Genomic DNA, 101,347 nt, shown 5'->3' on the forward strand with positions numbered 1-101,347 from the left:
CGGTTGACGACGAGCAGCACGCAGGCCCCGGTCATGGCCGCGAAGCCGAGCACCGGGGCGACGAACGTCGACCACCAGCGGAACTCCGTACGGGCCGTGGTGAGGAAGTACCGGATGATCGCGACGGAGACGAGCGCCTGCACCGCGAGGATCCCGAGCACCCCGAGAAGCGGTGACCACGTGCCCAGCTTGAGCAGCGCGCCCTCGTTGCTGGGGTCGTAGATCACGAAGGCGAGGCAGTAGAGCGCGACGAGGGCGGTCACCGTCATCGAGGCGGTCACCGGGCTGCGCCGGGAGGACGTGCGGGCGAGCGCACTGGGCAGCACGCCCTCGCGGCCGAGGGCGAACAGGTACCGGGCACTGGTGTTGTAGAAGGCCATCGCGCAGGCGAACGAGCCCGTGACGATGAGGACCTCCATCGAGGCGGTGGCCCACGACCCGACGTAGCGGTCGGTGAGCGGGTAGAAGGCCGACGCGGTCTCGCCCGCGTACTGCGCCTTGACCGCCTCCGCCGAGCCGTTCAGGCCCCAGCCGGTGACGAAGACGTAGGAGATCAGGACGTAGAACAGGCCGAGCCCGATCACGGACCCGTAGGTGGCGGCCTTCGCGATCCGGTGTGGGTCGCGGGTCTCCTCGGCGTAGTTCGGCGCCATCTCGAAGCCGACCCACGACCAGAACGCCGCGAACAGGGCGACCCCGGCGGCACCGGCGCCGAAGACCTGGATGGCCGCGGAGTTGCCGAAGATGTTCACGGGGTTCAGGGGGGCAAGCGAGAAGCCCTCGGCGCCGCCTGCGGCGAACACGCCGACGGCCAGCACCACGAGCACCAGCAGTTCGGCGATGAGCGCCACGCCGAGCACCTTCGCCGTCAGCTCGATGTGGAACACGGCGAAGACGCTCATCAGCCCGAGGCCGATGATCATGTAGACCCAGGCCGGTAGCGCCAGCCCGGTGAAGCTCGCCACGGTGGTGGACGCGAAGTACCCCATCGTCCCGGTCACGGCGGCCGTGAAGACCATGTAGCAGAGCACGATGAGCAGCCCCGATCCCAGGCCGAGCACTCGGCCGAGACCACGGGTGACGAACGTGTAGAAGCCACCGGCCGAGGTGACGCGGCGGCACATCGCGATGTAGCCGACCGAGAAGATCGTGAGTGCGACGGTGGCCACGGCGAACGCGGCGGGTGAGGCGTACCCGCCGCCCAGCGTGGCCACGGGAATGTTGAACAGCATCGCGGCCAGCGGGGCGGCTCCCGTGACGATGCAGAAGAGCACGGACGGCAGGCCGAGCGCGCCGTCGGCGAGGCGGCCCGGCTCGGCGGGTGGATGGCCGGTGGCGGGGTCTGTGGTGGGTGCGGCGGTCATGGCGGCTCCCGGGGATCGAGGGGGCGGCGGACGCGGTACGCGTGAGCCCGGGATGAGCCTGCGCAGCGCTCGTGTCATCTGTGTCACAGCGGAGTGACATGACGTCCGCCGGCGCCCGGGATGGCGTGGTCCGGCGTGGATCTCCGGAATCGCTGTCCGCCGGGCGGCTCGGACATTCCGCGCTCGCGGTGCGGCGGGAACCGGATGCGGCGGATCGGGCAAGGACAGGTGTGACCGCACCACGGCTCGTAGGAAACGATCCGCCGGGGCCGCTCCCGCTCCGGCTCGTCCCGCCAGAGGAGGACGTCTCGCCCGACCAGAAACAGGCCGTCGTCGACGACAGAGCGGTGCTCGCCGCGTCGTTGGCCCGGCCCGAGCAGTTCGCACTCATCTTCGACCGGCACGCCGCCGCGATCCGGGCCTACTGCGCCCGCCGGGCCGGAGGGAGTGCAGCCGAGGACCTGGTGGCCGAGGTCTTCCTGACCGCGTTCGAGCAGCGCGCCCGGTTCGATCCGGCCCGGGCCGTCGCTCCGTGGCTGTTCGGGATCGCCACCAACCTGCTGCACCGCCTCCACCGCCAGGAGCAGCGCGGCCTTCGCGCGCTCGCCAGGACCGGCCGCGACCCCGTCGTGGAGGGGGTGGCCGAGCGGGCCGCCGAACGGGTGGACGCCGGCCGGTTCTCCCGGGAGCTGGCCGCGGCCCTGGGCGCCATGCCCGCCCCGGAGCGCGACGTCCTGCTGCTGTTCGCCTGGGCGAACCTCGGCTACGCCGAGATCGCCGACGCGCTGAGCATCCCGGTCGGCACCGTCCGGTCCCGCCTGAGCAGGGGCCGGACCCGACTGCGTGCCGCACTCCCGTCGAACTCCGGGCCGAACCCGCTGACCGAGAAGGACACACCGTGAACGAGATGGATCTCCTCGCCCGCATGCGGGCGGATCTGCCGGAGGACCCGGACGCGCTGGCCCGGGCCCGGGCCCTGCTGATGCAGTCCGCGACGGACGGCGGGCGCCCCTCGCGGACACCGGGACGGGCGGTGCCGCGGTGGACGTGGCCCCTGGCGGGAGTGGGTGGCCTCGCCGCCGCCGGGCTCGTGGTCGCCGTGGTCCTCGGGGGCACCACGCCGGCTGTGCCCGCGCTGCCCGCCGGGGGGCCGGCCGGTGCCGTCCAGCAGGCCGGGCAGAACATCCTGCTGGTCGCCGCGGAGCGGGCGGAGGATGCTCCGGCCGGCACCGGCCGGTACTGGGTCAGCCGCACCGAGTCGGGCGTGATCAGTGAGGTCGGACCGGCCGGCAACCGGTACCGGGTGGTCAACCGCGGCCGGGCCGAGACCTGGATCGCGCAGGCACCCGACGGGACGAGCTGGTGGATCAGCGAGTCCCTCGGGGCGAAGCCCCTCACCCCGGAGGACACCGCGGCCTGGAAGCGCGACGGCGAACCGGGCCGCTGGGAGGTTCCCGCCGGAGCACACGGCAAGGGCTCCCTGGAGATCACGGCGTCCCCGCGTCCGCCCATCGGCAACCCGATCGGCACGGGCGCGCAGTCGTTCGCGCTCGGGGACCGCAACGTCACCCAGGAGGAGATCGACGCTCTCCCCACCGAGCCCGCTGCGCTGCGCTCCACCCTGCTGGAGCGCTTCCACACCGGAGGTGGGGGCGACCTGCCCGTCGGCCAGGACCAGTGGCTGTTCGCGGTGGGCAGCAACATCGTCACCGACATGCCGGTCAGCCCCGGTGTGCGGGCGGCGGCGTTCCGGATGCTCGCCGACCTGTCGGGCGTGCGTGACCTCGGCACCGTGCAGGACGCCGACGGCCGCACCGGGCAGGCCGTGGCGATCACCGAGAAGAGCCCCAACGGCACGTTCGAGACCCGGCTGATCATCGACCCGGCATCCGGTGACCCGCTCTCCCGGGAGACGCGGGCCGTGCAGCCGGCCGGCACCACCGTGCTGACCAGCTACGGGCTCGTGGTCGACACCGGGTACACCGACGACTCACCGCCGCCGGTGCCCGGCGACCGCTGATGCCGCAGGGCGACCCCCGCGCGCCTGGGCGCGGGGGCCGCCCGCGACCATGTTCCGGTGACAGGTACGCAGGCTCCGTCGACAACCCCGGTCCACTCGATCCAGCAGCGCATCGCCGACGAGCTCGGCGTGCGGCCCCACCAGGTCACCGCGGCCGTCGACCTGCTCGACGGCGGCGCGACCGTCCCGTTCGTCGCCCGGTACCGCAAGGAGGCCACCGGAGCCCTCGACGACACCCAGCTGCGCACGCTCGAGGAGCGCCTGCGCTACCTGCGTGAGCTGGAGGAACGCCGCACGGTCGTCCTCGACGAGATCCGCAGGCAGGGCAAGCTGGACGAGGCGCTCGAGGCGCGGATCATGGCGGCCGAGTCGAAGGCCCGCCTCGAGGACATCTACCTGCCCTACAAGCCCAAGCGCCGCACCAAGGCGATGATCGCGCGCGAGGCCGGACTGGAGCCACTGGCCGACACGTTGCTCGCCGACCCGACGCAGGACCCCGCCACGGTGGCCGCCGGTTTCGTCAACGAGCAGGTCGCCGACGTGGCCGCCGCCCTGGAGGGCGCCCGGTCGATCCTCGTCGAGCGGTTCGCCGAGGACGCCGACCTGATCGGCGGCCTGCGCGAGCGGATGTGGTCACGCGGGCGGCTCGTCACGAAGGTCCGTGAGGGCAAGGAGACCGAGGGCGCGAAGTTCGCCGACTACTTCGACTTCTCCGAGCCCTTCACCAAGCTCCCCTCCCACCGCATCCTCGCCGCGTTCCGCGGGGAGAAGGAGGAGGTGCTCGACGTCGCGCTGGAGCCGGAAGACGGGTCCGAGGAGCCGGTGCCGGGCGCCGTCACCGACTACGAGCGCACGATCGCCGCCGCCTTCGGCGTCTCCGACCAGGGCAGGCCGGCCGACAAGTGGCTCGGCGACGCCGTGCGCTGGGCCTGGCGCACCCGGATCCTGCTGCACCTGGGCATCGACATCCGGGTGCGGCTGCGCACCGTGGCGGAGGAGGGCGCGATCGGCGTCTTCGCCACCAACCTGCGCGACATCCTGCTCGCCGCCCCGGCAGGCAGCCGGGCCACGATGGGGCTCGACCCCGGCGTGCGCACCGGGGTGAAGGTCGCCGTCGTCGACGCCACGGGCAAGGTCGTGGCCACCGACGTGATCTACCCCCACGAGCCGCGCCGCGACTGGAACGGCGCGCTCGCCACCCTCACGAAGCTCGCCGCCGCGCACGACGTCGAGCTCATCGCGATCGGCAACGGCACCGCCTCCCGGGAGACCGAACAGCTCGCCCGCGAGCTCGCGGCGAAGAACCCGGCGCTCAAGCTGACCCCCGTCGTGGTCAGCGAGGCGGGCGCCTCGGTGTACTCGGCGTCGGCGTTCGCCTCGGCGGAGCTCCCGGGGATGGACGTGTCCCTGCGCGGGGCGGTGTCCATCGCGCGGCGGCTGCAGGACCCGCTCGCCGAGCTGGTGAAGATCGACCCGAAGTCGATCGGCGTCGGCCAGTACCAGCACGACCTGCCCGAGTCGTCGCTCTCCCGCTCGCTCGACGCCGTGGTCGAGGACTGTGTGAACGCCGTCGGCGTCGACGTCAACACCGCGTCGGCGCCGCTGCTGCGCCGCGTCTCCGGCATCACGGAGGGCCTCGCGGCCCAGATCGTGGCGCACCGTGACACGAACGGCCCGTTCCGGACGCGGCGGGCACTCGCCGACGTGCCCCGGCTGGGCCCGAAGGCGTTCGAGCAGTGCGCGGGCTTCCTGCGGATCCGCGGCGGCGACGACCCGCTCGACGTCTCCGGCGTGCACCCGGAGTCCTACCCCGTCGTGCACCGGATCCTGCAGCGGGCGAAGACCGACATCGCCTCGCTGATCGGCAACGCGCCGAAGATCAAGTCGCTGCGGCCGCACGACTTCGTGGACGCCACGTTCGGGCTGCCCACTGTCACCGACATCCTCGCCGAGCTCGAGAAGCCGGGCCGGGACCCGCGCCCGGAGTTCCGCACCGCCACGTTCGCGGAGGGCATCCACAAGATCTCCGACCTGCGGCCGGGGATGCTGCTCGAGGGCCAGGTCACCAACGTCGCCGCGTTCGGGGCGTTCGTCGACGTGGGCGTCCACCAGGACGGCCTCGTGCACGTCTCGGCGATGTCCAAGCAGTTCGTGAGCGACCCGCGTGACGTCGTCAAGTCCGGTGACGTCGTGCGCGTCAAGGTGCTGGAGGTGGACGAGGCGCGCAAGCGCATCTCCCTGACGCTGCGGCTCGACGACGAGGTGGGCGCGAAGCCGCCGCGAGCGGCCGACCAGCGGGGCGGGGACCAGCGGGGAGGGGACCGCGGGCCGCGTGACCAGAAGGGTCCCCGCGACCAGAAGGGCGGCCCGCGGGACCAGAAGGGCGGTCCGCGCGGGGACCAGCGCGGCGGTGGCGGCGACCGGCGTGGCGGCGACCGGCGTGGCGGGAGCGGCGGCCGGCCGGGCGGCTCGAGCGGCTCCGGTGGGGGTCTCGGCAACAGCGCGATGGCCGACGCCCTGCGTCGCGCCGGCCTGACGGGGGACGGGAAGAACTGAGCGCACCGCCCCGGACGCGGCACTCGCGTCCGGGGCGACCTGCCCGCCGGTCGTCCCGAGGAGCGGGTCCGTCCCGGTCTCGCGGGCAGCCGTGGTGCGGAGCAGTTCGGGCGCCGCCTCGATCGCCCGCCACGTTCCCCGCCGCGCTCTCGGTTGCTATACGGAGCCGGGTCCGCTTATGGTGGAGAAGAAGCGGATCCGGCTCCATTTATGCGTCCTGGGAGTCGTCCCTCCGGCATGGGACACGTGGAGCCGACAACACCTTGGAGGACGACATGTCCGGACGGCTGCACGGCACGGTGGCTCTCGTGACGGGTGCCAGCAGTGGGATCGGCGAGGCGACCGCGCGCGGCCTCGCCGAGGAGGGGGCGGCGGTCGCGGTGCTGGCCCGGCGCCGCGACCGGCTCGAGGAACTGGCGGGGACGATCCGGGCCGGCGGCGGAACGGCCCTCGTGGTGGAGGCCGACATCACCGACCAGCAGCAGGCCGCTGCGGCCGTGGAGCGCGTGGTGACCGGGCTCGGCCGGCTCGACACCGTCGTCAACAACGCCGGTGTCATGCTCGTCGGGCCGGTCTCCGACGCACCCACCGAGGAGTGGGAGCGCATGCTCGCGATCAACGTGCAGGCCGTGCTGTACGTCACGAAGGCTGCGCTGCCGCATCTGCGCAGCGCCGCCGAGGACTCTCCCCGCCGGGTGGCCGACCTGGTCACGATCAGCTCGACCGCGGGCCGGGTCGCCCGGGGCGGGAACGCCGTCTACAGCCTGACGAAGTTCGGGGTCGGCGCGTTCTCCGAGGCCCTGCGCCAGGAGGTGATGCAGCAGCATGTGCGGGTGAGCGTGGTCGAGCCCGGAACCGTCGACACGGAGTTGAGCACGCACGTGCGGGACGGTCTGCGGGAATCCATCGCCCGTCAGGTGGGGTCGATCGAGCGGCTGCGACCTGAGGACATCGCCGACGCCGTCACCTACATCGTCACCCGGGACCGCCGCGTGGCCGTCAACGAGATCCTCGTGCGGGCGAGCGAGCAGACCTGGTAGCGCGGGTGTCAGCCGGCGAGGAGGGCCACCGCCTGCTCGACGTCCCCCAGGTCGTCGAGCACGTGATGGGCGCCGGCCGCGGCGAGCTCTGAGGCCGGGGTGGCGCCGGTGGCCACCCCCACCGCCACGACCCCCGCGGCGAGCGCGCCCGCCACGTCGTGCACGGTGTCGCCGATCACCAGCACGTCCTCGTCGGCGAACGGCCCGTGCGCGGCCTCGGCCCGTTGCCGGCAGCGCAGTACGAGCTCCGAACGGACGGCGTGGTCGTCGCCGTAGCCGCCGATCGCGGTGTCGAAGTAGCGCTCCAGCCCGAACGCCGTCACCTTCGCGATGCCGATGGCGGTGATGTTGCCGGTGACGAGCGTCTGCACGACACCGGGACGGGAGTGCAGGGCGGCGAGGACCTCGGAGACACCGGGCAGCAGCCGCCCCTGCCCGCGCATGAGGTGGCTGCGTGCGCCGAACTCCACCGCGTAGCGCGTGAAGAACTCCGCCATGTGCGGGGCCGCGTCGGCGATGCCGTGCTGCGCGAACAGCTCCGGGGTGATCGAGAGGTCGGTGCGTCCCGCGGCCATCAGCGAGCCTGCCCAGGCCTGGCCGGTGACGGCGGTGAACGCGGCCGCATACGCCTCGACACCCACCCCGCCCCCGACGAGCAGGGTGCGGTCGACGTCCCACATCAACAGCCGCCGGTTCACCTGCCGATCCTCGCACCCCCGGCCGGGCGCCGTCGCGGACCCGTGGGACGGGGTCAGGGGGCGGTGCAGTTCGAGCCGTTGGCGATGTCCAGACCCCACGAGTTGACGTACGCGGAGCGGGCGTCGCCGCCCAGCAGCAGGGTCCACGTGCCGTCGGCCTGGAACCCGTCGAAGCGGGAGAGCGGCAGACCGCTCGGACGGTGCGGGCCCCGGTAGGGCGCAGCCCCGGTCTCCAGATCCGCCGCGGCCTCGTCGTCGAACACCGTGCCGGAGAGGAGCTCGGTGTCCCCGCCGTCGTCGACCGCGAGGTTCGTGCGGAGACCCTGCGGGGACCGCAGACTCAGCTCGAGGTCATCGAGCACGATCCCCCCGCCGCCCCGCATGGACAGGTCCACGAACACGTTCACGTCCCGCACCTGGCCGAGCCCGCTGAACGTCACGGAGCTGGAGCTCGTCCACCCCGGGCTCGATCGCAGCGACGCCACCGCGCACGTCGCGGCGGGTGCCGCCGCCGCCGGGATCGTGCTCACGAGCAGGGCGGACACCGCGACGCCCGCCACCGCCCCGACCCGTCCGCCACGCCACATACGCCGGATCGTTGCAGTACGCCGCCGGTCCGGCCAGGTTCAGCGGCCCCGGATCCACCGGACGGGCGCCTCACCCGCCCCGCCCTCCCACCCGCGAGTCGCCCGTTCCGCGTGCGCGAGTCGCCCGTTTTCCGGGTGCGAGCTCCGTACGAGTCACTCCGCGAGTCGCCGATTCCGGGCCTGTGAGTCGCCCGGAATGCGATGCCTCGGCTGACCATCCCGATTCGCACGACGGCGCCCTCGGCCGGGCGGTGCTGTGGGGTTCGCGGTGATCAGCGCCGGGAGGGCCCTCGCACCGGGTAGTAATCGGGCGACTCGCGGACGGGAAACGGGCGACTCGCGGAGAGATCGTTCTCGAACGGTTCACGTGTGATCGCGAATCAGGTGGGGTGGTCCGGGGTACGCGCCAGACATGGCGAGCATCGGCTACTTCCTGTCCTGCGAGCAGTTCGGCCCCAAGGAGCTCATCGACCAGGCCCGCCGCGCCGAGGACGCGGGCTTCCAGCGGTTGTGGATCTCCGACCACTTCCATCCCTGGAACGACGAGCAGGGGCAGAGCCCCTTCGTCTGGGGGGTGATCGGAGCGCTGTCGGAGGCCACCTCACTGCCCGTCACGACGGCGGTGACGTGCCCCACCTTCCGGATCCACCCGGCGATCATCGCTCAGGCCGCAGCGACCGCGGCCGTCCAGCTCGACGGCCGGTTCGTGCTCGGCGTGGGCAGTGGTGAGGCTCTCAACGAGCACGTGCTGGCCGACCACTGGCCCTCGATCGGGGTCCGGCTGGAGATGCTGGAGGAGGCGATCGAGATCATCCGGCTGCTCCACGAGGGCGAGGAGATCAGCCACCACGGCACGTACTACGAGGTGCAGGAGGCGAAGATCTACACGCGCCCGGAGCAGCCGGTGCCGATCTACGTGTCGGGCTTCGGGGCGCAGGCCGTGGAGCTGGCCGGCCGGATCGGGGACGGGCTGTGCACCACGATGCCCGACAGCGACCTGCTGCGGGTGTTCCGGGAGGCGGGCGGCGAGGGCAAGCCGACCCAGGCGGGCACGAAGGTCTGCTGGGACCGGGACGAGGAGAGGGCGCTGGAGACGGCGCACCGGATCTGGGGGAACGAGGCGCTGCCCGGGCAGCTCGCCCAGACCCTGCCGCGGCCCCGTGACTTCATGGACGCCCATTCGCTCGTCCCGCGCGAGGCGATCCGCGAGTCCATGACCTGCGGCGACGATCCCGAGAAGCACGTGGCGCAGATCCAGGAGTACGTCGACGCGGGCCTCGACGAGGTCTACGTGCAGCAGATCGGCCCCGACCTCGACGGCTTCTTCGACGCCTGGAGCAAGGAGGTGCTGCCGACGTTCCACTAGGGGTCGGTGGGGCGGTCGGCGGGGCCGGTGCGGCACGGGCTTCGACCACCTGGGACTATGTGTGGCCGGTGGTGTGTTGACATCATCAGAGACCGCATCGGCCAGGTAGTTCACGTGCCGCAGGCCCCGCGGGCTCGCCCGCGGGAGTGCCGTTCGCGCTCCCGTTTCACTGCGACGGAAGACGATCTGTGACGCTGCCCCTCAACGGGACCCTGAACGACCACCAGTCCGACCTCCCCCGGTTCTCCGACCTCCCACTCCGCCCCGAGCTGCTGGCCGTGGTCGAGGAGCTGGGTTACACGCACCCCAGCCCCATCCAGGCCGAGTCGATCGCGCCCCTCGTCGAGGGACGTGACCTGCTCGGTCAGGCAGCGACGGGCACCGGCAAGACGGCGGCGTTCGCGCTGCCGATGCTGGAGCGCCTCGCCGAGCAGCGCCCCGAGCGCAGCCGCGGCGACGCGCCCTTCGGCCTGATCCTCGCCCCCACCCGTGAGCTGGCGCTGCAGGTGTCCGAGGCCGTCACCCGGTACGGGTCACGGCTGGGCGCGCGCGTCCTCACGGTGTACGGCGGCGCGCCCGCCGGCCCTCAGTGGAAGGCGCTGCAGGCAGGCGTCGACATCGTGGTGGCCACCCCCGGCCGCGCGATCGACCTGATGAACCGCGGTGCGCTGCACCTGCACGACCTCGAGATCGTCGTGCTCGACGAGGCCGACGAGATGCTCGACATGGGCTTCGTCGAGGACATCGAGACCCTGCTCGACGCCACCCCCGACACCCGGCAGGCCGTGCTGTTCTCGGCCACGATGCCGCGTCGCATCGAGACCCTCGCGCAGAAGTACCTGCGCGAGCCCGTCACGGTGCGGATCCGGCGCGAGTCGGTGCCGGACGGCGAGGCACCGAAGGTTCGGCAGACCGCGTACCTCGTTCAGCGCACCCACACCACTGCCGCGCTGGGCCGCGTGCTCGAGGCCGAGCGGCCGACGGCGGCGATCGTGTTCTGCCGTACCCGGCTCGACGTCGACGCCGTCACCGAGACCCTCACCGCTCGCGGCCTGCGGGCCGAGGCCCTGCACGGTGGGATGGACCAGGAGCACCGCACCCGGGTCGTCGAGCGCCTGCGCAGCGGGCGTACCGAGCTGCTGGTCGCCACCGACGTGGCCGCCCGCGGTCTCGACATCGACCTGCTGACGCACGTGGTCAACCACGACGTGCCGCAGTCGCCCGAGGCCTACGTCCACCGCATCGGGCGCGTCGGCCGCGCCGGGCGCGAGGGCGTGGCGATCACGCTGGTGCCGCCGTCGAAGGTGCACGCGCTGCGTGCCGTCGAGCGCCTCACCGGGCAGCCGATCGCGTTCGCCCCGGTGCCCACGGCCGCCGACCTGCGGGCCGCCCGGCTGGAGCGCACCTCCGCCGCGCTGCGCGAGCGGCTGGTGGCCGACCTCGGCCTCACCTCCGGGCCGGCCCCGGTCGACCCCGGCACGGTCGAGCCCGACGCGGACGCGGTGGACACGGCTGCCGTCGACGCCGGTGCCGCCGTTGCCGCGGCCGTCCCGGCCGACCATGACGGTGTCCGCGCGATGCTCGTCGGCCTCGCCGCCGAGTTCGACGCGGTCGACGTCGCCGCCGCGGCGGTGCGCCTGATGCAGGAGGCCGCCGGCTCGCCCGACGACGGCGAGGACATCCCGGTCGTCACCGCACCGCGCTCCGGCGGATCCCGCGACCCGCGCGAGAGCCGTGGCCGGGGAGGCGCGGCGGGCATCCGGCCGCCGAAGGCGGGCACCACCCGGCTGTTCGTCAACGCAGGGCGCGCCAGTGGCGTCCGGCCGCAGGACATCGTGGGCGCGCTCGCCAACGAGTCGAACCTCTCGGGCCGCGACATCGGCGCGATCCAGATCCACGAGCGGCACGCGCTGGTGGAGATCCCCGAGCACGCCGCCGACGACGTGCTGCGCAGTCTGCGGGGCAGCACCACGCTGAAGGGTCGCCGGGCCAACGTCCGTCGCGACCGCGGGTTCGCCTCGGCCGGCGCCGGCCGTCCGCGCCGCGACTGAGCGCTCAGTACGTCACGGAGAGCCGTACCGCTGTTCGCAGCGGTGCGGCTCTCCGTGTGTCAGCGGCGCCGGCTCACGAAGGCCAGGGCCTCCCGGGCCACTGCAGGCCAGTCGTGGTCCGCGCCCACCGTGAGCCACTCCCGCATCGGGCGTCCCCGGCCCGCCTCGAAGGGCTCGCCCGCACCGACGTCGATCAGCTGGGCCACCCGGGCGGCGGGCAGCTTCACCACCAGCCGTTCGCGGGTGAGCATCGCGAAGATCGAGCCGTGGACCTTCAACGCCGCGGAGCCGAACCCACGGCCGCGCTCCGCGCCGGGCGGGGTGACGCCGGGCTCGGCGGCGAGCTCGGCCACGAGCGCGGCGAACCGGTCCGCGGGCTGCACGCCTCTGATCCAAGCGCACCCCGGCGCGGCGGCACCAGAGCCGACACCGGCTCGCGCCACCACATCACCCGGCTGAGCCCCCGGTTGTCGTTTCCCGGACGCACCGGTAGGAGTTGACCCCCACGAGCTCGAGGGGGAGCCATGGCCGAGGCGGTCGCCACCACGGACCCGGTGGTCGAGTCAGCGGTGCGCAAGGCCATGTGGCGGCTGCTGCCGTTCCTGGGCCTGTGCTATCTGCTCAACTACGTCGACCGCGTCAACGTCGGGTTCGCCGCCCTGACCATGAACCGCGACCTCGGACTCTCCGCAGCGGCGTACGGCCTCGGCGCCGGGCTGTTCTTCGTCGGCTACTTCTTCTTCGAGGTGCCGAGCAACGTGATCCTGCACCGCGTCGGTGCCCGCCTGTGGATCGCCCGCATCATGATCACCTGGGGCGTGGTGGCGTCCGCCACGGCGTTCGTGCAGGGCGAGATCAGCTTCTACGTCGTGCGGTTCCTGCTCGGCATCGCCGAGGCCGGCTTCTTTCCCGGCATCATCCTCTACCTGACGTACTGGTTCCCGCGGGCGCGGCGGGCGAAGGTCGTGGCGCTGTTCTTCCTGGCCGTCCCCCTGTCGTCGGTGCTCGGGGCGCCGCTGTCCACCCTCCTCATCCAGAACGGCGGCGGCCTGCTCGGCTTCGACGCGGGGTGGCGCTTCATGTTCTTCGTCGAGGGCATCCCGGCGGTGCTCGTGGGCGTGCTGGTGCTGGTGCTGCTGCCGGACCGCCCGACCCGGGCCCGCTGGCTCTCCGCCCCGGAGCAGCAGGCCCTGGAGCGCCGGATCGCGGACGAGGACGCCGCCCAGGTGCCGCAGGAGACGGGTATCCGGGCCGGCCTGCGCGACCGGCGCGTCGTGGCGCTGTCGACGGTGTACTTCGGGGTCGTGTTCGGGCTCTACGTGCTCGCGTTCTTCCTCCCGCAGGTGGTGTCGGACCTGCAGGAACAGTTCGACATCACGTTCTCGCTCGTCGAGATCGGGCTCATCACCGCCGTGCCGTACGCCGTCGCGTCCGTCGCGATGGTGCTGAACGCGCGGCACTCCGACCGCACCGGGGAACGGCGCCTGCACATCGCGGTGCCCGCGTTCCTCGGCGCCGCGGGCGTGGCGGTCGCGCTGTACCTGGACTCGCCCTACCTCGTGATGGCCGCGATGACGGTGTGCGCGGTGGGCGTCTACTCCGCGATCCCCGTGATCTGGCAGCTGCCGAGCGCGTTCCTCACCGGCGTCGGGGCGGCGGCGGGCATCGCACTGATCAACTCGTTCGGCAACCTCAGCGGCTTCGCCGGCCCGTACCTCACCGGCTGGCTGCAGGACCTCACCGGCAGCTTCCGCACGGGCATGTTCGTCGTGGCCGCGTTCATGGTGCTGGCCGGGGTGATCGTCCTGCGGCTCGAACGGGCTCCCGCCCCGGCCGGGCACGGCCCGGCGGAGCGTCCCGCCCCGGCGCGACGAGGATGATCCGACGAGAGCCGTCACCACCACAGCAGTACGGGAGGACCACCCGATGACCCAGACGTCCGACCTCCAGCCGCGCAGCCGGGACGTCACGCAGGGGCTCGAACGTGCGGCCGCCCGCGGGATGCTGCGGGCCGTCGGCATGCGCGACGAGGACTTCAGCAAGCCGCAGATCGGCATCGCGTCGAGCTGGAACGAGATCACGCCCTGCAACCTCTCGTTGCAGCGCCTCGGCGTCGCCGCCAAGGAGGGGGTGCACCGCGGCGGCGGTTTCCCGATGGAGTTCGGGACGATCTCGGTGTCCGACGGCATCTCGATGGGCCACATCGGCATGCACTGGTCACTCGTCAGCCGCGAGATCATCGCCGACTCCGTGGAGACCGTCGTGCAGGCCGAGCGGCTCGACGGCACGGTGCTGCTCGCCGGATGCGACAAGAGCCTGCCCGGGATGCTGATGGCGGCCGCGCGCCTCGACCTCGCCGCGGTGTTCGTCTACGCCGGATCGATCCTGCCCGGGTACGTGAACGGCCGGGAGGTCAACATCGCCGACGCGTTCGAGGCGGTCGGGGCGTGCGCCCGCGGCCTGATCTCCCGCGAGGAGGTCGACGCGATCGAGCGGGCGATCTGCCCCGGTGAGGGCGCCTGCGGCGGCATGTACACGGCCAACACCATGGCCTCGGCCGCTGAGGCGCTCGGGATGGCGCTGCCCGGCTCGGCGAGCCCGCCCGCCGTCGACCGCCGTCGTGACGGGATCGCCCGCGCGTCCGGCGAGGCCGTCGTCGGGATGATCGAGAAGGGGATCACGGCCCGCCAGATCCTCACCAGGGAGGCGTTCGAGAACGCGATCGCCGTCGTGATGGCGTTCGGCGGCTCCACGAACGCGGTGCTGCACCTGCTGGCCATCGCGTGGGAGGCCGGCGTCCCACTGGAGCTCGACGACTTCAACCGCATCGGCGACCGCGTGCCGCACCTGGCCGACGTCAAGCCGTTCGGGGCGCACGTGATGTCCACGGTCGACCAGGTCGGCGGCGTGCCGGTGGTGATGAAGGCGCTGCTGGAGGCGGGCCTCCTGCACGGCGACGTCCTCACCGTGACGGGTAGCACCGTCGCGGAGAACCTCGCCGTGATCGACCCCCCGGACCTCGACGGCAGCATCCTGCGGGCACTCGACAACCCCATCCACCCCACCGGCGGCATCACGATCCTGCGCGGCTCGCTCGCCCCGGAGGGGGCCGTGGTGAAGAGCGCGGGCTTCGACTCGTCGCGGTTCGAGGGCACGGCCCGGGTGTTCGACGGCGAGCAGGGCGCGATGACGGCCGTCGAGGACGGCACGCTGCAGCCCGGCGACGTCGTCGTGATCCGCTACGAGGGCCCGCGCGGCGGGCCGGGGATGCGGGAGATGCTCGCCGTCACCGGTGCGATCAAGGGTGCCGGTCTGGGCAAGGACGTCCTGCTGCTCACCGACGGGCGGTTCTCCGGGGCCACCACCGGCCTGTGCGTGGGACACGTGGCGCCCGAGGCCACCGACGGCGGCCCGATCGCGTTCGTGAAGGACGGCGACACGGTCGTGCTCGACATGCAGCGCCGCACCCTCGACCTGCTCGTGGACGACGCCGAGCTGGCCCGCCGCCGGGAGGCATGGTCACCCCCCGAGCCCACCCTGCGCACCGGGGTGCTGGGCAAGTACGCGAAACTCGTCGGCTCGGCGGCGCAGGGAGCCGTCTGCAGCTGACCTCGCCGGGGAAGAAACGGGCGACTCGCGCGCAGAAAAGGGGCGACTCGCGCGCACGAAACGGGCGACTCGCGGGGCCCCCGCGAGTCGCCCGTTTCCGTCCCGCGAGTCGCCCGGTTCCGGGGGTCAGCCGGCCGTTCTCAGACGGCGCAGGAGCCGTCGGTGCAGGCTTCGCCCGTCGCGCCGCCTGCCGGCGTGAGCACCTGCAGGGGGTGGGTCTCCGCCCAGGCGGTGTCGAGCACCCCGAGCAGCGCGTCGGCCGGTTGGGCGCCGGACACGCCGTACGTCCGGTCGATCACGAAGAACGGCACCCCGTTGATGCCGAACGCCTGGGCCTGCCGCTCGTCGGCGCGCACCTCGTCGGCGAAGCGGTCGGACGCGAGCACCTCGCGGGCCTCGTCGGCGTCCAGACCGGCCTCGGCGCCGAGCCGCACGAGCGTCTCGGGGTCACCGATGCGCTCGCCCTCGGTGAGATAGGCGGTGAACAGCCGTTCCTTCACCGCGTCCTGGATGCCACGCGCGGCGCCGAGGTGGATCAGCCGGTGCGCGTCGAAGGTGTTGCCGCCGCGGGCGCGCTCGAAGTGGAACTCCAGGCCGTCCGCAGCGGCGGTGTCGGTCATCTGGCGGTGCATGCCGTCGGCCTGCTCCCGGGAGACGCCGTACTTCTCGGCGAGGTGCTCGCCCAGGTCACCCTCGCGCTCCCGGGGAGCGCTCGGGTCGAGCTCGAAGCTCCGCCAGGTCACCTCGACCTCATCCCGGTGTGCGAACTGCGCGAGCGCCTTCTCGAACCGGCGCTTGCCGATCGCGCACCACGGGCACACCACGTCCGACCAGATCTCCACCTTCATGCCGGGATCAACCTCCTGCCGCGAGGCCTTGTTCCAGGGCGCTGCGCGGGACGAGGGTGACCGCCCGACCGTCGACGAGCACCAGCACCGGTCCCTCGTCGGCGAGCCGGCCACAGGCCTCCGCGAGGTTCTCCCCGGCCCCCACCGCGGCCGGGGCGGGCCCGGCGTGGACGGCCACGTCGTCGTCGGCGCGGCCGGGATCGGCGGCCACCAGCGCACGCAGCGCCGCGGCATCGACCACCCCGAGCACCTCGGGCGCCGACCGGGTCGGGTCGTCGGACTTCCGCGGCGTGACCACGGCGACCAGCCCCTCGGGACGGGTGTCGAGCACCGCCGCGACCGTGTGCCCGGAGTGCGCCACGGCGAGGCCGCGCTCCGGCACGACGTCGCGCACGTACGGGCCGTCGGCGGCGTCGAGGAAGCCGAGCCGGGTCATCCAGTCGTCGTCGAAGTACTTGGACAGGTAGCTGCGTCCGGAGTCGGGCAGGATCGCGACGACGAGGTGCTCGGGGCCGAGTTCGGCCGCCACCCGCAGGGCCGCGGCCACCGCGGTGCCGGCCGAGCCGCCGACGAGCAGGCCCTCCTCGCGCGCGAGCCGGCGCGTCGTCAGCAGGGACTCGCGGTCGGGGATGCGCTCGAACCGGTCGATCACGCCCTGGTCGTACGACAGGGGCCAGGTGTCGGTGACGGTGGCGGGGTGCACGAAGTGCCCGATGCTCTCGACGAAGTACGGGCTGCCGTCGCCGCCGGAATACACGGAGGTGGCCGGGTCGGCGCCGACGACGGAGACGCCGTGCTGCTTGAGGTAGCGCCCCGTGCCGCTGATGGTGCCGCCGGTACCGACGCCCGCCACCAGGTGCGTGATCCGGCCGCCGGTCTGCTCCCAGATCTCCGGCCCGGTGGTCAGCTCGTGGATGCGCGGGTTGGCCGGGTTGTCGTACTGGTTGGCGTGCCAGCCGCCGGGCGTCTCGGCGGCGATGCGCCGGGCCATGTTGTTGACGTGGGCGGGATGGTCCCGAGGCAGCTTTCCCGAGGTCGGGACGACCTGCGCCCCGTAGGCCCGCAGCAGCGCGATCTTCTCCCGTGCGATCGTGTCGGGCACCACCACGATGGTCCGGTACCCGTGCAGGGCCCCCACCATGGCGAGACCGATACCGGTGTTCCCGGACGTCCCCTCGACGATCACGCCTCCGGGCTGTAGGTCGCCGAGCCGCTCGGCCTCGCGGACCATCGCGAGCGCCGCGCGGTCCTTGACGCTGCCACCCGGGTTGGCGAACTCGACCTTGACGTACACGGCGGCGGTGAGGCCCGCGGTGATCCGGTTGAGCCGGAAGAGCGGGGTGCCACCGACGGCGTCGAGCACGGATTCGTGAACAGTCACGGTGCCCCATTGTCGTCCATCCAGCGGCGGGATCCGCAGTTTCCGTGATCCGGAGATGTCGGCGGCCTCGTAGCCTGGAGCCATGACCGACCTCCCCGGTGACTGGAACCAGTGGCGTGAGCAGGTCGACCTCGACCAGTACGACGAGCGGTGGCGGCGGATGGCCGAGGCGGGGGAGAACCCGCATGGTGAGGCGGATCTCATCGCGTCCTACCGGCCCGCTTCCGTGCTCGACGGCGGCTGCGGCACGGGGCGCGTCGGGATCGAGCTCGTCCGCCGGGGGATCGCGGTACTGGGGGTGGACGTCGACCAGGACATGATCGCCGCGGCACGGGCGAAGGCTCCCGACGTCGAGTGGGTGGCGGCCGACCTGGCGGAGCTGGCCCGCCCTGAGCGGTTCGACGTGGTGGCGCTCGCCGGCAACGTCATCCCGTACGTGCCGGACGGCAGCCGCCCCGCCGCGGTGGCGGCGTGTGCGCGGCACCTGAGGCCCGGCGGGCGGCTCGTCGCGGGCTTCCAGCTGCAGGAGGGATGGCCGACGCTCGCCGACTACGACGGCTGGTGCGAGGCCGCGGGGCTGGAGCCGGAGGACCGGTTCGGGACGTGGGACCGCGCCCCGTACGAGGGTGGGAACTACGCGGTGTCGGTGCACCGGCGCCCCTGAGGCGAGTTCGACACGCCGTCCCCCGGGGCTGGGGTCGGGCCGGTTCGGGCGACTCGCGCGCGGAAAAGGGGCGACTCGTGCGCAGGAATCGGGTGACTCGCGGGCGGTAAAGGGGCGACTCGCGCGACGGGATCGGGCGACTTGCGCGCAGGAATCGGGCGACTCGCGGGCGTGGGGGCGGGTCAGGCGCGCGCGGCCACTGCTTCGTCGAGCGCGCTGCGCATCTCCGCCACCGGGCCGGGGCGCCCGGTCATCAGCTCCACCTGCGCGACGGCCTGGTGCAGCAGCATCTCCAGCCCGCTCACCACCTGCGCTCCGGCGGCCGCCGCGGTGGCGGCGAACCGGGTGGGCCACGGGGCGTAGACAACGTCCAGCACCACCGTGCCCGGGCCGGCACCGGCGAGGGCGTCGGCGGCTCCGGCCGGCAGTGTGGAGATCACGATGTCGGCCCCGGTGATCGCGGCGCTCGCCGATGACGGGTCGGTCAGGGCGGCGCTGACGGTGGGGGACACCCCGAGCCGGTCGGCCGCCGCCCGCAGCTCACCCGCCCGTTCGACGGACCGCACGAGCACGTCCACCTCGGGCACCCCCAGCTCGCGCAGTGCGGCCAGCGAGGCCTGGGCCGTGCCGCCGGCGCCGAGCACGACGGCCCGCCCGGTCGCCCCCGTCACCCCGACGCCCGCCCCCCGCAGCGCGGCGACAAGACCGGCGACGTCGGTGTTGTGGGCGGACCAGCGCCCGTCGCGCAGGACGAGCGTGTTGGCGGCGCCGGTGGCCGTGGCCAGCGGCGAGACCTCGTCGGCGACCTCGAGCGCCACCCGCTTGAGCGGCATCGTCAGCGAGAGCCCGGCCCACTCGCGATCCAGCCCGGCGACGAAGCGGGGCAGGCCGGCCTCGTCGCACTCGCAGCGCTCGTAGCTCCAGTCGTGCAGCCCGAGCGCGGCGTAGGCGGCGGTGTGCAGGGCAGGCGAGAGCGAGTGGGCGACCGGAGAGCCGAGGACGGCGGCGTGCATCGGGCCAGTATGTGCCAGGTGCCGGCCTCGACCTCAGCGGGCCGTGGACGCAGCGCCCGCGGAGATCGGGCGACTCGCGCACGATTTCCGGGCGACTCGCGCACGGTTTTGGGGCGACTCGCGCACGGTTTTCGTGCGACTCGCGGGTGGTGTCAGCGGGTCAGGCGCTCCACGCGCACCGAACCGTCGGCGAAGCCGGCCGCCGTCTGCTCGATCGCCGCCAGCGAGGCCGCCGCCCGCGAGCAGGGGAAGCCGTACTTCGCGCGTACCCGCTCGCCGGCGATCCCGAGCGCCTCCCGGCTGCGCCGCACGAACTCCTCGACGGGGTAGGACTCCCCGGCGGTCAGGTACTCCTCCACGACGAGCGACGGCGAGTAGTAGGGCCGCGCCGAGCCGTCGGGCCAGCGGATCTCGAAAGTCATCTCGGGCACGCCGCCACGCTAGATCTCACGTGTTGCGGCGATATGTCAGGCTGCGCCGATGGGGGAGACGGTTCTTGTCCTTGGTGGACGGAGCGAGATAGGACTGGAAGTGGCGCGCAGGCTCGCGCCGGGCTCGACGGTGGTGCTGGCGGCGCGCCGCAGCGCTGACCTCGACGCCGAGGAGAAGACGCTGCGTGAGGCCGGGGCGGCCGAGGTGGACCGGGTCGAGTTCGACGCCGACGACCTCGGGTCGCACCGCGCGGTGCTGCTCGACGTCGTACGCCGCCATCGCAGGCTCGACGTCGTGGTGGTCGCGTTCGGCGTGCTGGGGGACCAGGTGCGGGCGGAGCGCGACCCGGACCACGCCGTCCAGATCGTGCACACCGACTACGTCGCGCACGTCGCGGTGCTCACGCAGCTCGCGGCCGTGATGCGCACCCAGGGCTGCGGGACGATCGTGGTGTTCTCGTCGGTCGCCGGGGTGCGGGTGCGCCGCGCGAACTACGTCTACGGATCGGCGAAGGCCGGTCTCGACGGCTTCACCAGCGGCCTCGCGGACGCGATGCACGGCAGCGGAGCCCGGGTGCTGCTGGTGCGTCCGGGCTTCGTCATCGGCCGGATGACCGACGGCATGACGCCTGCGCCCTTCTCGTCCACTCCGGACCAGGTGGCGGACGCCACCGTGCGGGCGCTGCGCAGCGGCCGGGGCGAGGTCTGGGTGCCGGCGGTGCTGCGTCCGGTGTTCGCCGTGCTCCGCCATGCGCCCCGCGCGCTGTGGCGGCGGATGCCGCGCTGAGCGGACATACCGCTGAACGGACATACGGAGCAGCAGGCACTACTGGGAACGCTCCGGTAACGCTACGGTCATCCGCGCCTCGCAGTATCGCCTTCCACCACCCGGGAACCCGCGGGGTGTGGCCGAGCGTCAGGAGCCTGCGGATGGGAAGTCGGTCGCGCACGGTTGTCACAACTGTCGCGGCGTTCGTGCTGCTCATCGTGCTGTGGGAGCTCGCGAAGCTCGTGCTGCCCCCGGGCGGGGTCACGGTCGGCGGCACGCGCGTGCTGCCCCGCACCGACAACGCGGCGATGCCGCACGTCTGGACCGTGCTCGGCCGGCTGACCGAGCCCGAGGTCGCGGGGGCCGCCACCACGCGCACCGTCGGTGCGGCCGTGGCTTCCGGTGCGCTGTTCACCCTCGGGCTCGCCATGGGCGGGCTGCTGCTCGGCGGGGTGCTCGGGGTCCTGCTGGCGCTGGTCATGCAGCGCTTCCGGCTGGTGGAGCGGGCCGCCCTGCCCTACGTCGTGGCGTCGCAGACGGTGCCGCTCATCGCGATCGCCCCGCTGGTGGCCGGGTGGGGTGGCAACATCGCGATCCTGGGCTGGTCGTGGCAGCCGTGGGCGAGCGTCATGGTCATCGCGTCCTACCTGGCGTTCTTCCCGATCGCGGTGGGGATGCTGCGCGGGCTCACCTCACCGGTGAGCGCCGACGTCGAGCTGTTCCGCGCCATGGCCTCGGGCTGGTGGACCACGCTGGTACGCCTGCGGCTGCCCGCCTCCGTCCCGCACGTCGTGCCGGCGGTGCGGCTCGCCGCCGCGGCCGCGGTGGTGGGCGCGATCGTCGCGGAGATCTCCACCGGCACGCGCGGGGGGATCGGCCGGCTGATCATCGAGTACGCGCAGTCCGCCACCGGTGATCCCTCGCGGATGTACACCGCGATCCTCGGCGCCGCGGTGCTGGGGCTCGTCGCGGCGGGCGCCGTCGGGCTCCTGGACGTCGGGCTGCGCCGCTACCGCGGGAGCGTCCGATGACCGCCGCGGTGGCCCTCACCGGCGTCGACAAGCGGTTCGGCGACGTCCACGCCCTCGACGTCCACGCCCTCGACGGCATCGACCTCGAGGTGGGCCCGGGTGAGTTCGTGTCGCTGATCGGGCCCTCGGGCTGCGGGAAGTCGACGCTGCTGCGCGTCGTCGCCGACCTGGAGCAGCCGACCGGTGGTGCGGCGCTCGTCGGCGGGAAGTCGCCGCAGCAGGCGCGGCTGGACCAGGACTACGGCATCGCCTTCCAGCAGGCCGGGCTGCTCGAATGGCGCACGGTCGCCGAGAACGTCGAGCTGCCGCTGCACGTCCACGGTGTCGGGAAGGGGGAACGCCGGGCGCGCGCGGCGGAGCTGCTGACGCTCGTCGGGCTGCACGAGTTCGCCGGGTCGCGCCCGAGCGAGCTGTCGGGCGGCATGCAGCAGCGGGTCGCGATCGCCAGGGCGCTGGCGCCCAGCCCGCGGCTGCTGCTGATGGACGAGCCGTTCGGGGCGCTGGACGAGATGACCCGCGAGCGGATGCAGGCCGAGCTGCTGCGGATCATCGGGGAGACCGGGGCCGCCGTGCTGTTCGTGACGCACTCGATCCCGGAGGCGGTCGTGCTCTCGGACCGGGTGGTGGTCATGTCACCGCGGCCGGGCCGGATCACCGAGATCGTGCCGGGCTGCCGGCCGGCCGACGGGGCGGCCACCGACCTCGCACCCGCCGACGTCGAGGACGTCCGCGAGTCCGGCGCCTTCTTCTCCGCGATCACCGCGGTGCGCGAGGCGCTGCGCAAGGGGCACGAGTGACCAGGTCGGACGCGGTGCCCGGCGCGGCGGGTGTGAGCTCGGGCAGGCGCGTACGGCCCGGGACGGGACGCGGCGCGGGGCGGCTGCTCGGGGTCTGGCCCGCCGTCGCGTTCGGGATCGCCGGGCTCGTGGTGTGGGAGCTGGTGGTGGTGCTGGGCCGGGTGCCCTCCTTCCTGCTGCCGCCGCCGAGCGCGATCGTCACGCAGATCGGGGCCCAGGCCCCCGTCATCCTCGCCACCACCGCGGTCACCGGCGGCAACGCGCTGGTCGGGCTGGTGGCCGGGTTCGTCATCGGGGTGGCGCTGGCGCTGCTCGCGGCGGCGTCCCGGCTGGTGCAGGAGCTCGCCACGCCGGTGGTGCTGGCCGCGAGCGCCGTGCCGATCGTGGCGCTCGCCCCGGTGTTCACCACGATGTTCGGCTCCACCACGGAGGTCGCGCGCCGCCTCGTGGTCACGGTGGTGGTGATCGTGCCCGTGTTCGTGTCCACGATGCGCGGGCTGCGCCAGGTGCAGCCGGTGCACGCCGAGCTGATGACGTCGCTCGCCGCCACCCCGTGGCAACACGCGCGGTTCGTCCGGCTGCCGGGTGCGGTGCCGTACATCATGACGGGGCTGCGGCTGGCCGCGCCCGCCGCGGTGATCGCGGCGATCGTCGCGGAGTACTTCGGCGGCCTGCAGAACGGCCTGGGCAGCAGGATCTCCTCGGCCGCCGCCAACACCGCCTACGCCCGCGCGTGGGCCTTCGTCGCCGCCTCCATCGCACTGGGGCTGCTGTTCCACCTCGCCGGGTTGCTCGTCGAGCGCCTGGTGACCCGCGGTCGCACCTGATCGACGAACTCCGGAGGTCCCCATGCACCGACGCTCAGCGGCCGGTCGCCCGCCGTCCCGACGACTCCTGCGCCCGCTCGCCGTGGCGGCCGCGCTCGTGGTCTCCGTGGCCGCGTGCACGACGACGGGGCCGGGCACGGACAGCTCCGCGCCGGGCGACGGCCCGCAGCGGGTGACGCTGCAGCTGCAGTGGTCCACCCAGGGCCAGTTCGCCGGGTACCTCGCCGCCGTCGACCAGGGCTTCTACGCCAAGCGCGGGCTCGACGTGCAGATCAAGGAGGGCGGGGTCGACATCGTCCCGCAGACGGTGCTGGCCCAGGGTCAGGCCGACTACGCGATCGCCTGGGTGCCGAAGGCGCTGGCCTCGCGGGAGCAGGGCGCGGCGATCACCGACGTCGCCCAGATCTTCCAGCGTTCGGGCACCTACCAGGTGGCGTTCGCGGACAAGGGCATCACGTCCGCGGCCGACCTGCGGGGCAAGCGGGTGGGCAACTGGGGCTTCGGCAACGAGTTCGAGCTCTTCGCGGGCATGACCGCGGCCGGGCTCACGCCGGCCCGTGACGTCACGCTGGTGCAGCAGCAGTTCGACATGGAGGCGCTGCTGTCCGGCGAGATCGACGCCGCGCAGGCCATGTCCTACAACGAGTACGCGCAGGTGCTCGAGGCGCGGAACCCGGCGACGGGGCAGCTCTACACACCGGCCGACTTCTCGGTGATCAACTGGAACGACACCGGCACCGCGATGCTGCAGGACGCGATCTGGGCCAGCACCGAGCGGCTGTCGGACCCCGGTTACGAGGACACCACCACCCGGTTCATCGCGGCCTCGATCGAGGGCTGGGCGTACTGCCGCGACAACGTCGAGTCCTGCCGCGACATCGTCGTCAAGGCGGGGTCGACGCTCGGTGCCAGCCACCAGCTGTGGCAGGTCAACGAGGTCAACAAGCTGATCTGGCCCTCGCCTGCCGCGGGCGCGGGCACGATCGTCCCCGCGGCGTGGGAGCAGACGGTACGGGTGGCGCGCACGGCCGTGAACGCCGACGGGCAGACGGTGCTCACGCGTGACCCCGACCCGGAGGCGTTCACCAACACCTACGTCGAGCGCGCGATCGGGCTGTTGAAGGCCGACGGTGTCGACGTGGTGGGGGCCGGCTACGCGCCCACGACCGTCACCCTCAACCCCGGCGGGTCGTGACCGCGGCCGGGTCGTCGACGAGCCGCTCGTACCACGCGCCGTCGTCGAGCCTGCGGCTCTCGCCGTGGCCGATCACGCCGTCCAGGCGGTAGCGGGCGGCGAGGGTGAATCCGGCCCGCTCGGCCACGTGCCGGCTCGCGGTGTTCGACCACGCGGCGCCGATCTGCAGCCGGTGGCGCCCGAGCCCACCGTCGGGCACCGGGGTGAACGCGTGCGCCACCACCAGGTCCACGGCCTCGCTCACGAGCCCGCGGCCGCGCGCGTCAGGGTGGGCCCAGTAGCCGATCTCCCCGCCGGTGGGGTTGAGGGCGTCGGCGAGCCCGAAGACGGCCAGGTTGGCGAGCAGCCGGTCGTCGTCCCGGTCGGCCACCGCCCACGTGACCGACTGCCCGAGCGACTCGCCGAGCCGCCGGCTCAGCACGAACTCGCGCGCGGTCTGCACCGTGTAGGGGTGGGGGAGCCCGGCCAGCCAGTGCCGGGACCGCTCGTCGGAGCAGGCCTCGGCGATGCGCGGCAGGTCGGCCTCGGTGTGCGCCCGCAGCCGGACGCGCTCCCCCTCCAGGACGGGCACCGGCCACCAGGTCGTGCGCGGCGACTGCTCGTCGCCGGGCCGCAGCGACGCGTACCAGCCGTCGTGCAGCGCGCCGCGGTGCGCCACGGAGAGCGGCCGCTCCCCGTGGAAGGTGAAGCCGCAGGCGTGGGCCACCCGCCAGGACGCGAGGTGCCCCGCGATCGACGACCAGTGCACGATCGGCAGCCCGCAGGTGTCGAACGCCCACCGGGTGGCCAGCCGGGCGGCCCGCGTCACCAGCCCCCGGCCCCTGGCCCACGGCGCCGCGGCGAACCCGAGGTCCGGCGGTGGGCCGGTGCGGATGTCGAGGTTGCCGGCGAACCGGGGCCTACCCGCCTCGACCGCCTCGATCGCCCAGCGGAAGGCCGTGCCGTCACGCCACCCGGCCGGCACGTCCTCGTGCACCCAGTGCTCGGCGTGGTGGCGGCCGTAGGGCACGGGCACGGTCGTCCAGCGGGCCGACTCCGCATCGGACCCCATCAGGAGAAGGTCGTCGACGTCGGCGTCGACGTGCGCGCGGAGGGTGACGACGCCGTCGGTCAGCACCGGTGTGATGGCCACGAGGCATGATCTCGGGACCGGCACGTTCCTGGCGAACGGGTTACGCCACGCCGGCCCGCAGGCGCGGGCTCAGATCGTCCGTGGTGAGGCCGTCCGCGCCGTCGCGCTCGATCCGGCGGGCCAGTGCCTCGGCGTGGGCCAGCAGACCCGGGATGTCGAGCCCGGCGGGCACCGGGCCGACCCAGCGGGCGAGGTGCCCCGCCCCGCGGTCGAGCAGCGCGATCGCGCCGCGGGCGTTGCCGCGCTGGGCGTGCGTCAGCCCGACGGCGAGCTGGGCCAGCGCGCGCCACAGCTCCCGGTCCGGCTCCGCTGCCGCCTTCCACGCCCCCTCCAGCACCTCGTGCGCGGAGAACGGGCGGCCGGCGTCGAGCAGCCGCTGGGCCTCCGTCACGGACTCGTCGGGGGTGAGCACGAGGTCCTCGGGCACCCGGTCGACGCCCTCGCTGCCGCGGGGGAGCGGACGTCCGTACGCGTCGCGGGGGCGGGCGTTGCGGGCCCGCCCCGCGGCGTCACGGTCGCGGGGGGTGGTCATGACATGCACCGTGCCACGATCGGTGCGGAGACGGGCCCTGGGGGGTGATACTCGGGCAGTGGATCACCGGGCGCTCGACCTGCTCTCCCGCACCCCGCTCGTCGACGGGCACAACGACCTGCCGTGGGCGTTGCGCCGCCTCGCCGGGCCCGACCCCGCCGCCGCCGTGGCGGGCACGGACCTCGCCGCGGGGCTGCCCGCGCTGCAGACCGACCTGCCGCGGCTGCGGGCCGGCCGGGTCGGCGTCCAGTTCTGGTCGGTGTACGTGCCGTGCTCGTTCGCGGGAGCCGACGCCGTGACCGCGGTGCTGGAGCAGGTGGAGCTGGTGCACCGGCTCACCGAGCGGTACCCGGATGACCTCGGGCTCGCGACCACCGCCGACGAGGCCGCCGCGGCCTTCGCGGGTGGCCGGGTGGGCTCGCTGCTCGGCGCGGAGGGCGGCCACTGCATCGGGGGGTCGCTCGGGGTGCTGAGTGCACTGCGCCGCCTCGGCGTCCGGTACCTGACCCTCACCCACAACCTCAACACCGACTGGGCCGACTCGGCCACCGACGAGCCCGTGCACGGGGGTCTCAGCGACTTCGGCCGCGAGGTGGTGCGCGAGATGAACCGGATCGGCATGGTCGTCGACCTCTCCCACGTGGCCGCCACCACCATGCGCGACGCGCTGGCCACCACCACCGCGCCGGTGCTGTTCACCCACTCGTCCTGCCGCACGGTCACCGACCATCCCCGCAACGTGCCGGACGACGTACTGGGCGCGCTCGCCCCGAACGGCGGCGTCTGCATGGTGACCTTCGTCCCACGGTTCGTCTCGGCTGCCGTCGCCGAGTGGGACGTGGCGCTGCAGGCCGCCATGACCGACGCCGGGATCGACCACCGCGACCTGCGGGCGCGCGACGCCTTCGCCGCGTCGTGGGCCGGGCCGCCCTGCCCGGAGGCGACCCTGGCCGACGTCGTGGCGCACGTGGAGCACGCCCGCGAGGTGGCGGGTGTCGACCACATCGGCATCGGTGGGGACTTCGACGGCACCAGGGAGCTCCCCGTCGGGCTCGAGGACGTGTCGCGGTACCCGGCGCTGTTCGCTGCCCTGCTGGAGCGCGGCTGGAGCGAGGACGACTGCGCGAAGCTCGCCGGGCGCAACGCCCTGCGGGTGCTGCGCGCCGCCGAGGAGGCGGCGGCCTGACCGCCGCGGTGGCGGGATCCGCCGGGCCACCCGCACAATCGGACTGGCCCTATCGCATTGGGAGGATCTGGTGCCGTTGCCGTCGGAACCGTTGCGGAAGTTGGGCTTCCTGACCATCGGGCTGTTCGACGAGGCCGACCCCCGCCGCGGCCACGAGTCCACACTCGAGATCATCGAGCTGGGGGAGCGCTTGGGGTTCGACAGTGCCTGGGTGCGTCACCGGCACCTGCAGTACGGCATCTCCTCACCGGTCGCCGTACTGGCCGCTGCCACGCAACGCACCCGCCGGATCGAGCTCGGCACCGCGGTCATCCCGCTGGGTTGGGAGAACCCGCTGCGGCTGGCCGAGGACCTCGCCACGGTCGACATCCTCTCCGGTGGCCGCCTCAACCCCGGCGTCAGTGTCGGCCCCCCGATGCACTACGACCGCGTCAAGAACGCGCTGTACCCCGACACCGCCGACAGCGAGGACTTCAGCTACGAGCGGGTGCGGCGGCTGCTGGACCTCGTGCGCGGCAAGCCCGCCACCGACTTCAGCGGGGTCGAGGGCTTCGAGGTGTTCTCCGACCGTGTGCAGCCGCATTCCGAGGGCCTGGCCGCCCGCATGTGGTACGGCGGCGCCAGCCTGCGGTCGGCCCGATGGGCCGGCGAGAACGGGATGGCCTTCCTGATGAGCAGTGTGGTCAAGGCCGAGGAGTCCGAGGACTTCGCCGAGATCCAGCTCTCGCACATCCGCACGTTCCGCGCCCACCACCCCGACGGCGACCGCGCGCGCATCTCCCAGGGGCTCGTCGTGATCCCCACCGACTCGGCCTCGCCCGAGCAGCGCGCGAAGTACCTGGCGTTCGCGGAGAAGCGCACCCCCCGGACCGCCACCCCCCAGGGTCCGGCACGCATGATGTTCGCGCCCGACCTCGTCGGCACGTCGGCGGAGATCGCCGAGCGGCTCCATGCCGACGTCGCATTCCGGGAGATCGACGAGGTGGCCTTCGCGCTGCCGTTCACCTTCGAGCACGAGGACTACGTCCAGATCCTCACCGACATCGCCACCCACCTCGGACCTGCGCTCGGCTGGACCGGCGGCAGCGGCGAATAGTGCCGGCCGAACCGGGAGGGAAAGCTGTCTGTGCCCCCGGTGCGACTCGAACGCACACTGAACGGGACTTGAATCCGTCGCCTCTGCCAATTGGGCTACGGGGGCAAGTTGCAGGTGGTGATCCTAGCGGGGACCTGTCGTGCGACCGCCTCGACCCCCACTTCGGGTCCGGCGAGATCACAGCCGGTTCCCCGGCGTCGCCCGGTACCCTGAAGGCTTCCGGTACGACCCTCCGGCGAAGGAGAGAAGCCTCGTGACGCAGCAGGTTTCGGAGCAGGACACGACTGCAGGCGAGGCCGGACAGGGCCTTGGTCTGCGGGTGCTCGTGGTGGAGGACGAGGCGCTGATCCGTCTCGACCTCGCCGAGATGCTCACCGAGGAGGGCTATGTCGTTGCGGGCGAGGCCGGCGACGGCGAGCAGGCCGTTGCGCTGGCCCGTGAGCTGAACCCCGATCTCGTGATCATGGACGTGAAGATGCCGAAGGTCGACGGCATCACCGCTGCTGCGTCGATCGTCGAGGAGCGCATCGCGCCCGTCGTCATGCTCACGGCGTTCAGCCAGCGCGACCTCATCGAGCAGGCGCGAGACGCCGGCGCGATGGCCTACCTGGTGAAGCCGTTCGCGCGCCACGAGCTGGTGCCCGCCATCGAGCTGGCCGTGTCCCGCTTCGCGGAGAAGCGCGCGCTCGAGGACGAGGTCGCCACGCTCACCGAGCGGCTGGAGACCCGCAAGGTCGTCGACCGCGCGAAGGGGCTGCTGATGACGAGGCAGAGCATGTCGGAGCCGGAGGCGTTCCGCTGGATCCAGCGCACGGCGATGGACCGCCGCACCACCATGAAGGCCGTCGCCGAGGCTGTGGTCGACGGGCTCGCCGCTCCGAAGGCCTGATTCACCCTCCGCTGAGCGATCGTCACAATCCGCGTTGGCAGATTGCGGTCCGGTAAAGGACCCGCCCCGGATGGTGACTCGGTCGAGTGCTTTCCTTTACCGTCCGCGAGTCTCCCCGGCAACCGGGGGCAACGGACGTCGGGGCCTCGCCCGGAGCAGATCGCGCAGTACGGAAGGAAAAACAGGATGATTCGGAGGCGGACGGTCGTCACCGCCGCGATCCTTGCCGGAGCTCTCGGGCTCACGGCATGCGGAACCAACCGTGAGGAGGCCACCGGCACGGGGGGCGGCGCTGCCTGCGACACCAGCAAGGGCACGCTGATCATCGGCATGATCGCGCCCCTGTCGGGTGGGCTCTCCGCTCTCGGTCTCGGTATGCGCAACTCGGCCGACCTCGCGGTGGACCAGGCCAACCAGAAGTGCGCGGTACCCGGCTACCAGCTGGCGTTCCAGCCGGAGGACGACCAGGCCACGCCGCAGGTCGCGAACCAGGCTGCCACCAAGCTGGCCTCCGACCCCAACGTCGTCGGGGTCGTCGGCACGCTGAACTCGTCCACCGCCCAGGTGGTGCAGCCGATCCTCCAGGAACGCGACATCGTGCAGGTCTCTCCGGCCAACACCGGGCCTGCGCTGACCCTCGGTGCGAACACCTCCGCGCCGGCACGGCCGTTCGACAACTACTTCCGGGTGGCCACCACCGACCTCGTGCAGGGTCCGTTCGCGGCGAACTACCTGGTTCAGACCGCGGGCAAGAAGAACATCGCCGTGATCGACGACGGCAAGACATACGGCTCAGGGCTCGCGGAGCAGTTCTCGGACCAGGCCACCAAGCTCGGGGCCAAGATCGTCGCCCGCGAGAAGGTCGGCGAGCGCGACACCGACTTCTCGGGTGTGATCACGCAGATCCGGGCGCTCAACCCGGACGCCGTCTACTACGGCGGTGAGTACCCGGTGGCGGGCCCGCTGTCGGCCCAGCTCGCGGCCGCCGGTCTCAACGTGCCGCTGATGGGCGGCGACGGCATCGTCGACCCGCAGTTCGTCGCGCTCGGCGGACGCCCGGGTGACCTCGCCACCAACGTCGGTGCGCCGGCCGCCTCCCTGCCCAGCGCGCAGCAGTTCATCGCCGACTACAAGGCGGCGAACTACGCCGAGGACTTCGGTGCCTACGGCGCGTTCACCTACGACTCGGCCAACGTGATCATCGCCGGGGTGGCCAAGGCCCTGGCCGGCGGTGACTACAGCGAGGCCAAGCGGGCCGACATCGTGAAGGCCGTGCAGGAGACCAAGCTGGACGGTGCGGGCGGTCCGATCGCGTTCGACCAGTACGGCGACACCACCAACAAGGTGCTCACCGTCTACACGGTCGAGGGCGACAACTTCTCGCCGGTCGAGGGGTCCACGGGCAGCTTCCAGGGCTGATCTGTAGACCACAAAACGGCATCACAGGCCGGGGGCGGGGCAACACTCCGCCCCCGGCGCTCGTGGAGGGACCACCCGCTTGCTGTCCACGCTGCTGTCCCAGATCGTCAACGGACTGGTGCTCGGTTCCCTGATCGGACTGATCGCACTCGGCTACACGATGGTCTACGGCATCATCCAACTGATCAACTTTGCCCACGGCGAGATCTTCATGGTCGGTGCCTACGGCGGGTTGGCGATGTTCACCTACCTGCTCCCCACGTTCATCCAGCAGCAGTGGTACCTCGCACTGCCGCTGTTGCTGATCGCCGGTGCCGCCGTCGCGGTGACTGTTGCGGTCCTGATGGAACGATTCGCCTACCGGCCGCTGCGCAACGCGCCGCGGCTGGCCCCGCTCATCACCGCACTGGGCGTGTCGGTAGCGCTGCAGGAGGCGGTCCGCGTCTTCTACCCGGGCGCCACCGCGGCCATCCCGTTCCCCAACATCTTCGTGCCGGGCACGTTGATCATCCCGATCGGTGACGGTGTCCCGATCAAGTACTCCGGGATGCTGCTGATCGTCGTGTCGCTGGCGCTGGCCGTCGGGTTGCAACTGTTCATCGAACGGTCGCGGATGGGGCGCGCGATGCGTGCCACCGCGCAGGATCGGGACGTGGCCCGGCTCATGGGTATCGACCCCGACCGCGTCATCGTGCTCACGTTCGTCCTCGGTGGTGCGCTGGCCGGTATCGGCGGCGTGCTCTACGGCGGGTACCTCAACAACATCAACATCGACATGGGGTTCCAGAACGGCATCTTCGCGTTCACCGCGGCGGTGCTGGGCGGGATCGGGAGCATCCGCGGAGCGGTCGTCGGCGGTCTCGCGATCGGATTGATCAAGTCGCTGGGTGGGCAGTACCTGCCGGGCGGTTCGGCGTACGACTACGTGTGGATCTTCGTGGTGCTCATCGCGGTGCTGGTGTTCCGGCCGCAGGGCTTCTTCGGTGAGACGGAGAGGGTGCGGGCATGACCACTCTCGAGAGGCCGCCTGCTCCGGCGGCGCCTCCCCCGCCCAGCGCGCGGCTCGCTCCGCTGGCGCGTTACGCCACCGTGCTGACCGTCGCCGGCGGGGTCCTCACCCTGGTCGGCGCGCTGTTGCCGTGGGCGACGTTCGTGCTCAACGAGGGTCCGTACCCCGAGAAGTCCACGCTCGAGTTCTTCAGTGCGCCCTTCGCCGTCACCGGTTTCCGGTTGCACCTGGTGCTGTTCGGGATCGCCGCGATCGTCATCTCGCTGGTCTCGGTCCCCGGCCGGGGGCGCATCCTGCGGGCCCTGGGCTGGGGCGCGGTCGCGGTCAGCGTCGTCAACGGGCTCTACATCGCCGCCGAGGGCGGTGGCCTGGGCGCGATCACCGCAGCGGACGGCGCCATCGCGTTCGGCGCGATCGTGGCGCTCATCGGCGGCGCGCTGCTGGTCGTCGGCGCGAGCGCAGGCGGTCTTGCGCACGTGCCCGCCTGGCAGTGGCGGTTCAACCGCTACGTCGAGTGGCTGCTGCTGGTGGTCACCTACGGGCTGTTGCTGTTGCTGGTGTCGGCGGTGCTGACCAGTGGTGGGCAGGGCAGCGCCGCGAACGCCTACTCGGGTGCGGTGTTCCTGTCGTTCCTCGGTGCGGTCGGCGGTCTACTCGGGGCGTTGCACGCCTCGGGCCTGCTGACCTGGGTGGGTGCGGTGTCGGAGCGCCACCGGGTGTTCAGCGTGGCGGTGTTGCTGATCGCGGCGTTGCTGTTGCCGTTGACCGGGGCGGGTAGTGAGTACTGGTTGACGGTGTCGGCGAACATCGGGGTGTATGCGGCCACGGCGATCGGGCTGAACATCGTGGTGGGTCTGGCGGGGTTGTTGGACCTGGGGTATGTCGCGTTCTTGGGTATCGGGGCGTTCGTGGCGGCGAACCTGTCGGGTGCGGCGGCGTCGCAGGTGGGGATCGAGTTGCCGTTCCCGTTGGTGATGGTGATCTCGGCGGTGGTGGCGGGGATCTTCGGGGCGATCGTGGGGTCGCCGACGCTGCGGGTGCGTGGGGATTATCTGGCGATCGTGACGTTGGCGTTCGGTGAGATTTTTGTGCGGAGTGCGCAGAACAACATCGGTGGGTTGACGGGTGGGTCGAACGCGATCCCGGGGATTCCGCCGGTGTCGTTGTTCGGCACCGACTTCAACGATGCGTTGGTCATCGGTGGGCTGCGGTTGGCGCCGGGTGTCTTGTATTACGTGTTGATCGTGTTGATCGTGGCTGTGGTCATGTTGGTGTTTGCGAACTTGAAGAGTTCGCGGTTGGGTCGGGCGTGGATCGCGATCCGGGAGGATGAGGACGCGGCGCGGGCGATGGGGATCCGGACGGGTCCGATCAAGATCTTGGCGTTCTTGATCGGGGCGACGTTGGCGGGGTTCGCGGGGGCGTTCTTCGCGCACAAGACCGCGACGGTGTCGTATGAGAGTTTCCGGTTCCTGGAGTCGGTGACGTTGTTGGCTGCGGTGATTCTGGGTGGGATGGGGACGATCCCGGGTGCGGTGTTGGGGGCGTCGATCCTGTTCGTGTTGCCGGAGAAGCTGCGGGAGTTCTCCGATTACCGGTTGTTGTTGTTCGGTATCGCCTTGATTCTGATCATGCGGTTCCGGCCGCAGGGGTTGGTGCCCGACCGGCACCGGCGCGCTGAGCTGGCACCGGATGCCGAGCCGGTGACGGCCCCGATACCCGGCGCGGACGGCGGGGGCACTGTGAAAGCGAGCGCGTCATGACCCGGCCGACCGCCAACATGGCGCCCCGGCACGCGAAGGCCCAGCCGGCCATGCTGCAGGCGTCCGGCGTCACGATGCAGTTCGGCGGGCTGCGGGCCCTCAACGATGTGTCGTTCGGTCTGGCCGAGGGCGAGATCATCGGGTTGATCGGGCCGAACGGGGCGGGTAAGACCACGCTGTTCAACTGTCTGACGGGGTTGTATGCGCCGACGTCGGGGTCGGTGACGTTGCGGGGGACGGTGTTGCCGCAGGACCCGGCGCGGGTGACCGAGCAGGGGGTGGCGCGGACGTTCCAGAACATCCGGTTGTTCCCGAGTATGACCGCGCAGGAGAACGTGCTGGTCGGCCGGCATGTGCGGATGCGGCAGAGCCCGTTGTCGTCGCTGTTGCACGGTCCGGGTTTCCGTCGTAGTGAGGCGGAGGCGCAGGCGCGGACGGAGGAGTTGCTGGGGTTCGTGGGGTTGACGCAGTTCTCCGACGAGTTGGCGCGCAACCTGCCGTATGGGGATCAGCGCCGCTTGGAGATCGCGCGGGCGTTGGCGACGGATCCGGCGGTGTTGTTGCTGGATGAGCCGACCGCGGGGATGAACGCGCAGGAGACCGAGGCGACCCGGCAGTTGATCTTCGCGATCCGGGAGTTGGGGATCTCGGTGGTGGTGATCGAGCACGACACCAAGTTCATCTTCACGCTGTGTGACCGGGTGTTGGTGCTGGTGCAGGGTGAGGTGTTGGTGGAGGGCAGCCCGGATGAGGTGCGGGGTGACCCGCGGGTCGTGGAGGCGTATCTGGGGGCGCCGCCGGATGAGGTCGATGCGCAGATCCACGGTGGGGGGCAGCAGTGAGTTTTCTCGAGGTCCGTGACCTCACGGTCGCCTACGGTGCGATCCAGGCGGTGCGCGGGGTGTCGTTCTCGATGGAGCAGGGTCAGATCGTCAGCCTGATCGGGAGCAACGGGGCGGGGAAGACCACCACGTTGCGGACGATCTCGGGTCTGCTGCGGCCGGAGTCGGGTGAGGTGCTGCTGGATGGTGAGCCGATCCACCGGTTGCCGGCGCACGAGATCCTCTCCCGCGGGGTGGCGCACAGTCCGGAGGGGCGGCGGTTGTTCGCGCGGATGACGGTGGAGGAGAACCTGCTGCTGGGTGCCTACACCCGCCGGGATGAGGCGGGGATCGCGCAGGATCTGGATCGGATCTTCACGTTGTTCCCGGTGTTGGGGGAGCGGCGGGCGAACAAGGCGGGGTTGTTCTCCGGCGGGGAGCAGCAGATGCTGGCGATCGGGCGGGCGCTCATGTCCCGGCCGAAGCTGTTGATGCTGGATGAGCCGTCGATGGGGCTGTCGCCGATCATGACGCAGAAGATCTTCGCCACCGTCCGTGAGCTGCAGGCCGAAGGCACCACGGTGCTGCTGGTGGAGCAGAACGCGCTCGCCGCGCTGGCCCTGTCGGACCAGGCGTATGTCATCGATCTGGGCCGCACCACGCTGTCGGGCAGCGGCCCGGAACTGCTCGCCGACCCACGCGTGCAGGAGGCCTACCTCGGCGAGGGCGTGGCCAGCTGACACCCGCGACAGCAGGCCGTCACGGCCTGCTGTCGCGGTGCAGACAGGTGAGCTTGGCGGTGCAGGTGCGCCTGCCCCGGGCGTCGGTGATCACGATCTCCGTGGTGGAGGTGGTCCGCCCGATATGAAGTGGGCGGGCCACCCCGGTGACGATGCCGTCGGTGGCCGCGGCGTGATGCGTGCACGACAGTTCGAGCCCTACGGGAAACCGCTCGGGCATCGCGTGCAGTGCCGAGAGAGTGGAGCCGAGCGTCTCGGCGAGCACCGCGTTCGCGCCTCCGTGCAGCAGCCCGAAGGGCTGGCGGTTGCCCGCGACCGGAAGCGTCCCGACCACCTCGTCCAGCCCGACCTTCACCAGCACGATCCCCATCCGGTCGGTGAGCTGCTCCACGGCTGACGACGACGGCAGCGGATCGGGATCGACGGGCACGATCCGCACCTTAGGACAGCGACCCGGCACACCTCCCTGCTCGGTGGATGATGCCGCGGCTGCGAGATGCGGCTTTCGGCCCTGCGGAGGGCCGAACGGTGGATCTCGCGGCGATCAAGGGCGCGTGGGAGCAGGGGGCGGCCGGGATCGGGCGACTCGCGCACCCGGATCGGGCGACTCGCGCACCCGGATCGGGCGACTCGCGCGCCCGGATCGGGCGACTCGCGGGGGGTGGGGTCAGGGTTTGTGGGTCGCGAAGATCGCGGTGCCGGGGAAGAGGGCGCCCCGGAGCGGGGACCACTGGCCCCACACGGTCTCCCGGCCCTCGGGCCACTCCGGCTCGACGATGTCGTCGAGGACGAGCCCTGCGGCCACGAGGTCGCGGACCCGGTCGCCCAGCGTCCGGTGGTGCTCCACGTAGGTGGCCCGGCCGGAGGCGTCGACCTCCACGTAGGGCGTGCGATCGAAGTAGGACTGCTGCACGGTGAGCCCGTCCGGGCCGGGGTCGTCGGAGAACATCCAGCGCATGGGGTGGTTCACCGCGAAGACCCAGCGTCCGCCGGGCCGCAGCACGCGGGCCACCTCGCGCATCACGCGCTCCGGCTCCGCCACGAACGGCACCGCCCCGAACGCCGAGCAGGCCACGTCGAAGGACCCGTCGGCGAACGGCAGGCGCTCGGCGCCGGCCTGCACCAGCGGTACGGCGATCCCGGTTGCCTGCCCGAGCGCTGCGGCGTGCTTCAGCATCGTCCCGGACAGGTCCAGCGCGACGGGGCGGGCCCCGGCGCGGGCGAGCCACCGCGAGCACGGGGCGGATCCGCACCCGACCTCCAGCACCCGCAGGCCCGCGACATCGCCGAGCAGATGCGCGTCTTCCTCGCGCAGACCCTCGGGGCACCAGACGAATTCGGCGTCGCCGATGTCCCGGCCGTGCTCGGCGAGGTAGTCCTCGGCATCGGCGTCCCACCACATGCGGCTGGCGCGTTCCGACTCCGTGGCGTCGACGTCCCGCCGCGCCACCCCGGTGGTTCCCAGCCGCTCTTCCGCGCTCACGCGGCCATCGTGGCAGCTGAGATGGGGCCACCCTCATTGCCGTGCTGATCGGGTCGCGCGTAGCATGATGGAAGCGCGGTGGTCAACGTCGCGGGTTCTGCGCGCGCTTCGCCCGGCCACGTCACGCATGTTCTCAACGCACGTTCTCCACCACGATCCACGAGCAAGGGTGACAGCACCACGTCACGAGACGTACACCACCTGGTCCGCACCACCAATCCATCCATAACCGGAGCACCCCACTACATGTCCACCGACACCACCGCCGCCCCGACCCACACGACCCCGCAGGTCGCCGTCAACGACATCGGGTCGGAGGAGGACTTCCTCGCCGCCATCGACCAGACGATCAAGTACTTCAATGATGGCGACATCGTCGAGGGCACCATCGTCAAGGTCGACCGTGACGAGGTCCTGCTCGACATCGGCTACAAGACCGAGGGCGTCATCCCCTCGCGGGAGCTCTCGATCAAGCACGACGTCGATCCGGCGGAGGTCGTGTCGGTCGGTGAGTACGTCGAGGCCCTGGTTCTCCAGAAGGAGGACAAGGAGGGCCGGCTGATCCTGTCCAAGAAGCGCGCGCAGTACGAGCGCGCCTGGGGCACGATCGAGGCTCTCAAGGAGGCCGACGAGCCGGTCGAGGGCACCGTCATCGAGGTCGTCAAGGGCGGCCTGATCCTGGACATCGGGCTCCGCGGCTTCCTCCCGGCCTCGCTGGTCGAGATGCGCCGCGTCCGCGATCTGCAGCCGTACGTCGGCCGCAAGATCGAGGCCAAGATCATCGAGCTGGACAAGAACCGCAACAACGTGGTCCTGTCCCGCCGGGCCTGGCTGGAGCAGACCCAGTCCGAGGTGCGCAGCGAGTTCCTCAACCAGCTGGCCCGCGGCCAGGTGCGCAAGGGTGTCGTCTCCTCGGTGGTCAACTTCGGTGCCTTCGTCGACCTGGGCGGGGTCGACGGTCTGGTGCACGTCTCCGAGCTGTCCTGGAAGCACATCGACCACCCGAGCGAGGTCGTCGAGGTCGGCCAGGAGGTCACCGTCGAGGTCCTCGACGTCGACCTGGACCGCGAGCGTGTCTCCCTGTCGCTGAAGGCGACGCAGGAGGACCCGTGGCGCCTGTACGCCCGCACGCACGCGATCGGCCAGATCGTGCCGGGCAAGGTCACCAAGCTCGTTCCCTTCGGCGCGTTCGTCCGTGTCGAGGAGGGCATCGAGGGCCTGGTGCACATCTCCGAGCTGGCCGAGCGCCACGTGGAGATCCCGGAGCAGGTCGTGCAGGTCGGCGACGACGCGATGGTCAAGGTCATCGACATCGACCTCGACCGGCGCCGCATCTCGCTGTCGCTCAAGCAGGCCAACGAGGGCATGACGGTCGACACCGAGTTCGACCCCACCCGCTACGGCATGGCCGCCGAGTACGACGACCAGGGGAACTACATCTACCCCGAGGGCTTCGACGTCGAGACCGGCGACTGGCAGGAGGGCTTCGAGGCTCAGCGCGAGGCCTGGGAGAAGGAGTACGCCGAGGCGCACGCCCGCTACGAGCAGCACATCACGCAGATCAAGAAGTCGGCCGAGGCCGAGGCCGAGGCGGCTGCCGACGGCGGCGGCACCAACTACTCCTCGCAGGGTGGCGGTGAGCCGGCCGAGTCCGGTGGATCGCTCGCCAGCGACGAGCAGCTTGCGGCACTGCGCGAGAAGCTCTCCGGCGGAGCCTGACGGCTCAGCAGGGTCTGATCGACTCGACGGCCCCGGCGACCAATGGTCGCCGGGGCCGTCCGGCGTCCGGGGGAAGCCCGGGTCACGGTTGTGCTGCGTTCGGTGCTAATCGCGCGGCGAAGAGGAGGTGGGGGAGATTTCGCTCTACCGTATGTCCATGCGCGGGGCGAACTGCCGACACGGAGCTTTCGGTGCCGGACTGGTCGCCGTGGTGCTCGCGTTGAGCGGGTGTGGCGCGTCCGCGCTCGAACAGACCGAAGTGCCGACGTTCCCCACGTCGGCCGAGACGTCCGCGGCGGCTGTGGCCGGCCCGGACGACGGAGTGCTGCCCGACGACTGCGCCCGGATCCTCGCCGTCGGTGACCTGGAGGCCCTGCTGGGCCTGCCGCTGGGTTCGGTCGCCCAGCGCACCACGATCGGCGTCGCGGAGCCGTCCGTCGGGCGCACCGAGCGAGTGGCCTGTGTCTACACCGGCACGGCGGGCGGTCCGGCGCGTGGCCGGACACTGCTCAACATCAACGCGTCCGCGTACACCGACGCGGACGCCGCCGGCAAGCAGTGGCGGGTCAACGCCGAGGCCGAGGACGGCGGACGCCGTGAGCTGCCGATCGGGAGCGCCTCCGCCGTGCTCGTCGAGCGGCGTGGCGAGGCCGTTCTCATGGTCGTCCACGAGGTGAGCAACCTGACGCTCGTGCTGCCGGGCCAGCCACTGCCGGGTGGCCGGGCTCCGGCCGACGTGCTGGTGGACCTCGCGCTGCGCGTGCTTCCCGCGGTCAGCACGGTGGGCGGCACGTCGTCGGCCGGCACCACCACCGAGCCCCCGGGGACCGTCTCCTGACCGAGTAGCGTGACGCCGTGCTGAGGGTGGGGCTGACCGGCGGGATCGGTTCGGGCAAGTCGACGGTGGCCAGGCGGCTCGCCCAGCAGGGCGCGGTGGTGGTCGACTCCGACGCCATCGCCCGGGAGGTCGTCGCGCCGGCCACCGCAGGGCTCGCGGAGATCGTCACGGCGTTCGGCGACGGCGTCCTCACCGAGGAGGGCGCCCTGGACCGGGCCGCGCTCGCGGCACTGGTCTTCCAGGATCCGGCCGCGCGCGAGCGCCTGAACGCCATCGTGCACCCCCGCGTCCGGCAGCGCTCCGAGGAGCTGATCGCCGCCGCGCCGCCCGATGCGGTGGTGGTGCAGGACGTCCCGCTGCTCGTCGAGGGTCGGATGGCACCGTTGTTCCCGCTGGTCGTGGTGGTGCACGCCGACGCGGAGGAGCGGGTGCGGCGGCTCGTCGAGCAGCGGGGGATGCCCGAGTCCGACGCGCGGGCCCGCATCGCCAGCCAGGCCGACGACGCCGCGCGCCGGGCCGCCGCCGACGTGTGGCTGGACAACTCTGGTGATCCCGCCGGCCTCGAGGCCGCTGTCGACGAGCTGTGGACGGCCCGGCTGGTCCCGTTCGAGGAGAACCTGCGGCTGCGCCGGGTGGTCCGTGCGGGCGCGCCCAAGCTCGCCGACCCGGACCCGGACTGGCCGGCCGAGGGCGCCCGGCTCTGTGCCCGCGTGGCGGCGGCCGCGGGGGAGCGGGGACGTGGTGTGGCCCATACCGGCTCCACCTCCGTACCGGGCCTGCCCGCCAAGGACGTGATCGACCTGCAGCTCGGGGTCGACTCGCTGGCCGACGCCGACGCCGTCCGCGACGCGTTGCAGGACGCCGGCTTCCCCTGGCGTTCCGACATCGCCTGGGACAACGCGAAGCCCCCGGGCTCACCGCCGTGGCCGAAGCGCTATCACGGCTCCGCCGACCCCGGTCGCATCGTCCACCTGCACGTCCGTGAGGTGGGCTCTCCCGGCTGGCGCTATGCGCTGCTCTTCCGGGACTGGCTGCGCGCCGATGCCGCAGCCCGGGACGAGTACCTGGCGGTGAAGCGCGAGGCGGAGGCGCGCTACGGCGACGACAGCGACGCGGATCGGTACGTCCAGGTCAAGGAACCGTGGTTCGACGCCGCAGCGCCACGGGCCGACGCATGGGCCGCATCCTCAGGCTGGTCTCCCTCGTTGGAGTGATCGGGCTGCTCCGTCGTAACGGTGCGCCACCGTGCCACGATGGAGGGACAGGAAAATCCACATCCGGGTGACCAGCCGGGTTCCGGCGAGCAGGGGGACATGACGGTGGGCACACCGGTCGACAATCCTCCTGGTTCCGACGGCCGGCTCGACGATGTCGGCGGCGTCGCTCGCGCCACGCCCGGCTCCGGGCGCACGAAGATCGTGCGCGGCGGCCCGGCGCTGTCCGCCGCACAGTTGCGGGTCGACTTCGGCGCGCACCTCGAGGCGAACTACCAGCGGCTGGTCGCGCAGCTCTACGCGATCACGCTCGATCCGGGCGAGGCCCACGACGTCGTCCAGGACGCCTACTCCCGTGCATGGCGCAACTGGGCGGTGATCAGCCGCTCGCCCGACCCGAGCGCCTGGATCCGGCGGGTGGCCGTGCGGTCCACCATCCGGAGCTGGCGGCGCATGCTCGCCCGCATCGGCATCGGCCGGCCCCGTCCGATCGGTGACGGCGTCGACTCGCGCACCGGCGCGTTGCTCACCGCGCTGGGCAAGTTGTCGGCGGCGGAGCGCCGGGCCGTCGTCCTCACCCACATGGCGGGTATCTCGCTGGGTGAGATCTCCGCGCTGGAACAGGTCTCCATCGGTTCGGTGCAGGCACGGCTGTCCCGCGCGCGACAGGTCGTGTCCGAGGGCATGGCCGAGGTCCTGCCCCTGGTTCTGGAGGGCGCGGTCGGCGACGGCTACAACGCCGACGACGGCTTCGACGTCTTCGGGTCCGGCGAGCGCGGGTCCGACGGCTACGGCCCGGCATACGGGCCGGGGAACTACCGCCCCGGCGATTTCGACGCCGAGGGATACGGCACGCCATACGGCGGCGAGGGCGACCGGGCCGGCGACGACTACAGGGGGGAACACCGGTGAACGAGCCGTTGGATCGAGTGACCGAGGAGTTCCGGCGGCTCGACAACGAGCTCGCCGCCGCCGTCACGCTGCCCGCCGTGGACTCAGTGATCCGCCGGGCCGGCACGCTCAACCGCGCCAGCACGGCCGCCGCCGCCGCGGTGCTCACCGTCGGCGCGCTCGGCGCGACCACGGCGATCGCGCAGATCGCGGCGCCCGCGGCGGTCGCGGATGCCGCCACCGCCGTGTCGCCGGGCTCAGCGCCCGCCGGCAGCCTGGGTGGGGCCGACTCAGCGCCCGCTGTCGCACCCGAGTCGCCGTCCGACCCGCAGTCGGCCGTCCACCCCAACGCTCCGGTGGCGGCCCCGGGCGCCTCGGAGGAGGAGCGGGCGCGGATCCAGCGTGATCAGGCGGCGACAGATCAGGGCCGGGTGGTGCCGGGTGCTCCGGCGCCCGGGCTCCCCGGATCCGGGCCCGTCCCGCCGGGGCCGGTGGGTGGCCCGCCGCCACCGCCGCCACCCCCGGTGGACCCACCGGCGCCGCCCACGACGACACGCACGCAGCCCCCGACGCACCAGCCGCCGACAACAACGTCGCGCCCATGGACTCCGCCTCGGCCGACCACCACGACCACACGCCCGACGCCGCCGCCGCCGACGACGACACGCACGAGTACGCCGCCGCCGACGACCACGGAGGAGGAGCCGCCGCCGACCAGCACGGCTCAGGCCAGCCCGTCGACTCCGGCGACCACGACACAACACAGCACCTCGCCGAGGCCGTCCACCTCGCCGGTCTCGCCGACCTCGGGCATCGCCTGAGAGAGCCGGCTCCGTTCGGGCCGGGGACGCGAACCGTCCGCCGCCGCTACGGGGCCGGTGCCTCTCCGGGGCACTGCCGGACGTCGCGGCAGCGCTTCCAGGTGAGCGCGACGCCCCGCTCGCCGAGCCAGGCGTCGAGGTCGTGGCCGTGGGCGGCGAGGCCGTCCACGGCGCGGAAGGCCCGCTCCATCGCCTTCTCGGCCGCGGGCGGCTCGAGGAGTCCGAGAGCCACGGCGGCCACGAACTCGTCCGTGTCGACCACCAGGGCACTGCGCCCGTGCTGCACCACGATGTCGAGGTAGTAGTCGGTGAGCACCCAGCGTTCGCCGTCACGCACGATGTCGCACACATCGAGGTAGAAGTCCTGGTCCCGGTGGTGGCCGGGGTTCCAGCACCAGTCGGTGACGCACAGGCCGATGTCGGGCAGCAGCCACGACTGCACCCAGTGCGCGGTGGGCCGGTCGATCATCGGACGGCTCATGTACAGGCCGAAGGGCGTGATCCGGTACTCGTCCACCGGGCGGGGGACGCCCTTGGTGTCGATGTTGAGGGCGGCCGGGACGTCGAAGGTGGAGATCTTCGGCGGGTGCACCGCCCCGATCCTGTCAGGTCCCGCCGAGGTTCGCTCGGCACCGCATCTCGCGTCCGTCCCGTGGACGCTCCGCGAAATGTCGGTGATGGCTCGTACCCTGGAACCGTGGCATTCGCGACAGAGGTTCCCGGCAGCGCGGCGAAGCAGGACGTGCCGGTCGCCCACTCCGAGTTCCGCCCGGTCGGGGAGATCCCCCGCGCGGGCGGCCGGTTCGAGGTCGTCAGTGAGTTCACGCCTGCCGGCGACCAGCCCGCGGCGATCGAGGAGCTGGAGAAGCGCATCCGCGCGGGCGAGCAGGACGTCGTGCTCCTCGGTGCCACCGGCACGGGCAAGTCGGCCACCACGGCCTGGCTGGTCGAGCGGCTGCAGCGGCCCACGCTGGTGATGGCGCCCAACAAGACGCTCGCGGCGCAGCTGGCCAACGAGCTTCGCGAGATGCTGCCCAACAACGCGGTCGAGTACTTCGTCTCGTACTACGACTACTACCAACCCGAGGCGTACATCGCGCAGACCGACACCTACATCGAGAAGGACTCCTCGATCAACGAGGACGTCGAGCGGCTGCGCCACTCCGCCACGCACAACCTGCTGTCGCGGCGTGACGTCGTCGTGGTCGCGTCCGTGTCGTGCATCTACGGCCTGGGCACGCCGCAGTCCTACCTCGACCGGTCGGTGAAGCTCGAGGTCGGCGGCAGCGTCGAGCGTGACGTGCTGCTCCGGGCGCTGGTCGACGTGCAGTACACCCGCAACGACATGGCCTTCAACCGCGGCACGTTCCGGGTCCGCGGCGACACCGTGGAGATCATCCCGGCGTACGAGGAGCTCGCGATCCGCATCGAGTTCTTCGGCGACGAGATCGAGGCTCTCTACTACCTCCACCCGCTCACGGGCGACGTCGTCCGCCAGGTCGACGAGCTGCGCATCTTCCCCGCCACGCACTACGTCGCCGGCCCGGAGCGCATGGAGCGGGCGGTCCGCGAGATCGAGAAGGAGCTCGAGGAGCGGCTCGCCGAGCTGGAGCGCCAGGGCAAGCTGCTGGAGGCGCAGCGGCTGCGGATGCGCACGCAGTACGACATCGAGATGATCCGCCAGGTCGGGTTCTGCTCGGGCATCGAGAACTACTCCCGCCACATCGACGGCCGTGGGCCGGGCTCGGCGCCCGCCACGTTGATCGACTACTTCCCCGACGACTTCCTGCTGGTCATCGACGAGTCCCACCAGACGGTCCCGCAGATCGGCGGCATGTACGAGGGCGACATGTCCCGCAAGCGCAACCTCGTGGAGTTCGGGTTCCGGCTGCCGTCGGCGGTCGACAACCGGCCGCTGACGTGGGAGGAGTTCGCCGACCGGATCGGGCAGACGGTCTACCTGTCGGCCACGCCCGGTCCGTACGAGCTCAGCCGCACCGGTGGTGAGTTCGTCGAGCAGGTCATCCGGCCCACCGGCCTGGTCGACCCGAAGGTCGTCGTCAAGCCGACGAAGGGCCAGATCGACGACCTGGTCCACGAGATCCGCGAGCGCTCCGAGCGCGACGAGCGCGTCCTGGTCACCACGCTCACCAAGAAGATGGCCGAGGATCTCACCGACTACCTGCTGGAGCTGGGCATCCGGGTGCGCTACCTGCACTCGGAGGTCGACACTCTGCGGCGGGTGGAGCTGCTGCGGCAGCTGCGGCTCGGCGAGTACGACGTGCTGGTCGGCATCAACCTGCTCCGGGAGGGCCTCGACCTGCCCGAGGTCTCACTGGTGGCGATCCTCGACGCCGACAAGGAGGGCTTCCTCCGGTCCGGCACCTCGCTGATCCAGACCATCGGGCGCGCGGCGCGCAACGTGTCCGGCGAGGTGCACATGTACGCCGACAAGATCACCGACTCGATGCAGTTCGCCATCGACGAGACCGACCGGCGCCGGGCCAAGCAGGTCGCCTACAACGAGGAGCGCGGGCTCGATCCGCAGCCGCTGCGCAAGAAGATCGCCGACATCCTCGACCAGGTGTACCGGGAGGCCGAGGACACCGAGGTCCCGGTCGGCGGATCGGGCCGCAACCAGTCCCGCGGCAAGCGCGCGGCGGGGGAGCCGGGCCGGGCCAGTGCCAGCTCCGGTGTGATCGCCGGCCGCGACACCTCCACGATGCCCCGCGCCGAGCTGGCCGACCTCGTGCAGCAGCTCTCCGACCAGATGCTCGCCGCGGCGCGCGATCTGCAGTTCGAGCTGGCCGCCCGTCTCCGCGACGAGATCGCCGACCTCAAGAAGGAGCTGCGCGGGATGGACGCGGCCGGCATCCGCTGACCGCCCTCCTGCCACGCCGACAGGGCGGCACGGATCCACGGTCACCGCGCACACCTGTCGGCCACGGTGCACACGGCCTGACGTGTGTGCGGTGGCCAACTCGTGTGCGCGGTGACGGCGCAGCTCGCTGCGGAGGGGGGCCCGGCGGCACGGGGCAGGGGCGAGTTACCGTGGCGGGCGATCTATCGGCCGAGGAGAGGGCACCAGTGTGACGGTTGTCGGCGCGTCGACCGCCCGCACCTCGGCCGAGCGGCGCATCCTCGACGTGCTCCGGTCGCCCCGGCGCATCCTGCCGGTCACCGTTCCGCTCCTCGTCCTGGTGCTGGTCGGGGTCGTGATCTACACCGGCGGCCGGCACATCGACCTGCAGGTGTACCGCTTCGGGGTGCAGGCGTGGCTGTCCGGCGGTGACCTGTACGGGCCCCTGCCGGAGACGGCGGGCCACATCGCGCTGCCGTTCATCTACCCGCCGTTCGCGGCGCTGGCGATGGTGCCGCTGGCCGTGGTGCCGTGGGTCGTGGCCTGGACCGGGCTGCTCGCGCTCTCGACGTTGTCGCTGGGCGCCACGCTCTACGTGGTCGCGCGCCGGCTCTGGGAGGGCGGTGGCCGGGGTGGGGCGCTGTCCGTGGCGTCGATCGCGCTGCCGCTGGCGCTCGCGGTCCAGCCCGGCAAGGTCATCGACTTCGACGTCCCGTCCGACCCGCGGCCCCCGCTGAGTCTCGAACCGGTGTCGCAGACCATCCAGTTCGGCCAGATCAACCTGCTGCTCATGGCGTTGGTGGCGCTCGACTGCCTGGTCGCGCGGCCGCGCTGGCCCCGCGGCGTGCTCATCGGGATCGCTGCCGCCATCAAGCTGACGCCCGCGGCGTTCGTCCTGTACTTCCTGCTGCGCCGGGACTACCGGGCCGCCGCCACCGCTGCGATCTCGGGGGCCGTGGCCACGGCGATCGGGTTCGTCGTCGCGCCGAGCCAGTCGTGGACCTTCTGGCTCGACAACCCGGCGGGTGGCGTCAGCGGATCACCGTTCTTCACCAACCAGACGTTCCAGGCCGTGCTCGTCCGGATGGGGATCGACGGCACCCCGCGCACGGTCTGCTGGCTGCTGCTGTCCGCGGGGCTGCTGGCGCTCGCGGTACCGGCGATCCGGCGGGGTTCGTCGCCGCTCGCGCTCGTCGCCACGGCGGGTGTCGCGCTGCTGGTCTCGCCCACCTCGTGGTCGCACCACTGGGTGTGGGTGGCGCCGGCGCTGCTGGTCGCCGCGGCCACGGCGTGGCGCTTGCGGTCCTGGACGTGGGCGGTGGTCACCCTCGCGATGGCGGCCGTGTTCGTGATCGCGCCGCACCAGCAGGGGTTGCCCCGGGCCGACAACCGGGAGCTGTCGTGGACCCCGCTCCAGCAGTTCATCGGCAGCACCTACGTCTGGTTCACCGTGCTGCTCTTCGTGCTGCTGTTCGTGGCGATGCGGCGCGACCGGTCGGCCCCGCAACGCTGGCCGTGAACCACGAGGAGCTCGTCGCCTACTGCCTGGCCAAGCCCGGCGCCACGCCCGACGAGCCGTGGGAGGGCGACCTGGTCGCGAAGGTGGGCGGCAAGATCTTCGCGTTCCTCGGCGGAGACGGTCTGGGAGTCAAGTGCGGCCGCGACGCCGACGAGGCGGCCGAGCCGCGCCTGCGCTACCCCGGCACCGTCGAGGTGATGGCCTACATCGGGCGGCACGGCTGGAACCGCGTCACGGTCGACGGGACGATCCCCGACGACGAGCTGTGCGAGCTCGTCGACGAGTCCTACGCGGCGGTGGTCGCGAAGCTGCCCAAGCGGCTGCGCCCGCAGACCACCTGAGGCAGATGCACCAGGGCGAGGACGGCCACATTCGCTGGTCTTCGTCTCCACCGGGACAGATCGTGGGGCGTGACCACCCGCGACCGCCTGCTCGCCGCTGTCGTCGCCGTGCTCTGGGGCGCCAACTTCCTCGCGATCCACGTCGGGCTGGAGCATTTCCCGCCGCTGTTCCTCGCCGCGCTGCGGTTCCTGGTGCTCGCGATTCCGACGGTGCTGCTGGTGCCCCGGCCGCGGGTGCCGCTGCGCTGGCTGATCGGTTACGGGCTCGGATTCGGCACGGTGCAGTTCCTGTTCCTGTTCGTCGCGATGGACGTCGGCATGCCCACCGGGCTCGCGTCGCTGGTGTTGCAGGCCTCGGCCCCGTTCACGGTGCTGCTCGGGGCGTTGCTGCTGCGGGAACGGATGGCCGTCCGGCAGGTCGCCGGGATCAGCCTGGCGGTGGTGGGCCTGCTGGCCATCGCCGTGGCGCAGGCGCATGCCGCGGCCCTGATCCCGCTCGTGCTCACCCTGATCGGGGCGTTGGGCTGGGCGTTCGGCAACCTGGCCGCCCGGCTCGCCGACGCACCGAATCCGCTGCACCTGACGCTGTGGATGTCGGTGGTGCCGCCGGTCCCGCTGCTCGCGGCCTCTTTCCTGACCGAGGGCCCGGCCGCGGACTGGGCGGCGGTGCGCGCCGCCGTCACCCCGGCCGGGGTGCCCGGGTTGCTGGCGATCGCCTACCTCGCCGTCCTCGCCACCGTGCTGGGCTCCGGCATCTGGACGGCGCTGATGCGCCGCTACCCGGCCGGGGTCGTCGCGCCCTACTCGTTGCTGGTGCCGGTGGTCGGGATCGGGCTCGCCGCGGCCGCTCTGGGTGAACGGCCCAGCGTGGTGGAGCTGGTGGCCGGGGTGGTGATCATCGGCGGGGTGCTGCTCGGGACCCCGCGCCCGCCCCGCCCCGTCACCGACGTGGCTCTCGTCCGCACTAGCTCGTGACGTCCTTGCGCCGGAACTGCCACACGGCCAGGCCGCCGAGCACGGCGGCGTAGCAGACGGCGGAGAAGACGCCCCGGGTCATGTCCCCCCAGTCGACCTGCCCCGCCAGCAGCCCGGCCCACGCGCTGTCGTAGTGGGTGGGCAGGTAGTTGCGGAGGTCCTCCAGCGCGGTGATCTGGTCGAGGATCTGCGACACGATCGACACCGTCACCGCGCCCCCGACCGCCCCGAGCGGTGCGTCCGTGCTCACCGACAGCAGGAGCGCGAGGGCGGCCACCCAGCTCAGCTGCACGGCGATGTACAGCGCCGCCAGCAGCACCCGGCCCACGCCCGTCCAGAAGGTCAGGGACTCACCGGTGGGGCTCACCAGGTCGCCGGTGCCGTATGCCAGCGCGCCGACGACCAGCGACACCACGGGGAGCAGCAGCAGCGCCGCCACCGACAGCACTCCCGACACGACCGCCTTCTGCCGCAGCAACCGGGCCCGGGGGATCGGCGCGGCGAGCAGGTAGCGCAGGCTCGACCACGACGCCTCCGCGGCCACCGTGTCGCCGAAGAACAGCGCCACCACCACGACCAGCAGGAACGACGACGAGGCGAACAGTGCGAACACCGCGAAGTTCGCCCCGCTGCCCTTCGCGAGGTCGACGAGGTTCACCGACCCGGTGGGAGTGCCGTTGTCGGCCAGCTCGAACGCGATCCAGAGGATCACGGGGAGCAGCGTGACCAGGGCGAACGTCACCTGCGTCCGGCGGCGCAGGAGCTGGCGCCGCAGCTCGACGCGCAGCGGCAGCGTGTGGCCGGGGCGGTACCGGGTGGGCCGGACGTCGTCGGCGAGGTCGCCGACCGTGCCCTTCCAGGTGGACGGACCGTCGTTCGTGGTCACGGGGCTGCATCCATTGTTCCGGCGTCCTCTCCGACGAGCTGCAGGAACGCGTCCTCGAGACGCCGCCGTGGGCCGGCCGACGCGACGTCGACCCCGGCCGTGACGAGCGCCCGCACCGCGGACGCGCGCGGGGTGCCGTTGAGCTCGGCGTGCACGGAGCCGCCGTCGACCGACACGGCGTGCACCCCGGCGAGCCCGCTGAGCACGGCGGCCGCGCGGTCGGGGGCGTCCACGCCGAACGTGGCGGCCCCGCCGCCGGCGATGATGTCGTCGACCGTGCCGTCCGCGACCACCTCGCCGTGGTGCATCACGACGACGTGCGTGCAGGTCTGTTCCACCTCGGCGAGCAGGTGGCTCGAGATCAGCACCGTCCGCCCACCGGCCGCGTACCGGTGCAGCACCTCACGCATCGCGTGGATCTGGGGCGGGTCGAGCCCGTTGGTGGGCTCGTCGAGCACGAGCAGCTCCGGGAGGCCCAGCATGGCCTGCGCGATGGCCAGGCGCTGGCGCATGCCCTGGCTGTAGGTGCCCACCCGCCGCTGCACGGACGCGCCGAGCCCGGCGATCCGCAGCGCCTCGTCGAGGTGCGCCTCCGCGGCGGGACGACCCGTCGCGGCCCAGTAGAGGCGGAGGTTGTCCACCCCCGACAGGTGGGGCAGGAACCCCGGCCCCTCGACGAACGCCCCGATCCGCGCCAGCACCGGCGCACCCGGCGCGACCGGCTCCCCGAACGCCGTGATCGTGCCTGCGGTGGGCCTGATCAGACCCATGAGCATCCGCAGCACGGTGGTCTTGCCCGCCCCGTTCGGGCCGAGCAGCCCCAGCACCATGCCCTTCCGGACGGTGAACGACACGTCCTTCACCGCGCTGAACCCACCGCGGTAGGTTTTGGCCAGCGTGTGGATCTCCAGCGGCGGGGCGCCCGGGTCGGCGGCCGCCACGGTGCCTGCCGCGGAGCGGCGGCCCACGATCCGGGCGACGACCCAGGCCAGCAGGGCCAGCGCCAGCACGACCGCGATGCCGATCAGGGGCAGGAGCGGCACGGTGTTCGCGGTGACGGCCTCGCCCGGCACCACCGGCACGGTGAGCGCCGCGTCACCCGAGAGCCCGATCCGCCACACCGCGGGCTCGGTGCCGCTCGCGTAGGCCTGGTCGGTGGTGCCGACCGACACCACCAGGTGGTTCCCGGCCTCCACCGGCGCCACGATGCCCGGCAGGGTGACCGTGGCGCGGGCCGGGGAGCCGTCGGCGGGGACGGCCACCCGGAACGGGGCCACCGCGTTGCCCAGCAGCGTGCGCAGGCCGTCCGGCGCCACCTCGAACGTCCTGGCGAAGAGGATCGCCTCGGCGGGCGCGGGCTGGCCGGGGACGCGGGCGACCGACACGTCGACCCGGGGAGCGCCGGCGACCAGCACCGGCTCCCCGAGAGCCGCGGTGCGGAACTGCGCGGACTGGCCGGGGACCTCGGCGGTGGCCGAGGTGAGCCGGCCGGCCAGGCTGCCGAGCGCACCACCGATCCCCGGCAACGACGTGATCGCGGCGGGGTTGCCCCCTGCCGGGTTGAGCGCGACCTGCTCGGGGCCCTCCAGCCCGAGCCGCCGGGACTCCACCGGTGCCGCGCCGGAGATCCCGGGGTAACCGGTGGCCTCGACGGTGCGGCTGTTCGGGGCGCTGCCGTTGGTGCGCACACCGCTCTGGACGGTGTAGCCGAACCCGGTCCCCGGGTTCGTGCCGGTGTGGGCGAGGTGGAAGTCGAACCAGTCCCCGATCGCCTCGCGCACCGCTGCGTCGGGCGCGCCGCCGTCGTGTCCGCCCCCGTACCAGAGGACCTTCACGGGCGTGCCCGTCGCGGCGATCTGGCGGGCGTTCGCGTCGGCCTGGTCGAGCCCGAACAGCGTGTCCTGCTCGCCCTGAACGAGCAGCGTCGGTGCGGTGATCCGGTCCGTCACCGTCGACGGCGACGAGCGCTGCAGGAGAGCCGCGGTGGCGGGGGAGAGGCGGCCCGTGGTGGCGGACTCGGTGTACGCGGCGCACACCTGGGCGGTGAACCGGCCGCAGGTGAGGGGTTCGCCTGCCGGGGCCGGGCCGCCGGGCAGAGCCGGGCCCGCCTGTGCGGACCCGCCGACGGGGCCGGCTGCCCCGGCCGGCTGCGCCGCGCCGTTCGGTGTGGCGCCGGTCGGGGCCGGGTCGGCCGGGCCGAGCCCGGCGGAGAAGAAGAGCCCGGCCCACCCGCGCTTGAACACCCCGTCAGGGGCGAATGCGCCCCGCGCCGGGGTGCCGGAGGGGAGCGGGGCGGTGGTCGCCGCGTTCGGGAAGAGGGCCTGACCGAGGTCGTTCCAGGTGATCACAGGGGCGATGGCGTCGATCCGCCGGTCGTAGCCGGCGAGCAGCAGGGCGAGCGCGCCGCCGTAGGAACCGCCCGTGACCCCGACGCGGGGGTCGCCGGGCCCGTCCTGGGTCACGTCGGGGCGCGCGGCCAGCCAGTCGACCAGTGCCCGCGCGTCGGCGACCTCGTGGTCGGGGTCGTCGAGGGAGATCTGGCCGGTGCTGGCCCCGAAGCCACGGGCCGACCAGGTGAGCACGACGAACCCGCGGGCGGCAAGGTCGCGGGCGTCGGGGTCGACCGAGGCCTTGCTCCCCCCGAACCCGTGCGCGACGAGCACGGCCGGGGCCGGGGTGACGGCGGGCAGGTAGAGCGTGGTGTCCAGGCTCACCGTGCCGGTGGTGCCCGGGCCGCCCGCCACCTCGATGCGCTGTTCCTGCGTGCGGACCGCGGACGCCGGGGCGGCGAACGCGGTGCCGGTCGGGACCACCAGCGCGACCATGGCGAGCGTGAGGGCCGCGGCGAGCGCGCGGAGGGTCCGGTGCACAGGTTGACGTTATGCGAAGGTCGGGACGGCCCCCTCAGCCGTCTCTCAGTGACGAAGGGGGAGCTACCGGTGGAAGACCGGCGCGCTCGACCACCCGACGTCCCGACCGCTCATCTCCCGGTCGAACGTCTCCTGCGCGACCCGCACTGCCTCCGCGTACCGCGGCTCGGAAAGACGTCGGATCATGAGGTCCGCCGGCACCACCTCGACCTGCTGGACCACCCACCAGATGTTGCCCAGCGGATCGCGCACCCGGCCTCCGCGCTGCCCGAATGCCGAGTCGGACAGCGGGGTGACCACCCGCGCCCCGGCTCCCTCGGCCGCGGCCATCGTGGCCTCGGCGTCGTCCACCCACACCCGGATCAGGGCAGGCAGCGGAGGCCATTCCGGCCGGGTGTCGAAGGCGAGCAACCACGTGTCGCCCAGCCGCAGCTCGGCGTGCCCGATCCCGCCGTCCGCGGTCTGCACGCGCGAGAGCTCCACGGCTCCGAAGACCTCCGTCGCGAAGTCGAGGAACCGGGAGGTGTCGGAGGTGGCGATCCAGGTCTGCGCGGTCTTGTTGCTCGGCTCGTCCATGACGCCGACGCTAGGCAGCATCAGGACAGGTTCGGGCCTCAATGATGGACCGGCCGGCGAGCTCAGAGCACGTCGTCGAAGTGCTCCACGCGCGGAGCTCCGTCGAAGAACGGGCCGATCAGGGCGCGCCACCGGTTGTAGTTCTCCGACTGGCGGAACCCCACGGTGTGCGCCTCGATGCTGTCCCACTCGATCAGCAGGACGAACCGGGTGGGCGTCTCCACGCTGCGGGTGAGCCGGGCCTCGCGGAAGCCCGGCGTGTCGGACACGAACTTCACGCCCTCCCGCACGGCCGCGCTGAACTGATCTTCCGTGCCCGGCTGCACCGCGAAATCGGCGATCTCCAACACCATGGCGGCATCCTCGCACGGCCGCGGGACGGGAGGAGTGCGGTCAGGCCATTTTGGGCACATCACCGGCATGGAGCACTTCACGATCGCCACTGTGGCCGAGCAGAGCGCCGACTTCCGCCGGGTCCTGTGGACCGGCGAGCACACCCAGCTCGTCATCATGACGATCCCGCCGGGTGGGGAGATCGGCGAGGAGGTCCACGAGGACACCGACCAGATCCTCACCTTCGTCAGCGGCACGGGCGAGGCCAAGGTGAGTGGCAGGACGAAGGCGGTCGCCGCGGGCGACCTCGTCGTCGTGCCGGCGGGCAAGAAGCACAACTTCGTCAACACCGGCCCGAACCCCCTGGTCCTCTACACGGTCTACGGCCCGCCGGAGCACGCCGACGGCGTCGTGCACAAGACCAAGGAGGAGGCCGACGAGGCCGAGGAGTCGGGCCAGGACGAGCCCCCGAAGTAACCGCGCCGCCCCCACCCGCGAGTCGCCCGGTTCCGCCCCGCGAGTCGCCCGGATCCCGTGCGCGAGTCGCCCGGTTCGCGCGCCCGCCGGCAGCAGCCACCCGCTACTGCCGGCGGGCGCGGGCGCGCCGCTTCCCCTCGTGCATGGCCTGCACGCGGGCGATGGGGATGGTGTGCCCCTCCTCGACCAGGTCGGCGGGGAGCTGCTGCGGCGGCGGCATCCGGTCGTGCCACGGGTCACCGTCGCCCAGCAGCTCGACGGCGGTGCGGACGGTGAAGTCGGCCGGCGCGACGTTGTCGAGCTCGTCCCACGTCACGGGGAACGACACGGGCACGCCGGGCCGCGCGCGCGGGCTGTACGCCGCGACGATGGTGGCTCCGGCCGAGCGGGTGGAGTCGACGAAGACCCGGCCGCCGCGGTCGTCCTTGATGTAGGCGGTGGTGGCGACGTCCGGGTCGAGCCGGGCGGCCCGTGCGGCGAGCGCCCGGGTCGCCGCCGCCGCGTCCTCGATCCCGGTGCGCTCGTCGAGCGGCACGAACACGTGCAGCCCCTTCGCGCCGCTGGTCTTCACCACGCCGGCGAGGCTGGCGTCGTCCAGCGCCTGCCGCACGAGCCGGGCCGCCGCGACGACGTGCGGGAACGCGTCGTCGGCCGGAGGGTCGAGGTCGAGCACCAGGTACGTCGGGTGGGTCTCGCCGGCGTGCATCAGGGTCGGGTGGTACTCCACGGCCCGCTGGTTGGCGAACCACAGCAGGGTCCGGCGGTCGTTGCAGAGGGCGTAGGACACCTCGCGCCGCGACGCCTCCGCCCACACGGTGGTGGTCCGCACGAAGTCCGGGGTGTACTTCGGCACGTTCTTCTGCATGAACGGCTCCTGGCCGGGCCGCACGCGGATCACCGACAGCGGCCGGTCACGCAGCTCGGGCAGGATGCGGTCGGCCACGGCGTCCAGGTAGTCCACCAGGTCCCGCTTGGTGGCCCCGGCCCCGTCGAACAGCGGTTTGTCGAGGCTCGTGAGCTCCACACCGTCGCGGATCTCGTCGGCCTTCGTGCGGCTCATCGTCACCTCCTACCAGCTGGGCCGCGCCGTGGCCAGGCCGGCGGCGCTCAGCGCCCCGACCGGGCGGGTGCGAGGTGGTGCAGGTCGACGGCGGTGAGCCGGCCGTCGGCGGCCTCGGCGGTGAGCCAGGTGAACGTCGGCTGCCGGCGGCGGTCGGTGGGGGAGCCCGGGTTCAGCAGCCGCAGACCACCGGGGGCGACGGTGTCCCACGGGATGTGGCTGTGCCCGAAGACCAGCACGTCGGCGTCCGGGTACGCGGCGGCGCAGCGGCGCTCCCGGCCCGCGGCGGCACCGGTCTCGTGCACCACCGCGAACCGGACGCCGCCGAGCTCGACCCTCGCGACCTCGGGCAGCCGCGCCCGCAGCGGCGGCCCGTCGTTGTTGCCGAAGACGCCGACGAGCCGCCGCGCCCGAGCCTCGAGCGCGTCGAGCAGGTCCACCGACACCCAGTCGCCCGCGTGCACCACCACGTCGGCGGCGTCGACCGCGTCCCACACCGGTACGGGCAGGTCCTTCGCCCGTACCGGGAGGTGGGTGTCGGAGATCAGCAGCAGACGCAGGTCAGCTCACACCCACGAGATCGACGACGAAGATCAACGTCTCGCCGGGCTTGATGGCGCCGCCGGCGCCCCGGTCGCCGTAGCCCAGGTGCGGGGGGATCACGAGCCGGCGGCGGCCGCCGACCTTCATCCCGGCCACCCCCCGGTCCCAGCCCGCGATGACGCGGCCCGTGCCGAGCGGGAACCGCAGCGTCGAGCCGCGGTTCCAGGAGGCGTCGAACTCCTCGCCGGTGGAATGCGCCACACCCACGTAGTGCACCTCGACGGTGTTGCCGGGTGCGGCCTCTGCGCCGTCGCCGGTCTGAATGTCCTCTACGACCAGGTCGGCGGGGGCGGGCCCGTCGATGGGGTCGACTTCGGGTCGCTGCAGTGCCACAGGGAGTCCTCCGGTTCGGTTGACCGTTCAGAGTGCCAGAGCCCGGAGCGGGAGGTACACAGGAGGCATGACCAGCACCGACGCCGCAACGGGCCGGCCTGGCGAGGATGACGGTGAGCTCGACCCGAAGCGGTGGCAGGCCCTGTGGGTGACGCTCGTCGCCGGGTTCATGAGCCTGCTCGACGTCAGCATCGTGGCGGTCGCGCTGCCGTCGATCCAGCGCGGTCTCGGCACCGACCCGGCGCAGGTGCAGTGGGTGGTGTCGGGGTACGCGCTGACGTTCGGGCTCGCGCTGGTGCCGGCCGGGCGCCTGGGGGACGCCATGGGCCGCCGGCGCATGTTCCTGTTCGCGCTCGCCGCGTTCGTCCTGTTCAGTGCGCTCGCCGGGGCCGCACCGACAGCCGAGACGCTCATTCTCGCCCGCCTCGCGCAGGGGCTGGCCGCCGGCGCGCTCGCGCCGCAGAACTCCGCGCTCATCCAGCAGCTGTTCCGGGGTGACGAGCGCGCCAGGGCGTTCGGCCTCTTCGGCGCCACCCTCGGCATCTCGACGGCCGTCGGCCCGATCGTGGGAGGCGTGATCCTGGCGCTGGCCGGCGGAGCGGACGGCTGGCGGTGGATCTTCTACGTCAACGTCCCGATCGGGGTGGTCGCCCTGCTGCTGGCCGCCCGGCTGATCCCGCGCACCGAGAGCGGCCCGCGCGGGCACATCGACCTGATCGGGACGGCGCTCCTCGGTGGAGCGGTGCTCGCCGTCCTGCTGCCGCTGGTCGAGGCCGACTCGGGTGGGCTCGTCCGGTTGTGGTGGCTCTTCCCGTTGGCCGCTCTGCTCGTGGCCGCATTCGTCGCGTGGGAGCGGCGGGCGGTGCGTCACCACCGTGAGCCGCTGCTCGACATCCGGCTGCTCACGAGCAGACCCGGGTACGCGTCCGGGGTGGCGCTCGGGACCATCTACTTCATCGGCTTCAGCGGGGTGTGGCTGGTGTTCGCGCTGTACTTCCAGACCGGTCTCGGTTACACGCCGCTCGAGTCGGGCCTCGCGGTCACGCCGTTCGCACTCGGCTCGGCGGCCTCGGCGGTGGTGGGGGGCCGGCTCGTCGCGCGCCTCGGGCGCGTGCTGACGGTGATGGGCCTGGTCCTCGTCGTGCTCGGGCTCGCGGTCACGGGGGTGGTGCTCGCGCTCGCGCCTGCCGGGTCGGCCGGGCTCGCCGTGGCCGCCCCGCTGCTGGTCGCCGGCATCGGCGGCGGCTGGGTCGTCGCGCCGAACACGACGATGACGTTGCGCTACGTGCCCGTGAGCAGCGCGGGCTCGGCGGGGGGCGCACTGCAGACCGGGCAGCGCATCGGCGCCGCGATCGGCACCGCCGCGCTGACCGGCATCTTCTACTCGGAGCTGATGGGCAACGGGAACGACTTCCGCATGGCGGTGGCGGTCGCGGTGGGCGCCGCGACGCTGGGGACCGTGGTCGCGCTGGTCGTCGGCATCCTCGAGTGGCGGACGGCCCGTAGGCACGCCGGCCTCCCGGAGGAGACCGGGTCCGGCGACCACATCCCCCCGGACCTGCACTGAGCAGCGCCGCCTGGCGGGGTCATACCCCCAGGGCGTCCTTGAGGAACCGCACCTGCAGCAGGAGCAGGTTCTCCGCCACGACCTCCTGCGGCGTCATGTGCGTGACGCCCGACAGCGGCAGCACGCTGTGCGGGCGACCCGCGGCCAGCAGTGCCGAGCTCAGCCGCAGGGTGTGGGCGGCCACCACGTTGTCGTCGGCGAGCCCGTGCACCAGCAGCAGCGGCCGGGTGAGCTTCGCCGCGTCCTCGATGAGTGACGAGCGCGCGTACGCGTCCGGGGCCTGTTCGGGGTGCCCGAGGTAGCGCTCGGTGTAGTGCGTGTCGTAGAGCACCCAGTCGGTGACGGGCGCTCCGGCGACGGCCGCGTGGAAGACGTCGGGCCGCCGCAGCACGGCGAGTGCTGCCAGGTACCCGCCGAACGACCAGCCGCGGATGCCCACCCGCGTGAGGTCCAGGTCGGGGTACTGCTCCGCGGCGGCGTGCAGCGCGTCGACCTGGTCGTCGAGCACGGGCGCGGCGAGGTCCCCGCGGACCGCACGCTCGAACTCCGGTCCCCGCCCCGGTGTGCCCCGCCCGTCGACCACGACGACCGCGAAGCCCTGGTCGGCGAACCACTGGCTGGTCAGGTACGCGCCACGGGCCGCGAGCACGCGCTGGGCGTGCGGGCCGCCATAGGGGTCCATGAGGACGGGCAGCGGCGTGCCCGGCTCGTGCCCGGTCGGCAGCAGCACCGCCGTGCGCAGCCCGCGCTCTCCCGCCGTCAGCAGGGTGACCCGCGGCGTCAGCCCGGACGGGTCGGCGAACGACGCGATGGTCCACTCGGAGCCGTTCCGGTGCACGGTGGTGGTCGTGCCGTCGCCGTCGAGGCTCTGCCGGGCGACGACGAGCGTGCCGGCGACGAGACGCCCGGAGTGCACACCGGCCTCCGAGGTGACCGCGGCCAGCCCGTCCGGGCCCCAGGTCCACAGCCCGATGGACGTCGGGTCCTCACCCGCCCGGAAGAACACGGCGTCGCCTTCGACGTCCAGCACGTCGCGGACCTGCAGCGACGGTGGGGTCACCGGCTCGCCGTCGACGACGAGCCGGCGCGCGCCGTCCGTGTCCGCCACGGTCACCAGCGCGCCGGACTCCGTGTGCGCCGGGACGCCCGGGACGATCTCAACCCACGCGGCGTCGGTCTGCTCGTGCACGGGGGAGGTCGTGCCCGTGTCCGGGTCGACCCGCAGCACCCGCAGTGCCCGCTGGTCCCGCGGCTGCACGACGATCAGGAGGTCGTGGGCGTCCCACACGGCGGTCACGAGGTACTCGTCGCGGACGCCGTCCCAGTCGACCTGGGTGCTCCCGCCGTCGAGCGTGTGGATCCGCAGCGAGACGTGCGCGTTGGCGGTGCCGGCCGCGGGGTAGGCGACGACGGTGGGGGTGCGGTCGGGGTTGGCGGGGTCGGCGATGTGCCACCGCTGGACGGGCGTGTCGTCCACCCGCGCGACGAGCACGGCGTCCCCGTCGGGGGACCACCAGTAGCCGCGCATCCGGCCCATCTCCTCGGCCGCCACGAAGTCGGCCAGGCCGTACGTGACGTGCTCCCCGTCGGGTGCGGCGATCGTGGTGGTGGTGCGCGCGGCGACGTCGTGGACGTGCAGCGCGCCACCGCTGACGTAGGCGACGCGGCGCCCGTGCGGGTCGGGCCGGGGATCGATGACGCCGCCGGGGGTCTCCACCAGCCGCGGGGTGAGGCCCGCGGCGAAGTCGGCGACGTAGAGCTGCCCGGACAGGGTGAAGGCCGCCATGGTGACCGGCCGGTCGGTGGCGTAGCCGACGACGCCCCCCGCCTGCTCCCGGCTGCGCTCCCGGCGGGCCCGCTCCTCCGGCGGCAGGTCCTCCGAGCCGCTGTCCAGCTCGTGGGGGTCGGCGACCAGGCGCTCCTCACCCGTCTCGAGGTCCAGGGTCCAGAGACACGTCACCGGGTCGGTGCCGCCGCGGCTGCGCAGGAACACGACGCGGCCGCCGTCGGGGGAGACCGTGATGCCACGCGGGGCGCCGAGGGTGAACCGCCGGGTCCGGGCCTGCCTGCGGGGGAAGCTGTCCGTCACGGTGGATCAGTCTGCCCGCGGGCGTCCCGATCCGGATACCTGACCTGCCCTGTCCCTGCTGCGACGCGTACCCCCTCGATCGGGTCGGGGCCGGTCGTGCTCGACTGGTCGCATGAACCGCTCCCTTCTCCGGGTCGCCGTCGCGACTGTCGCTGTGACGGCCCTGGCCGGTTGCGGCTCCGGCGCCGCCCCGGCCGCCCCACCTCTCCCGCCCGCGGCCGCGCCCTCCGCGGCCCCGGCCGCGCCGGCTCCTGCCCCGGCACCCGGCGTCCCGGCCCTCACCGGCAACCCGACGGACCTGACGGCGCAGAGCGAGGCGCAGGCCGGGACGGGGCAGCCGCCCACGAAGCTCGTGACCCAGGACATCGTGGTCGGCACCGGCAAGAAGGCCGTCCCGACCGACACCGTCGACGTCCAGTACAGCGGCACCCTCTACTCCGACGGCAAGCCGTTCGACAGCTCGTGGAAGGACGGCGGCCAACCCGTCTCCTTCCCGCTGGACGGGGTGGTGCCGGGCTTCGCGCAGGGCATCGAGGGCATGCAGGTCGGCGGCCGCCGCGTGATCGTCATCCCGCCCGACCTGGGCTACGGCAACCGCGCGAACGGTTCGATCCCCGCCGGCTCCACGCTGGTCTTCGTGGTGGACCTCGTCGGCATCTCCTGACGCCGGTCAGTTCACGCAGGGAACGCCGCCCGCCGTGATGACGCGCGGCGTGGCGGTGGTGGACCTCGACGAGCGGCCCGACCCGGCAGGCTGCACGGGCGGTGCGGCCGCAGTCTCCGAGGGGGAGGCGGCGCGGGGTTCGTGGCCGGACACCACGGACCTCACGAAGGCGCGCACCGCGCTCTGGTCGATCTGGACCGCGATGCCGTCGTAGGGCGTGCGCAGGTCGGTGCGGCCGGTGGGGATCGTCTGGAAGCGGAGGTCGCTGCCGGAGAGACCCGCGAACTGGCTGAGCGCCTGCTCGATGTTCCAGCCGCTGTCGAGCACGACGTTGCGGTCGACCACTCCGACGAGCCGGGCGAGCCGCACCGGGTTGGTGAACGTCCCGGTGGAGATCAGCTGCTTCGTCAGCCCCGCCGCGAAGGCCTGCTGGCGCGCGATGCGGTCGAGGTCGCCGTTCGGCAGGCCGTGACGCTGGCGGACGAAGGCGAGCGCGGCCGGCCCGTCGACCGTCTGCGGTCCGGCCGGGAGGTCGATGCCGGAGTAGGAGTCGTGCACGGGTTCGTTCAGACAGATGGGCACGCCGCCGAGGGCCTCGGTGAGCTCGACGAACCCGACGAAGTTGATCTCGGCGTAGTGGTCGATCTGCACGCCGGTGAGCTGCTCGACGGTGGCCACGAGCGTGGCGCGCCCCGCTTCGCGCCCGCGCCGGTCGAGCTCGGGGCCGGTGATGCCCTGCGCGGTGAGCGTGTTCTCGGCGCTCGTCAGCCCGAGCTCGTACGCCGAGTTGATCTTGTGGGTGCCACGGCCGCCTGCGATGGGGACGTACGAGTCGCGCGGTATCGAGATCGCCTCGGCGGGCTGGCCGGGATCGGCGGGGACGTGCAGCAGGATGATCGTGTCGGTGTTCAGCTGGCCGCCGTCCGGGCCGACGTGCAGGGCGTTGAACAGCTCGGGGGGCAGCGGGTTGCCCGCGGAGTCGGTGCGGGCGTCGAGACCCACCAGCAGGGCGTTGTACGCCTGGCCCTGGGGCGTGGGGGTGGCGTGGGGGATGGCCGCCGTGCTGGTGAAGCTGGTGTCGAGGCTCCGCTGCAGCGACCAGGCGAGGCCTGCCACGGCGAACGCGACGACCGCAGCCAGCGCCACCACGGTGCGCACGACGACGCGCACGGTCCGTCTCGCGTTCATTGTTCTCCGGTCGCCCGCGCCAGTGCCGTTGCCGCGCCGCGACAGCCTGGAGAGTCATGGCCGCGGTCGCGACCCTGAATCCACGATAACCGCGCATGTAGACCGGGCGACTGAAAGGTGGCTGAGAGGTGATCTTCCTGGTCAGTCGACCGCGGCCAGCAGGTCGAGAGTCAGCCGTTCCAGCCGCTCGGCGTCCGCCGCATCGAACGTCCGCAGGGCCGGGTCGATGCGCCGGTTGTCGCGGCCCCGGCGCCGCCACGCGCTGAAGCCGGGCTCCGGCGGCGCGTCGAGCAGAGCGCCGATGGCCGCGGCAGCCCGGTCCGGGGGAGCGGCGAAAGCGGCGGCGGCGAGCTCCGCGGCGACCCGCCACGGCTGCCTCATCCCGACGTACGGCCGGGTGTCGACGAATCCGGGGTTGTAGACCACGTAGCGGGTGCGGCCGCCCTGGCGGGCGAGCGCCGGGCCGAGGAGATCGTTGGCCCGGCCGGCCTGCAGCTGCGCCCGCAGGCCCGACCAGCGCCGCGTCAGCTGGGGGTCGTCCCACTGCACGCCGCCCTGGGTGATGCCCGGCCCGGAGAGGTTCAGCACCACCGGCTGCGGCGTCCGTTCGAGCTGGGTGCGCAGCTCACGAGCGAGCACGGCGCGGCTCAGGTAGTACAGCGCCAGTACCGACTCGAACCCGTCCTCGGTGACGGCCCGCCGCGGGGTGAGGTCGTTCGCGCCGAGCACCAGCGCATCGACGCCGGGGTGACCGGCGGCCACCGCGTCGATCGCGCTGCGCATTCCGGAGAGCGTGGACAGGTCGGCGGCGATGAACCGGGCCCGCTCGCCGTGCTCGGCCGACTCGCGCAGGAACCGCTCCCCGTTCGCGGCCGAGCGCGCCACCGTCACCACGGTGTCGCCCTGCGCCAGGCGCCGGTGGGCCAGCGCGCGGCCGATGCCGCGCGTGCCGCCGGTGATCACGATGGTCGCCAGGAACCCTCCTTGTCATCAGCTGGTGACTTCGAAGGTAGGGCGGAGCCGATAGGATGTCAACGCTTGATGACTTGGAGGACCGCATGACGGACCCGCCCCGGCGCCGTGATCGCGCCGCCACCCACGCCGCGTTGCTGGAGGCGGCGCAGCGCCGGTTCGCGAGCGAGGGATACGACGCCGTGAGCGTCCGTGACGTGGCCGCGGACGCGGGGGTCGACGCCGCGCTGGTCTTCCGCTACTTCGGGTCCAAGGCCGGCCTGTTCCGCGCCGCCACCAGTCCCCTCCCTGCGCCCGCGGACCTCGCCGACGGGCCGGCCGAGACCCTGCCCGGGCGGCTGCTGCGCGCCGTCGTCCCCGACGCCGGGCAACCGGTGGGGGAGGAGCAGTTGCTGGCGCTGCTGCGCTCGTCCGGCCATGCGGAGGCGCGCGCGCAGCTGCACCGGCAGATGTGCGACGGCTACGTGGCCGCCCTCGCGGAGCTGGCGGAGGAACCCGGGCGCGACCTCCGGGCCGAACTGGTCGGTGCGTTGCTTCTCGGCATCTCGCTGCAGCGTTCGGTGGTGGGCACGCCCGCGCTGGCCGCCGCCTCGGCCGCGGAGATCGAGCCGCTGTTCGACGCGGCGGTCACCGCCCTGCTGGGGTCGGCCGGGCGCGGAAAACGCGCTGATTCTCCGGATTCTCGGAGTGCCGGGCAATAGCGTGTCGGCCCCGCCACAGGAAATCGATCACGCTCGCGTCGGTCCCTATTCTTCGTTGTCCTGGCAACGAGTCGGTGCAGAGTGGAGAGACGATGACTGCGGCCGTGTGGGAACCGATGAACGGGCGTGACTATCGGGGGACGCCGTACCGGCCTCCGCGGATACCGGACGATGTCGGCGTGGCCACCGCCTCGGAGCTGCGCAGACGCATGGACGAACGGCGCACGGTGCGGAGTTTCTCCCCCGAACCGGTGCCGGAGCAGATCGTCCGTGACGCCATCGCGGTGGCGGCTACCGCTCCCTCCGGTGCGCACCAGCAGCCCTGGACCTACGTCCTCGTGAAGGACCCCGACGTCCGGCGGCGCATCCGGGAGGCGGCCGAGGAGGAGGAGCGCCGGTCCTACGCCGGCCGGCTCGGCGAGGAATGGCTCGGAGCATTGCGGCCGATCGGCACGGACGAGAACAAACCGCACATCACCGATGCGCCCTACCTGATCGTCGTGTTCCAGCAGCGCTATTACCTGAGTTCGGACGGAACGTCGCACAAGCACTACTACGTCGACGAATCCGTCGGAATCTCCGTGGGGATGCTGCTCACGGCGCTGCACCTCGCCGGGCTGGCGGCACTGACCCACACGCCCAGCCCGATGCGCTTCCTGTCCGAGGTGCTGAACCGGCCGCGCAACGAGAAGGCGTTCGCGGTGATTCCCGTCGGCCGCCCGGCCGAGCACTGCGAGGTGCCCGACCTGGTCCGCAAGTCGCTGGACCAGGTGCTGGTGGAGGTCTGAGCGCGCCCGGTGCCGCTACTGGTCCGCGAGGCGGTGCAGCAGCCAGCCCTGTGAGGTCCGGATGAGGGCGTAGCGGCGGTCGTCGTCCCTGCCGTGCAAGGTCAGGAGGATGCGGCGCTCCGACCGGTCGTGCTCCTCCCACCAGCCGATGTCGGCGATCGACTTGACCTCGTCCTCGTAGGTGAGGTGGTCGAGGTCGTGGTCGGCCACCGCGACCGCCAGCCGCTTCTCACCCGGCTCGTCGGGCAGCCCCTTCGGCACCGCCCACGAGCGCAGCACCCCGTCCTCCTCGAGGCGGAGGTCGAAGTGGTGTTGCGGACGTCGGTGTTCGTGCAGGACGAAGGCCGGCCTCTCGGCGCTGCCCACACGGTCGGTCACAGGGTGGTGACCAGCCCGCCGTCGATGACGACGTCGGTGCCGGTCACGTTGCCGGCGCGGCCGCTCGCGAGGAGCACCACGACATCGGCCACCTCCTGCGGCCGCGTGAACCGGCCCGTGACCGCCTGGCCGGCGACCTGCTTCGCGACGTCGGCCGGATCGCCGCCGCTCTCGCGGGCGATGGTGGCGGCGACCCCCTCGGAACCGAGCCACAGTGCGGTCTCGACCGGGCCGGGGCTGACGGTGTTGACGCGCACACCGCGGGGCCCGAGCTCCTTGGACAGCGCCTTGCAGAAGTTGGTCAACGCGGCCTTGGTGGCGCTGTACTCGATGATGCCCGGATCCGGCAGGAACGCGTTGATCGAGCTGATCGTGACGATCGTCGACGGGGCCCGGTCGAGCAGGTGCGGTAGCGCCGCGCGGGTGGTGCGCACGGCCGCGAGGAAGTTGATCGTGATCGCCCGCTCCCAGTCGGCGTCGTCGAGAGCCAGGAAGCCGTCGGACCGCGGCCGCACCGCCCCGACGTTGTTGACCAGGACGTCCACCCCACCGAAGGTCCGCACCGCCTCGTCGACGAGGCGGGCCGGGCCGTCCGGGTCGGTGAGATCCACCTGGACCGCGTGCACCGGGTACCGGCCGGCGAGCTCGGTCAGCTCGGGGCTGCCACCCCGGGCCCCCGCGACGACGCTCGCGCCCTCGGCCGCCAGTGACCGGACGATCTCGAGGCCGATCCCCTTGCTGGCGCCGGTGACGACGGCGACCTTGCCGACCAGATCCAGATCCATGACGGTCTCCTCATGCGTGATCAGTGGAACTCGGCGTGTTCGGCGCTGCGCCTGGCGGCATCGGCAGGGTCGCGCTGACCGACAGCGGGTGGGCTCGCGCTCGAACCGGCGGTGGGATCACCCGGCCGGGAGCCCGGAGCACGTCGTGCTCGCGCATGGTCCTGCTGTCGGGTGACTACGGCTGTGGACGTTACCGAGGCGGCGGCTTGCTCGGCAGGGCCAGTCCGGTCGGCGTGCACCTGCGAGCCCGACCACGAGCCGACATCGACGTCAGCGTGGCAGCGGCCGCGACCCAACCACTCCCGCGTCGATCTCGCCGTTACGAACGTGGCCGTCGACGAGCTGCAACGCGACACCAGGCGTGCGCTGCCGCGAGGTCGACCTGGTGGGGGTGGGGCGGGCTCGAAACCCCTCTGATGTCGATCTCGTCGGGTCAGAGGCTGTCCGGCCTCACGCCGTCCTCTGCGCGGCAGCCGTTCGGCTACCAGCCGCGGGAGCGCCACTCCGGCAGCGACGGGCGCTCCTTGCCGAGGGTGGTGTCGTCGCCGTGGCCCGGGTACACCCAGGTCTCGTCGGGCAGGGAGCCGAACACCCGCTCCTCCAGGTCGCCGATGAGCGACGCGAACTCCTCCGGGCCGGCGGTCTTGCCGGGGCCGCCGGGGAAGAGGGAGTCGCCGGTGAAGATGTGCGGGCGGTCCTCGCCGCGGTAGACGAGGGCGATCGAGCCGGGGGTGTGCCCGCGCAGGTGCACGACCTCCAGTTCGATGTCGCCGAACCGCACCGTGTCGCCCTGCTCCACGAGGTCGTCCATCGGGATCGGCAGCTCGGGGGCGTCGAGCGGGTGGGCGATCTGGCGCGTCTGGAACATCCCCGCGACGGCGCCGAGGGCCTGCCAGTGGTCGGCGTGGCGGTGGGTGGTGACGAGGTGGCGCAGCTCGGGCCGGGTGTCGGTGGCCCCGACCAGGTCGGCCAGCCGGTCCGGCTCGTTCGCCGCATCGATCAGCAGCGCCTCGTTCGTGGCCCGGCACACGAGGAGGTAGGCGTTGTTGTCCATCGGTCCGACCGAGACCTTGGTGATGCTCAGGGCGTCGAGATCGCGCCGGATCGCCGCGCCGCCGGGGTCGGTGTGACCGGAGTAGCTGTCGATGACGTCCACGACGTCAGCCTAGTGCGGTGGCCCAGGAACGTCGCCGGACCGACCAGTCGGCCACGCCCCGTCACGATTGGGTCGCGGCACCGCGCCCGGTTCATCCGAATCGTTGACATTGCGAAGACCGGCCGACAACGATCTGTCGTCTCACGCGGGTGCGGCATGGTGGACGAGGAGCAGTCTGAGATGGCGGTACACCCCACGTTCGATCGGCGACGGTTCCTCGGTCTGCTCGGTGCGGCCTCCGCCCTGCCGGTGGTGGCAGCGTGCGGAAGCAGCATCGGCGGGTCCACCGGCGCACCTGCCACCGGTGGGGGCGGCGGCACGGTGAAGGTCGGCCTCGTCGTCCCGCAGTCGGGCGTCTACGCCGCTCTCGGCACCGACATGCAGCGCGGATGGGAGCTGTGGCTGGCCGACAACGGGCAGCGGTTCGGCGACCACACCGTCGAGACGGTGATCGCCGACGAGGGCGAGACGCCCCAGACCGGCGTACCCGCCGTGCAGAAGGTGCTGCAGAACGACGGCGTCGACGTGGTGGTCGGCCTGGTCAACTCGGCCACCGCGCTGGGGGTCCGCGATCTGCTCACCGAGTCGAAGAAGCTCCTGGTCGTCACGAACGCGGGGGCCGAAGCCGTCACCAGCACGTCCCGGACGCCCTACATCTGGCGCACCTCCTTCACCAACGGCCAGATCGCGGCCGCGATGGGCACGCACCTGGCGCAGTCCGGGTTCTCCGACGGCGTGTACGCCATCGCGCCCGACTACGCGGCAGGCACCGAGGTCATCACCGCCTTCACGAAGGCGTTCGAGAGCGGCGGCGGCCGGGTGGTCGGGTCGGCGAAGACGCCGTTCGGCACCACCTCGGACTACCAGCCGTTCCTCACCGGCATCCAGAGCTCCGGTGCGCGGGCCGCGTTCTGCTTCTACTCCGGCGCCGAGGCGATCAACTTCGTGAAGCAGTACGCGCAGTTCGGGCTGGCGTCGACGATCCCGCTGTACGGCTCCGGGTTCCTCACGGAGGGCAACGTGCTGCCGCAGCAGGGCGACGCGGCGCTCGGGGTGCAGACCACGCTGCACTACACCGACCAGCTCGACAACCCGGCCAACAAGGCGTTCGTCCAGGCCTACACGGCGAAGCACGGCGAGGCGCCCAGCTGCTTCTCCGTGCAGACGTGGGACGCCGCGAACGTGCTCGACCGGGCGCTCGCGTCGGCCACCGCGCTCGACGGTGACTCGCTGGCGACCGCACTGGGCACGGTCGGCGCGATCAACGACAGCCCGCGCGGCGCCTGGACGTTCGAGAACCAGACCCCGCGGCAGAACATCTACCTGCGCCGGGTGGACAACAGCGGGGGCGCCCTGGTCAACGCCGTCGTGCAGGACCTGGGCCCGCAGAGTCAGCCGGCGGCCTGATGCTCGTCAGTGTCCTCAACGGCTTCGCGATCGGGTTCCTGCTGTTCATCCTGGCCGTGGGGCTGTCGATCGTCTTCGGGATGATGGACGTCCTGAACCTCGCCCACGGGGCGCTGTTCCTCGGGGGCGCCTACCTCGGCGCCGCGTTCGCGGGCAGCTGGGGCGGTTTCGTCGCCGCGCTCGGCCTGGCGGCGGTCGGCGGGCTGGCGGCCGGGGCACTGCTGTCGTTGATGACCGAGCCGCTTCGCAAGCGCTCGCACCTCGACCAGGCGTTGCTGACGCTGGGCGTGGCGTTCGTCGTGGCCGAACTGCTGATCATCGCGTTCGGCGACGACCCGCTGTCGGTGTCGGCCCCGCCCGCGTTCGACGGCTCGGTGTCGGTGCTCGGCGCCACCTACCCCGCGTACCGCCTGGTGCTGATCGGCGTGGGGGCCGTGCTGGCCCTGGCCGTGTACCTGGTGGTGGAGCGGACGCGGGTGGGCGCGCTCGTGCGGGCCACCGTGGCCGACCGCGAGATGGTCGCCACCCTCGGGATCGACAACCGCCTGGTCAAGGCCGCGGTGTTCGCCGTCGGGTCGTTGCTGGCCGCGACGGCCGGGGTGCTCGGCGGCCCGATCTACGGGGCGCGTCCCGGGCTCGACGCCACCGTGCTCATCCTCGCGCTGGTGGTCGTGGTGATCGGTGGGCTCGGCTCGGTGCGCGGAGCCCTCGTCGGTGCGCTGATCATCGGGCAGGTCGACACGCTGGGCCGGGTGCTGCTTCCCGAGCTCGCCTCGTTCGTCCTGTTCGCCGCGCTCGCACTGGTGCTCGTGCTGCGTCCGCGTGGGCTGTTCGGGAGCCCGGCGTCGGTGAGCACCCGATGACGGCGGTGGACGCCCCCGCGGTGCCGGGCGGCACGGCCGCGGTCTCCCCGCGGGTGCCGCGCGGCCGCGGTTGGCTCGTGGCCGCCGCCGTGCTGGTGGTGCTCGCGGCCGCACCGCTGTTCCTCGCCCCGTTCGCCACCACCACGCTCGCCCGCATCCTGGTGTTCGCGCTCTTCGCCGTGAGCCTGGACCTGCTCGTCGGCGTCACGGGCCTGCCGTCGCTGGGGCATGCCGCCTACTTCGGCTCCGGCGCGTACGCGGCGGGCTGGGTGTCGATCAACATCACCGCCGAGGCGCCGGTGCCGCTGCTCGTGGGTGCGGCCGTTGGTGCCGTGGCGGCCGCGCTGACCGGATGGATCACCGCGCGGACCGGCGGGGTCTTCTTCCTCATGCTCACCCTCGCCATCGGGGAGACCGTGCAGCAGGTGGCCAACACCTGGGAGAGCGTCACCGGCGGCGCCAACGGCCTCACCGGCGTCCCGGCCGTGCGGGTCGGGGGAGCGCCGCTGGCGAACGCGGGATTCGTGTACTGGTACGTGCTCGCCGTGTTCGTGCTGGGCTTCGTGCTGGTGTGGCTCGTGGCGCGCTCACCGTTCGGGGCCGCCCTGCGCGGCATCCGCGACAACGAGCCGCGGATGCGCGCGATCGGCTATCCGACGGCGCTGTACAAGTACGGCGTCTTCGTGGTCGCCGGCGGTGTCGCCGGGGTGGCGGGCTCGCTGCTGGTGGCCCAGCAGCGCCTGGTGACGCCGGCCGATCTCGGGTTCCTCACCGCGTCGCTGGCGCTGCTCGCCGTGATCATCGGCGGGGCCGGCTCGCTGTGGGGAGCGTGCCTCGGAGCGGCACTGGTGATCCTCATCCGCGACGCGCTGGGCCCCGGCCTCGGCGGCCACGGCACGCTCCTGCTCGGCATCGTGTTCGTGCTGGTCGTCTACCTGCTGCCACGCGGGGCGGCCGGCCTCCGGCTGCGCCGCCGGAGCCCGTCGTGACCGCGCTGCGGTGCTCCGGGCTGAGCCGGTCGTTCGGCGCGCTGGCGGCCGTCGACGGCGTCGACCTCGCGGTGGCCCCCGGTGCCCGCCACGCCCTGATCGGACCCAACGGAGCCGGGAAGTCGACGCTGTTCAGGCTGGTCAGCGGCACCATGCGGGTCGACGCGGGCCGGGTCGAGCTGGCGGGCCGGGACGTCACCGGGCTGTCGGAGGTGAAGCGCTGCCGGCTCGGGATGAGCCAGACGATGCAGCACGCCAGCCTCTTCGCCTCGATGACGGCGGCCGAGACGGTCGCGCTGGCCGCGGCGCGCCACGAGAACGGGCCGATCTCGCTGCTCCCGCGCCGGCAGCCCCGGGTGGCCGCCCGGGCGGAGGAGCTGCTGTCCGACGTGGGACTCGCCGGTCGTGGCGGCGTCGCTGTCCCCTCCCTGTCGCACGGCGAGCGCAAGCAGCTGGAGGTGGCACTGGCGCTGGCCTGCCGCCCGTCGCTGCTGCTGCTCGACGAGCCCGCCGCCGGGATGTCGCCCGCGGAGAGCGCGCGGCTGGTCGAGCTGCTGCGCGGGTTGCCGCCGGAGATCACGGTGCTCTTCGTTGAGCACGACCTCGACCTGGTGTTCTCGCTGGCCGACGCGGTGACGGTGCTGCACCTGGGGCGCGTGCTGTGCTCAGGTACGCCCGACGAGGTCCGGGCGAGCGAGGCGGTGCGGGAGGCCTACCTGGGCACCGGGCGGCGCGAGGAGCTGTTCCTGTCATGAGCTATCTCGAGGTGCGTGGCCTCGTCTCCGGGTACGACCGCGGCACCGTGCTGCACGGTCTCGACCTCGATCTGGACGCGGGCGCCGTGCTGGGCCTGCTGGGCCGCAACGGTGTCGGCAAGTCCACGCTGATCATGACCCTCGCCGGGCTCGTGCCGGTGTCGTCGGGGTCGATCCGCCTCCACGACGTGGAGCTCGCCGGGAAACGCCCGGACCAGATCGCGCGGGCCGGGGTGGCGCTCGTACCGCAGGGCCGCAGGGTCTGGGCCACGGTGACGGTGGCCGAGCACCTCGCCCTGTCGTCGTCCCGGTCCCGGGGCGGCACCTGGACCGTCGACTCCGTGCTCGACCTGCTGCCCCGGCTCGCCGAGCGCCGCCGGCACTACGCCGGGCAGCTCTCCGGCGGCGAGCAGCAGATGCTCGCCGTGGCGAGGGCGCTGCTCACCAACCCGCGGCTGGTACTCCTGGACGAGCCGTCCGACGGCCTCGCCCCCGCGATCGTCGACCAGATCGCGGGCGTGGTCACGACCATGCGTGCCGAGGGCGTGACCGTCGTGCTCGTGGAGCAGGACCTGCACCTGGCCTTCGGCGTGGCCGACGAGATCGCGGTGATGGAGAAGGGCGCGCTGGTGCACCGCGTGCCGACCGCGCAGTTCCGCCGCGACCCCGACACCGCGCACCGCCTCCTCGGCGTCGCCTGATCCGGCTCGGGGAGTCCTGTGATGCCGGGCGCATTCCGTGCCGCCGGTCACGAAAGCCCGAGGTGGCAGGCCGGTCATAACCTCGTCCTATGAGGTCCCTGGCCCGTTCCGCCTACCGGGCCGCTGGGCGGAGACACCCTCGAGTTCGAGATCAGGCATGGGCCGATGGCCCGGAACTCGAACGGACGGGGCGAGAACGTGACACGCAGCGAGCGGAACATGGTGGTGCACGAGCAGGAGCCCTACAACGCGGAACCCACACGATCGGCTCTCGCGGAGAACGTCGTGACCCCTGTCGGCGTCTTCTACGGCCGCAACCACGGCAGGATGCCCGACATGGACCCGGACCGGTGGCGGCTGCAGGTTGACGGCATGGTCGACCGGCCGATGGAGCTGTCACTGGCCGACCTGAAGGACCGGTTCCCCACCGGGAGGTCGTCGCCACGCTGCAGTGCGCGGGCAACCGGGGAGCCGGGCTGATGGCCGTCCGCGACATCCCCCATCAGCACCCGTGGGGTCCGGGAGCCACCTCGACCGCCCGCTGGGGCGGGGTGAGCCTGGCCGACGTCCTCGCCCACTGCGGGCTGAGCCCGGACGCCACCGACATCGAGTTCGCCGCCCCGGACGTGGCGGCCGAGGCGGTGCCGCCGCAGCCGTACGGGGGTTCGATCAGCGCCGCGAAGGCCACCGCGGCCGAGACGATGCTGGTCCGGGAGATGAACGGCGAGCCGCTCACGCAGGCCCACGGTGGTCCGGTGCGGGTCGTCGTGCCCGGGCACATCGGTGCGCGCAGCGTGAAGTGGCTGCAGCGCATCACCGCACAGGACCGCCCCTCCGACAACTTCTTCCAGGCCACGGCCCACCGGCTGCTGCCCGCCGACACCGACCTCGACCGGGCCCAGGTCGGTGACGGGTTCCCGCTCACCTCGGTGGCGCTGAACTCCGCCATCCTCCGGCCCGACGACCACGCCGTCGTGCCCGGCGGGCCCACGACCGTCACGGGGTACGCCTTCGCGGGCGACGACCGGGGCATCGCCCGCGTCGACGTCTCCGTGGACGGGGGCCGCAGCTGGACACAGGCCGAGCTGGGGGAGGACCTCGGTCCCTGGGCCTGGCGGTTCTGGAACGCCACGGTCGACCTGCCGCCCGGCGTGGTGACGATCACCGCTCGGGCCTGGGACACGACCGCGGCACTGCAGCCCGAACACGCCGAGAGCGTGTGGAACCCGAAGGGCTACATCAACAACGCCTGGCCGTCGGTCACGGTCACCGCGCGCGACGCCGTACGCGCGCCGCTTCAGGAGCCGGTCGCGACGTCAGGGGGCCGCCATCGCTGACGACGACAGTGCCCCCGACCACGACAGTGTCCCCGACCACGACAGCGTCCCCGAGCACGAGCCGGACTACCGGTTCACCCTCGCCAACGAGCGGACCTTCCTCGCCTGGATCCGCTCGTCACTGTCCTTGCTGGCGGCCGGGATCGCGGTGGTGCAACTGGTCCCCGCCTTCCCGTTGCCGGGGATCCGCACGGTCACCGGTGGGCTCCTCGTCGTACTCGCCGTGCTGTGCGCCGCGAACGGCGTGCTGCGCTGGCAGCGGGTGGAGCGTGCGATGCGCCGCGACCAGGCCCTGCCACGGCAGCGCGTTCCGTGGCTCCTCGCCGTCGGCCTCGTCCTGCTCGCGCTGGTGGGCCTGTTCCTCGTGGTCCTCAAGGGTGTGGAGGGATGACGGGGCCGGCAGGCGGCCCGCCGCCCGGGCTGCAGGCGGAGCGGACGGAGCTCGCGTGGAGCCGCACGTCCCTCGGGGTGCTGGCCAACGGCCTGCTCCTGTCCGTGCGCGTGTTCACCGACGCAGGACCCGGAGCCGCGGCGCCCCCCATCGCGCTGGCCGTGGTCATCGCCGTGGCGACGGTCGTGGTGGGACGGGTCCGGGCCAACGCCCTGCGCCGCTCCCCGCTCCCCGTCCACCTGGCCCCCACCCGTGCCGTCCCCATCATCGGCTGGTCCGTGGTGGCCCTGGCGACGCTGACGGGCGCCGCCCTCCTGCTCTAGGAAGTTCAGGAAAGCCACTTTCCTGCCCGCAGAGGGCCTGAAAGTGGCTTTCCTGAACCTGGGGGGCTGCGCTCAGCGCGCCCCGGTCGTGAGCACCGTGCGGATGGTCAGGGCGTCGCGGAGCAGGACGGTGACGGGGGTGCGGTCGACCACCCCGGCCAGCTGCTCGCGCAGGTCCGGGCCGACCTCGGCCTCGACGGTGACCTGCCGGTCCATCATCGGCGGCGAGCCGGGTAGGAACGCGACGTGCACCGTCACCTTGCCGGGGTCGATCCGCCAGAGGTGCAGGAAGGTGCGGACGGACATCGCCGTGCACGCCGACAGTGATCCGGCGAGTAGCCCCAGCGGGGTGGCACCCGCCGGCTCCGGCTCTGCGTCCAGGGGTATCTCGCAGCTCAGCTCGTACCCGTTGACGTTGACCCCTGCCGACCGGCCGTCGCCGTCGGGAAGATGAGCGGTGGACCAGACGTTGGGCTCTCCCACAGGGCAAGGTTAGTCCGGGCAGCGCCCCGAACCGACCGGTCGCACCCGGCTGCCGACTCTTCGAACGTCTGTGCGATCCTCGTGGTGGCGGTTCGGCTCCCGGGGGCCGCCGCTCGCAGGGCCGCCGGCTGTAGTACGGGTTCTGTCGGTGACCGCGCCTAGCATGGAACGAGGGTCGTGGTCGACCCTTCCACGATCCGGATCCAGGAGGCTCCCCCGTGGCTGACCGCAGCGCAGATGGGCACGCTGCCGAGAGGCACGCCGCCGACGCCCCACGTCTCGTGGTGCGTGGCGCCCGCGAGCACAACCTGCGCGGCGTCGACCTCGACCTGCCGCGCGACAGCCTCGTCGTCTTCACCGGCCTGTCCGGGTCGGGCAAGTCCAGCCTCGCGTTCGACACGATCTTCGCGGAGGGGCAGCGGCGGTACGTCGAGTCGCTGTCGGCCTACGCGCGGCAGTTCCTCGGCCAGATGGACAAGCCCGACGTCGACTTCATCGAGGGGCTCTCACCCGCCGTCTCGATCGACCAGAAGTCCACCAACCGCAACCCGCGGTCCACGGTCGGCACCATCACCGAGGTCTACGACTACCTGCGCCTGCTCTACGCCCGCGCCGGCGTGCCGCACTGCCCCGTCTGCGGGCACGTCATCGAGAAGCAGACACCGCAGCAGATCGTCGACCAGGTGCTCGCGATGGAGGAGGGCAGCCGGTTCCAGGTGCTGGCCCCGGTCGTGCGCACCCGCAAGGGCGAGTTCGTCGACCTGTTCTCCACGCTGCAGACGCAGGGCTACTCGCGCGTGCTCGTCGACGGCACGGTCCACACGCTCACCGATCCGCCCACGCTCAAGAAGCAGGAGAAGCACGACATCTCGGTCGTGGTCGACCGGCTCGCCGTGAAGGAGTCGGCCAAGCAGCGGCTCACCGACTCGGTGGAGACGGCGCTGCGCCTGGCCGACGGACTCGTCGTGCTCGACTTCGTCGACCTGCCCGACGACGATCCGCACCGCGAGCGCCGGTTCTCCGAGCGGATGGCCTGCCCCAACGGCCACCCGCTGAGCCTCGACGACCTCGAGCCCCGCACGTTCTCCTTCAACTCGCCCTACGGCGCCTGCCCCGAGTGCCACGGCATCGGCATCAAGAAGGAGGTCGACCCGGAGCTCGTCGTGCCCGACCAGGAGGCGAGTCTCGCCGACGGGGCGATCGCACCGTGGTCGGGCGGGCAGTCCGCGGAGTACTTCGGGCGGCTGCTGGAGGGCCTGGCCAAGGCCATCGGGTTCCGGATGGACACCCCGTGGCGCAAGCTGCCCGCCGCGGCGCAGAAGGCCGTGCTCCACGGCAGCGACGACCAGGTGCACATCCGCTACCGCAACCGTTACGGCCGCGAGCGCTCGTACTACGCCAGCTACGAGGGTGTCATCCCGTTCCTGGAGCGGCGGCTCGACCAGACCGAGTCCGACTCGCAGCGCGAGCGCTACGAGGGCTACATGCGCGACGTGCCGTGTCCCGCCTGCAACGGCGCGCGGCTCAAGCCCGAGGTACTCGCCGTCACCCTCGCGCACCGCGACCGCGGCGAGCGTTCCATCGCCGAGGTCTCGGCGATGTCGGTGGCGGAGTGCTCGGAGTTCCTCGACGGGATGGTGCTCGACGCCCGGCAGGCCATGATCGCCGGGCGGATCCTCAAGGAGGTGCAGGCCCGGCTGGGGTTCCTGCTCGACGTGGGGCTGCACTACCTGTCGCTCGACCGCGCCGCGGGCTCGTTGTCCGGTGGGGAGGCCCAGCGCATCCGGCTGGCCACGCAGATCGGCTCCGGGCTCGTGGGTGTGCTGTACGTGCTCGACGAGCCGTCCATCGGCCTCCACCAGCGCGACAACCGGCGCCTGATCCAGACGCTGGTCCGCCTGCGCGACCTGGGCAACACGCTGATCGTCGTCGAGCACGACGAGGACACCATCCGCGCCTCCGACTGGGCGGTCGACATCGGCCCGGGCGCGGGTGAGCACGGCGGCCACATCGTCTACAGCGGGCCGGTGCCCGGGCTGGAGTCGCACGACACCTCGCTCACCGGGGCCTACCTGTCGGGCAGGCGGTCGATCCCGGTGCCGGAGATCCGGCGCCCGGTCAACAAGAAGCGCCAGCTCACCGTGGTCGGCGCGCGCGAGCACAACCTGCGCGGCATCGACGTCGACATCCCGCTCGGCTGCCTCGTGTCGGTCACCGGGGTGTCCGGGTCGGGCAAGTCCACGCTCATCAACGACATCCTCGCCACGGTGCTGGCCAACAAGCTCAACGGTGCGCGGCAGGTGCCGGGCCGCCACACCCGCATCACCGGGCTCGACGAGCTCGACAAGCTCGTGCGGGTCGACCAGTCGCCCATCGGGCGCACCCCGCGGTCCAACCCGGCCACCTACACCGGCGTGTGGGACCAGGTCCGCAAGCTGTTCGCGGCCACCACCGAGGCGAAGGTGCGCGGCTACCAGCCCGGTCGGTTCTCGTTCAACGTCAAGGGCGGCCGCTGCGAGGCGTGCTCCGGCGACGGCACCATCAAGATCGAGATGAACTTCCTGCCCGACGTCTATGTGCCCTGCGAGGTCTGCAAGGGCGCCCGGTACAACCGCGAGACGCTCGAGGTGCACTACAAGGGCAAGACGGTCGCCGAGGTGCTCGACATGCCGATCGAGGAGGCGGCCGAGTTCTTCGCGCCGATCAACTCCATCGCGCGCTACCTCCGCACGCTGGTCGACGTCGGGCTCGGATACGTGCGGCTGGGGCAGCCGGCCCCCACCCTGTCCGGCGGCGAGGCGCAGCGGGTCAAGCTCGCGTCGGAGCTGCAGAAGCGCTCCAACGGCCGCACGGTCTACATCCTTGACGAGCCCACCACCGGCCTGCACTTCGAGGACATCCGCAAGCTCCTGCTGGTGATCAACGGGCTGGTCGACAAGGGCAACTCGGTGATCGTCATCGAGCACAACCTGGACGTCATCAAGACGTCCGACTGGATCATCGACATGGGCCCGGAGGGCGGCTCCGGCGGCGGCATGGTGGTGGCGCAGGGCACGCCCGAGCAGCTCGCGGCTCACCCCACGAGCTACACCGGCCAGTTCATCACGGGCCTGGTCACGCCGGAGGAGGCCCCGGCCCCACCAGCGCCCGCCCGCCGTCGCAAGGCCGCCGCCGCCAGCTGACCAGGTCTCTACCGGCTCAGCTGAGCCGGTAGAAGCGGAAGAAGTCGTCCTCGATCGGGAGGATCTCGATGTCGTCGTAGCCGGCGTCGCGCGCGTACCGGCGCAGGGTGTCGGGGCGCATCACCGTGCCGGTGCCCACCGAGGGTGGGTGGGCCAGCCCGTCGGGCAGGCAGCAGGTGATGCTCCAGCCGTACATCACCTGCTCCACCTCGTCGCCGGGGGCGGTGAACGTCTCGGCCACCCGCTCGTCCACCACCAGCACCACCCCGTCGGGTGCGGCGAGGCGGCGCATCGTCGCGAGCACGCCCACCGGGGCGGGCATGTCGTGGATGCACTCGAACGCGGTCACCAGGTCGTAGCGTCCCTCGGCGGTCGCCGCGTCGGCGCAGTGGAAGCGCACCCGGTCGGCCACCCCGGCCTCGACGGCGTTGCGCCGGGCCTCGGTGACCGACGGTTCGTCCACGTCGTAGCCGTCCACGGTGATGCCGGGGTGGGCCAGGGCCAGACCGATGGACGACCATCCGAAACCGCACCCGACGTCGGCCACGCGGCCGTCGTGGCGCAGCACCTCGTGGATGGCCGGCACCGACGGCAGGTACTCGCGGGGGAGTGCGCCGAGGAACAGCGGCCGGTTGGCGGCGGCCTGTGCCTCGCGGGCGTCGGTGCCGAAGTCGCTCCAGGACACGCCGCCCCCGCTGCGATACGCCCCGACCAGCGCGTCCATGTGCTGTCCGATGCCGGCCACCATCCGGGCCAGTGGCAGGACGTGGTTCGGGCTGAGCACGTCGGTGAGGACCTCGGCGTGGCCGGCCGGCAGCCGGAACCGGCGTTCGTCAGGCGCGGCGCCCGCGTCGTCGACGGTGAGGACCCCGGCCACCGCCTGGTGCTCCAGCCACTCCCGCGCGTACCGCACCGCCGTGCCGGTGCGCGCGGCGAGCTCGGGCGGGGTGAGGGCCTCGACGGCGAGCGCGCGGTAGAAGCCGAGCCGGTCGCCCAGGTAGGCGGCCTGCACGAGCTGGGCCTGGATCACGGCACCGAACAGGCGCTCGCCGAACGCCTCGGCGCTCGGCCCGGCTCCGGTGGCAGTCGCGGTGGCGGTGGGATCGGTCATCACTGCTCCCGGGCGGTTGTGACGGTCGTCATAGTCCTGTTGGTAGGAGGCTCCGCCGCCGGGCTGTTGTGGGCAAGCTGTCATGTCTCCAGGTACCGCCGTCCCGACTGATCCCGGGATGATTCCGGACGGTTCGTGATCGTTGTCACGCGCGACGCACCGGAGATCCTCCTCGACAATCCGGTATCGCACTTCTCGCGATCATCGACGGTCCGACGGCAATCGCGGCCCGCGACCGGAGATCGTTTCCGTGACAACAAGAAGGACGGCGACGGCGACCGCCAGCTGTTCGAGCAGGTCACCAGGGTGGATCGCGGACGGCTCGGCCGCCCGTGAAACGGCAGTTCCGGAGTGGTCGCCGCCGGGTTTCTCGCACCCGTGTGACGCAATTCCCCGGCCCGCAAGATCCCGGCGGCGCGAGCGAGACCATCGGGTTCGTGGCAGGCGTCGTCAGCGCGAGTGCGGCGGGTTCGGGCTGATTCCGTTCCCGCACCGAGATCGACTACATCCTGGACGGTCGTCCGCTGGTCGAGCCCGGACCTGCCTGGTTGCGCGCCACCGCCGCCGGCGACGAGCCCATCGAAGGCACCGCATGACCGTGCTGAGGTGCTGTTCGGTTGCGTCGTTTTCCCGTAGCTTGCCCCGTCAGGAGCGCCGGGGACGGCCGGTGCGCCCCGTTCCCTCGCGCCGGCGCGACGGGGCGGGCGACGGCCGGTCCGGGGGTCGACCGGTCCACGAGGAGGCGTGAATGTCCGCAGGTGGCTCCGTCGGGGCACCCTCTGCGGCCGAGGAGCATGTCAGGGGGGCCACGGCCCGGCGCATCGTGCTCGGCGCCCAGCTGCGTCGGCTGCGGGAGGCGGCCGGCATCTCGCGGGCGGACGCCGGGTATGCGATCCGCGGCTCGGACTCGAAGGTGTCGCGCCTCGAGCTCGGCCGGGTCGCCTTCAAGGAGCGGGACGTCGCCGACCTGCTGACCCTGTACGGGATCACGGACCCGGGGGAGCGCGAGAGCTACCTCGACATGGTCAAGCAGGCGAACGAGCCGGGCTGGTGGCGCAGGTACAGCGACGTCATGCCCGGCTGGTTCCAGGACCTCGTGGGTCTGGAGGAGTCGGCGGCGCGGATCCAGGCCTACGAGCTGCAGTTCGTGCCGGGGTTGTTGCAGACCGAGGCGTACGCGCGGTCGATCGCCACGCGGGGCCGCCCCGGGTACGCGTCCGAGGAAGCGGAGCGGCGGATCGCGCTGCGCATGCAGCGACAGAAGATCCTCACGGGCGATCGTCCGACGACGCTGTGGGTGATGCTGGACGAGTCCGTGCTGCACCGGCCGATCGGTGGCAGCGCGGTGCTCCGGGAGCAGCTGGAGCGGTTGCTCGAGCTCTCGGAGCTACCCAACATCGCCATCCAGGTCATGCCGTACCACCTGAGCGGATACGCCGCCGAAGGCTCGTTCACCCTCCTGCGGTTCGCCGAGCCGGAGCTGCCGGACGTGGTCTACGTCGAACATCTCAGCGGTGCGCTCTACCTCGACCGGCAGGACGAGATCGAGCTGTACGGCAGGGCGATCGACCGCCTGACCGCGGATGCCTTGGCGCCGGAGCAGTCGCGGCAGGTCATCGCAAAGGTGCTTGCGGAGATCTGAGCGGCCGGTCGACTCCGCTCAGGCGGGACGGAACTCGCCGTTCTCCACGCCGCCGAGGAATGCCGACCATTCTGCCCGGGTGAAGACGAGCGCCGGACCGGCGGGATGTCGCGAATTGCGTACCGCGAAATCGCCGGAGTCGAGTACGGCCACCTCGACGCAGTTGCCCGATGCGCCACTCTTGCTGCTCTTGCGCCAGACGGCGCTCTCGAGAAGCCCGTGAAGAAGTACTGCTGAACCGCTGTCGCGATCCGTGTGGGGCACGTCATCATCCTCGCTCTTGCTGAGTCAGTGGCGTCGTTGCACGAACCATAGCAGCGTGCAGATGCACGTGCATTTGCACGGGTAAGGCGTCCTGACCTGGACCGGGCGGTTTTCTTGACAGCTGTCCGACTTTTCACGACTCGCTCCTTCCGGCGTTGTCGCTGGTCAGAAGCGTGGGGGTAGCCGAATGGGAGTTCGGGTGAGGAAAAGAGACGTAGCACACGTCCGTGCGCGGGCATCTGCACGTGCAGGTGCCCCTTGCATCTGCACCGGGCGTTGGGCAGGCTGATCACGTGCAGGGCAACTCGGCAGACGCGCAGGACAACACGTCGAACGCAACCCGCACCCCGAGCAACGCCGGGTCAGGCGGGCGCGGACCGGGCGAATTCGGATACACGGCCGGCGTCGTCAATGGGGTACGCGCGTTCTTCCGGCGCGGCCATCACCGGCTGGGCGACGACCCGCGGCGCCAGTGGTGCATGGCCCGGCACGCCTGATTCCGGGCAGCACCTCGCGGTTGGCGCCCCGCCCCTGAGCCGCGCCGTCCGGCCAGGGCTACGGTCGCGCAGAACTCGGCGCCCCTGCTCGCGGAGCCGTTCGTGGGCTGGTCGGTGCACCACCGGATGAACGGGTGGGCCGCCCGGCCGAAGCCGGTCCGGGGGCTGCTATCCTGCGGAATGCGACCACCCTGTCGCGCGTTGGGACATGGCGTCAGGGCGATCAAGTGGAGCCCCGCTCCCACCCGTCACACCTCACGGTGTCCGGGTCCGGTCCGTCGATGAGCCGCAGGCTCGTCGGCTGTGATCGTCGGGTTCAGGGTCTCCGCTCCGTCGCGCCACACGACGTCGATACGAGGAGACCCCATCAGCACAGAGACGCGCATCAACGACCGCATCCGCGTTCCCGAGGTCCGGCTGGTCGGACCGAACGGGGAACAGGTCGGCATCGTGCGTATCGAGGACGCCCTGCGGCTCGCGCAGGAGGCGGAGCTCGACCTCGTCGAGGTCGCGGCTCAGGCCCGCCCGCCGGTCTGCAAGCTCATGGACTACGGCAAGTTCAAGTACGAGAGCGCGCAGAAGGCCAGGGAGTCCCGCCGTAACCAGCAGCTCACCACGATCAAGGAGCAGAAGCTCCGGCCCAAGATCGACACCCATGACTACGAGACCAAGAAGCGCAACGTTGTGCGCTTCCTCGAGGGTGGCAACAAGGTGAAGGTCACCATCATGTTCCGCGGCCGCGAGCAGTCCCGCCCCGAGCTGGGGTTCCGGCTGCTGCAGCGACTCGCCGAGGACGTGGCGGAGCTGGGCACGGTCGAGGCTGCGCCCAAGCAGGACGGCCGCAACATGACGATGGTGATCGCTCCGAACAAGAAGCCGGCAGCCCGCCCGCGCCCCGCCACCCCGGCGGATGCGCAGCAGGCCTGACGGCCGCAACGCCAGCAGGACAAATCTGACGCCCCCGCACCGGGGCGTCACCGGTGAACGGAACTGTCATGCCCAAGAACAAGACGCACAGTGGGATGTCCAAGCGGGTCAAGGTGACCGGCGGCGGCAAGCTCATGCGTCAGCAGGCCGGCCTGCGGCACCGCCTCGAGGTCAAGTCGAGCAAGGAGACCCGCGACCTCTCCGGCGTCGTGCCCGTGAACAAGGCCGACGTCAAGCGCGTCAAGAAGATGCTCGGCCGCTGACAGCGCAGCTCCACTGCTGACCCCTCCCGCCTGACCGAGAGACGTAAGGACACCCCCATGGCACGCGTGAAGCGCGCGGTCAACGCTCAGAAGAAGCGTCGCACCACCCTTGAGCTGGCGAGCGGCTACCGCGGCCAGCGCTCGCGGCTGTACCGCAAGGCGAAGGAGCAGATGCTCCACTCGCTGAACTACGCCTACCGCGACCGTCGTGCCAAGAAGGGCGACTTCCGGCAGCTGTGGATCACCCGCATCAACGCCGCGGCCCGCGCCAACGGCATGACCTACAACCGCTTCATCCAGGGCCTCAAGGCCTCGGGTGTCGAGGTCGACCGCAAGATCCTGTCGGAGCTCGCCATCAGCGACCCGGCTGCGTTCACCGCGCTCGTCGAGGTGGCCAAGGCCAACGTGCCGGCCCAGGCCGGCGCGCAGGACGGGACCGCGGCCTGAGCCGTCCGTCCGGCGCGATCGTGCCCGTACCGCCCGGAACCGAACGCACGCCGCGCGTCGTCGCAGCCCGCAAGCTGCTTCGCCGCGCCGGCCGCGATCGGGCCGGGCGGTTTCTCGTGGAGGGAGCGCAGGCCGTCCGCGAGGCCGTGCAGTGGGCCGGCCCGCGGTCCGGCCGGATGCACGAGCTGTTCGTCACCGACGCGGCGGCCGCCCGGCATCCCGAGCTGGTCACGGCGGCGGCGGACGTCGGCGCCCGGATCAGTCCGGTCACCGAGCGCGCCGCCGAGTCGCTGTCCGACACCGTCACCCCGCAGGGGCTGGTGGCCGTGTGCGATCTGCTCGACATCCCGGTCCCCGACGCGCTGGCGGGCCGGCCCGCACTGGTGGCGGTGTGTGCCGGTATCGCCGACCCGGGCAACGCCGGCACCGTCATCCGGGTGGCCGACGCCGCCGGTGCCGGTGCGGTCCTGCTCGCGGGCGAGACCGTCGACCCGCACAACGGCAAGGCGGTACGGGCGTCCACGGGCAGCGTCTTCCACCTCCCGCTGGCCCGCGAGCGTGACACCGGCACCGTGCTGGACGCCTGCCGCGCGGCCGGCCTCACGCTGCTCGCCGCCGACGCCCACGGCGAGCTGGACCTGCACGACCCCGCCGCCGACGCGGTGCTCGCCGGCCCCGTCGCGTGGATATTCGGTGGCGAGGCACACGGCGTTCCGGCCACCGTGGCGGAGCGGGCCGACCACCGCGTCCGGGTCCCCATCCACGGGCGGGCGGAGAGCCTCAACCTGGCCACGGCCGCGGCGGTGTGCCTGTACGCGAGCGTGGCGGCACAGCGGCGACAGGGCCACGGCGGGGCGACACTAGGATCGAGTCACCATGACTGAGAGCACGGACGTGATGAGCCAGCTGCACCCGGAGTCGCTGGACGCTGCGGTCGCCGCGGCGGTCCAGGCTTTCGCGGGGGCATCCGACCTGGCCGCGCTCGCCGCCGTCAAGCCCGCCCACCTGGGCGACCGCGCTCCGCTGCTGCTGGCGCGCCGCGAGCTCGGCTCGCTGCCCGGGCCCGAGCGGGCCGAGGCCGGCAAGCGGGTCAACGCCGCCCGCCAGCGGGCGCAGGAGGCGTTCGACGCCCGCCGGGAGGTGCTGGTCGCCGAGCGTGACGAGCGTGTGCTCCTCGAGGAGACGATCGACGTCACGCTGCCGTGGGACCGCACGCCGCGCGGCGCGCGCCACCCGGTCACGCAGATCTCCGAGCGCATCGCCGACGTGTTCGTCGGCATGGGCTGGGAGGTGGCGGAGGGTCCCGAGGTCGAGTCGTCGTGGCTGAACTTCGACGCGCTGAACTTCGGCAAGGACCACCCGGCCCGCACCATGCAGGACACGTTCTACCTGGGTGACTCCGAGACCTCGGGCACCGTGCTGCGCACCCACACGTCGCCGGTGCAGGCCAGGGCCCTGCTGGAGCGCGACCTGCCCGTCTACGTGGTGTGCCCGGGGCGGACGTTCCGCACCGACGCGCTCGACACCACCCACACGCCGGTGTTCCACCAGGTCGAGGGCCTCGCCGTCGACAAGGGCATCACGATGGCGCACCTCAAGGGCACCCTCGACGCGTTCGCGCGTGCGATGTTCGGTGCCGCGTCCCGCACGCGGCTGCGCACGTCGTTCTTCCCCTTCACCGAGCCGTCCGCCGAGGTGGACGTGTGGTTCCCGGAGAAGAAGGGCGGCGCCGGCTGGGTCGAGTGGGGCGGCTGCGGCATGGTCAACCCCAACGTCCTGCGTGCCTGCGGGGTCGACCCGGACGTCTACTCGGGCTTCGCGTTCGGCATGGGCCTGGAGCGCACGCTGATGTTCCGCAACGGCATCCCCGACATGCGCGACATGGTCGAGGGTGACGTCCGGTTCAGCCGCGCGTTCGGCATCTAGCATCTGATCCCCCAGGAGCAATCCCGTGCGCGTTTCCCAGTCCTGGCTCGCCGAGCTGCTCGGTGACGTCCCACCCGCCGACGAGACGGCCGAGGCGTTCGTCCGGGTCGGTCTCGAGATCGAGGACGTCCACCGGGCGCCGGAGCTGACCGGCCCGCTGGTCGTCGGCAGGGTGCTCGAGTTCGAGGTGCTGACCGGGCTGAAGAAGCCGATCCGCTGGTGCCAGGTCGAGGTGGGCGAGGCGCAGCCGCGCGGCATCATCTGCGGCGCGAGCAACTTCGCCGCCGGCGACCTCGTCGTGGTCGCGCTGCCGGGCGCCGTGCTGCCCGGCGGGTTCGCGATCTCGGCCCGCAAGACCTACGGGCACGTCTCCGACGGCATGATCGCCTCGGCGCGGGAGCTCGGCATCGGCGCCGACCACGCCGGCATCCTGGTGCTGCCGCCGGGCACCGCCGAACCCGGCGAGGACGCCCGGCCGTTGCTCGGCCTCTCGCCCGACGCCCCTGACGCGGTCATCGAGCTGAACGTCACGCCGGATCGCGGCTACTGCTTCTCGGTGCGTGGGCTGGCCCGCGAGCTCGCCTGCTCCCTGGACGCCGACTACACCGACCCGGCCATGCGGGTCACGGTGCCGCCGGCGATCGGCGACGCCTGGCCGGTCGAGCTGGCCGACTCCGGGTGCCCCCGGTTCGTCGCGCGCCGGGTGGACGGGGTCGACCCCACCGCGCCGTCGCCCTGGTGGATGCAGCGGCGCCTGCTCGCCGCCGGCATGCGCCCGATCTCGTTGATCGTCGACGTCACGAACTACGTGATGATCGAGCTCGGCCAGCCGCTGCACGCCTACGACGCCTCGCGCCTGTCGGGCCCGATCGTGGTGCGCCGGGCGGAGGCGGGGGAGAAGCTGCGCACGCTCGACGACGTCGAGCGCACCCTGGACCGCGACGACCTGCTGATCACCGACGACTCCGGCCCGATCGGCCTGGCCGGGGTGATGGGTGGGGCGTCCACGGAGATCTCCGGAGCCAACGAGCACGGCCGGATCGACGTCCTCATCGAGGCCGCGCACTTCGACCCCGCGGTGATCGCGCGGGTCGCGCGGCGGCACAAGCTGCCCAGCGAGGCGTCGAGGCGCTTCGAGCGCACGGTCGACCCGCAGCTGCCGCCGGTGGCGGCCGAGCGCGCGGCGCAACTGCTCGTCGAGCACGGCCGGGCCACGGTCGCCCGTGGTCGCACCGACGTGGGCGCGGCGCCGCATCCCGCCCCCGTCGAGATGCCGCTGGAGCTGCCCGACCGGGTCGCGGGTGTCGCCTACCCGCCCGGGGCCACCGTGCGCAGGCTCGCCCAGGTCGGCTGTGCGGTGGAGCTCGTCACCGGTGACGACGGGCGCGGCCACGTCGTGGCCACGCCGCCGTCGTGGCGGCCCGACCTCGGGCAGCCCGCCGACCTCGTGGAGGAGGTGCTGCGGCTGGAGGGGCTCGACGTGATTCCCTCGGTGCTGCCGTCCGCACCCGGGGGGCGCGGGCTGACCCCTGCCCAGCAGCGCAGGCGCGCGGTGTCACGTGCGCTGGCCGAGGCCGGATACGTCGAGGTGCTGCCGTTCCCGTTCGTCGATCCGACGGTCTGGGACGCCTTCGGCCTGGCCGCCGACGACCCGCGCCGCCGGACGGTGCACGTGCTCAACCCCCTCGACGCCGAGCGCGCCGAGCTCGCCGGCACGCTGCTGCCCGGCCTGCTCGACACCCTGGTGCGCAACCGCTCCCGCGGCGCCACCGATCTCGCGCTCTACCACATCGGCCAGGTCGTCCTGCCGCACGCGAAGCCGCTGCCGATGCCCGATCCCGCCGTCGACGGCCGCCCGTCCGACGCCGAGCTCGCGCAGATCGAGGCCGCCCTGCCGGCTCAGCCCGTCCACGTCTCGGCGGTGCTCGCCGGCGACCGGGAGGCGCGCGGCTGGTGGGGGCCGGGCCGGTCGGCGAGCTGGGCGGACGCCGTGCAGGCCGGGCTGCTGGTCGGCCTGGCTGCCGGGGTGGAGCTGCGCGTCACCGCGGCGACGCACCCGCCGTTCCACCCGGGCCGGTGCGCCGCCCTGCGCGTGGGCGACTGGATCGTCGGGCACGCCGGCGAGCTGCACCCGAAGGTCGTCGAGGCGCTCGGGCTGCCCGAGCGCACCTGCGCGATGGAGCTCGACCTCGACCTCATCCCGCTGGACGACCGGCGCCCTGCGCCTCGGGTGTCGCCGTACCCGCCGATCGCGGTGGACGTCGCACTCGTGGCCGACGCCTCCGTGCCCGCCGCCGAGCTGGCCGAGGCGCTGAGCGACGGCGGTGGCGAGCTGCTGGAGGAGGTCCGGCTCTTCGACGTCTACACCGGTGAGCAGGTCGGGGTGGGGCGTCGGTCGCTGGCGTTCACCCTTCGGTTCCGTGCTCCCGACCGGACGTTGACCAGCGAGGAGGCCAACGCCGCACGCGACTCCGCCGTGGCCGTGGCCGCCGAGCGGTACGCAGCCAGCCAGCGCTGACTTCCCGGTCTCACGAGGGGAGCCGGGAGAGCGCGGCGGACGCCGCCGCGCGCCAGGCGTCGTCGGAGGGCACGCGGCCGTCGACGAGGATGGTCACGAGGTAGCGCGGGCTCGCGAGCTGCAGCGTCGGCCCGGTGGCGGTGTCGATCACGGCCGCCGCCTCGCCGACGCCGGGCAGGTCGCGGCGACCCGCCGGCCCGGCGCGGACGTAGTCGGCAGGCGTGCCCGACCGCACCGCGTAGACGTTGATCATCGCGACCGGCTCCGTGCCGGTGGTGGCCACGCAGCTGGAGCTGCGCGACCCGTCGCCCCGCTCGACCGAGCCCTGCGCGGGCGGCCGCACCGCCGTTCCGGCCAGGTCGCCGAACTCCGCGGCGTTGAGCAGGCACTCGTCGTCGAGCACGTCGACGTCGAGCCCACTGCGCGGACCGGTGGGCGTGGTCGGCACCGGCTGTGGCGGCGGGGCGGCTCCCGGCGGCGGGGCGGCCTCGCCGGCGGGCGGTGCGGCCACACCGTTGCCCGGCACCACCGTGGTGCAGCCCGCTGCCGTGACCGCAAGGACGACCGCCACCGCTCCGAGCCACGCGCGCCGCACCGGGCGACGGTAACCGGAGGGCCCACCACCGCGGGGCGGTTCGGAACTACTCGACCGCCCCGCCGCTCTCCGCCCTGCCGCGATCGGCCGGCTCGTCCGGATCCGGGGCGATGGCCGCCCCGAACACCTCCTCCAGCCGCCGGGTCAGGTCCGCAGGCTCCATGGCGGCCAGCGCCGTCGTCCCGACCACCTTGCGCAACAGCCAGACGCCGGCGATGAGCGAGAGCAGCAGCTCGGAGCGCTCGTCCGGCCTCGGCCCGGGGAGCAACGCGGCAAGGCGACGCCCGGCATACCTCTCGATACCGGTACGGACGATCTCGTTGGCGCGCGGGTTGGAGGCCGACCGCAGCATCAGCAGGAAGGGGTCGAGGTGCTCCGCCTCGGGCGTCGTCCGGGCGGTGAGCGTCTCGGCGACGCGGTGGGCGAGCGTGGCGGAGTCCTCCGGGACGATCGTCGGCGGTGCGAGTACGACGTCCACCACCTCGCGGAACAGCTGTTCCTTCGAGCCGAAGTAGCGGTTGACCAGCATCGCGGTCACACCGGCCGCCTGTGCGATCTCCCGCACGCCTGCGCCGTCGTAGCCGGATCGCGTGAACGCGACGACGGCCGACTCCAGGATCGCCGCTCTCGTGGCCGCGGCGTTGCGGGGGCGCTCGGCAGGAGGGTCGAGAGTCACGTCTACGAGTGTAGACTTCACTGCTCCCACAGGTCTACGGTCGTAGACAAGGAGTCGGGACGGAGTGACTGATGGATGTGCAGCTGACGGGCCGACGGGCGCTGGTCACCGGGTCGAGCGCGGGACTGGGGGAGGCGACCGCCAGGATGCTGGCCGCCGAGGGCGCCGATGTCGTGGTGCACGGCCGCGACGAGGCCCGGGTGACGGCGGTGGTTGACGCGATCCGGACGAGTGGTGGTCGCGCCGATGTCGCCATCGGCGATCTCGTCACCGACGACGGGGCCGATGCGGTCGTCGCCCAGGCGCTGGCCGGCGGTCCGGTCGACATCCTCGTCAACAACGCGGGGTCCTACGACCACCTGTCATGGGCGGAGGCGACGCCTGCGGTGTGGGCGACGACCTACGAGGTGAACGTGATCTCCGGGGTCCGGCTGATCCAGCGGTTGGTGCCACTCATGCGCGAACGCGGCTGGGGTCGGGTGATCCAGATCGGCGGCGGGCTGGCGATCCAGCCGATGTCCGTCCAGCCGCACTACAACGCGACGCTGGCCGCCCGGCACAACCTTGCGGTCTCCCTCGCGCGGGAGCTCGCGGGCTCGGGCGTGACGTCCAACGTCGTGGCGCCGGGAGCGATCCTGACCGACGCGGTCCGCGACCTCCTGGTCGACATCGCCCCTGCGCACGAATGGGGGGAGTCGTTCGAGGAGATCGAGCGGCACGCGGCGACCGAGTGGGTGCCCAACGACGTGGGCCGGTTCGGTCGCCCGGAGGAGATCGCCGCCGCCGTGGTGTACCTGGCCTCCCCGTTCGCCGCCTACGTGAGCGGCGCGACGCTTCGGGTCGACGGCGGAACGATCCGCTCGGTGCACTAGCCGGCGCGGAGGCTGTCAGGAGGTGACGGCCGCCGTCGCGCCCTCGCGGCGCGCCACCTCGGCCCGCACCAGCGGTGCGACCTCGGTGCCGAACAGCTCGATGGCCCGCAGCACGTCCCGATGCGGGACGCTGCCGATGGCGAACTGGATGAGCGTGCGGTGGTGCCCGAACAGCTCGTGCTGGAAGAGGATCTTCTCGGCCACCTGCTCGGGCGAGCCCACCACGTACGCGCCGCGCAGGGCGACCTGCGCGTCGAACGCGGCGCGGTTCGTCGGGCCCCAGCCGCGCTCGCGCCCGATCCGGTTCATCACCTCGGAGTGGCCCGGGTAGTAGATGTCACCGGCCGCCTGCGAGGTGTCGGCGACGAAGCCATGGAGGTTGAGGCTGAACGGCAGGGCGGTGTGGTCGGTGCGCCGCAGCGCCTCGCGGTACAGGTCGGCCAATGGGACGAACCGCTCCGGCTCGCCGCCGATGATCGCCAGCGCCAGCGGCAGTCCGAGCGCTCCGGCGCGGACGACCGACTGCGGGTTGCCCCCGACGGCCACCCACACGGGCAACGGGTTCTGCACCGGACGCGGGTACACCGGCTGGTCGTGCAGCGGGGGCCGAAGGCGCCCGGACCAGGTGACGCGCTCGGCGTCGCGCAGCGCCAGCAGCAGGTCGAGCTTCTCCGCGAACAGCTCGTCGTAGTCGGCGAGGTCGTAGCCGAACAGCGGGAACGACTCGGTGAACGACCCGCGCCCGGCCATGATCTCGGCCCGGCCGCCGGAGAGCAGGTCGAGCGTGGAGTACTGCTGGAACACCCGCACCGGGTCGTCGGAGCTCAGCACGGTGACGGCGCTGGTGAGCCGGATCCGGGAGCTGTGCTCGGCCCCGGCCGCCAGGATCATCGCCGGTGCCGACGCGGCGTAGTCACGGCGGTGGTGCTCGCCGATCCCGAAGACGTCGAGGCCCACCTCGTCCGCGAGCGTGATCTCCTCGACCACCTCACGCACCCGTTGCGCAGGCCCCACGCCGTTCGGGTCGAGGCTGACGTCGGCGAAGGTGTGCACTCCGAGTTCCACGCCCGGCCCAACCTGATCGACGGATCACGCATTCCCGACATGATCGGCCGCGCCGCGGCCTGCGGCCCGGTCGAACGTCCCTGCCCAGCGGCGGAGATGGTCGAGCAGCTCGGGCGGTGACTGCACGGTGAACTCCGCGCCGAGCGATCCGAGCGCCATCGCCGGCCAGTCCAGCGAGTCGGTGCGCATCCGCACCACGCACCGGTGCTCGTCGGCCTCCTCGACCGTGGCCCATCGGCCGATGTGTCGCCGGACGGTCCCCGCCGGGGCGTCGACCAGCACCTCGACGGCGTACGAGGCCGGAAGCTGCCCCATCCTCTGCTGGACGAACGTCGCAGCGTCCTCGGCGGGAAGCTCGCGGGCGCGGAACCGGGTACCCGTGCTGCGGGGCCGGTCGAGCCGGTCGAGGCGGAAGCTGCGCCAGTCGTGCCGGACGAGGTCGTAGGCGACGAGGTACCAGCGGCGCCCCAGCGGGACGAGACGCAACGGCTCCACGTGGCGTTCGGTGCGCTCGCCGCTCGACGCGGTGTAGCCGAACTCGAGCCGTTCGGTGTCGCGGCAGGCCTGGGCGAGGACGGTGAGGTCCCCGGGGTCGACGGTCGAGCCGGTCGCACCGCCCCACGTGGCGGGAACCGTCATCGCACGCAGGGCCTCCACCCGACGTCGCAGCCGCGGTGGCATCACCTGCACCACCTTCGCGAGAGCGCGGACCGACGACTCCGCGACTCCCGAGACCCCGCTCTGCACGGCGGTCTGCAGTCCGACGGCGAGGGCCACGGCCTCCTCGTCGTCGAGGACCAGCGGTGGGAGCGCTGCTCCCGGGGCGAGCTGGTAACCGCCGTCGACGCCGCGGTTGGCCTCCACCGGGTAGCCGAGCTCGCGCAGCCGGTCGATGTCACGGCGCAGGGTGCGGACGGACACCTCGAGCCGGTCCGCCAGCTCCGCGCCCGGCCAGTACCGGTGGGTCTGCAGGAGCGAGAGCAGCCGAAGCGTCCGGGAGCTCGTGTTCGCCATGTCCCCAGTCTCCCGCCGATTCAGGCCAGAAAGTGGCGCCAATGGTTCGTACCGTACTTCACGACAGACCGACCGACCGGAAGGCGGAGAGACGATGACGACAAGCACGACGAGCACCGCGGGGGCGACCGTGACGGGGGAGCGCGCGGACCTGCTGGAGGCGTTGGCGACCCAGCGCCGGTTCCTGCGCCACACCGTGGCGGGCCTCACCGATGAGCAGGCCCGGCTGCGCACCACGGCCAGCGAGCTCTGCCTGGGTGGCCTGGTGAAGCACGTCACCGGGGTCGAGCGCGGGTGGGCCGACTTCATCCTCGACGGGCCGTCCGCCACGGGCGGTGGCTGGGAGGGCGGCGAGCCGCCGCAGGAGGTGATCGACGCGCACGCGGCCACGTTCCAGCTGCTCCCCGACGAGACCCTTGCCGGTGTGCTCGCCGAGTACGAGCAGGTGGCGCGGCGCACCGACGAGCTGGTGGCCACCCTCCCCGACCTGGACGCCTCCCACCCGCTGCCCGAGGCGCCATGGTTCGAGAAGGGCAAGCGCTGGTCGTTCCGGCGCGTGCTCCAGCACATCGTCGCCGAGACCGCCCAGCACTCCGGGCACGCCGACATCATCCGAGAGTCCCTGGACGGCCAGAAGACGATGGGGTGAGGGCTCCGAACTGCGGCGTCCGTCTCGCGCCCGGCTATCTGATTGCATCGACTTACGCTCTCGTGCATAGTCATGCAGGTGATGCGGATAGCGGTTGCGGGTGCGAGCGGGTACGCCGGAGGAGAGCTGCTGCGGCTGCTCCTCGCGCACCCCGAGGTGGAGATCGGTGCCCTCACGGCGGGAGGGAGCGCGGGCACGCCGTTGGGCGTGCACCAGCCGCACCTGCTGCCGCTGGCCGAGCGAGTCCTGGAGGACACCACGCCGGAGACCCTCGCCGGGCACGACGTCGTCTTCCTCGCGCTGCCGCACGGGCGATCGGCGGAGCTGGCCGCGCAGCTCGGTGACGACACCGTCGTGATCGACTGCGGTGCCGACCACCGGCTCACCGACGCGGCGGCGTGGGACCGCTGGTACGGCGGCGAGCACGCCGGGAGCTGGCCCTACGGGCTGCCCGAGCTGCCCGGCGCGCGCGACGCGCTGCGCGGCACCCGCAGGGTCGCCGTCCCCGGCTGCTACCCGACGGCGGCCAGCCTCGCGCTCTTCCCGGCGCTCGCCGCCGGGCTCGTCACGCCCGACGTGGTCGTCACCGCGGTGAGCGGGACGTCCGGTGCCGGGAAGTCCCTGAAGCCGCACCTGCTGGGTGCCGAGGTGATGGGGTCGCTCTCGGCGTACGGGGTGGGCGGCGTGCACCGGCACACGCCCGAGATGGTGCAGAACCTCTCCGCCGCGGCCGGCCGGCCGGTCACCGTGAGCTTCACGCCGGTGCTCGCTCCGCTGCCGCGCGGCATCCTGGCCACCTGCTCCGCCCCTCTGGCCGGTGACGGCGCGGGGGCGCGGGAGACCTACGAGAAGGCCTACGCCGACGAGCGGTTCGTGTTCCTGCTCCCCGAGGGCACCTGGCCCACCACGGCAGCCACGCTCGGCGCCAACACGGCGCAGCTGCAGGTCACCGTCGACGCCGACGCGCAGCGGCTGGTGGTCGTCGCCGCGATCGACAACCTCACCAAGGGCACCGCAGGAGCCGCTGTGCAGTGCATGAACCTGGCGCTCGGGCTGCCGGAGACCACGGGCCTGCCGCTCACGGGGGTGGCTCCGTGAGTGCGAACGAACCCGGCAAGGGTGTCGTCACCCCCCAGGGGTTCCGGGCGGCAGGAGTGGTGGCGGGTCTCAAGTCCAGCGGGGCGTCCGACCTCGCCCTCGTGGTGAACGACGGGCCGGAGTTCGGGGCCGCCGGCCTGTTCACGCGCAACAAGGTGAAGGCCGCGCCGGTGCTGTGGTCCCAGCAGGTGCTGACCGGCGGACGGCTGCGCGCCGTGGTGCTCAACTCCGGTGGCGCCAACGCCTGCACCGGTCCGGAGGGCTTCCAGACCGCGCACGCGACGGCCGAGAAGGCCGCTGAGCTGCTGGGTTGCGGGGCGATCGAGGTCGCCGTGGGCTCCACGGGGCTGATCGGGCGGCAGCTGCCCCGCGACCTGGTGCTCGCCGGGGTCGAGAAGGCCGTGGCCGAGCTGGGCGCCACCGCGGAGGCCGGGCTCGCCGCCGCCACCGCGATCATGACGACCGACACCGTCGCCAAGCAGTGCGCCCACGTCGACGGGGCCGGCTGGAGCATCGGCGGCACCACGAAGGGCGCGGGGATGATCGCCCCGTCGATGGCCACGATGCTGACCGTGCTGACCACGGACGCTGTGCTCGACCAGGCCGCGCTCGAACCGGCACTGCGCGCCGCCGTGCGCGTCAGCTTCGACCGCCTGGACATCGACGGGGTGATGTCCACCAACGACACCGTGCTGCTGCTCGCCTCGGGCGCATCAGGGGTCACCCCGGAACCCGAGCTGTTCACCGAGGCGCTCACGCAGGTGTGCCTCGACCTGGCGGGGCAGATGCAGGCCGACGCCGAGGGCGTCACCAAGCGGATCATGGTGCGGGTCACGGGAGCGGCCGACGAGGACGACGCCGTGACGGTCGCCCGGACGGTGGCCCGCGACAGCCTGGTCAAGACCGCGCTGTTCGGCTCGGACGCCAACTGGGGCCGGGTCGCCGCCGCCGTCGGCTACTCGGACGCCGATGTCGACCCCGACCGGCTCGACATCACGATCAACGGCTCGCTGCTGTGCCGCGGCGGGGTGGCGGCGGGCGGGCGCACCGACGCCGACCTGACGGGACCGGACATCCTCGTCGCGATCGAGCTCGGCCTCGGCGCGGGCACCGCGGAGATCCGCACCACCGACCTCTCGCACGCCTACGTGGAGGAGAACAGTGCCTACCCCTCCTGAGACGGCCACGGCCGCAGGCGACACCGGGTCCACCGCCGTGCGGCTCAAGCGCGCGGGGGAGAAGGCCGGGGTGCTGGCCGAGGCGCTGCCGTGGCTGCAGCGCTTCCACGGCCAGGTCGTGGTGGTGAAGTACGGCGGCAACGCGATGGTCGACGAGGAGCTCAAGCAGGCGTTCGCCCAGGACATGGTGTTCCTGCGGCTCGCCGGGATCCGGCCGGTCGTCGTGCACGGCGGCGGCCCGCAGATCACCGCGATGCTCACGCGACTCGGTCTGCCGGGGGAGTTCCGTGGCGGGCTGCGCGTCACCACCCCGGAGACGATCGACATCGTCCGGATGGTGCTGGTCGGACAGGTCGGGCGCGAGCTCGTCGGGCTGGTCAACCAGCACGGCCCGTACGCCGTCGGCCTGTCAGGGGAGGACGCGGGGCTCTTCACCGCCGAGAAGCGCACCGCGCTGGTCGGGGGTGAGCCGGTCGACATCGGCCTGGTCGGCGACGTCGTGGCGGTCAACCCGGACGCGGTGCTCGACATCGTCCGCGCGGGTCGGATCCCGGTGGTGGCGGGGGTCGCACCGGATGAGAACGGCACCGTGTACAACATCAACGCCGACAGCGCAGCCGCCGCGCTCGCTGCGGCGCTGGGTGCCGCGAAGCTCGTGGTGCTCACCGACGTCGAGGGGCTGTACGCGAACTACCCGGATCCGGATTCGGTGATCAGCTCGCTCACGGCCGACGAGCTGGAGCCGATGCTGCCGGCGCTGGAGAGCGGGATGGCGCCGAAGATGGAGGCCTGCCTGCGCGCGGTGCGTGGTGGGGTGCCGCAGGCCCACGTGATCGACGGGCGGGTGCCGCACTCGGTGCTGCTCGAGGTGTTCACCAGTGAGGGAGTCGGAACGATGGTGGTGCCGTCATGAGCGCACCGGGTGAGCCGCGCGATCTGACCACCCGGTGGCAGAGCGCGATGATGGACAACTACGGCACGCCGCCGCTGGCGCTCGTGCGCGGGAGCGGCGCCGAGGTCTGGGACGCCGACGGGCGCCGCTACCTCGACCTGGTCGGCGGCATCGCCGTCAACGCGCTGGGGCACGCGCACCCGGCCGTCGTCGAGGCCGTGACCCGGCAGATCTCCACCCTCGGGCACACGAGCAACCTCTACATCACGCAGCCGCCGCTCGACCTGGCCGAGAAGCTCCTGGAGCTGCTCGACCAGCCGCAGGCCCGGGTGCTGTTCTGCAACTCCGGCGCCGAGGCCAACGAGGTGGCGTTCAAGATGGCGCGCCGCACGGGCCGGCCGCACATCATCGCGGCCGAGAACGCCTTCCACGGCCGCACGATGGGCGCGCTCGCGCTCACCGGCCAGGAGCCCAAGCGCACCCCGTTCGAGCCGATGACCCCGGGCGTCTCGCACGTGCCCTACGGCGACGTCGCCGCGCTCGACGCGGCGGTCGGCCCCGACACCGCCGCGGTGTTCCTGGAACCCATTCTCGGAGAGGCCGGCGCGGTGAACCCGCCTGCCGGCTACCTCCGGGCGGCCCGGGAGATCACCGCCGCCCGCGGGGCGCTCCTCGTACTGGACGAGGTGCAGACCGGCATCGGCCGCACCGGCGCGTGGTTCGCCCACCAGCGCGACGGCGTCGTCCCCGACGTCGTGACGCTGGCGAAGGGCCTTGGCGGCGGTCTCCCGATCGGCGCGTGCATCGGCATCGGCGCGGCCGGTGCGCTGCTCGAGCCCGGGCAGCACGGCACCACCTTCGGCGGCAACCCGGTCTGCGCCGCGGCGGCGCTCGCCGTGCTGCGCACGATCGCCGACGAGGGCCTGCTCGAACACGTGAACCTGGTCGGCAAGGAGATCGCCGCGACCGTCGAGTCGCTGGGCCACCCGCTGGTCCGCGACGTCAGCGGCGCCGGGCTGCTGATCGGCATCGGCCTCACGAAGCCCGTCTCGGCCGCGGTGGCCGCCGCGGCCCGCGACGGCGGGTTCCTCGTCAACAACGCGGTGCCGGACCGGGTCCGGCTGGTGCCGCCGCTCGTCCTCACCGAGGAGCAGGCGCGGGAGTTCCTCTCCGCGCTGCCGTCGTTCCTGGACGCTGCCGATGACTAGGCACCTGCTCCGCGACGACGACCTCACCCCCGACGAGCAGCGGGCGGTGCTGGACCTCGCCGACGTGATGAAGGCAGACCGGTACGCGCACCGGTCGCTCGCCGGTCCGCGCCCGGTCGCCGTGCTGTTCGACAAGCCGTCGACCCGCACGCGGCTGTCGTTCGAGGCCGGGATCGCGCAGCTGGGCGGGCATCCGTTGATCGTCGACGCCCGGTCCAGCCAGATGGGACGCGGCGAGACGATCGCCGACACCACGCGGATGCTCTCCCGCTTCGTCGACGCGATCGTCTGGCGCACGGGCGACCAGTCGCGGATCGAGGAGATGGCGGCCGTCGCGACCGTGCCGGTGGTCAACGCGCTCACCGACCAGTTCCACCCCTGCCAGGTGCTCGCCGACCTGCAGACGATCCGGGAGCGCTTCGGCCGGCTCGCCGGGCTCACCCTCACCTACCTGGGCGACGGCGCCAACAACATGGCCCACTCGTTGCTGCTCGGCGGGACCACCGCCGGGCTGCACGTCCGGGTGTGTGCGCCCGAGGGCTTCCAGCCCGACGCCGGCGTGCTGCGGGACGCGAAGAACCGCGGGTCCGAGACCGGTGGCGGTGTCGAACTGGTGGCCGACCCGCACGCCGCCGTCGACGGGGCCGACGTCGTGGTCACCGACACCTGGGTCTCCATGGGCCAGGAGGGCGACGGCATGGATCGCACCGCTCCGTTCCGCCCGTTGCAGATCAACGCCGCGCTGCTGGAGCGGGCCGCGCCGGAGGCGATCGTGCTGCACTGCCTGCCGGCCCACCGTGGCGACGAGATCACCGACGAGGTCATCGACGGTCCCGCGAGCGCGGTGTGGGACGAGGCGGAGAACCGCCTGCACGCCCAGAAGGCGCTGCTGACCTGGCTGGTGCAGCAGTCATGACAGCCGTGGGCGACGACCGCGACACGGCGCTGGCCGGTCCGTCGGCACCCGGGCGCTCCCGGGCCGCGCGGCAGGCCCGCATCGTCGAGCTCATCGCGCACCGGTCGGTGCACAGCCAGTCCGAGCTGCTCGCGCTGCTGGAGGCCGACGGCATCGGCACCACGCAGGCCACGCTCTCGCGGGACCTCGACGAGCTGGGCGCGGTCAAGCTGCGCGGCGCCGACGGGGGCACTCCGGTATACGTGATCCCGGACGACGGCAGTCCGGTGCGCGGCATCGAGGGCGGCACCGCACGGCTGGCCCGGCTGCTGGGGGACCTGCTGGTGTCCGCGGACGCGAGTGGGAACCTGGCCGTCCTGCGTACCCCGCCGGGGGGAGCGCACTACCTGGCCAGCGCGCTGGACCGGGCCGCGCTGCACGACGTCGTCGGCACCATCGCAGGCGACGACACTCTCCTGGTGGTGGCCCGCGAACCCCTCACCGGCGCCCAACTCGTCGCGCGCCTGCGCGAACTCTGACCAAGGAGCAACCATCTCGTGAGCAAGGTCCTGACCTCCCTCCCCAAGGGCGAGCGGATCGGCATCGCCTTCTCCGGAGGCCTCGACACCTCCGTGGCGGTCGCCTGGATGCGCGACAAGGGCGGGATCCCGTGCACCTACACCGCTGACCTCGGTCAGTACGACGAGCTGGACATGTCCGGCGTGCCCGCGCGAGCCAAGCAGTACGGCGCCGAGATCGCCCGCGTGCTCGACATCAGGCCGCAGCTGGTCGGGGAGGGGCTGGCCGCGCTGGCGTGCGGCGCCTTCCACATCCGGTCCGGGGGCCGGACGTACTTCAACACCACCCCGCTGGGCCGCGCCGTCACCGGGACGTTGCTGGTACGGGCGATGCAGGCCGACGACGTCAACATCTGGGGCGACGGCTCGACCTTCAAGGGCAACGACATCGAGCGGTTCTACCGCTACGGCCTGCTGGCCAATCCCGAGCTGCGCATCTACAAGCCGTGGCTCGACGCCGACTTCGTCCAGGAGCTGGGCGGCCGCCACGAGATGAGCAGGTGGCTCACCGCCCACGGGCTGCCCTACCGGGACGCGGCCGAGAAGGCGTACTCCACCGACGCCAACATCTGGGGGGCGACCCACGAGGCCAAGACCCTCGAGAACCTCGACGTGTCCCTGGAGACCATCGAGCCGATCATGGGGGTCAAGTTCTGGGACCCGTCGGTCTCGATCGAGACCGAGGACGTCGCGATCACCTTCGAGGCCGGGTATCCGGTGGCGATCAACGGTAAGCGGTTCGCCGACCAGGTCGCCCTCGTGTGCGAGGCCAACGCGATCGGCGGACGCCACGGCCTGGGCATGTCCGACCAGATCGAGAACCGGATCATCGAGGCGAAGTCGCGCGGCATCTACGAGGCGCCCGGGATGGCGCTGCTCTTCGCCGCCTACGAGCGGTTGCTCAACGCGATCCACAACGAGGACACGGTCGCCAACTACCACAACGAGGGCCGCAAGCTGGGCCGGCTGCTCTACGAGGGGCGCTGGCTGGACCCGCAGGCGCTGATGGTGCGCGAGTCGGTCCAGCGCTGGGTCGCCTCGCTCGTGACCGGCACCGTCACGCTGCGCCTGCGCCGCGGCGACGACTACACGATCCTGGACACCCAGGGGCCGGGCTTCTCCTACCACCCCGACCGGCTCTCCATGGAGCGGGTCGAGAACGCCGCCTTCGGGCCCACGGACCGGATCGGCCAGCTCACCATGCGCAACCTCGACATCGCCGACTCCCGCGCCAAGCTGGAGGCCTACGCCGCGCAGCCGCAGGAGCAGGGGACGGTGCTCGTCGAGCACGGCACCCTCTTCGGCGAGCTGCCCGCGGGCGGCTTCGACCGGATCGCGACGGCCGAGGAGACCGGTGAGCGCGACCCCGGAACGTCCCTCGACGCCGCCGCTCTGGAAGCGGGTACCGACTGATGGCGGGGTCCCAGCTGTGGGGTGGCCGGTTCGCGTCCGGCCCCGCGGACGCCCTGGCTGCACTATCCAAGTCCACGCACTTCGACTGGCGGCTGGCTCCGTACGACCTGCGCGGCTCGATGGCGCACGCCCGTGTGCTCGCCCGCGCTGGCCTGCTCACCGACGGCGAGCTCGCGGGCATGCTCGACGCGCTGGCCAAGCTCGAAGCCGACGTGGAGTCGGGCGCGTTCGGACCCGCGCCCGACGACGAGGACGTGCACTCGGCGCTGGAGCGGGGCCTGATCGAACGGGCCGGCCCCGAGCTGGGGGGCAAGCTGCGCGCCGGGCGATCGCGCAACGACCAGGTCGCCACGCTGTTCCGGATGTGGCTGCGCGACGGAGCCCGCCGGGTCGGCGCGGGTGTGCTGGACGTCGTCGACGCGCTGGTCGCCCAGGCCGCTGCGCACCCGGACGCCCCGATGCCCGGGCGCACGCACCTGCAGCACGCGCAGCCCGTCCTGCTCGCCCACCATCTCGCCGCCCACGCCCACGCCCTGCTGCGCGACGTCGACCGCCTGCACGACTGGGACCGGCGCGCTGCGGTGTCGCCGTACGGCTCGGGGGCGCTGGCCGGGTCGTCGCTCGGGCTCGACCCCGAGGCGGTGGCCGCGGAGCTGGGGTTCGACTCCTCCAGCGCCAACTCCATCGACGGCACGGCGTCGCGCGACTTCGCGGCCGAGGCCGCGTTCGTGCTGGCGATGATCGCGGTGGACCTCTCCCGGATCGCCGAGGAGGTGGTCATCTGGGCCACCGCGGAGTTCTCCTACGTCACCCTCGACGACGCCTTCTCCACCGGCAGCTCGATCATGCCGCAGAAGAAGAACCCGGACGTCGCGGAGCTGGCCCGGGGCAAGGCCGGGCGGCTGATCGGCAACCTGGCCGGGCTCTTGGCCACCCTCAAGGCGATGCCGCTGGCCTACAACCGCGATCTGCAGGAGGACAAGGAGCCGCTGTTCGACTCGGTCGAGCAGCTCGAGCTGTTGCTTCCCGCGGTCGCCGGGATGGTCGCCACCCTGACCTTCCACACCGACCGGCTCGCCGAGCTCGCCCCGGCCGGGTTCACCCTCGCCACCGACGTCGCCGAGTGGCTGGTGCGAACCGGTGTCCCGTTCCGCACGGCGCACGAGGCGGCCGGTGGCTGCGTCCGGGCCGCGGAGGCGCGCGGTGTCGGGCTCGCCGACCTGACCGACGCGGAGCTGGCCGCCGTGCACCCGGCGCTCACCCCCGCGGTCCGGGAGGTGCTCACCGTCGAGGGCTCGATAGCCTCGCGGAACGCCCGCGGTGGGACGGCGGCGCAGCGCGTCGCCGAACAGCTCGACGCGCTGCGCGCCACCGCAGCCGCTGCCCGGGCCGCACTCACGCCAGCCTCCACCGGAAGAGAACCCGCATGACCTCGTCCACCGCCGACGTGGGAGCGCAGCTCGATCTCGACGCGGCCCGTGCCGCCTACGACGAGCTGCGCGCCCACGGCCTCTCGCTCGACCTCACCCGCGGCAAGCCGTCCAGCGCCCAGCTCGACCTGGCCACCCCCATGCTGAGCCTGCCCGGCGAGCACTACCGGGCGGCCGACGGCACCGACACCCGCAACTACCAGGGCCTGCAGGGACTCCCGGAGCTGCGTGCGCTGTTCTCACCGTTTCTCCGGGTGCCGGTCGAGCAGCTGATCGCGTTCGGCAACTCGAGCCTGGAGCTCATGCACGACACGCTCGTGCACGCGCTGCTCAGCCCGCTCCCGGGCGCCGACCGCCGCTGGGTGGACGAGGAGCGGGTGCGGTTCCTCGCCCCGACCCCCGGCTACGACCGGCACTTCGCGCTCTGCGAGCGACTCGGCATCGAGCTGGTGCAGGTGCCGATGACCGCCGACGGCCCGGACATGGACGTGGTCGAGGAGATCGTGGCCGTCGACCCGTCGGTCAAGGGCATCTGGTGCGTGCCCAAGTACTCCAACCCCGACGGCGCCGTCTACTCCGACGACACGACGCGGCGGCTCGCCTCGATGCCGGCAGCGGCGCCGGACTTCCGGATCTTCTGGGACAACGCGTACGCGGTGCACCACCTCACCGAACACGAGGTGGAGATCGCCGACGTCCTGGCGCTGGCCGCGGACGCGGGGCACCCCGAGCGCCCGTTCGTCTTCGGTTCCACCTCGAAGATCACGCTCGCCGGTGCGGGCGTGGCGTTCCTCGGCGCGTCCCCGGCCAACGTGCAGTGGTGGCTCGCGCTCACCGCGAAGCGCACGATCGGGCCGGACAAGACCAACCACCTGCGGCACGTGATGTTCCTGCGTGACGCCGACGGCCTGCGCGAGCACATGCGGCGCCACCGGGAGCTGATCGCCCCGAAGTTCGCCGCCGTCGACCGGATCCTGACCGAGCGCCTGGGATCGGTGTCCGGCGTGCACTGGTCGCAGCCGGCCGGCGGGTACTTCGTCACGCTGATCGTGCCGGACGGCACGGCCACGGAGATCGTCCGGCTGGCGGGGGAGGCCGGGATCGCGCTGACCCCGGCGGGCGCGACCCATCCCTACGGCACCGACCCGGAGGACCGCACGATCCGGCTCGCACCGACGTTCCCGGAGCTGGCCGAGGTGGAGCGCGCCATGTACGGCGTCACCGACTGCGTCCGCCTCGCGCTGGCCGCCCGCTGAGCCGAGCGTGAGCACGGAACCACGACCAGCGGGCGAGGACGGTCCGGTGCCGCTGCTGGACCGCGACGAGCTGGCCGGCGACGTCCTCGTCGCGGCCGTCCGGCTGCTCGGGTGCACGGTCGAGGCCGACACCCCGGAGGGCACGGTGGCCGTGCGGCTCGTCGAGGTGGAGGCCTACCGCGGCGCCGACGACCCCGCGTCGCACAGCTTCCGCGGTCGTACGGCGCGCAACGGCGTGATGTTCGGGCCGGCCGGGCACCTGTACGTCTACTTCGTCTACGGGATGCACTTCTGCGCGAACATCAGCTGTCTCGGGGACGGGGAGGCGGGTGCGGTGCTGCTGCGGGCGGGCGAGGTCGAGTCGGACCTCGCGGTCGCCCACGCCCGACGGCCGACCGCGCGGCGCTCGGCCGATCTCGCGCGGGGCCCGGCCCGGCTCGCGTCGCTGCTCGGGCTCGGCCGGGAGCACAACGGCGTGGACGTCACCGATCCCGGGTCGCCGGTGCGGCTGCTGGCCGCGCCGCCGATCGACCCGGCACTGGTGCGCTCCGGACCTCGGGTCGGGGTGGCGGCGGCGCACGACCTGCCGTGGCGGTTCTGGGTGGCCGGTTCGGCCGCGGTGAGCCAGTACCGGCCGGGCCGGAACGCGCCGGTGGGGCGCCTTTGACCGACTTCGGTAGGTTAGCCTAACCTGCGCTCGTGATCGTCACGCATCTCCGGCCATGGCGCGTGCTCGCGCCCCTCCTCTCCGCTGCCGTCCTGCTCGCCGCCTGCGCCGGCGGTGGTTCCCCGGCAGGCGGGGCGGCGGAACCGGCACCCGGGAACGCGGCGTTCCCGGTGACCGTCGAGCACACCCTCGGCTCCACGATGGTGCCCGCCGAGCCACGCCGCGTCGTCTCGCTGGGCTACACAGACCAGGACGCCCTCCTCGCGCTCGGGGTGGTCCCGGTCGCGATCCGGGAGTTCACCGGCAACAGGCCCTTCGCGACCTGGCCGTGGGCGGCCGACCGCCTGCAGGGCGGGCAGCCCCAGGTGCTCGGCGCCGAGATCGACCCCGAGACGATCGCCGCCCTGCGGCCGGACCTGATCGTGGCCGTGTCGGCCGGGCTCGACGCGGAGCAGTACGCCACGTTCTCCCGGATCGCACCGACGATCACCCAGCCCGTCGGTTTCCCCGCCTACCAGGCGCCGTGGCAGGACGCGACGCGGTTGATCGGCACGGCGGTCGGGCGCACCGCGCAGGCCGAGCAGATGGTCACCGACCTGGACGCGCGGTTCGCGGCCGTGCGTGCGCAGTACCCGCAGTTCGCCGGCAAGCGGGCCGCACTGGCCGCGGTGAGCTCCACCGGTACGGGCAGCTACTTCGTCTGGAACTCGAAGGACAACCGGGGGCGCTTCCTGGGCTCGCTGGGGTTCACCGTGCCCGCCCGCTTCGACGAGCTGGCCGGGCAGAACTTCTACGCGGAGATCAGCACCGAGCAACTCGGGCTGCTCGACGAGAACGACCTCGTGGGTTGGATCACCATCCCCGGCACCTCCACCTCCGGTTTCGAGCAGCAGCCCGGCTACCCGGCCCTGCGG

At 72.5% G+C, this 101,347-nt stretch carries 100 protein-coding genes, 1 tRNA gene and 1 pseudogene (2 of these 102 running past the window's edge); 68 read left to right on the forward strand and 34 right to left on the reverse strand.

Translation table 11 applies throughout. The annotated features are described in order from the left end of the window. Window positions 1-1,364: the 5' portion of an APC family permease gene (locus ACQPZA_RS12775; protein WP_433280771.1), read on the reverse strand. Its footprint begins 196 nt before the window's first position; only the first 1,364 of its 1,560 coding nucleotides appear in the window; its start codon is at window positions 1,362-1,364; the stop codon falls past the left edge of the window. A gap of 230 nt (window positions 1,365-1,594) precedes the next feature. On the opposite strand from ACQPZA_RS12775, the gene ACQPZA_RS12780 reads away from it, so the two are divergent. From ACQPZA_RS12780 to ACQPZA_RS12795, 4 genes are all read left to right on the forward strand, one after another. Then, window positions 1,595-2,266, forward strand: a complete 672-nt coding sequence (locus ACQPZA_RS12780; RefSeq protein WP_433280773.1) for an RNA polymerase sigma factor — start codon at window positions 1,595-1,597, stop codon at window positions 2,264-2,266. Window positions 2,267-2,271: 5 nt separating this feature from the next. After that, entirely contained in the window at window positions 2,272-3,384 is a 1,113-nt protein-coding gene (locus ACQPZA_RS12785; protein WP_433282791.1) for a CU044_5270 family protein, read from the forward strand. 57 nt (window positions 3,385-3,441) lie between these two features. Then, window positions 3,442-5,940 carry a Tex family protein gene (locus tag ACQPZA_RS12790; RefSeq protein ID WP_433280775.1) on the forward strand — a complete coding sequence of 833 codons (2,499 nt, stop codon included), beginning with the start codon at window positions 3,442-3,444 and terminating at the stop codon, window positions 5,938-5,940. Between the two features lie 275 nt (window positions 5,941-6,215). Then, complete coding sequence (locus tag ACQPZA_RS12795) at window positions 6,216-6,980, forward strand: SDR family NAD(P)-dependent oxidoreductase (protein ID WP_433280777.1); 765 nt, start codon at window positions 6,216-6,218, stop codon at window positions 6,978-6,980. 8 nt (window positions 6,981-6,988) lie between these two features. Here ACQPZA_RS12795 and ACQPZA_RS12800 read toward each other — a convergent pair whose 3' ends face one another. Both ACQPZA_RS12800 and ACQPZA_RS12805 read right to left on the reverse strand, forming a co-directional pair. Continuing rightward, on the reverse strand, window positions 6,989-7,678 hold the full coding sequence (locus ACQPZA_RS12800; protein WP_433280778.1) for an HAD family hydrolase: 690 nt from the start codon (window positions 7,676-7,678) through the stop codon (window positions 6,989-6,991). Window positions 7,679-7,731: 53 nt separating this feature from the next. Beyond that, on the reverse strand, window positions 7,732-8,265 hold the full coding sequence (locus ACQPZA_RS12805; protein ID WP_433280779.1) for a hypothetical protein: 534 nt from the start codon (window positions 8,263-8,265) through the stop codon (window positions 7,732-7,734). A gap of 412 nt (window positions 8,266-8,677) precedes the next feature. Here ACQPZA_RS12805 and ACQPZA_RS12810 point away from each other — a divergent pair, with 412 nt between their 5' ends. Both ACQPZA_RS12810 and ACQPZA_RS12815 read left to right on the forward strand, forming a co-directional pair. Then, window positions 8,678-9,631, forward strand: coding sequence for an LLM class F420-dependent oxidoreductase (locus tag ACQPZA_RS12810; protein ID WP_433280781.1), 954 nt, complete (start codon window positions 8,678-8,680; stop codon window positions 9,629-9,631). Between the two features lie 188 nt (window positions 9,632-9,819). Then, window positions 9,820-11,682 (forward strand): DEAD/DEAH box helicase, encoded by a 1,863-nt coding sequence (locus tag ACQPZA_RS12815; protein ID WP_433280783.1) that lies wholly within the window; start codon window positions 9,820-9,822, stop codon window positions 11,680-11,682. A gap of 59 nt (window positions 11,683-11,741) precedes the next feature. Here the strand turns inward: ACQPZA_RS12815 and ACQPZA_RS12820 are convergent, their stop codons facing one another. Beyond that, on the reverse strand, window positions 11,742-12,065 hold the full coding sequence (locus ACQPZA_RS12820; protein ID WP_433280785.1) for a hypothetical protein: 324 nt from the start codon (window positions 12,063-12,065) through the stop codon (window positions 11,742-11,744). 141 nt (window positions 12,066-12,206) lie between these two features. Between ACQPZA_RS12820 and ACQPZA_RS12825 the strand changes: the two genes are divergently transcribed. Further along, complete coding sequence (locus ACQPZA_RS12825; RefSeq protein ID WP_433280788.1) at window positions 12,207-13,562, forward strand: MFS transporter; 1,356 nt, start codon at window positions 12,207-12,209, stop codon at window positions 13,560-13,562. Window positions 13,563-13,608: 46 nt separating this feature from the next. Next, on the forward strand, window positions 13,609-15,291 hold the full coding sequence (ilvD, locus tag ACQPZA_RS12830; protein WP_433280790.1) for a dihydroxy-acid dehydratase: 1,683 nt from the start codon (window positions 13,609-13,611) through the stop codon (window positions 15,289-15,291). 140 nt (window positions 15,292-15,431) lie between these two features. Here the strand turns inward: ilvD and ACQPZA_RS12835 are convergent, their stop codons facing one another. Both ACQPZA_RS12835 and ACQPZA_RS12840 read right to left on the reverse strand, forming a co-directional pair. After that, complete coding sequence (locus ACQPZA_RS12835; RefSeq protein ID WP_433280792.1) at window positions 15,432-16,139, reverse strand: DsbA family oxidoreductase; 708 nt, start codon at window positions 16,137-16,139, stop codon at window positions 15,432-15,434. Window positions 16,140-16,146: 7 nt separating this feature from the next. Further along, a complete protein-coding gene (locus ACQPZA_RS12840; RefSeq protein WP_433280794.1) occupies window positions 16,147-17,520 on the reverse strand; it encodes a PLP-dependent cysteine synthase family protein in 1,374 nt (457 codons plus the stop codon). 82 nt (window positions 17,521-17,602) lie between these two features. On the opposite strand from ACQPZA_RS12840, the gene ACQPZA_RS12845 reads away from it, so the two are divergent. After that, window positions 17,603-18,184, forward strand: coding sequence for a class I SAM-dependent methyltransferase (locus tag ACQPZA_RS12845; protein ID WP_169400631.1), 582 nt, complete (start codon window positions 17,603-17,605; stop codon window positions 18,182-18,184). 182 nt (window positions 18,185-18,366) lie between these two features. Here ACQPZA_RS12845 and ACQPZA_RS12850 read toward each other — a convergent pair whose 3' ends face one another. Both ACQPZA_RS12850 and ACQPZA_RS12855 read right to left on the reverse strand, forming a co-directional pair. Then, on the reverse strand, window positions 18,367-19,197 hold the full coding sequence (locus ACQPZA_RS12850) for a shikimate dehydrogenase (protein ID WP_433280796.1): 831 nt from the start codon (window positions 19,195-19,197) through the stop codon (window positions 18,367-18,369). 152 nt (window positions 19,198-19,349) lie between these two features. After that, on the reverse strand, window positions 19,350-19,619 hold the full coding sequence (locus tag ACQPZA_RS12855) for an MSMEG_0570 family nitrogen starvation response protein (RefSeq protein ID WP_433282793.1): 270 nt from the start codon (window positions 19,617-19,619) through the stop codon (window positions 19,350-19,352). Between the two features lie 58 nt (window positions 19,620-19,677). Between ACQPZA_RS12855 and ACQPZA_RS12860 the strand changes: the two genes are divergently transcribed. The 5 genes from ACQPZA_RS12860 (at window position 19,678) to ACQPZA_RS12880 (ending at window position 24,247) form a co-directional block, all read left to right on the forward strand. Next, the gene (locus ACQPZA_RS12860; RefSeq protein WP_433280798.1) at window positions 19,678-20,415 is read left to right on the forward strand and encodes an SDR family NAD(P)-dependent oxidoreductase; all 738 of its coding nucleotides are present in this window, start codon (window positions 19,678-19,680) and stop codon (window positions 20,413-20,415) included. A gap of 143 nt (window positions 20,416-20,558) precedes the next feature. After that, on the forward strand, window positions 20,559-21,428 hold the full coding sequence (locus tag ACQPZA_RS12865; RefSeq protein ID WP_169400458.1) for an ABC transporter permease subunit: 870 nt from the start codon (window positions 20,559-20,561) through the stop codon (window positions 21,426-21,428). Further along, window positions 21,425-22,225 (forward strand): ABC transporter ATP-binding protein, encoded by an 801-nt coding sequence (locus ACQPZA_RS12870; RefSeq protein WP_433280800.1) that lies wholly within the window; start codon window positions 21,425-21,427, stop codon window positions 22,223-22,225. The genes ACQPZA_RS12865 and ACQPZA_RS12870 overlap by 4 nt, the downstream gene beginning before the upstream one ends. Next, on the forward strand, window positions 22,222-23,052 hold the full coding sequence (locus ACQPZA_RS12875; protein ID WP_211175370.1) for an ABC transporter permease: 831 nt from the start codon (window positions 22,222-22,224) through the stop codon (window positions 23,050-23,052). The genes ACQPZA_RS12870 and ACQPZA_RS12875 overlap by 4 nt, the downstream gene beginning before the upstream one ends. 22 nt (window positions 23,053-23,074) lie before the next feature. Further along, window positions 23,075-24,247 carry an ABC transporter substrate-binding protein gene (locus ACQPZA_RS12880; RefSeq protein WP_433280803.1) on the forward strand — a complete coding sequence of 391 codons (1,173 nt, stop codon included), beginning with the start codon at window positions 23,075-23,077 and terminating at the stop codon, window positions 24,245-24,247. Here ACQPZA_RS12880 and ACQPZA_RS12885 read toward each other — a convergent pair. After that, window positions 24,228-25,379, reverse strand: a complete 1,152-nt coding sequence (locus ACQPZA_RS12885; protein ID WP_433280805.1) for a GNAT family N-acetyltransferase — start codon at window positions 25,377-25,379, stop codon at window positions 24,228-24,230. The genes ACQPZA_RS12880 and ACQPZA_RS12885 overlap by 20 nt on opposite strands. Window positions 25,380-25,419: 40 nt before the next feature. Beyond that, on the reverse strand, window positions 25,420-25,911 hold the full coding sequence (locus ACQPZA_RS12890) for a DUF309 domain-containing protein (RefSeq protein WP_169400462.1): 492 nt from the start codon (window positions 25,909-25,911) through the stop codon (window positions 25,420-25,422). Window positions 25,912-25,969: 58 nt separating this feature from the next. Between ACQPZA_RS12890 and ACQPZA_RS12895 the strand changes: the two genes are divergently transcribed. Beyond that, window positions 25,970-27,097, forward strand: coding sequence for a dipeptidase (locus tag ACQPZA_RS12895; protein ID WP_433280807.1), 1,128 nt, complete (start codon window positions 25,970-25,972; stop codon window positions 27,095-27,097). Between the two features lie 70 nt (window positions 27,098-27,167). Then, window positions 27,168-28,193 (forward strand): LLM class flavin-dependent oxidoreductase, encoded by a 1,026-nt coding sequence (locus ACQPZA_RS12900; protein WP_433280809.1) that lies wholly within the window; start codon window positions 27,168-27,170, stop codon window positions 28,191-28,193. Between the two features lie 31 nt (window positions 28,194-28,224). Here the strand turns inward: ACQPZA_RS12900 and ACQPZA_RS12905 are convergent. After that, window positions 28,225-28,298 (reverse strand) — tRNA-Leu (locus ACQPZA_RS12905). 148 nt (window positions 28,299-28,446) lie between these two features. Between ACQPZA_RS12905 and ACQPZA_RS12910 the strand changes: the two genes are divergently transcribed. The 6 genes from ACQPZA_RS12910 (at window position 28,447) to ACQPZA_RS12935 (ending at window position 34,834) form a co-directional block, all read left to right on the forward strand. Further along, complete coding sequence (locus tag ACQPZA_RS12910) at window positions 28,447-29,082, forward strand: ANTAR domain-containing response regulator (RefSeq protein ID WP_169400601.1); 636 nt, start codon at window positions 28,447-28,449, stop codon at window positions 29,080-29,082. Between the two features lie 186 nt (window positions 29,083-29,268). Beyond that, entirely contained in the window at window positions 29,269-30,501 is a 1,233-nt protein-coding gene (locus ACQPZA_RS12915) for a branched-chain amino acid ABC transporter substrate-binding protein (RefSeq protein WP_211175412.1), read from the forward strand. 79 nt (window positions 30,502-30,580) lie between these two features. Further along, window positions 30,581-31,510: a branched-chain amino acid ABC transporter permease gene (locus ACQPZA_RS12920; RefSeq protein WP_433280812.1), complete on the forward strand. Its 930-nt coding sequence runs from the start codon at window positions 30,581-30,583 to the stop codon at window positions 31,508-31,510. A gap of 230 nt (window positions 31,511-31,740) precedes the next feature. Beyond that, complete coding sequence (locus ACQPZA_RS12925) at window positions 31,741-33,273, forward strand: branched-chain amino acid ABC transporter permease (protein ID WP_433280814.1); 1,533 nt, start codon at window positions 31,741-31,743, stop codon at window positions 33,271-33,273. After that, window positions 33,270-34,115, forward strand: a complete 846-nt coding sequence (locus ACQPZA_RS12930) for an ABC transporter ATP-binding protein (protein WP_433280816.1) — start codon at window positions 33,270-33,272, stop codon at window positions 34,113-34,115. Before ACQPZA_RS12925 ends, ACQPZA_RS12930 begins: the two co-directional genes overlap by 4 nt. Next, window positions 34,112-34,834: an ABC transporter ATP-binding protein gene (locus tag ACQPZA_RS12935; protein ID WP_433280818.1), complete on the forward strand. Its 723-nt coding sequence runs from the start codon at window positions 34,112-34,114 to the stop codon at window positions 34,832-34,834. Before ACQPZA_RS12930 ends, ACQPZA_RS12935 begins: the two co-directional genes overlap by 4 nt. A 19-nt stretch (window positions 34,835-34,853) precedes the next feature. Here ACQPZA_RS12935 and ACQPZA_RS12940 read toward each other — a convergent pair whose 3' ends face one another. Next, window positions 34,854-35,204 (reverse strand): hotdog fold thioesterase, encoded by a 351-nt coding sequence (locus ACQPZA_RS12940; protein WP_433282795.1) that lies wholly within the window; start codon window positions 35,202-35,204, stop codon window positions 34,854-34,856. Window positions 35,205-35,501: 297 nt separating this feature from the next. Beyond that, window positions 35,502-36,317, reverse strand: coding sequence for a class I SAM-dependent methyltransferase (locus ACQPZA_RS12945; protein WP_433280820.1), 816 nt, complete (start codon window positions 36,315-36,317; stop codon window positions 35,502-35,504). Between the two features lie 246 nt (window positions 36,318-36,563). Here ACQPZA_RS12945 and rpsA point away from each other — a divergent pair, with 246 nt between their 5' ends. From rpsA to ACQPZA_RS12970, 5 genes are all read left to right on the forward strand, one after another. Next, window positions 36,564-38,036: a 30S ribosomal protein S1 gene (gene rpsA, locus ACQPZA_RS12950; RefSeq protein WP_169398942.1), complete on the forward strand. Its 1,473-nt coding sequence runs from the start codon at window positions 36,564-36,566 to the stop codon at window positions 38,034-38,036. Window positions 38,037-38,193: 157 nt separating this feature from the next. Then, window positions 38,194-38,874, forward strand: a complete 681-nt coding sequence (locus ACQPZA_RS12955) for a hypothetical protein (protein WP_433280822.1) — start codon at window positions 38,194-38,196, stop codon at window positions 38,872-38,874. Between the two features lie 17 nt (window positions 38,875-38,891). Continuing rightward, window positions 38,892-40,088, forward strand: a complete 1,197-nt coding sequence (gene coaE, locus ACQPZA_RS12960; protein WP_433280824.1) for a dephospho-CoA kinase — start codon at window positions 38,892-38,894, stop codon at window positions 40,086-40,088. 39 nt (window positions 40,089-40,127) lie between these two features. Beyond that, window positions 40,128-41,000: an RNA polymerase sigma factor gene (locus ACQPZA_RS12965; RefSeq protein ID WP_433280826.1), complete on the forward strand. Its 873-nt coding sequence runs from the start codon at window positions 40,128-40,130 to the stop codon at window positions 40,998-41,000. Then, the gene (locus ACQPZA_RS12970) at window positions 40,997-41,800 is read left to right on the forward strand and encodes a hypothetical protein (protein ID WP_433280828.1); all 804 of its coding nucleotides are present in this window, start codon (window positions 40,997-40,999) and stop codon (window positions 41,798-41,800) included. Before ACQPZA_RS12965 ends, ACQPZA_RS12970 begins: the two co-directional genes overlap by 4 nt. 46 nt (window positions 41,801-41,846) lie before the next feature. Here the strand turns inward: ACQPZA_RS12970 and ACQPZA_RS12975 are convergent, their stop codons facing one another. After that, entirely contained in the window at window positions 41,847-42,392 is a 546-nt protein-coding gene (locus tag ACQPZA_RS12975) for a DUF402 domain-containing protein (RefSeq protein WP_407692241.1), read from the reverse strand. A gap of 105 nt (window positions 42,393-42,497) precedes the next feature. On the opposite strand from ACQPZA_RS12975, the gene uvrB reads away from it, so the two are divergent. From uvrB to ACQPZA_RS12995, 4 genes are all read left to right on the forward strand, one after another. Beyond that, window positions 42,498-44,681 carry an excinuclease ABC subunit UvrB gene (gene uvrB / locus ACQPZA_RS12980; RefSeq protein WP_312859418.1) on the forward strand — a complete coding sequence of 728 codons (2,184 nt, stop codon included), beginning with the start codon at window positions 42,498-42,500 and terminating at the stop codon, window positions 44,679-44,681. Between the two features lie 208 nt (window positions 44,682-44,889). After that, window positions 44,890-46,179: a glycosyltransferase family 87 protein gene (locus tag ACQPZA_RS12985; protein WP_433280831.1), complete on the forward strand. Its 1,290-nt coding sequence runs from the start codon at window positions 44,890-44,892 to the stop codon at window positions 46,177-46,179. Beyond that, a complete protein-coding gene (locus ACQPZA_RS12990) occupies window positions 46,176-46,520 on the forward strand; it encodes an MmcQ/YjbR family DNA-binding protein (RefSeq protein ID WP_433280833.1) in 345 nt (114 codons plus the stop codon). The genes ACQPZA_RS12985 and ACQPZA_RS12990 overlap by 4 nt, the downstream gene beginning before the upstream one ends. A gap of 69 nt (window positions 46,521-46,589) precedes the next feature. Next, window positions 46,590-47,495: an EamA family transporter gene (locus ACQPZA_RS12995; RefSeq protein ID WP_433280835.1), complete on the forward strand. Its 906-nt coding sequence runs from the start codon at window positions 46,590-46,592 to the stop codon at window positions 47,493-47,495. Here ACQPZA_RS12995 and ACQPZA_RS13000 read toward each other — a convergent pair. From ACQPZA_RS13000 to ACQPZA_RS13015, 4 genes are all read right to left on the reverse strand, one after another. Next, a complete protein-coding gene (locus ACQPZA_RS13000) occupies window positions 47,485-48,381 on the reverse strand; it encodes an ABC transporter permease (RefSeq protein WP_433280837.1) in 897 nt (298 codons plus the stop codon). The two genes, ACQPZA_RS12995 and ACQPZA_RS13000, sit on opposite strands and share 11 nt — an antisense overlap. After that, window positions 48,378-51,206 (reverse strand): alpha/beta fold hydrolase, encoded by a 2,829-nt coding sequence (locus ACQPZA_RS13005; RefSeq protein WP_433282797.1) that lies wholly within the window; start codon window positions 51,204-51,206, stop codon window positions 48,378-48,380. Before ACQPZA_RS13005 ends, ACQPZA_RS13000 begins: the two co-directional genes overlap by 4 nt. Before the next feature lie 108 nt (window positions 51,207-51,314). Then, window positions 51,315-51,827, reverse strand: a complete 513-nt coding sequence (locus ACQPZA_RS13010) for a VOC family protein (RefSeq protein ID WP_433280839.1) — start codon at window positions 51,825-51,827, stop codon at window positions 51,315-51,317. A 62-nt stretch (window positions 51,828-51,889) separates the two neighbouring features. Continuing rightward, on the reverse strand, window positions 51,890-52,180 hold the full coding sequence (locus ACQPZA_RS13015) for an antibiotic biosynthesis monooxygenase family protein (RefSeq protein WP_433280841.1): 291 nt from the start codon (window positions 52,178-52,180) through the stop codon (window positions 51,890-51,892). Between the two features lie 91 nt (window positions 52,181-52,271). On the opposite strand from ACQPZA_RS13015, the gene ACQPZA_RS13020 reads away from it, so the two are divergent. Beyond that, complete coding sequence (locus tag ACQPZA_RS13020; RefSeq protein WP_433280843.1) at window positions 52,272-52,637, forward strand: cupin domain-containing protein; 366 nt, start codon at window positions 52,272-52,274, stop codon at window positions 52,635-52,637. 103 nt (window positions 52,638-52,740) lie between these two features. Here ACQPZA_RS13020 and ligD read toward each other — a convergent pair whose 3' ends face one another. The 3 genes from ligD to ACQPZA_RS13035 are packed head-to-tail and all read right to left on the reverse strand — an operon-like array spanning window position 52,741 to window position 54,633. Then, a complete protein-coding gene (gene ligD, locus ACQPZA_RS13025) occupies window positions 52,741-53,697 on the reverse strand; it encodes a non-homologous end-joining DNA ligase (protein ID WP_433280845.1) in 957 nt (318 codons plus the stop codon). Between the two features lie 47 nt (window positions 53,698-53,744). Continuing rightward, window positions 53,745-54,257 (reverse strand): metallophosphoesterase family protein, encoded by a 513-nt coding sequence (locus tag ACQPZA_RS13030; protein WP_433282799.1) that lies wholly within the window; start codon window positions 54,255-54,257, stop codon window positions 53,745-53,747. A gap of 1 nt (window position 54,258) precedes the next feature. Continuing rightward, window positions 54,259-54,633, reverse strand: a complete 375-nt coding sequence (locus tag ACQPZA_RS13035; RefSeq protein WP_169398954.1) for an FKBP-type peptidyl-prolyl cis-trans isomerase — start codon at window positions 54,631-54,633, stop codon at window positions 54,259-54,261. 67 nt (window positions 54,634-54,700) lie between these two features. Here ACQPZA_RS13035 and ACQPZA_RS13040 point away from each other — a divergent pair, with 67 nt between their 5' ends. Continuing rightward, window positions 54,701-56,200, forward strand: a complete 1,500-nt coding sequence (locus ACQPZA_RS13040) for an MFS transporter (protein ID WP_433280847.1) — start codon at window positions 54,701-54,703, stop codon at window positions 56,198-56,200. A 19-nt stretch (window positions 56,201-56,219) separates the two neighbouring features. On the opposite strand, the gene ACQPZA_RS13045 is transcribed toward ACQPZA_RS13040, so the two are convergent. Continuing rightward, on the reverse strand, window positions 56,220-58,289 hold the full coding sequence (locus ACQPZA_RS13045; RefSeq protein WP_433280849.1) for a prolyl oligopeptidase family serine peptidase: 2,070 nt from the start codon (window positions 58,287-58,289) through the stop codon (window positions 56,220-56,222). Between the two features lie 112 nt (window positions 58,290-58,401). On the opposite strand from ACQPZA_RS13045, the gene ACQPZA_RS13050 reads away from it, so the two are divergent. Then, window positions 58,402-58,953, forward strand: coding sequence for an FKBP-type peptidyl-prolyl cis-trans isomerase (locus ACQPZA_RS13050; RefSeq protein ID WP_433280851.1), 552 nt, complete (start codon window positions 58,402-58,404; stop codon window positions 58,951-58,953). A gap of 6 nt (window positions 58,954-58,959) precedes the next feature. Here ACQPZA_RS13050 and ACQPZA_RS13055 read toward each other — a convergent pair whose 3' ends face one another. Further along, window positions 58,960-60,141, reverse strand: a complete 1,182-nt coding sequence (locus ACQPZA_RS13055) for an LCP family protein (RefSeq protein ID WP_433280853.1) — start codon at window positions 60,139-60,141, stop codon at window positions 58,960-58,962. Between the two features lie 141 nt (window positions 60,142-60,282). After that, entirely contained in the window at window positions 60,283-61,104 is an 822-nt protein-coding gene (locus ACQPZA_RS13060) for an SDR family NAD(P)-dependent oxidoreductase (protein WP_433280855.1), read from the reverse strand. A 95-nt stretch (window positions 61,105-61,199) separates the two neighbouring features. Between ACQPZA_RS13060 and ACQPZA_RS13065 the strand changes: the two genes are divergently transcribed. Then, a complete protein-coding gene (locus ACQPZA_RS13065) occupies window positions 61,200-61,814 on the forward strand; it encodes a TetR family transcriptional regulator (RefSeq protein WP_433280857.1) in 615 nt (204 codons plus the stop codon). Window positions 61,815-61,906: 92 nt separating this feature from the next. Then, the gene (locus ACQPZA_RS13070; protein ID WP_169396592.1) at window positions 61,907-62,602 is read left to right on the forward strand and encodes a nitroreductase family protein; all 696 of its coding nucleotides are present in this window, start codon (window positions 61,907-61,909) and stop codon (window positions 62,600-62,602) included. Window positions 62,603-62,617: 15 nt separating this feature from the next. Here ACQPZA_RS13070 and ACQPZA_RS13075 read toward each other — a convergent pair whose 3' ends face one another. From ACQPZA_RS13075 to ACQPZA_RS13085, 3 genes are all read right to left on the reverse strand, one after another. After that, complete coding sequence (locus ACQPZA_RS13075; RefSeq protein ID WP_433280859.1) at window positions 62,618-62,980, reverse strand: DNA polymerase ligase N-terminal domain-containing protein; 363 nt, start codon at window positions 62,978-62,980, stop codon at window positions 62,618-62,620. Next, window positions 62,977-63,765 (reverse strand): SDR family NAD(P)-dependent oxidoreductase, encoded by a 789-nt coding sequence (locus ACQPZA_RS13080; RefSeq protein WP_169396590.1) that lies wholly within the window; start codon window positions 63,763-63,765, stop codon window positions 62,977-62,979. Before ACQPZA_RS13080 ends, ACQPZA_RS13075 begins: the two co-directional genes overlap by 4 nt. Before the next feature lie 481 nt (window positions 63,766-64,246). Further along, a complete protein-coding gene (locus tag ACQPZA_RS13085; protein ID WP_169396588.1) occupies window positions 64,247-64,921 on the reverse strand; it encodes an MBL fold metallo-hydrolase in 675 nt (224 codons plus the stop codon). 180 nt (window positions 64,922-65,101) lie between these two features. On the opposite strand from ACQPZA_RS13085, the gene ACQPZA_RS13090 reads away from it, so the two are divergent. The 9 genes and pseudogenes from ACQPZA_RS13090 (at window position 65,102) to ACQPZA_RS13130 (ending at window position 71,687) form a co-directional block, all read left to right on the forward strand. After that, window positions 65,102-66,328 carry an ABC transporter substrate-binding protein gene (locus ACQPZA_RS13090; RefSeq protein WP_433280862.1) on the forward strand — a complete coding sequence of 409 codons (1,227 nt, stop codon included), beginning with the start codon at window positions 65,102-65,104 and terminating at the stop codon, window positions 66,326-66,328. Then, the gene (locus ACQPZA_RS13095) at window positions 66,328-67,191 is read left to right on the forward strand and encodes a branched-chain amino acid ABC transporter permease (RefSeq protein WP_433280864.1); all 864 of its coding nucleotides are present in this window, start codon (window positions 66,328-66,330) and stop codon (window positions 67,189-67,191) included. The genes ACQPZA_RS13090 and ACQPZA_RS13095 overlap by 1 nt, the downstream gene beginning before the upstream one ends. Next, complete coding sequence (locus ACQPZA_RS13100) at window positions 67,188-68,180, forward strand: branched-chain amino acid ABC transporter permease (RefSeq protein WP_433280866.1); 993 nt, start codon at window positions 67,188-67,190, stop codon at window positions 68,178-68,180. The genes ACQPZA_RS13095 and ACQPZA_RS13100 overlap by 4 nt, the downstream gene beginning before the upstream one ends. After that, window positions 68,177-68,935 carry an ABC transporter ATP-binding protein gene (locus tag ACQPZA_RS13105; protein ID WP_433280868.1) on the forward strand — a complete coding sequence of 253 codons (759 nt, stop codon included), beginning with the start codon at window positions 68,177-68,179 and terminating at the stop codon, window positions 68,933-68,935. Before ACQPZA_RS13100 ends, ACQPZA_RS13105 begins: the two co-directional genes overlap by 4 nt. Next, window positions 68,932-69,636: an ABC transporter ATP-binding protein gene (locus tag ACQPZA_RS13110; RefSeq protein ID WP_433280870.1), complete on the forward strand. Its 705-nt coding sequence runs from the start codon at window positions 68,932-68,934 to the stop codon at window positions 69,634-69,636. The genes ACQPZA_RS13105 and ACQPZA_RS13110 overlap by 4 nt, the downstream gene beginning before the upstream one ends. Window positions 69,637-70,008: 372 nt before the next feature. Further along, window positions 70,009-70,421, forward strand: a pseudogene (locus ACQPZA_RS13115) (molybdopterin-dependent oxidoreductase); the annotation flags it as partial. A 189-nt stretch (window positions 70,422-70,610) separates the two neighbouring features. Continuing rightward, a complete protein-coding gene (locus ACQPZA_RS13120; protein WP_433282800.1) occupies window positions 70,611-70,973 on the forward strand; it encodes a hypothetical protein in 363 nt (120 codons plus the stop codon). Further along, entirely contained in the window at window positions 70,966-71,364 is a 399-nt protein-coding gene (locus ACQPZA_RS13125) for a YidH family protein (RefSeq protein WP_433282803.1), read from the forward strand. The genes ACQPZA_RS13120 and ACQPZA_RS13125 overlap by 8 nt, the downstream gene beginning before the upstream one ends. Further along, window positions 71,361-71,687: a DUF202 domain-containing protein gene (locus ACQPZA_RS13130; RefSeq protein WP_433280872.1), complete on the forward strand. Its 327-nt coding sequence runs from the start codon at window positions 71,361-71,363 to the stop codon at window positions 71,685-71,687. The genes ACQPZA_RS13125 and ACQPZA_RS13130 overlap by 4 nt, the downstream gene beginning before the upstream one ends. 72 nt (window positions 71,688-71,759) lie before the next feature. Here ACQPZA_RS13130 and ACQPZA_RS13135 read toward each other — a convergent pair whose 3' ends face one another. Further along, on the reverse strand, window positions 71,760-72,170 hold the full coding sequence (locus tag ACQPZA_RS13135; RefSeq protein ID WP_433280874.1) for an OsmC family protein: 411 nt from the start codon (window positions 72,168-72,170) through the stop codon (window positions 71,760-71,762). 218 nt (window positions 72,171-72,388) lie between these two features. Here ACQPZA_RS13135 and uvrA point away from each other — a divergent pair, with 218 nt between their 5' ends. Next, window positions 72,389-75,352, forward strand: a complete 2,964-nt coding sequence (gene uvrA, locus ACQPZA_RS13140; RefSeq protein ID WP_169396581.1) for an excinuclease ABC subunit UvrA — start codon at window positions 72,389-72,391, stop codon at window positions 75,350-75,352. A 16-nt stretch (window positions 75,353-75,368) separates the two neighbouring features. Here the strand turns inward: uvrA and ACQPZA_RS13145 are convergent, their stop codons facing one another. Beyond that, the gene (locus ACQPZA_RS13145) at window positions 75,369-76,463 is read right to left on the reverse strand and encodes a class I SAM-dependent methyltransferase (protein WP_433280877.1); all 1,095 of its coding nucleotides are present in this window, start codon (window positions 76,461-76,463) and stop codon (window positions 75,369-75,371) included. A gap of 135 nt (window positions 76,464-76,598) precedes the next feature. On the opposite strand from ACQPZA_RS13145, the gene ACQPZA_RS13150 reads away from it, so the two are divergent. Together ACQPZA_RS13150 and ACQPZA_RS13155 are read left to right on the forward strand one after the other, a co-directional pair. Next, complete coding sequence (locus ACQPZA_RS13150; RefSeq protein WP_433280879.1) at window positions 76,599-76,799, forward strand: hypothetical protein; 201 nt, start codon at window positions 76,599-76,601, stop codon at window positions 76,797-76,799. 412 nt (window positions 76,800-77,211) lie between these two features. Further along, window positions 77,212-78,105, forward strand: a complete 894-nt coding sequence (locus ACQPZA_RS13155; RefSeq protein ID WP_433280881.1) for a helix-turn-helix domain-containing protein — start codon at window positions 77,212-77,214, stop codon at window positions 78,103-78,105. Window positions 78,106-78,123: 18 nt separating this feature from the next. Here ACQPZA_RS13155 and ACQPZA_RS13160 read toward each other — a convergent pair whose 3' ends face one another. Continuing rightward, window positions 78,124-78,369 (reverse strand): DUF397 domain-containing protein, encoded by a 246-nt coding sequence (locus tag ACQPZA_RS13160; RefSeq protein ID WP_169396578.1) that lies wholly within the window; start codon window positions 78,367-78,369, stop codon window positions 78,124-78,126. 293 nt (window positions 78,370-78,662) lie between these two features. Here ACQPZA_RS13160 and ACQPZA_RS13165 point away from each other — a divergent pair, with 293 nt between their 5' ends. The 7 genes from ACQPZA_RS13165 (at window position 78,663) to pheT (ending at window position 84,947) form a co-directional block, all read left to right on the forward strand. Continuing rightward, on the forward strand, window positions 78,663-78,866 hold the full coding sequence (locus ACQPZA_RS13165; protein WP_433280883.1) for a hypothetical protein: 204 nt from the start codon (window positions 78,663-78,665) through the stop codon (window positions 78,864-78,866). 306 nt (window positions 78,867-79,172) lie between these two features. Next, the gene (infC, locus tag ACQPZA_RS13170; RefSeq protein ID WP_312859158.1) at window positions 79,173-79,793 is read left to right on the forward strand and encodes a translation initiation factor IF-3; all 621 of its coding nucleotides are present in this window, start codon (window positions 79,173-79,175) and stop codon (window positions 79,791-79,793) included. Between the two features lie 68 nt (window positions 79,794-79,861). Continuing rightward, window positions 79,862-80,056, forward strand: a complete 195-nt coding sequence (gene rpmI, locus ACQPZA_RS13175; protein ID WP_169396575.1) for a 50S ribosomal protein L35 — start codon at window positions 79,862-79,864, stop codon at window positions 80,054-80,056. A 57-nt stretch (window positions 80,057-80,113) separates the two neighbouring features. Next, the gene (gene rplT, locus ACQPZA_RS13180) at window positions 80,114-80,503 is read left to right on the forward strand and encodes a 50S ribosomal protein L20 (protein ID WP_169396574.1); all 390 of its coding nucleotides are present in this window, start codon (window positions 80,114-80,116) and stop codon (window positions 80,501-80,503) included. 20 nt (window positions 80,504-80,523) lie between these two features. Next, window positions 80,524-81,387, forward strand: a complete 864-nt coding sequence (locus tag ACQPZA_RS13185; RefSeq protein ID WP_433280886.1) for a TrmH family RNA methyltransferase — start codon at window positions 80,524-80,526, stop codon at window positions 81,385-81,387. Continuing rightward, window positions 81,380-82,429: a phenylalanine--tRNA ligase subunit alpha gene (gene pheS / locus ACQPZA_RS13190; RefSeq protein WP_433280888.1), complete on the forward strand. Its 1,050-nt coding sequence runs from the start codon at window positions 81,380-81,382 to the stop codon at window positions 82,427-82,429. Before ACQPZA_RS13185 ends, pheS begins: the two co-directional genes overlap by 8 nt. 25 nt (window positions 82,430-82,454) lie before the next feature. Beyond that, a complete protein-coding gene (gene pheT, locus ACQPZA_RS13195) occupies window positions 82,455-84,947 on the forward strand; it encodes a phenylalanine--tRNA ligase subunit beta (protein WP_433280890.1) in 2,493 nt (830 codons plus the stop codon). Window positions 84,948-84,957: 10 nt separating this feature from the next. Here the strand turns inward: pheT and ACQPZA_RS13200 are convergent, their stop codons facing one another. After that, complete coding sequence (locus ACQPZA_RS13200; RefSeq protein ID WP_433280892.1) at window positions 84,958-85,542, reverse strand: hypothetical protein; 585 nt, start codon at window positions 85,540-85,542, stop codon at window positions 84,958-84,960. A 46-nt stretch (window positions 85,543-85,588) separates the two neighbouring features. Then, entirely contained in the window at window positions 85,589-86,218 is a 630-nt protein-coding gene (locus ACQPZA_RS13205; protein WP_433280894.1) for a TetR/AcrR family transcriptional regulator, read from the reverse strand. Between the two features lie 71 nt (window positions 86,219-86,289). On the opposite strand from ACQPZA_RS13205, the gene ACQPZA_RS13210 reads away from it, so the two are divergent. Beyond that, window positions 86,290-87,090, forward strand: coding sequence for an SDR family NAD(P)-dependent oxidoreductase (locus ACQPZA_RS13210; RefSeq protein WP_433280896.1), 801 nt, complete (start codon window positions 86,290-86,292; stop codon window positions 87,088-87,090). Window positions 87,091-87,105: 15 nt separating this feature from the next. Here the strand turns inward: ACQPZA_RS13210 and ACQPZA_RS13215 are convergent, their stop codons facing one another. Both ACQPZA_RS13215 and ACQPZA_RS13220 read right to left on the reverse strand, forming a co-directional pair. After that, window positions 87,106-88,155 carry an LLM class flavin-dependent oxidoreductase gene (locus ACQPZA_RS13215; protein ID WP_433280898.1) on the reverse strand — a complete coding sequence of 350 codons (1,050 nt, stop codon included), beginning with the start codon at window positions 88,153-88,155 and terminating at the stop codon, window positions 87,106-87,108. Window positions 88,156-88,179: 24 nt separating this feature from the next. Beyond that, window positions 88,180-89,169, reverse strand: a complete 990-nt coding sequence (locus tag ACQPZA_RS13220; protein WP_433280901.1) for a helix-turn-helix transcriptional regulator — start codon at window positions 89,167-89,169, stop codon at window positions 88,180-88,182. A 94-nt stretch (window positions 89,170-89,263) separates the two neighbouring features. On the opposite strand from ACQPZA_RS13220, the gene ACQPZA_RS13225 reads away from it, so the two are divergent. The 12 genes from ACQPZA_RS13225 to ACQPZA_RS13280 form a co-directional block, all read left to right on the forward strand. Beyond that, complete coding sequence (locus ACQPZA_RS13225) at window positions 89,264-89,818, forward strand: DinB family protein (RefSeq protein WP_433280903.1); 555 nt, start codon at window positions 89,264-89,266, stop codon at window positions 89,816-89,818. Between the two features lie 72 nt (window positions 89,819-89,890). Further along, a complete protein-coding gene (gene argC, locus ACQPZA_RS13230; protein ID WP_433280905.1) occupies window positions 89,891-90,916 on the forward strand; it encodes an N-acetyl-gamma-glutamyl-phosphate reductase in 1,026 nt (341 codons plus the stop codon). Beyond that, entirely contained in the window at window positions 90,913-92,094 is a 1,182-nt protein-coding gene (argJ, locus tag ACQPZA_RS13235; RefSeq protein WP_433280907.1) for a bifunctional glutamate N-acetyltransferase/amino-acid acetyltransferase ArgJ, read from the forward strand. Before argC ends, argJ begins: the two co-directional genes overlap by 4 nt. Next, window positions 92,078-93,007, forward strand: a complete 930-nt coding sequence (gene argB, locus ACQPZA_RS13240) for an acetylglutamate kinase (protein WP_407692209.1) — start codon at window positions 92,078-92,080, stop codon at window positions 93,005-93,007. Before argJ ends, argB begins: the two co-directional genes overlap by 17 nt. Further along, complete coding sequence (locus tag ACQPZA_RS13245) at window positions 93,004-94,194, forward strand: acetylornithine transaminase (protein ID WP_433280909.1); 1,191 nt, start codon at window positions 93,004-93,006, stop codon at window positions 94,192-94,194. The genes argB and ACQPZA_RS13245 overlap by 4 nt, the downstream gene beginning before the upstream one ends. Then, on the forward strand, window positions 94,187-95,110 hold the full coding sequence (gene argF, locus ACQPZA_RS13250; RefSeq protein ID WP_433280911.1) for an ornithine carbamoyltransferase: 924 nt from the start codon (window positions 94,187-94,189) through the stop codon (window positions 95,108-95,110). Before ACQPZA_RS13245 ends, argF begins: the two co-directional genes overlap by 8 nt. Then, on the forward strand, window positions 95,107-95,628 hold the full coding sequence (locus tag ACQPZA_RS13255) for an arginine repressor (protein ID WP_169396560.1): 522 nt from the start codon (window positions 95,107-95,109) through the stop codon (window positions 95,626-95,628). The genes argF and ACQPZA_RS13255 overlap by 4 nt, the downstream gene beginning before the upstream one ends. An 18-nt stretch (window positions 95,629-95,646) precedes the next feature. Next, window positions 95,647-97,080, forward strand: coding sequence for an argininosuccinate synthase (gene argG, locus ACQPZA_RS13260; protein ID WP_169396559.1), 1,434 nt, complete (start codon window positions 95,647-95,649; stop codon window positions 97,078-97,080). Further along, entirely contained in the window at window positions 97,080-98,510 is a 1,431-nt protein-coding gene (argH, locus tag ACQPZA_RS13265; RefSeq protein ID WP_433280913.1) for an argininosuccinate lyase, read from the forward strand. The genes argG and argH overlap by 1 nt, the downstream gene beginning before the upstream one ends. After that, a complete protein-coding gene (locus ACQPZA_RS13270; protein ID WP_433280915.1) occupies window positions 98,507-99,766 on the forward strand; it encodes an aminotransferase class I/II-fold pyridoxal phosphate-dependent enzyme in 1,260 nt (419 codons plus the stop codon). The genes argH and ACQPZA_RS13270 overlap by 4 nt, the downstream gene beginning before the upstream one ends. Before the next feature lie 7 nt (window positions 99,767-99,773). Continuing rightward, window positions 99,774-100,433 (forward strand): DNA-3-methyladenine glycosylase, encoded by a 660-nt coding sequence (locus ACQPZA_RS13275; protein ID WP_433280917.1) that lies wholly within the window; start codon window positions 99,774-99,776, stop codon window positions 100,431-100,433. A gap of 32 nt (window positions 100,434-100,465) precedes the next feature. Continuing rightward, a protein-coding gene (locus tag ACQPZA_RS13280) for an iron-siderophore ABC transporter substrate-binding protein (protein WP_433280918.1) crosses the window boundary here: on the forward strand, window positions 100,466-101,347 show its 5' portion. 132 nt of this gene lie beyond the right edge of the window; the window shows 882 of its 1,014 coding nt (coding positions 1-882); it begins with the start codon at window positions 100,466-100,468; its stop codon lies off the right edge, out of view.

Source organism: Pseudonocardia xinjiangensis (assembly GCF_050948425.1).
In the GTDB taxonomy this organism is placed as follows: domain Bacteria; phylum Actinomycetota; class Actinomycetes; order Mycobacteriales; family Pseudonocardiaceae; genus Pseudonocardia; species Pseudonocardia xinjiangensis.

What these genes read in the sequence shown, in the direction of transcription:
- ACQPZA_RS12785 (WP_433282791.1), top strand. Translation starts at nt 2,272, where the DNA reads ATGGATCTCCTCGCCCGCATGCGGGCGGATCTGCCGGAGGACCCGGAC.
- ACQPZA_RS12795 (WP_433280777.1), top strand. Translation starts at nt 6,216, where the DNA reads ATGTCCGGACGGCTGCACGGCACGGTGGCTCTCGTGACGGGTGCCAGC.
- ACQPZA_RS12805 (WP_433280779.1), bottom strand. Translation starts at nt 8,265, where the DNA reads ATGTGGCGTGGCGGACGGGTCGGGGCGGTGGCGGGCGTCGCGGTGTCC.
- ACQPZA_RS12810 (WP_433280781.1), top strand. Translation starts at nt 8,678, where the DNA reads ATGGCGAGCATCGGCTACTTCCTGTCCTGCGAGCAGTTCGGCCCCAAG.
- ACQPZA_RS12825 (WP_433280788.1), top strand. Translation starts at nt 12,207, where the DNA reads ATGGCCGAGGCGGTCGCCACCACGGACCCGGTGGTCGAGTCAGCGGTG.
- ilvD (WP_433280790.1), top strand. Translation starts at nt 13,609, where the DNA reads ATGACCCAGACGTCCGACCTCCAGCCGCGCAGCCGGGACGTCACGCAG.
- ACQPZA_RS12835 (WP_433280792.1), bottom strand. Translation starts at nt 16,139, where the DNA reads ATGAAGGTGGAGATCTGGTCGGACGTGGTGTGCCCGTGGTGCGCGATC.
- ACQPZA_RS12845 (WP_169400631.1), top strand. Translation starts at nt 17,603, where the DNA reads ATGACCGACCTCCCCGGTGACTGGAACCAGTGGCGTGAGCAGGTCGAC.
- ACQPZA_RS12850 (WP_433280796.1), bottom strand. Translation starts at nt 19,197, where the DNA reads ATGCACGCCGCCGTCCTCGGCTCTCCGGTCGCCCACTCGCTCTCGCCT.
- ACQPZA_RS12855 (WP_433282793.1), bottom strand. Translation starts at nt 19,619, where the DNA reads ATGACTTTCGAGATCCGCTGGCCCGACGGCTCGGCGCGGCCCTACTAC.
- ACQPZA_RS12860 (WP_433280798.1), top strand. Translation starts at nt 19,678, where the DNA reads ATGGGGGAGACGGTTCTTGTCCTTGGTGGACGGAGCGAGATAGGACTG.
- ACQPZA_RS12865 (WP_169400458.1), top strand. Translation starts at nt 20,559, where the DNA reads ATGGGAAGTCGGTCGCGCACGGTTGTCACAACTGTCGCGGCGTTCGTG.
- ACQPZA_RS12870 (WP_433280800.1), top strand. Translation starts at nt 21,425, where the DNA reads ATGACCGCCGCGGTGGCCCTCACCGGCGTCGACAAGCGGTTCGGCGAC.
- ACQPZA_RS12880 (WP_433280803.1), top strand. Translation starts at nt 23,075, where the DNA reads ATGCACCGACGCTCAGCGGCCGGTCGCCCGCCGTCCCGACGACTCCTG.
- ACQPZA_RS12890 (WP_169400462.1), bottom strand. Translation starts at nt 25,911, where the DNA reads ATGACCACCCCCCGCGACCGTGACGCCGCGGGGCGGGCCCGCAACGCC.
- ACQPZA_RS12915 (WP_211175412.1), top strand. Translation starts at nt 29,269, where the DNA reads ATGATTCGGAGGCGGACGGTCGTCACCGCCGCGATCCTTGCCGGAGCT.
- ACQPZA_RS12930 (WP_433280816.1), top strand. Translation starts at nt 33,270, where the DNA reads ATGACCCGGCCGACCGCCAACATGGCGCCCCGGCACGCGAAGGCCCAG.
- ACQPZA_RS12940 (WP_433282795.1), bottom strand. Translation starts at nt 35,204, where the DNA reads ATGGGGATCGTGCTGGTGAAGGTCGGGCTGGACGAGGTGGTCGGGACG.
- rpsA (WP_169398942.1), top strand. Translation starts at nt 36,564, where the DNA reads ATGTCCACCGACACCACCGCCGCCCCGACCCACACGACCCCGCAGGTC.
- ACQPZA_RS12955 (WP_433280822.1), top strand. Translation starts at nt 38,194, where the DNA reads ATGCGCGGGGCGAACTGCCGACACGGAGCTTTCGGTGCCGGACTGGTC.
- ACQPZA_RS12965 (WP_433280826.1), top strand. Translation starts at nt 40,128, where the DNA reads ATGGAGGGACAGGAAAATCCACATCCGGGTGACCAGCCGGGTTCCGGC.
- ACQPZA_RS13005 (WP_433282797.1), bottom strand. Translation starts at nt 51,206, where the DNA reads ATGGTCGCGCTGGTGGTCCCGACCGGCACCGCGTTCGCCGCCCCGGCG.
- ACQPZA_RS13010 (WP_433280839.1), bottom strand. Translation starts at nt 51,827, where the DNA reads ATGGACGAGCCGAGCAACAAGACCGCGCAGACCTGGATCGCCACCTCC.
- ACQPZA_RS13015 (WP_433280841.1), bottom strand. Translation starts at nt 52,180, where the DNA reads ATGGTGTTGGAGATCGCCGATTTCGCGGTGCAGCCGGGCACGGAAGAT.
- ligD (WP_433280845.1), bottom strand. Translation starts at nt 53,697, where the DNA reads ATGAGCCGCACGAAGGCCGACGAGATCCGCGACGGTGTGGAGCTCACG.
- ACQPZA_RS13040 (WP_433280847.1), top strand. Translation starts at nt 54,701, where the DNA reads ATGACCAGCACCGACGCCGCAACGGGCCGGCCTGGCGAGGATGACGGT.
- ACQPZA_RS13050 (WP_433280851.1), top strand. Translation starts at nt 58,402, where the DNA reads ATGAACCGCTCCCTTCTCCGGGTCGCCGTCGCGACTGTCGCTGTGACG.
- ACQPZA_RS13055 (WP_433280853.1), bottom strand. Translation starts at nt 60,141, where the DNA reads ATGAACGCGAGACGGACCGTGCGCGTCGTCGTGCGCACCGTGGTGGCG.
- ACQPZA_RS13065 (WP_433280857.1), top strand. Translation starts at nt 61,200, where the DNA reads ATGACGGACCCGCCCCGGCGCCGTGATCGCGCCGCCACCCACGCCGCG.
- ACQPZA_RS13070 (WP_169396592.1), top strand. Translation starts at nt 61,907, where the DNA reads ATGACTGCGGCCGTGTGGGAACCGATGAACGGGCGTGACTATCGGGGG.
- ACQPZA_RS13080 (WP_169396590.1), bottom strand. Translation starts at nt 63,765, where the DNA reads ATGGATCTGGATCTGGTCGGCAAGGTCGCCGTCGTCACCGGCGCCAGC.
- ACQPZA_RS13090 (WP_433280862.1), top strand. Translation starts at nt 65,102, where the DNA reads ATGGCGGTACACCCCACGTTCGATCGGCGACGGTTCCTCGGTCTGCTC.
- ACQPZA_RS13095 (WP_433280864.1), top strand. Translation starts at nt 66,328, where the DNA reads ATGCTCGTCAGTGTCCTCAACGGCTTCGCGATCGGGTTCCTGCTGTTC.
- ACQPZA_RS13100 (WP_433280866.1), top strand. Translation starts at nt 67,188, where the DNA reads ATGACGGCGGTGGACGCCCCCGCGGTGCCGGGCGGCACGGCCGCGGTC.
- ACQPZA_RS13110 (WP_433280870.1), top strand. Translation starts at nt 68,932, where the DNA reads ATGAGCTATCTCGAGGTGCGTGGCCTCGTCTCCGGGTACGACCGCGGC.
- ACQPZA_RS13130 (WP_433280872.1), top strand. Translation starts at nt 71,361, where the DNA reads ATGACGGGGCCGGCAGGCGGCCCGCCGCCCGGGCTGCAGGCGGAGCGG.
- ACQPZA_RS13145 (WP_433280877.1), bottom strand. Translation starts at nt 76,463, where the DNA reads ATGACCGATCCCACCGCCACCGCGACTGCCACCGGAGCCGGGCCGAGC.
- ACQPZA_RS13155 (WP_433280881.1), top strand. Translation starts at nt 77,212, where the DNA reads ATGTCCGCAGGTGGCTCCGTCGGGGCACCCTCTGCGGCCGAGGAGCAT.
- rpmI (WP_169396575.1), top strand. Translation starts at nt 79,862, where the DNA reads ATGCCCAAGAACAAGACGCACAGTGGGATGTCCAAGCGGGTCAAGGTG.
- rplT (WP_169396574.1), top strand. Translation starts at nt 80,114, where the DNA reads ATGGCACGCGTGAAGCGCGCGGTCAACGCTCAGAAGAAGCGTCGCACC.
- pheS (WP_433280888.1), top strand. Translation starts at nt 81,380, where the DNA reads ATGACTGAGAGCACGGACGTGATGAGCCAGCTGCACCCGGAGTCGCTG.
- ACQPZA_RS13210 (WP_433280896.1), top strand. Translation starts at nt 86,290, where the DNA reads ATGGATGTGCAGCTGACGGGCCGACGGGCGCTGGTCACCGGGTCGAGC.
- ACQPZA_RS13220 (WP_433280901.1), bottom strand. Translation starts at nt 89,169, where the DNA reads ATGGCGAACACGAGCTCCCGGACGCTTCGGCTGCTCTCGCTCCTGCAG.
- ACQPZA_RS13225 (WP_433280903.1), top strand. Translation starts at nt 89,264, where the DNA reads ATGACGACAAGCACGACGAGCACCGCGGGGGCGACCGTGACGGGGGAG.
- argC (WP_433280905.1), top strand. Translation starts at nt 89,891, where the DNA reads ATGCAGGTGATGCGGATAGCGGTTGCGGGTGCGAGCGGGTACGCCGGA.
- ACQPZA_RS13245 (WP_433280909.1), top strand. Translation starts at nt 93,004, where the DNA reads ATGAGCGCACCGGGTGAGCCGCGCGATCTGACCACCCGGTGGCAGAGC.
- argF (WP_433280911.1), top strand. Translation starts at nt 94,187, where the DNA reads ATGACTAGGCACCTGCTCCGCGACGACGACCTCACCCCCGACGAGCAG.
- ACQPZA_RS13255 (WP_169396560.1), top strand. Translation starts at nt 95,107, where the DNA reads ATGACAGCCGTGGGCGACGACCGCGACACGGCGCTGGCCGGTCCGTCG.
- argH (WP_433280913.1), top strand. Translation starts at nt 97,080, where the DNA reads ATGGCGGGGTCCCAGCTGTGGGGTGGCCGGTTCGCGTCCGGCCCCGCG.
- ACQPZA_RS13270 (WP_433280915.1), top strand. Translation starts at nt 98,507, where the DNA reads ATGACCTCGTCCACCGCCGACGTGGGAGCGCAGCTCGATCTCGACGCG.